The sequence below is a fragment of the Paenibacillus puerhi genome (assembly GCF_009846885.1).
Lineage (GTDB): Bacteria > Bacillota > Bacilli > Paenibacillales > NBRC-103111 > Paenibacillus_G > Paenibacillus_G puerhi.
On the sequence record NZ_WUWM01000015.1, the window covers coordinates 1 to 115,343 of the forward strand.

General features: G+C 51.9%; 109 protein-coding genes, 2 tRNA genes, 2 rRNA genes and 2 riboswitches (1 of these 115 running past the window's edge). Of the genes, 102 read left to right on the forward strand and 11 right to left on the reverse strand.

The genetic code is table 11. The features are described from left to right. From GSF01_RS14700 to GSF01_RS14750, 11 genes are all read left to right on the forward strand, one after another. Positions 1 to 205: ribosomal RNA gene (locus GSF01_RS14700) — 23S ribosomal RNA — on the forward strand; the annotation flags it as partial. A 129-nt stretch (positions 206 to 334) separates the two neighbouring features. Next, positions 335 to 451 (forward strand): 5S ribosomal RNA (gene rrf / locus GSF01_RS14705). A 234-nt stretch (positions 452 to 685) separates the two neighbouring features. Continuing rightward, on the forward strand, positions 686 to 2,143 hold the full coding sequence (gene guaB / locus GSF01_RS14710) for an IMP dehydrogenase (protein WP_159885280.1): 1,458 nt from the start codon (positions 686 to 688) through the stop codon (positions 2,141 to 2,143). 166 nt (positions 2,144 to 2,309) lie between these two features. Further along, positions 2,310 to 3,620, forward strand: a complete 1,311-nt coding sequence (locus tag GSF01_RS14715; protein WP_159885283.1) for a D-alanyl-D-alanine carboxypeptidase family protein — start codon at positions 2,310 to 2,312, stop codon at positions 3,618 to 3,620. A gap of 126 nt (positions 3,621 to 3,746) precedes the next feature. Next, positions 3,747 to 4,628 carry a pyridoxal 5'-phosphate synthase lyase subunit PdxS gene (pdxS, locus tag GSF01_RS14720; protein ID WP_159885285.1) on the forward strand — a complete coding sequence of 294 codons (882 nt, stop codon included), beginning with the start codon at positions 3,747 to 3,749 and terminating at the stop codon, positions 4,626 to 4,628. 40 nt (positions 4,629 to 4,668) lie between these two features. After that, positions 4,669 to 5,241: a pyridoxal 5'-phosphate synthase glutaminase subunit PdxT gene (gene pdxT / locus GSF01_RS14725; protein WP_159885287.1), complete on the forward strand. Its 573-nt coding sequence runs from the start codon at positions 4,669 to 4,671 to the stop codon at positions 5,239 to 5,241. A gap of 12 nt (positions 5,242 to 5,253) precedes the next feature. Next, entirely contained in the window at positions 5,254 to 6,534 is a 1,281-nt protein-coding gene (serS, locus tag GSF01_RS14730; RefSeq protein ID WP_159885289.1) for a serine--tRNA ligase, read from the forward strand. Between the two features lie 47 nt (positions 6,535 to 6,581). Continuing rightward, positions 6,582 to 6,671, forward strand: a tRNA-Ser gene (locus tag GSF01_RS14735). 351 nt (positions 6,672 to 7,022) lie between these two features. Next, on the forward strand, positions 7,023 to 7,370 hold the full coding sequence (locus GSF01_RS14740) for a hypothetical protein (protein ID WP_159885291.1): 348 nt from the start codon (positions 7,023 to 7,025) through the stop codon (positions 7,368 to 7,370). 14 nt (positions 7,371 to 7,384) lie between these two features. Then, entirely contained in the window at positions 7,385 to 7,570 is a 186-nt protein-coding gene (locus GSF01_RS14745) for a hypothetical protein (RefSeq protein ID WP_159885293.1), read from the forward strand. A 46-nt stretch (positions 7,571 to 7,616) separates the two neighbouring features. Next, a complete protein-coding gene (locus GSF01_RS14750) occupies positions 7,617 to 7,760 on the forward strand; it encodes a small acid-soluble spore protein P (protein WP_159885295.1) in 144 nt (47 codons plus the stop codon). Between the two features lie 93 nt (positions 7,761 to 7,853). On the opposite strand, the gene GSF01_RS14755 is transcribed toward GSF01_RS14750, so the two are convergent. Continuing rightward, positions 7,854 to 8,033: a hypothetical protein gene (locus tag GSF01_RS14755; protein ID WP_159885297.1), complete on the reverse strand. Its 180-nt coding sequence runs from the start codon at positions 8,031 to 8,033 to the stop codon at positions 7,854 to 7,856. Between the two features lie 202 nt (positions 8,034 to 8,235). Here GSF01_RS14755 and map point away from each other — a divergent pair, with 202 nt between their 5' ends. Continuing rightward, positions 8,236 to 8,985 carry a type I methionyl aminopeptidase gene (gene map, locus GSF01_RS14760; protein WP_159885299.1) on the forward strand — a complete coding sequence of 250 codons (750 nt, stop codon included), beginning with the start codon at positions 8,236 to 8,238 and terminating at the stop codon, positions 8,983 to 8,985. A 106-nt stretch (positions 8,986 to 9,091) separates the two neighbouring features. On the opposite strand, the gene GSF01_RS14765 is transcribed toward map, so the two are convergent. Continuing rightward, positions 9,092 to 9,164 (reverse strand) — tRNA-Arg (locus tag GSF01_RS14765). A 121-nt stretch (positions 9,165 to 9,285) separates the two neighbouring features. Between GSF01_RS14765 and GSF01_RS14770 the strand changes: the two genes are divergently transcribed. The 3 genes from GSF01_RS14770 to GSF01_RS14780 are packed head-to-tail and all read left to right on the forward strand — an operon-like array spanning position 9,286 to position 11,505. Further along, positions 9,286 to 9,840 carry an RNA polymerase sigma factor gene (locus GSF01_RS14770; protein ID WP_201305399.1) on the forward strand — a complete coding sequence of 185 codons (555 nt, stop codon included), beginning with the start codon at positions 9,286 to 9,288 and terminating at the stop codon, positions 9,838 to 9,840. Beyond that, entirely contained in the window at positions 9,837 to 10,352 is a 516-nt protein-coding gene (locus tag GSF01_RS14775) for an anti-sigma factor (RefSeq protein WP_159885301.1), read from the forward strand. The genes GSF01_RS14770 and GSF01_RS14775 overlap by 4 nt, the downstream gene beginning before the upstream one ends. Beyond that, on the forward strand, positions 10,345 to 11,505 hold the full coding sequence (locus GSF01_RS14780) for a hypothetical protein (RefSeq protein ID WP_159885303.1): 1,161 nt from the start codon (positions 10,345 to 10,347) through the stop codon (positions 11,503 to 11,505). The genes GSF01_RS14775 and GSF01_RS14780 overlap by 8 nt, the downstream gene beginning before the upstream one ends. 27 nt (positions 11,506 to 11,532) lie before the next feature. On the opposite strand, the gene GSF01_RS14785 is transcribed toward GSF01_RS14780, so the two are convergent. Genes GSF01_RS14785 through GSF01_RS14800 form a run of 4 tightly spaced genes read right to left on the reverse strand, consistent with a single transcriptional unit; the run spans position 11,533 to position 15,666 of the window. Then, positions 11,533 to 12,633 carry a GerAB/ArcD/ProY family transporter gene (locus tag GSF01_RS14785; protein ID WP_159885305.1) on the reverse strand — a complete coding sequence of 367 codons (1,101 nt, stop codon included), beginning with the start codon at positions 12,631 to 12,633 and terminating at the stop codon, positions 11,533 to 11,535. Between the two features lie 23 nt (positions 12,634 to 12,656). Continuing rightward, positions 12,657 to 12,878, reverse strand: coding sequence for a hypothetical protein (locus tag GSF01_RS14790; protein WP_159885307.1), 222 nt, complete (start codon positions 12,876 to 12,878; stop codon positions 12,657 to 12,659). A gap of 3 nt (positions 12,879 to 12,881) precedes the next feature. Further along, positions 12,882 to 14,090, reverse strand: coding sequence for a Ger(x)C family spore germination protein (locus GSF01_RS14795; RefSeq protein WP_159885309.1), 1,209 nt, complete (start codon positions 14,088 to 14,090; stop codon positions 12,882 to 12,884). Positions 14,091 to 14,115: 25 nt separating this feature from the next. Further along, positions 14,116 to 15,666 (reverse strand): spore germination protein, encoded by a 1,551-nt coding sequence (locus tag GSF01_RS14800; protein ID WP_159885311.1) that lies wholly within the window; start codon positions 15,664 to 15,666, stop codon positions 14,116 to 14,118. A gap of 136 nt (positions 15,667 to 15,802) precedes the next feature. Between GSF01_RS14800 and GSF01_RS14805 the strand changes: the two genes are divergently transcribed. Continuing rightward, positions 15,803 to 17,086 (forward strand): GAF domain-containing sensor histidine kinase, encoded by a 1,284-nt coding sequence (locus GSF01_RS14805; RefSeq protein ID WP_159885313.1) that lies wholly within the window; start codon positions 15,803 to 15,805, stop codon positions 17,084 to 17,086. A 100-nt stretch (positions 17,087 to 17,186) separates the two neighbouring features. On the opposite strand, the gene tadA is transcribed toward GSF01_RS14805, so the two are convergent. Beyond that, positions 17,187 to 17,654: a tRNA adenosine(34) deaminase TadA gene (gene tadA / locus GSF01_RS14810; RefSeq protein WP_268893713.1), complete on the reverse strand. Its 468-nt coding sequence runs from the start codon at positions 17,652 to 17,654 to the stop codon at positions 17,187 to 17,189. A 307-nt stretch (positions 17,655 to 17,961) separates the two neighbouring features. Next, positions 17,962 to 18,055: riboswitch (cyclic di-GMP riboswitch) on the forward strand. A 97-nt stretch (positions 18,056 to 18,152) separates the two neighbouring features. Here tadA and GSF01_RS14815 point away from each other — a divergent pair. The 23 genes from GSF01_RS14815 to GSF01_RS14925 all read left to right on the forward strand — a co-directional run bounded on the left by GSF01_RS14815 (position 18,153) and on the right by GSF01_RS14925 (position 38,306). Next, positions 18,153 to 18,866 (forward strand): PilZ domain-containing protein, encoded by a 714-nt coding sequence (locus GSF01_RS14815; RefSeq protein ID WP_201305400.1) that lies wholly within the window; start codon positions 18,153 to 18,155, stop codon positions 18,864 to 18,866. Between the two features lie 172 nt (positions 18,867 to 19,038). Beyond that, a complete protein-coding gene (gene ychF / locus GSF01_RS14820; RefSeq protein WP_159885317.1) occupies positions 19,039 to 20,139 on the forward strand; it encodes a redox-regulated ATPase YchF in 1,101 nt (366 codons plus the stop codon). A gap of 97 nt (positions 20,140 to 20,236) precedes the next feature. Beyond that, a complete protein-coding gene (prfA, locus tag GSF01_RS14825) occupies positions 20,237 to 21,316 on the forward strand; it encodes a peptide chain release factor 1 (protein WP_159885319.1) in 1,080 nt (359 codons plus the stop codon). 16 nt (positions 21,317 to 21,332) lie between these two features. After that, positions 21,333 to 22,259, forward strand: coding sequence for a peptide chain release factor N(5)-glutamine methyltransferase (gene prmC / locus GSF01_RS14830; RefSeq protein ID WP_407945770.1), 927 nt, complete (start codon positions 21,333 to 21,335; stop codon positions 22,257 to 22,259). Between the two features lie 131 nt (positions 22,260 to 22,390). Continuing rightward, the gene (spoIIR, locus tag GSF01_RS14835) at positions 22,391 to 23,269 is read left to right on the forward strand and encodes a stage II sporulation protein R (RefSeq protein ID WP_159885323.1); all 879 of its coding nucleotides are present in this window, start codon (positions 22,391 to 22,393) and stop codon (positions 23,267 to 23,269) included. 153 nt (positions 23,270 to 23,422) lie between these two features. Next, positions 23,423 to 24,526 carry an L-threonylcarbamoyladenylate synthase gene (locus GSF01_RS14840; RefSeq protein ID WP_407945771.1) on the forward strand — a complete coding sequence of 368 codons (1,104 nt, stop codon included), beginning with the start codon at positions 23,423 to 23,425 and terminating at the stop codon, positions 24,524 to 24,526. Between the two features lie 126 nt (positions 24,527 to 24,652). Then, positions 24,653 to 25,216 (forward strand): manganese efflux pump MntP, encoded by a 564-nt coding sequence (locus GSF01_RS14845; RefSeq protein WP_159885325.1) that lies wholly within the window; start codon positions 24,653 to 24,655, stop codon positions 25,214 to 25,216. Between the two features lie 86 nt (positions 25,217 to 25,302). Then, positions 25,303 to 25,899 carry an arsenate reductase/protein-tyrosine-phosphatase family protein gene (locus tag GSF01_RS14850; RefSeq protein WP_159885327.1) on the forward strand — a complete coding sequence of 199 codons (597 nt, stop codon included), beginning with the start codon at positions 25,303 to 25,305 and terminating at the stop codon, positions 25,897 to 25,899. A gap of 79 nt (positions 25,900 to 25,978) precedes the next feature. After that, positions 25,979 to 26,059, forward strand: a riboswitch (ZMP/ZTP riboswitch). A gap of 106 nt (positions 26,060 to 26,165) precedes the next feature. Further along, on the forward strand, positions 26,166 to 26,624 hold the full coding sequence (rpiB, locus tag GSF01_RS14855; RefSeq protein ID WP_159885329.1) for a ribose 5-phosphate isomerase B: 459 nt from the start codon (positions 26,166 to 26,168) through the stop codon (positions 26,622 to 26,624). A 35-nt stretch (positions 26,625 to 26,659) separates the two neighbouring features. Further along, positions 26,660 to 27,283, forward strand: a complete 624-nt coding sequence (locus GSF01_RS14860) for a TIGR01440 family protein (RefSeq protein ID WP_235941520.1) — start codon at positions 26,660 to 26,662, stop codon at positions 27,281 to 27,283. A 43-nt stretch (positions 27,284 to 27,326) separates the two neighbouring features. Continuing rightward, positions 27,327 to 28,574, forward strand: coding sequence for a serine hydroxymethyltransferase (gene glyA, locus GSF01_RS14865; RefSeq protein ID WP_159885331.1), 1,248 nt, complete (start codon positions 27,327 to 27,329; stop codon positions 28,572 to 28,574). A gap of 379 nt (positions 28,575 to 28,953) precedes the next feature. Beyond that, positions 28,954 to 29,583 carry a uracil phosphoribosyltransferase gene (upp, locus tag GSF01_RS14870; protein ID WP_159885333.1) on the forward strand — a complete coding sequence of 210 codons (630 nt, stop codon included), beginning with the start codon at positions 28,954 to 28,956 and terminating at the stop codon, positions 29,581 to 29,583. 35 nt (positions 29,584 to 29,618) lie between these two features. Continuing rightward, complete coding sequence (wecB, locus tag GSF01_RS14875) at positions 29,619 to 30,761, forward strand: non-hydrolyzing UDP-N-acetylglucosamine 2-epimerase (RefSeq protein ID WP_159885335.1); 1,143 nt, start codon at positions 29,619 to 29,621, stop codon at positions 30,759 to 30,761. 173 nt (positions 30,762 to 30,934) lie between these two features. Further along, on the forward strand, positions 30,935 to 31,165 hold the full coding sequence (locus GSF01_RS14880; RefSeq protein ID WP_159885337.1) for an AtpZ/AtpI family protein: 231 nt from the start codon (positions 30,935 to 30,937) through the stop codon (positions 31,163 to 31,165). Position 31,166: 1 nt separating this feature from the next. Then, entirely contained in the window at positions 31,167 to 31,547 is a 381-nt protein-coding gene (locus tag GSF01_RS14885; protein WP_159885339.1) for an ATP synthase subunit I, read from the forward strand. Positions 31,548 to 31,579: 32 nt separating this feature from the next. After that, the gene (atpB, locus tag GSF01_RS14890) at positions 31,580 to 32,383 is read left to right on the forward strand and encodes a F0F1 ATP synthase subunit A (protein WP_159885341.1); all 804 of its coding nucleotides are present in this window, start codon (positions 31,580 to 31,582) and stop codon (positions 32,381 to 32,383) included. 62 nt (positions 32,384 to 32,445) lie between these two features. Further along, a complete protein-coding gene (gene atpE / locus GSF01_RS14895) occupies positions 32,446 to 32,661 on the forward strand; it encodes a F0F1 ATP synthase subunit C (protein ID WP_159885343.1) in 216 nt (71 codons plus the stop codon). An 85-nt stretch (positions 32,662 to 32,746) separates the two neighbouring features. After that, positions 32,747 to 33,232 carry a F0F1 ATP synthase subunit B gene (gene atpF / locus GSF01_RS14900; protein ID WP_159885345.1) on the forward strand — a complete coding sequence of 162 codons (486 nt, stop codon included), beginning with the start codon at positions 32,747 to 32,749 and terminating at the stop codon, positions 33,230 to 33,232. After that, positions 33,229 to 33,780: a F0F1 ATP synthase subunit delta gene (locus GSF01_RS14905; protein ID WP_159885347.1), complete on the forward strand. Its 552-nt coding sequence runs from the start codon at positions 33,229 to 33,231 to the stop codon at positions 33,778 to 33,780. Before atpF ends, GSF01_RS14905 begins: the two co-directional genes overlap by 4 nt. A 15-nt stretch (positions 33,781 to 33,795) precedes the next feature. Next, positions 33,796 to 35,310 (forward strand): F0F1 ATP synthase subunit alpha, encoded by a 1,515-nt coding sequence (atpA, locus tag GSF01_RS14910; protein ID WP_159885349.1) that lies wholly within the window; start codon positions 33,796 to 33,798, stop codon positions 35,308 to 35,310. A gap of 154 nt (positions 35,311 to 35,464) precedes the next feature. Next, positions 35,465 to 36,322: an ATP synthase F1 subunit gamma gene (gene atpG / locus GSF01_RS14915; RefSeq protein ID WP_159885351.1), complete on the forward strand. Its 858-nt coding sequence runs from the start codon at positions 35,465 to 35,467 to the stop codon at positions 36,320 to 36,322. 94 nt (positions 36,323 to 36,416) lie between these two features. Continuing rightward, on the forward strand, positions 36,417 to 37,820 hold the full coding sequence (gene atpD / locus GSF01_RS14920; RefSeq protein WP_159885353.1) for a F0F1 ATP synthase subunit beta: 1,404 nt from the start codon (positions 36,417 to 36,419) through the stop codon (positions 37,818 to 37,820). A gap of 78 nt (positions 37,821 to 37,898) precedes the next feature. Next, a complete protein-coding gene (locus tag GSF01_RS14925) occupies positions 37,899 to 38,306 on the forward strand; it encodes a F0F1 ATP synthase subunit epsilon (protein WP_159885355.1) in 408 nt (135 codons plus the stop codon). Between the two features lie 114 nt (positions 38,307 to 38,420). Here GSF01_RS14925 and GSF01_RS14930 read toward each other — a convergent pair whose 3' ends face one another. From GSF01_RS14930 to GSF01_RS14940, 3 genes are read right to left on the reverse strand one after another with little or no spacing between them, the layout of a single operon-like run. After that, a complete protein-coding gene (locus tag GSF01_RS14930; protein ID WP_159885357.1) occupies positions 38,421 to 39,560 on the reverse strand; it encodes a toxic anion resistance protein in 1,140 nt (379 codons plus the stop codon). A gap of 24 nt (positions 39,561 to 39,584) precedes the next feature. Then, the gene (locus GSF01_RS14935; protein ID WP_159885359.1) at positions 39,585 to 41,273 is read right to left on the reverse strand and encodes a vWA domain-containing protein; all 1,689 of its coding nucleotides are present in this window, start codon (positions 41,271 to 41,273) and stop codon (positions 39,585 to 39,587) included. Between the two features lie 14 nt (positions 41,274 to 41,287). Continuing rightward, on the reverse strand, positions 41,288 to 42,031 hold the full coding sequence (locus tag GSF01_RS14940; RefSeq protein WP_159885361.1) for a hypothetical protein: 744 nt from the start codon (positions 42,029 to 42,031) through the stop codon (positions 41,288 to 41,290). A gap of 399 nt (positions 42,032 to 42,430) precedes the next feature. On the opposite strand from GSF01_RS14940, the gene GSF01_RS14945 reads away from it, so the two are divergent. The 63 genes from GSF01_RS14945 (at position 42,431) to argH (ending at position 114,980) form a co-directional block, all read left to right on the forward strand. Continuing rightward, the gene (locus tag GSF01_RS14945) at positions 42,431 to 42,796 is read left to right on the forward strand and encodes an NADH-quinone oxidoreductase subunit A (protein ID WP_159885363.1); all 366 of its coding nucleotides are present in this window, start codon (positions 42,431 to 42,433) and stop codon (positions 42,794 to 42,796) included. Then, on the forward strand, positions 42,781 to 43,299 hold the full coding sequence (locus tag GSF01_RS14950; RefSeq protein WP_159885365.1) for a NuoB/complex I 20 kDa subunit family protein: 519 nt from the start codon (positions 42,781 to 42,783) through the stop codon (positions 43,297 to 43,299). The genes GSF01_RS14945 and GSF01_RS14950 overlap by 16 nt, the downstream gene beginning before the upstream one ends. After that, positions 43,296 to 44,075 (forward strand): NADH-quinone oxidoreductase subunit C, encoded by a 780-nt coding sequence (locus GSF01_RS14955; protein WP_159885367.1) that lies wholly within the window; start codon positions 43,296 to 43,298, stop codon positions 44,073 to 44,075. The genes GSF01_RS14950 and GSF01_RS14955 overlap by 4 nt, the downstream gene beginning before the upstream one ends. A 3-nt stretch (positions 44,076 to 44,078) precedes the next feature. Next, positions 44,079 to 45,182 carry an NADH-quinone oxidoreductase subunit D gene (locus GSF01_RS14960; RefSeq protein ID WP_159885369.1) on the forward strand — a complete coding sequence of 368 codons (1,104 nt, stop codon included), beginning with the start codon at positions 44,079 to 44,081 and terminating at the stop codon, positions 45,180 to 45,182. After that, complete coding sequence (nuoH, locus tag GSF01_RS14965) at positions 45,182 to 46,189, forward strand: NADH-quinone oxidoreductase subunit NuoH (RefSeq protein ID WP_159885371.1); 1,008 nt, start codon at positions 45,182 to 45,184, stop codon at positions 46,187 to 46,189. The genes GSF01_RS14960 and nuoH overlap by 1 nt, the downstream gene beginning before the upstream one ends. Before the next feature lie 42 nt (positions 46,190 to 46,231). Continuing rightward, the gene (gene nuoI, locus GSF01_RS14970; protein WP_159885373.1) at positions 46,232 to 46,675 is read left to right on the forward strand and encodes an NADH-quinone oxidoreductase subunit NuoI; all 444 of its coding nucleotides are present in this window, start codon (positions 46,232 to 46,234) and stop codon (positions 46,673 to 46,675) included. Then, positions 46,675 to 47,202, forward strand: a complete 528-nt coding sequence (locus GSF01_RS14975) for an NADH-quinone oxidoreductase subunit J (RefSeq protein WP_159885375.1) — start codon at positions 46,675 to 46,677, stop codon at positions 47,200 to 47,202. The genes nuoI and GSF01_RS14975 overlap by 1 nt, the downstream gene beginning before the upstream one ends. 1 nt (position 47,203) lies before the next feature. Then, a complete protein-coding gene (gene nuoK, locus GSF01_RS14980) occupies positions 47,204 to 47,521 on the forward strand; it encodes an NADH-quinone oxidoreductase subunit NuoK (protein ID WP_159885377.1) in 318 nt (105 codons plus the stop codon). Positions 47,522 to 47,620: 99 nt separating this feature from the next. Continuing rightward, positions 47,621 to 49,513 (forward strand): NADH-quinone oxidoreductase subunit L, encoded by a 1,893-nt coding sequence (gene nuoL / locus GSF01_RS14985; protein WP_159885379.1) that lies wholly within the window; start codon positions 47,621 to 47,623, stop codon positions 49,511 to 49,513. Continuing rightward, complete coding sequence (locus GSF01_RS14990; RefSeq protein WP_159885381.1) at positions 49,506 to 51,125, forward strand: complex I subunit 4 family protein; 1,620 nt, start codon at positions 49,506 to 49,508, stop codon at positions 51,123 to 51,125. Before nuoL ends, GSF01_RS14990 begins: the two co-directional genes overlap by 8 nt. Before the next feature lie 13 nt (positions 51,126 to 51,138). Further along, the gene (locus GSF01_RS14995; protein WP_159885547.1) at positions 51,139 to 52,656 is read left to right on the forward strand and encodes an NADH-quinone oxidoreductase subunit N; all 1,518 of its coding nucleotides are present in this window, start codon (positions 51,139 to 51,141) and stop codon (positions 52,654 to 52,656) included. Between the two features lie 323 nt (positions 52,657 to 52,979). Beyond that, the gene (locus GSF01_RS15000) at positions 52,980 to 55,487 is read left to right on the forward strand and encodes a S8 family serine peptidase (RefSeq protein ID WP_235941521.1); all 2,508 of its coding nucleotides are present in this window, start codon (positions 52,980 to 52,982) and stop codon (positions 55,485 to 55,487) included. A 154-nt stretch (positions 55,488 to 55,641) separates the two neighbouring features. Further along, positions 55,642 to 55,893, forward strand: coding sequence for a DUF1146 family protein (locus tag GSF01_RS15005; protein WP_159885383.1), 252 nt, complete (start codon positions 55,642 to 55,644; stop codon positions 55,891 to 55,893). 127 nt (positions 55,894 to 56,020) lie between these two features. Then, positions 56,021 to 57,343 carry a UDP-N-acetylglucosamine 1-carboxyvinyltransferase gene (gene murA / locus GSF01_RS15010; protein ID WP_159885385.1) on the forward strand — a complete coding sequence of 441 codons (1,323 nt, stop codon included), beginning with the start codon at positions 56,021 to 56,023 and terminating at the stop codon, positions 57,341 to 57,343. Positions 57,344 to 57,538: 195 nt separating this feature from the next. Continuing rightward, complete coding sequence (gene spoIID / locus GSF01_RS15015) at positions 57,539 to 58,591, forward strand: stage II sporulation protein D (protein WP_159885387.1); 1,053 nt, start codon at positions 57,539 to 57,541, stop codon at positions 58,589 to 58,591. A gap of 63 nt (positions 58,592 to 58,654) precedes the next feature. Next, complete coding sequence (locus GSF01_RS15020) at positions 58,655 to 59,389, forward strand: M23 family metallopeptidase (RefSeq protein WP_159885389.1); 735 nt, start codon at positions 58,655 to 58,657, stop codon at positions 59,387 to 59,389. Between the two features lie 207 nt (positions 59,390 to 59,596). Then, on the forward strand, positions 59,597 to 59,884 hold the full coding sequence (spoIIID, locus tag GSF01_RS15025) for a sporulation transcriptional regulator SpoIIID (RefSeq protein WP_159885391.1): 288 nt from the start codon (positions 59,597 to 59,599) through the stop codon (positions 59,882 to 59,884). A gap of 302 nt (positions 59,885 to 60,186) precedes the next feature. Next, positions 60,187 to 61,185 (forward strand): rod shape-determining protein, encoded by a 999-nt coding sequence (gene mreB / locus GSF01_RS15030; RefSeq protein WP_159885393.1) that lies wholly within the window; start codon positions 60,187 to 60,189, stop codon positions 61,183 to 61,185. 15 nt (positions 61,186 to 61,200) lie between these two features. Then, entirely contained in the window at positions 61,201 to 62,100 is a 900-nt protein-coding gene (locus tag GSF01_RS15035) for a flagellar hook-basal body protein (RefSeq protein ID WP_159885395.1), read from the forward strand. Positions 62,101 to 62,151: 51 nt separating this feature from the next. After that, on the forward strand, positions 62,152 to 63,024 hold the full coding sequence (locus tag GSF01_RS15040) for a flagellar hook-basal body protein (protein WP_159885396.1): 873 nt from the start codon (positions 62,152 to 62,154) through the stop codon (positions 63,022 to 63,024). 28 nt (positions 63,025 to 63,052) lie between these two features. Then, positions 63,053 to 63,271 carry a DNA-directed RNA polymerase subunit beta gene (locus GSF01_RS15045; protein WP_235941522.1) on the forward strand — a complete coding sequence of 73 codons (219 nt, stop codon included), beginning with the start codon at positions 63,053 to 63,055 and terminating at the stop codon, positions 63,269 to 63,271. Positions 63,272 to 63,361: 90 nt separating this feature from the next. After that, entirely contained in the window at positions 63,362 to 63,889 is a 528-nt protein-coding gene (locus tag GSF01_RS15050) for a CDP-alcohol phosphatidyltransferase family protein (protein WP_159885398.1), read from the forward strand. A gap of 153 nt (positions 63,890 to 64,042) precedes the next feature. After that, positions 64,043 to 64,474, forward strand: a complete 432-nt coding sequence (gene fabZ / locus GSF01_RS15055) for a 3-hydroxyacyl-ACP dehydratase FabZ (RefSeq protein WP_159885400.1) — start codon at positions 64,043 to 64,045, stop codon at positions 64,472 to 64,474. 72 nt (positions 64,475 to 64,546) lie between these two features. Further along, positions 64,547 to 66,256, forward strand: coding sequence for a phospho-sugar mutase (locus GSF01_RS15060; RefSeq protein WP_159885402.1), 1,710 nt, complete (start codon positions 64,547 to 64,549; stop codon positions 66,254 to 66,256). Positions 66,257 to 66,273: 17 nt separating this feature from the next. Further along, a complete protein-coding gene (locus GSF01_RS15065; protein WP_159885404.1) occupies positions 66,274 to 68,334 on the forward strand; it encodes a DUF5693 family protein in 2,061 nt (686 codons plus the stop codon). Beyond that, positions 68,307 to 69,464 (forward strand): polysaccharide pyruvyl transferase CsaB, encoded by a 1,158-nt coding sequence (gene csaB / locus GSF01_RS15070; RefSeq protein WP_159885406.1) that lies wholly within the window; start codon positions 68,307 to 68,309, stop codon positions 69,462 to 69,464. The genes GSF01_RS15065 and csaB overlap by 28 nt, the downstream gene beginning before the upstream one ends. Before the next feature lie 210 nt (positions 69,465 to 69,674). Continuing rightward, a complete protein-coding gene (locus GSF01_RS15075; RefSeq protein WP_159885408.1) occupies positions 69,675 to 70,790 on the forward strand; it encodes a glycosyltransferase family 4 protein in 1,116 nt (371 codons plus the stop codon). A gap of 277 nt (positions 70,791 to 71,067) precedes the next feature. Further along, the gene (locus tag GSF01_RS15080) at positions 71,068 to 74,922 is read left to right on the forward strand and encodes an S-layer homology domain-containing protein (protein WP_159885410.1); all 3,855 of its coding nucleotides are present in this window, start codon (positions 71,068 to 71,070) and stop codon (positions 74,920 to 74,922) included. Between the two features lie 524 nt (positions 74,923 to 75,446). Continuing rightward, the gene (locus GSF01_RS15085) at positions 75,447 to 78,551 is read left to right on the forward strand and encodes an S-layer homology domain-containing protein (protein WP_235941523.1); all 3,105 of its coding nucleotides are present in this window, start codon (positions 75,447 to 75,449) and stop codon (positions 78,549 to 78,551) included. Positions 78,552 to 78,615: 64 nt separating this feature from the next. Next, positions 78,616 to 79,125: a hypothetical protein gene (locus tag GSF01_RS15090; RefSeq protein WP_159885412.1), complete on the forward strand. Its 510-nt coding sequence runs from the start codon at positions 78,616 to 78,618 to the stop codon at positions 79,123 to 79,125. Between the two features lie 90 nt (positions 79,126 to 79,215). Further along, the gene (locus GSF01_RS15095) at positions 79,216 to 79,485 is read left to right on the forward strand and encodes an alpha/beta-type small acid-soluble spore protein (protein WP_159885414.1); all 270 of its coding nucleotides are present in this window, start codon (positions 79,216 to 79,218) and stop codon (positions 79,483 to 79,485) included. Between the two features lie 317 nt (positions 79,486 to 79,802). After that, on the forward strand, positions 79,803 to 81,008 hold the full coding sequence (gene metK, locus GSF01_RS15100) for a methionine adenosyltransferase (protein ID WP_159885416.1): 1,206 nt from the start codon (positions 79,803 to 79,805) through the stop codon (positions 81,006 to 81,008). A 265-nt stretch (positions 81,009 to 81,273) separates the two neighbouring features. Next, a complete protein-coding gene (locus GSF01_RS15105) occupies positions 81,274 to 83,892 on the forward strand; it encodes a stalk domain-containing protein (protein WP_159885418.1) in 2,619 nt (872 codons plus the stop codon). Between the two features lie 86 nt (positions 83,893 to 83,978). Continuing rightward, complete coding sequence (locus GSF01_RS15110; protein ID WP_159885420.1) at positions 83,979 to 85,133, forward strand: sensor histidine kinase; 1,155 nt, start codon at positions 83,979 to 83,981, stop codon at positions 85,131 to 85,133. Between the two features lie 5 nt (positions 85,134 to 85,138). Further along, complete coding sequence (locus tag GSF01_RS15115) at positions 85,139 to 85,864, forward strand: response regulator (protein WP_159885422.1); 726 nt, start codon at positions 85,139 to 85,141, stop codon at positions 85,862 to 85,864. A gap of 86 nt (positions 85,865 to 85,950) precedes the next feature. Next, positions 85,951 to 86,346 carry a hypothetical protein gene (locus GSF01_RS15120; RefSeq protein WP_159885424.1) on the forward strand — a complete coding sequence of 132 codons (396 nt, stop codon included), beginning with the start codon at positions 85,951 to 85,953 and terminating at the stop codon, positions 86,344 to 86,346. Positions 86,347 to 86,373: 27 nt separating this feature from the next. After that, positions 86,374 to 88,344 carry a DEAD/DEAH box helicase gene (locus GSF01_RS15125; RefSeq protein ID WP_159885426.1) on the forward strand — a complete coding sequence of 657 codons (1,971 nt, stop codon included), beginning with the start codon at positions 86,374 to 86,376 and terminating at the stop codon, positions 88,342 to 88,344. After that, positions 88,317 to 89,147 (forward strand): ComF family protein, encoded by an 831-nt coding sequence (locus GSF01_RS15130; protein ID WP_235941524.1) that lies wholly within the window; start codon positions 88,317 to 88,319, stop codon positions 89,145 to 89,147. Before GSF01_RS15125 ends, GSF01_RS15130 begins: the two co-directional genes overlap by 28 nt. A 111-nt stretch (positions 89,148 to 89,258) precedes the next feature. Next, complete coding sequence (locus GSF01_RS15135; RefSeq protein WP_159885428.1) at positions 89,259 to 89,675, forward strand: TIGR03826 family flagellar region protein; 417 nt, start codon at positions 89,259 to 89,261, stop codon at positions 89,673 to 89,675. A gap of 105 nt (positions 89,676 to 89,780) precedes the next feature. Continuing rightward, a complete protein-coding gene (gene flgM / locus GSF01_RS15140; protein ID WP_159885430.1) occupies positions 89,781 to 90,047 on the forward strand; it encodes a flagellar biosynthesis anti-sigma factor FlgM in 267 nt (88 codons plus the stop codon). A 19-nt stretch (positions 90,048 to 90,066) separates the two neighbouring features. After that, complete coding sequence (locus GSF01_RS15145) at positions 90,067 to 90,567, forward strand: flagellar protein FlgN (protein WP_159885432.1); 501 nt, start codon at positions 90,067 to 90,069, stop codon at positions 90,565 to 90,567. Positions 90,568 to 90,589: 22 nt separating this feature from the next. After that, complete coding sequence (flgK, locus tag GSF01_RS15150; RefSeq protein ID WP_159885434.1) at positions 90,590 to 92,035, forward strand: flagellar hook-associated protein FlgK; 1,446 nt, start codon at positions 90,590 to 90,592, stop codon at positions 92,033 to 92,035. A gap of 16 nt (positions 92,036 to 92,051) precedes the next feature. Further along, entirely contained in the window at positions 92,052 to 92,945 is an 894-nt protein-coding gene (flgL, locus tag GSF01_RS15155) for a flagellar hook-associated protein FlgL (RefSeq protein ID WP_159885435.1), read from the forward strand. A gap of 16 nt (positions 92,946 to 92,961) precedes the next feature. Next, positions 92,962 to 93,531, forward strand: a complete 570-nt coding sequence (locus GSF01_RS15160; RefSeq protein WP_201305401.1) for a DUF6470 family protein — start codon at positions 92,962 to 92,964, stop codon at positions 93,529 to 93,531. A 67-nt stretch (positions 93,532 to 93,598) separates the two neighbouring features. Beyond that, positions 93,599 to 94,042 carry a flagellar assembly protein FliW gene (gene fliW, locus GSF01_RS15165; RefSeq protein WP_159885436.1) on the forward strand — a complete coding sequence of 148 codons (444 nt, stop codon included), beginning with the start codon at positions 93,599 to 93,601 and terminating at the stop codon, positions 94,040 to 94,042. A gap of 12 nt (positions 94,043 to 94,054) precedes the next feature. Then, on the forward strand, positions 94,055 to 94,300 hold the full coding sequence (gene csrA / locus GSF01_RS15170; protein WP_159885437.1) for a carbon storage regulator CsrA: 246 nt from the start codon (positions 94,055 to 94,057) through the stop codon (positions 94,298 to 94,300). Positions 94,301 to 94,440: 140 nt separating this feature from the next. Further along, on the forward strand, positions 94,441 to 96,138 hold the full coding sequence (locus tag GSF01_RS15175) for a flagellin N-terminal helical domain-containing protein (protein WP_159885438.1): 1,698 nt from the start codon (positions 94,441 to 94,443) through the stop codon (positions 96,136 to 96,138). A 148-nt stretch (positions 96,139 to 96,286) separates the two neighbouring features. Then, positions 96,287 to 96,697 (forward strand): flagellar protein FlaG, encoded by a 411-nt coding sequence (locus tag GSF01_RS15180; protein WP_159885439.1) that lies wholly within the window; start codon positions 96,287 to 96,289, stop codon positions 96,695 to 96,697. Positions 96,698 to 96,732: 35 nt separating this feature from the next. Then, on the forward strand, positions 96,733 to 98,652 hold the full coding sequence (gene fliD, locus GSF01_RS15185; RefSeq protein WP_159885440.1) for a flagellar filament capping protein FliD: 1,920 nt from the start codon (positions 96,733 to 96,735) through the stop codon (positions 98,650 to 98,652). A 5-nt stretch (positions 98,653 to 98,657) separates the two neighbouring features. Then, entirely contained in the window at positions 98,658 to 99,056 is a 399-nt protein-coding gene (gene fliS, locus GSF01_RS15190; protein WP_159885441.1) for a flagellar export chaperone FliS, read from the forward strand. After that, a complete protein-coding gene (locus GSF01_RS15195; protein ID WP_159885442.1) occupies positions 99,049 to 99,384 on the forward strand; it encodes a hypothetical protein in 336 nt (111 codons plus the stop codon). Before fliS ends, GSF01_RS15195 begins: the two co-directional genes overlap by 8 nt. A 302-nt stretch (positions 99,385 to 99,686) precedes the next feature. Further along, a complete protein-coding gene (locus tag GSF01_RS15200; protein ID WP_010496818.1) occupies positions 99,687 to 99,884 on the forward strand; it encodes a cold shock domain-containing protein in 198 nt (65 codons plus the stop codon). A gap of 221 nt (positions 99,885 to 100,105) precedes the next feature. Beyond that, positions 100,106 to 100,657, forward strand: a complete 552-nt coding sequence (hpf, locus tag GSF01_RS15205) for a ribosome hibernation-promoting factor, HPF/YfiA family (RefSeq protein ID WP_159885444.1) — start codon at positions 100,106 to 100,108, stop codon at positions 100,655 to 100,657. Between the two features lie 293 nt (positions 100,658 to 100,950). Beyond that, positions 100,951 to 103,458 carry a preprotein translocase subunit SecA gene (gene secA / locus GSF01_RS15210; protein ID WP_159885446.1) on the forward strand — a complete coding sequence of 836 codons (2,508 nt, stop codon included), beginning with the start codon at positions 100,951 to 100,953 and terminating at the stop codon, positions 103,456 to 103,458. A 142-nt stretch (positions 103,459 to 103,600) separates the two neighbouring features. Beyond that, positions 103,601 to 104,720 (forward strand): peptide chain release factor 2 gene (prfB, locus tag GSF01_RS15215; RefSeq protein ID WP_159885448.1). Its coding sequence is split into 2 segments (ribosomal slippage): positions 103,601 to 103,672 and positions 103,674 to 104,720, totalling 1,119 coding nucleotides; the frame shifts between segments, so codons are not numbered across the junction. Between the two features lie 499 nt (positions 104,721 to 105,219). Next, positions 105,220 to 106,044, forward strand: coding sequence for a YitT family protein (locus tag GSF01_RS15220; protein ID WP_159885559.1), 825 nt, complete (start codon positions 105,220 to 105,222; stop codon positions 106,042 to 106,044). Between the two features lie 214 nt (positions 106,045 to 106,258). Continuing rightward, positions 106,259 to 107,308, forward strand: a complete 1,050-nt coding sequence (gene argC / locus GSF01_RS15225) for an N-acetyl-gamma-glutamyl-phosphate reductase (RefSeq protein WP_159885450.1) — start codon at positions 106,259 to 106,261, stop codon at positions 107,306 to 107,308. A 25-nt stretch (positions 107,309 to 107,333) separates the two neighbouring features. Continuing rightward, on the forward strand, positions 107,334 to 108,560 hold the full coding sequence (gene argJ / locus GSF01_RS15230; protein ID WP_159885452.1) for a bifunctional glutamate N-acetyltransferase/amino-acid acetyltransferase ArgJ: 1,227 nt from the start codon (positions 107,334 to 107,336) through the stop codon (positions 108,558 to 108,560). 486 nt (positions 108,561 to 109,046) lie between these two features. Next, positions 109,047 to 109,829, forward strand: coding sequence for an acetylglutamate kinase (gene argB / locus GSF01_RS15235; protein WP_159885454.1), 783 nt, complete (start codon positions 109,047 to 109,049; stop codon positions 109,827 to 109,829). Between the two features lie 77 nt (positions 109,830 to 109,906). After that, a complete protein-coding gene (locus tag GSF01_RS15240) occupies positions 109,907 to 111,097 on the forward strand; it encodes an acetylornithine transaminase (RefSeq protein ID WP_159885456.1) in 1,191 nt (396 codons plus the stop codon). Positions 111,098 to 111,170: 73 nt separating this feature from the next. Further along, positions 111,171 to 112,127, forward strand: a complete 957-nt coding sequence (argF, locus tag GSF01_RS15245; protein ID WP_159885458.1) for an ornithine carbamoyltransferase — start codon at positions 111,171 to 111,173, stop codon at positions 112,125 to 112,127. An 84-nt stretch (positions 112,128 to 112,211) separates the two neighbouring features. Next, entirely contained in the window at positions 112,212 to 113,450 is a 1,239-nt protein-coding gene (locus GSF01_RS15250) for an argininosuccinate synthase (protein WP_159885460.1), read from the forward strand. A gap of 114 nt (positions 113,451 to 113,564) precedes the next feature. Then, a complete protein-coding gene (gene argH, locus GSF01_RS15255; protein WP_159885462.1) occupies positions 113,565 to 114,980 on the forward strand; it encodes an argininosuccinate lyase in 1,416 nt (471 codons plus the stop codon). A gap of 162 nt (positions 114,981 to 115,142) precedes the next feature. Here the strand turns inward: argH and GSF01_RS15260 are convergent, their stop codons facing one another. Continuing rightward, a protein-coding gene (locus GSF01_RS15260; RefSeq protein ID WP_159885464.1) for a VanW family protein crosses the window boundary here: on the reverse strand, positions 115,143 to 115,343 show its end. 1,281 nt of this gene lie beyond the right edge of the window; only the last 201 of its 1,482 coding nucleotides appear in the window; its start codon lies off the right edge, out of view; its stop codon occupies positions 115,143 to 115,145.

Here is a 115,343-nt window from a genome sequence, read left to right on the forward strand (position 1 = left end):
TGTACCAGTTGTCTCGCCAGAGGCACGGCTGGATAGCCAAGTACGGCAGGGATAAGCGCTGAAAGCATCTAAGCGTGAAGCCCCCCTCAAGATGAGATTTCCCAGTATGTAAGACCCCTTGTAGACGACGAGGTTGATAGGTTCGGGGTGGAAGCGCGGCAACGCGTGTAGCTGACGAATACTAATCGGTCGAGGGCTTATCCAAATAAGCTAAAAGCATTCAGCATGCTTAGTTTCGCATCCAGTTTTCAAGGTGCAAGCCTTGAATCTTCGAGGAGCAATCCTCCGAGGAAAGCCCAAGCTTTGCGGAGATCAGCTTCGTGAAACTTGCAGGTTTGGTGATGATGGCGGAAGGGAACCACGCGTACCCATCCCGAACACGAACGTTAAGCCTTCCAGCGTCGATGGTACTTGGACCGAAGGGTCCTGGGAGAGTAGAACGTCGCCAAGCCGACTAAAGCCTTTTTGGAACTTTTTCCAGAAGGGCTTTTTTTATTTATTCCCATAATAGTTGTGATGTGAATCAAGCAAAAAAATGAAATTCAAATTGTTTCCCGTGGAACGTTCTGGAATGTAAGCGCAGTCCTTGATTTGCCATGAGTTTATGCTTGACACCAAAATTGGGCTTTTGGTAAGATTGCAATAATATATTTCGGCAAGTATCTAAATAAGGAGGATTTATTACGTGTGGGAGTCTAAGTTTGCAAAAGAAGGATTAACGTTTGATGACGTATTGCTCGTTCCCAGGAAGTCGAATGTGTTTGGAAAGGAAATTGATATTTCAACAAGAATTACCGACAAGATCAAGTTAAACATTCCTTTCATTAGCTCGGCTATGGATACTGTTACGGAATCGAAGCTGGCTATCGCTATGGCCCGGGAGGGCGGAGTGGGCGTTATTCATAAGAATATGCCGATTGCCCAACAAGCAGAAGAAGTAGACCGCGTGAAGAGGTCGGAGAGCGGCGTTATTACCAATCCTTTTTCCTTGACTCCGGAGCATCATGTTTATGATGCAGAAGAATTAATGGCTAAGTACCGGATTTCCGGCGTGCCCGTCTGCGATGAGAATAAGAAGCTGGTCGGTATTCTGACCAACCGCGATCTGAGATTCGTCCATGACTACTCGATTAAAATCAAGGATGTCATGACTCAGCATCAATTGGTTACTGCTCCGGTCGGCACAACCCTTCAACAAGCCGAGGGCATTTTGCAAAAGCATAAAATCGAAAAGCTTCCTTTGGTCGACGAGAATAACATGCTTAAGGGACTTATCACGATTAAGGATATAGAGAAGGCCATTCAGTTCCCCAATGCGGCTAAGGATGAGCAAGGGCGTCTGCTCGTAGGGGCGGCTGTAGGGGTATCCAAGGACGTCATGGAACGGACCGCGGCATTAGTAGAAGCTGGCGTCGATTTGATTGTGGTGGATTCCGCTCACGGGCATCACATCAACATCCTGAACACCGTCAAGGCGATTCGCGAGCAATACCCGGATCTCCCCATCATAGCGGGCAACGTAGCGACTGGGGACGGAACGCGCGATCTGATCGAGGCGGGCGCTAGTATTGTTAAGGTAGGTATCGGACCCGGTTCGATCTGTACGACGCGGGTGATCGCCGGTATAGGCGTACCGCAGATTACGGCTATATACGACTGTGCGTCGGTAGCGCGTGAGTATAACGTGCCTATTATTGCGGACGGCGGCATTAAGTACTCGGGCGATGTGACGAAAGCTATTGCGGCTGGAGCGAGCGTGGTTATGATCGGCAGCCTGTTTGCAGGTACGGAGGAAAGCCCTGGGGAGTCTGAGATCTACCAAGGACGGCGCTTTAAAGTATACCGCGGCATGGGCTCGCTTGGAGCGATGAAAGAAGGCAGCAAGGACCGTTACTTCCAGGAAAACGAAAGCAAGCTCGTGCCTGAAGGAATCGAGGGACGCGTTCCTTACAAAGGTCCGCTCGCCGATACGTTGTACCAGTTGGTAGGGGGCTTGCGCTCCGGTATGGGGTATTGCGGAGCCGCCACCATTTCTTCGCTAATCAATGATACAAGCTTCATCCGTATTACAGGAGCCGGCCTGCGCGAGAGCCATCCGCATGACGTGCAGATTACTAAGGAAGCTCCTAACTACTCACTGTAAAAAGCAGCTCATCGCATGGGCTAAGCCCGATCAACGAACGGAAGCTTCGGCTTCCGTTTATTTTTTTAACTCACGGTCACGGGCAAGCTTTTTTTACGGGGGCATGCAGCTTATGGTACAATTACAGTTGTTTCTTTTTTGATACTAAGGAATAGGAGTGAGATGTTTGTTTGTTAAAGCCAAACGTGTTTGTGCCCTCTTAGCCGTCGTACTTTTGTTGAACACATCCCTTGTTCTGGTGCAGCCACCGCTTGCTAGCGCCGCGGAAACCCAGCCGGCCGAGCTGGAGTTGCAAGCGTCTTCGGCCATTCTAATGGAAGCTAGTACCGGACAAATCCTATATGAGTACAATGCCGACAAAGCCCTTCCCCCGGCCAGTATGGCTAAGATGATGACCGAGTATTTAGTCATGGAAGCCATTGAAAGCGGCAAGCTTCAGATGGATCAGATGATCAATACCTCTCAGGCTGCTGCGGATGCGATCGGTTCGGGGCAACTGCTTGCATTGAATGAACAGGCATCCGTCGATAATATGTTCGCGGCTATGTCCATATACTCGGCTAACGATGCTACCATCGCGCTGGCTGAAGCGGTATCCGGAGGCTCGGAAGAAAGCTTCGCCAAATTGATGAATGAAAAAGCGAAAGAATTCGGTTTATCGCCTGAAGCTCGTTTCATTAACTCGACCGGTCTGGGACGAGCCGATATGGGCAAACATGCGCCCAAGGAGCTGGAGGGGGAGACCCTGCTAACGGCCAAGGATGCCGCGACTATAGCGTTCCATCTGATCAACGATCATAAAAACGTACTGGAGTATACGAAAACCCCTTCCCGCAAGTTCCGGGAGAGAGATAAAGATCCGATGATTAACTGGAACTGGATGCTTGCAGCTAATAAGAGCACCCGTAACTTTGCCAAGTATGCGTTTGAAGGATTGGATGGTCTGAAGACCGGACATACCAAAGAGGCAGGGTATTGCTTTACCGGAACAGCGGAACGGAACGGCATGCGGTTGATCAGCGTGGTGATGGGCACCGGTATGGGTCCTAAGGGCAAGGAAGAAGCCAGGTTCATCGAGACGGCCAAGCTTCTCAATTACGGATTCAATAATTTCGAGCCCAAATCGATCTTGACGGCCAAATCCGAAATAGATTCATTGAAAACGGTCAATATTAAAAAAGGCGTGGCGTTAGAAATCCCTGTCGTTACCCAAACCGGATTGAATTTGGTCGCGAAAAAAGGAACGCCTGCCGATCAATTTCAAGTGACGACCGAAATCGTAGAGGAGAGCAAGCGGATCGCTCCTATCGAGAAGGGACAAGTTCTCGGAACCGCCAAGGTGACCTATCAAGACAAAGAATACAAAGTAAATCTGATTGCTACGGAGGCCGTCGAAAAGGCAGGCTGGTTCCGATTATTTTTCCGGGCGATCAAGGAGTTTTTCGTGGATACCTTCACAGGCGCCAAGAAGTCTTAATATCCACTAAAACCCGAGCAAATGGGTTGTATATTTAGGGGCGTTCATGTAAAATATTTCTTTAGTTAGTTTGTCCTATAAAGGAATGGTACGGACATTATGTAGAAGTTCTGGGAGGAATCGGATATGGAAACTGGTACATCTCGCGTAAAAAAAGGTATGGCTGAAATGCAAAAGGGCGGCGTCATTATGGACGTCATGAACGCAGAACAAGCAAAGATTGCAGAGGCTGCAGGAGCGGTAGCCGTTATGGCACTTGAGCGTGTGCCTTCAGATATACGTGCTGCGGGCGGAGTGGCTCGGATGGCCGATCCAACCGTCGTGGAAGAAGTTGTGAAGGTTGTCTCCATCCCTGTCATGGCCAAAGCGCGGATCGGTCATTATGTAGAAGCGAAAGTGCTTGAATCTATGGGTGTAGACTATATTGATGAGAGTGAAGTACTGACTCCTGCCGATGAAGTATTCCATATCAATAAGCATGAGTTCACCGTGCCATTCGTATGCGGAGCCCGAGATCTCGGAGAAGCGCTGCGCCGTATCGGGGAAGGCGCTTCGATGCTTCGTACGAAGGGCGAGCCGGGTACAGGCAATATCGTAGAAGCGGTCCGTCATATGCGGATGATTACCGGGCAAATCCGGAAGGTTCAAAGCTTGTCTAAGGATGAGCTGATGGCTGAAGCTAAAAATCTGGGTGCTCCTTATGAGCTTTTGCTTCAAGTCCATGAATCCGGACGTCTTCCTGTCGTAAACTTCGCGGCAGGCGGTGTGGCTACCCCGGCAGATGCGGCTCTTATGATGCATTTGGGCTCGGATGGCGTGTTTGTAGGCTCCGGTATTTTCAAATCCGAAAATCCTGAGAAATTCGCCAAGGCGATCGTTGAAGCTACGACACACTTTACCGACTATGAACTGATTGCACGCGTATCGAAAAACCTCGGTACTCCGATGAAGGGGATCGAAATTTCCAAGCTGCAGGTGTCGGAGCGTATGCAGGAGCGCGGCTGGTAATCTCCAGCCTGCGTGTCTGCTGACGAAAGAGGTTGAGGGCATGAAAATAGGGGTACTGGCTCTACAAGGTGCTGTAGCCGAGCATATCGCGCTGCTTCAAAAAGCAGGGGCTGAGGGCGTAGCTATCAAGCGTACGGACCAGCTTAGTGAAATCGACGGCATCATCATACCGGGCGGAGAAAGCACAACAATCGGCAAGCTGATGAGAACCTATGACTTTATCGAGGCCCTACGCGAGTTTTCGCGGCAGGGCAAGGCGATTTTCGGGACTTGTGCCGGTATGATTGTGTTGGCTAAAGAAATCAAAGGGCAGGATGAGCCGCATCTGGCTCTGATGGACATTCAGGTAGCGCGCAATGCATTTGGCCGTCAAAGGGAAAGCTTCGAGACCGACCTGGACATCAAAGGAATCGATAAAGACGTTCGTGCCGTATTTATTCGGGCTCCGCTGATCGAGCAAGTAGGCGATGATGTTGAGGTATTGGCTACTTATCGGGACAACATCGTCGCCGCGAGACAGGGGCACTTGCTGGCAGCCTCGTTTCATCCGGAATTAACCGACGACGAGCGGATGCACGCCTATTTTCTAGATATGGTACGTGAGACGAAGTAGGAGGGATCTGGCTTGTTGGATGTAAAGTTGCTGCGAAGCGATTTGGATAGAGTAAAGCAAGCGTTGGCGAAGCGGGGCAAGCCCCTCGAAGAGCTGGATCGCTTTATGGACCTGGATACTAGAAGAAGAGAGCTGCTGCAAGAAACGGAGCAATTGAAAAACCGCCGTAACGTCGTGTCCCAGGAAGTGGCGCAGCTTAAGAAGGCCAAGGAGAACGCGGATCACCTGATCGAAGAAATGAAGACCGTAGGCGATCGTATAAAAGTGCTGGATGAGGAAATTCGGGAGCTGGAGACGCAACTGGATGCTATTCTGCTGGCGCTGCCGAATCTACCGCAGGAGGATGTACCCGTGGGTACCAGCGAGGAAGAGAATATAGAGATTCGTCGCATCGGCGATGTTCCCTCGTTCTCTTATGAGTCTAAACCCCATTGGGAAGTCGCTCAGCAGCTCGGAATTCTCGATTTCGAAGCGGCTGCCAAGGTGACGGGCTCTCGGTTTGTATTCTACAAAGGGCTGGGAGCACGGCTGGAGAGGGCCTTGTACAACTTCATGATGGATTTGCATGCGGACCAGCATGGGTATCAGGAGATGCTGCCTCCTATGATTGTCAATGGGGACAGCCTGCTGGGTACCGGCCAACTTCCCAAATTTGCAGAAGACGTGTTCAAGCTCGAAGGAATGGATTACTACCTGATACCGACAGCTGAAGTTCCGGTGACCAATTATTACCGTGAGGACATATTAGCGGTTGAAGACCTGCCAAAGAAGTTTGTGGCGCTTAGCGCTTGCTTCCGGTCGGAAGCGGGCTCGGCCGGACGTGATACGCGCGGCTTGATCCGTCAGCATCAGTTTAATAAGGTAGAGCTGGTCAAGCTGACGACGCCTGAGAGCTCCAATGAAGAGCTGGAGAAGCTTACGGCTGATGCGGAGAAGGTGCTGCAGCTGCTCAAGCTTCCTTATCGGGTCATTACGCTCTGTACAGGCGATCTTGGCTTCACCTCGACCAAGACGTACGATCTGGAGGTATGGCTGCCGAGCAGCAATACTTATCGTGAGATTTCTTCCTGCAGCAACATTCAGGACTTTCAGGCGCGTCGAGCGAATATTCGCTTCCGCCGGGACTCCAAGGCCAAACCAGAGTTCGTACATACGTTAAATGGCTCGGGCTTGGCGGTGGGTCGGACGGTAGCTGCGATTCTGGAGAACTACCAGCAGGAAGACGGCACGGTGCTGATTCCCGATGTACTGAGACCCTACATGGGTGGCCTTGAACGGATCAGCAAAATTTAGAACTTGAACATGTTTCGCGACTTATGATACAATGCAAGATGTCACCCGGAGAGGTGGTCGAGTGGTTTAAGGCAGCGGTCTTGAAAACCGTCGTAGTCGTGAGGCTACCGTGGGTTCGAATCCCACCCTCTCCGCCATTTATATATGGCGCTAACAGCGGGATGAGAACCCACCAGGGTTCGTCGGAGCTTCAGCTTCGTTAGGATGACATCGCAGTCCGGCTCGAAGAGACGGTATCCCACCCTCTCCGCCATTTATATATGGCGCTAATAGCGGGATGAGAACCCACCAGGGTTCGTCGGAGCTTCAGCTTCGTTCCTGAGACAACTTAACTTAATTCATAAATCGAAGGAGGCGGGTTTCCGCTTCCTTTTTCTGTACAGTAAGGACCTAGCCGCAGGCTGGGTTTTTCTTGTTTTCCCCATTGTCTGCGGAGTATACGATAAGGGGCACAGATGCATGTTATAGACAGGGAGGTGTGTGATGAGATGAGCAAATCCGACCAACTGCGGATAGATCAAGAGGAACTCGTACAAGCCTGGTCACGAACGCTGCCAACCGTGCTGGACGCATCGGACCAGGCCAAGGTATGGGCCGATGGAGTTCATTCCAATGCGCTGCGCGTGCATATTACGACCGCAGGGAGGAGTCTATACAGCTTTGACTTCAAGTGTACGTATGTAGACTCGCGCGAGGTACAAGTAGAGCTGGTGGATGTAGAGCGCGACGGACGTAATGTCGATGAGCGCACGGACATTATCCAAACCCTTGTCGATGATTATGTGAGGCATCTCCATGAATGTGCCCAGCAGCTTCACGCCCTGACTACCCAATAGGGAGGATAAAAGCCATGACTAGGAATAAAAGCAATGTGGATAAAAACCTGCAAAATGTGGTAGAGGATCTTGAACAGATTGCGGTTAACAGTCATCAAGCCCAGCAGCTTGAGCAGCAGACTAACGATCGGCGTCATCAGGACGCGCTGAACCACGACAAGAATCATGCGCATCCAACTGAGCTTTTAAATAAAGAATAGCAAGCGCAGATTGGTCAACATTTCGAAATCAAAGGAGGAACCCGAGATGCCCAAGGATATTCCACAGCCTGTCAACCCGCCAAGCGGGCAGCAAAACCAAGATGAGCAGCGTCAGCGCACGGGACCAAAGCCCGGTTCCAAGCGAGTCAAAAATGAAAACCACAGCCGCCATAATAACGGAGAGGGCTAGTGACTCTGAAGATAAAAAATCAGCCTCTTACCGAAAGGTAAGAGGCTGTTATTGATCATGTAGGAGTAGGAATTTTGCGGTAAAGGGCTTGTCTCAACTGTTTTTCTCTACAATTTGAAAACATTCATTCAGCATAAGCCGGGCCATTGTCTCGTTGTCGGTGTATCCGTACAACAGAGCGCCAGCTGATATTGCATCGCAAACATCATCAAGCAACGTGCAGATGGAGATCGAAAACTCATCATAAACGATGTAGTAAGTGGTTGCCGGCATCCATATCCACCTCGGATTTGTATTTTCACGATTAGCCCTTATTCTATCATGCAACCTGACAAATGAGAACGCAGTCTGACTTTTCTAAGCATTTTTTTAGCATTTCGTAAGAGATTTTGACGTTTCGTGAAAACATGGGCATTTTATGCGTTAACGCGTACAATAGAAATAGAAACAAACGTATTCGAGGAGGAACTGGGTTATGATTATTTTGAAAACGAAAGAAGAAATGAGCATGATGAGAGAAGCCGGTCTTATATTGGCCCGCTGTCATAAAGAAATCGCGAAGATGATAAAGCCGGGCATAACCACCATGCAAATCAACGATTTTGCCGAAGCGTTTATTACCCGGCACGGCGCCGAGCAGGTGACCAAAGGCTTTCACGGTTTTCCGGCTGCCACCTGCGCTTCCGTCAACGATGTGATCGCGCACGGATTCCCGGATAACAAACCGCTGCAAGAGGGCGATATTGTAAAGATGGATATCGTTTGCCGTTATAAGGGCTGGTGCGCGGATACGTGCCAAACGTATGCCGTAGGAAAAATTTCGCCGGAGGCCGAGCGGCTGATCCGTGTGGCGAAGGAATGCTTGGAGCTTGCTATCCCTCATGCCAGAGCGGGTAACCGGATCGGGGATGTAGTGAGTGTCATTCAACGTCACGCCGAGCAGGCCGGCTTCTCGGTGGTACGGGATTTAAACGCTCATGGAATTGGCCAGTCTATGCATGAAGAGCCTTCCTATGTGCACGCTGGAAAGGCAGGACGGGGCTTCCGTCTCCAGGAAGGAATGGTCTTCACGATTGAGCCTATGATTAATGCAGGGAAATTGGATATGTTCGTTGACTTTGACGGATGGACTGCACGTACGGTAGATGGCAGCTTATCGGCCCAATTCGAGCATACAGTCGCCATAACCAATGAAGGTCCTTGGGTATTGACAGAAGAAGCTTGAATGAGCGCAGCCGTTCCGCTAAGCGAATAAACATGCAAAAAGCCTGCAGCGCGAAGGTTCTTCGGCAATCAGGCTTTTTGCATATAAGCATCTACATCATGAAGTACGTCCCCGAGAGGACTCGAACCTCTATCTGTCCTTTAGGAGAGGACTGCTCTATCCTGTTGAGCTACGGAAACTTAAAAGCAACGTTATTATATCATACGATACGCGGGGAATAAAGCTGTTAAATAATTCTCAACGACTTGCGCAGGGTTTGGCAGGGCAGCAAGCGTCTATTGATACAGAGAGGAGGGGGAGATGATTACAGAGGAAGCTTGGATTGCACGCATGAAGGCGGGCGACCGTGATGCATTCAGCGAGCTTGTAAGCCGTTATGGTCGATACTTATACCAGACGGTGTACGGCGTGCTGCATTCGGCCAAGGATGCCGAGGATGTGACACAGGAAGCGCTCATAAACATTTATGCGTCTCTCCCCCAATACCGGTATCAAGGTTTTAAGTCTTGGATCACTAGGATCGCTATTAATAAAGCCATCGATCATAGACGATCGAGGGAGCGCAAAAAGGAAGAGCTTACAGCAGAGTGGGGAGAGCTGGAGCCGGTCGCTGCCGCAAGGAGCAATATCGTGGAGGAAGCGGTGCTTGACCGTGAACAACGTGAGAAGCTGCGCAACTATGTGGATCAGCTGCCGGAGCATTATCGACAAGTGGTCTATGCATTTTATATGGAGGAAAAGTCGTACCAGCAAATTGCCCAAGAGCAGCAAATTGCATTGAAGACGGTTGAGTCGAAGCTGTATCGAGCCAAACAATATTTGCGCAATGCCTGGAAGGAGGAGGATCGGGAATGACACATGTACCGGAGGAACAGTGGCTGTTATTTGCGAGCGGTCAGCTTGAGTCGGACGAACGGCAACGCTGTGAGGATCATTTGGAGCAATGCGATGAATGTCTGGCGCTCTACGCTCATGCTGTAGAGAGGCTAGCTTATAGTTTGCCGGAGCCTGATATGGACCAATTGGCTGAAGGAGCTATGCAGCGATGGGAAGAACGCTATGGAGCAGCTGCCGTTAACGCCAGGTGCAGCCTAGAGGAGAAACATGACCGGCGCCGAAATTGGATGCGCCATCCGATCTTCCACTATACCGTGGCGGCGGCAATTACTTTGATCTTAATGGGATCGGGCGTGTTTCAGGTATTCACGCAAAATGCGAGTGCATGGGTCGATACGAACCTTCCAGCCGAGTCGGAGGAGCTCCCCCCGTCATGGTCAGAGCAGGTCATGGAACGCACCGTCGGATTGCTTGCTACGATTCAACCCAAAGAGAAACTAGAAGAAAGAAGAGGGAAGCACGATGAATAACCACAAAAACCCAACCGTTGCTTTCATATTGTCGATGATTCCCGGATTAGGCCAGATGTATATCGGCCGTATATGGAGAGGTCTCTTCGCGGGCGGAGCCTTTGCCGGAGCTGTGCTGCTGGGATTGTTCCTGGCTTTTGTCCCGAGGGAGCCGGAGCTTGCGCTTGGCATGCTGGGTATCACTTTCCTAATCTGGGTAATCAACGTCTTCGATATGGTAAGAACCTTGTCCCGCTTTTCCTTCGCAAGGCGGGGGTACGGCGAACCGCCCTATCAAGCTGACTATCCGGGTGCGAGAGAAGCAGGAAGGTCCCACGGGGGACCCAACGAACCGCCCCTAAGAGGAGATCACTATTATCAGGCGCCTTCCTACCAGGGTAGCGATCGGTCCTTCACGATATTTCTGTCCATTCTGCCGGGCCTGGGGCATTTCCATCTGGGTTTGATGCAGCGTGGTTTGGCCTTCCTGGCTCTTTTCTTTGGTCTGGGTATCGTTACGGTGTTCATGACGGCTATGACCAGGCAGGACAATTTTCTGGTCTTGCTGGGCGCCCTGCCCATTATCTGGTTGTATGCCATGTTTGATTGCGTACAGCAGCTGAATAAGAGAGAGAGGGGGGAGACGCTGATCGACCGTACATTTTTCGAGGACTTTCAAGAGGGACGGGAATCCGGCAAAAAGAACAAAACGATTGCTCTGTTGCTATCCATCTTTCCGGGAGCGGGACATATGTACCTGGGGCTTCAGAAGCGCGGATTGCAATTTATGGCGACCTTTCTCTTCAGCGTCTATTTTCTGGATGCGCTGCGACTTTCTCTGTTTTTGTTTGTCATCCCGATTCTTTGGTTCTACAGCTTCTTCGATGCGCTTCAGCAGATATCCCGATCGGGCCGGGAACCATTAGTCGATACTCCGCTCGTAGAGTGGCTTGCGCAGAGGCAAAGATGGATCGGGTTCGGGCTTTTGGCACTGGGTCTTTACTACGTGGTCGATCAGGTTCTGTTGAATACGCTGGATTTATGGTTATCCCGGGAGAATCAATTGCGGGTACTGAACTGGTACCGCAATTATTTTCAAACGTTCGTCGTTTCCTTGCTTCTGATCGGAGGCGGCTTCCGGCTCTTGTGGGGCAACAAAAAGCCGAATAGATAAGCTTCCTTTCTATGACAGGGCAGCGGGTCACATCCCGCCCAGCTTTCGACGCCGGGGTATGATCCGTAGGAGCAAAGGGAGTAAAATGAACATGATCCCGACGATCATCGGATAAATGGTCCCGGTAAATTGGTTGTAGGCAATAATGTTGGGGGCCAAAAGCTGTGCCAGGATAATCGTAATCAGTCCAAAGGGGAGCAGCAGCGGTCGGTAATCACGAATGTTGAACAGATAGGCGGTCCCGGTAACCAATGCATACATGGTTAGGGCTATCTTGAAATAAATGGTGAGCATCCACATGATCGCCATCAGTACCTCAAGCCGCTCCAGAAAATTACCGATGCTGATTTTTTTAGCCATGATATAGCTGGGATAGTTGCTGCGCTGGACGATATCCGCGCCGAGTACGAGCGTGCAGGTCAAGATTACGATGAGCAGTACTATGCCTCCCAGAATCACTCCGGAATAAAGGTATTTACCCAGCGGCCGGGTTTTGGTGACAGAGGGAAACACCGCAAACAAAATGCTCAGCTCGCAAAAAGGAAACGCTAGGATAGGGAGGCTGCCCCTCAAAAGACTGGATGCATCATGGTTCAGATAGGGCTGCAGTCTGCGGAAGTCGATTTCCGTAGACACGAAACATACCAGCATCAAAAATAAGACAAGAACCCAAGGAAAAAAAATTTCTGCGGTTCTGGCTACCGGCTCCAGTCCAAGTCGTAATCCGCATATCATGACGATAATAACGACGACGTAGATAGCTTGAACCGGAGTTTCCGGCATGATCTGGGTTGTCAGGAAATCGCCGATCTCGCGTAGAAGCATGGAGACGACAATCAGCCATAATAGCAGGAAGCAGACGACGGCTATGATACGTCCGCCCCACCGGCCAAACACGCTTTCACAGATTTCTATTAGGTGCTGCTGCGGATATCGATTGGTTAACGAGAGGTACAGGGTGATGAGCAGCAGACCCAAGATATTGCCGATGATGACCGAGAACCAGGCATCCTGACCTGCTATGGACGAGATGATGCCTGGCGAGATCAGAATGGAATCTCCCATGGTGAGCAGGGAGGCGAGAATCGTGAGCTGCCGGCTGCCGATTGTCGTTATTCTAGGGGTCATGTCTGGCCTCTTTTCTGAATGACTTAAAACAACAGAGCTTGTATCGGACGAGAAACGAAGGTTAGCATGTCAAAAACGCTGGGAACGGGTACACGCAGCGATTGGATCAGAAGGAGCGCAATCCCCACTGCAAATAATCCCAAAGTGACGGCACACTCCTTGTATTGTTTATTGCCGAGCAGCCATAACGCTTGAACGGCCGCGATCATAACAATTACAAAAAGAGCCAAGCCTGCTTTCCACATGTGTTACTCCTTAACTTCGTTGATAAACGATTGGGATACGGTTCCAGTCCGTCGAATGCGGATATCCGCTTTCACCCTAGAGGGGAACTCGGGATATTTATCTCTCCAATGATCGCTCAGGGTCAGCCAAAGCTTCGGCTTCTGTTGGTAAATGGCATTACCAAAGCCAAAGATATCGGAATTTATTTTCTGAGAGTTCTTTATAGCTTGTTTCATTAGAGTCGTTATTCGCATGTCCAGCGCCTTCTCCAGGTTTGTAATCGTTTGAGGGTCGCTGAGATCCAAGCTGCACTCAACATCCCCTATGTTGGCCTCGCCGGATACTTCGATGTTTATAGCCGGTTGGCCCTGATGAGACGCTATCTTCATGCGGCTTTGGGTGCGCATAAGCTCCAGCGTGACACTGCCTTTACTCTCGGGGCAGGCAACTCGTATAACGGTGCTTTTCACTTTATTGGTGATAAAGTTGGCGCCCACTCCCTCTGACCGGGACATCCATCCGATCAAGCGATCCCCGCGGAATACCGCCAAACCCGTAATCGTCAGACGGGCAGGAGAACTGATGTGCTCAACGTTTTCCTTCTTTTCCCCGAGCTTGGCATCCCCCACAATGGAGATGCCGGGCAAAAGGGGATTAAGCCCTTCCGTCACAAGGGAGTAGATCAGATATTCCAGATTGGTTCCGAAGACAGGAGCCCAATTCTCCTCCGCCACCTTCAAAGAGTTGTAAATTTTATTGGCCGGAATCTTCTCTATCGTCGTAAAGGTATTCAAAATTTCGCGGGCTGTCGAGTTTTTGGCAACCAGTATATAAAAATCACGTCGCAATTCGTGATCGCGGGATAAGAAATCAATGATACTCCGAATGCCGTTTTTCGCCAATTGCTCGTTGATAATAACGATGCGCAGGTGGGACAAATAAATTTTACGCGGCGACTTTGTTGTGAGGGACCGGAGGGCTTCCATGACGCTTCCAGCCGTTTCTTCATACAAGGTAACGGGAGCCCTCCCGCTGGAGCTTCCCCCTGAACGGTTAGAAATCTCCCCCGGATCCATGACTTGTGCGGTGACTTGAATGCGTCCGTTCTGATAATCGAAGCCGAGCGCTGAAGTAATGCCAAGCTCGTTCAATTCTTTACGGTTCCAGCATCCGGACATCAACGGTACAGATATACTAAGCAGCAGAACGATGAGCCTGAATCTCCCCGCCATGGCTTACGGACTCCTTTCCTATCCCTCACTTGCGGCTTCTGGAAGCTCCCGCCTTCAGCATCCTCCAAGGCACTCTGATCAACAGGGAATCTTTTAATTTTGCTATCGACAAAGGGGCATACGGCGCCATATAAGGCGTCCCCAGCGAACGCAGGCTGCACAGATGCTGGACAAGGAATATGACCCCGAACAAGATGCCGAATAGTCCGAATACAGCGGATAATCCCATGAAAAAAAAACGTAAGAGGCGAATAGAAGTCGCCATGCTGTAGGAGGGAATGACAAAGTTGGTGATCGCCGTAATGGCGACCACGATGACCATGGCCGGCGAAACAAGTCCGGCCTGGATGGACGCTTGACCTAATACAAGCGCTCCTACAATGGACATGGTGGGCCCCACAATACGAGGCATCCGAACACTGGCTTCCCGCAGAATTTCGAATATGATTTCCATAATCAGCGCCTCGACGAAAGCAGGGAAAGGAATGCCTTCTCGTGAGGAAGCAAGACTGATCAGCAGCTCGGTCGGCAGCATCTCCTGATGAAAAGTGGTGATGGCGATATAGGCTGAAGGACCAATCAGGGCAATGAAGAAGCTCAACAGCCGCAAAAGACGAATCATAGAAGCGCTGTCCGCGCGCTGGCTATAGTCTTCGGCCGACTGATAGAAGTCTTGAAACAGACAGGGCACCAGCAGAACGAAAGGCGTCCCGTCGACGATAATGGCGATGCGCCCGGTTAGTATGCCCGAAGCGATATTATCCGGCCGTTCGGTATTATACACGGTCGGGAAGGGAGTAAATTGCTCGTCTTGAATGAATTCCTCGATAACGCCGCTTTCCAGAATCCCTTCGATTTGAATACGCTGGATCCGGGTACGCAGCTCTTGAAGAATCTGATCGTCGCACACGCCTTCCAAATACACGAGCGCCACGTCCGTTTGGGTAACTTGACCGACCGACATCATTTGAATCCGTAGCCGGGGTGATTTTATACGGCGGCGAATCAGAGCCGTATTGGTCAGCAGCGTCTCCGTGAAGCCGTCGCGAGGACCGCGGATGACGGATTCGGTGACAGGCTCCGCGATGGAGCGATCCTTCCAGCTCCGGGTGCCTACGATTAGGGCCACTTGGGCGGTATCCAGCAGCAGAACCGTATCGCCAGACAAGACGGCCTTGCAAGCTTCTTTCAGATCGGTGGTCTGGCGTAATTCGGAGACGGCCAGCAGCCGCTCGGTTACGAAGGTCAGCGTATCCGGGACTTGGGCGGGATCGGGAATGACCGTTGCCTCGGCAGATTCAAGCATCAGAGCATTAAGGATATACTGCTGGATGATCTGTTTATCTGCCAGACCATCCGAGTAGACCAAGCCGGCCCGTAAGGAAGGCCGGCTGCCGATCGAGAAGGAGCGGGTCAAGATATCGGGATTCTGCCCGAGCATAGTCTCCAGCAGCTTCAGGTCGGCTTGAGCATCGCCGGAAAGAGACGAGACGGGCTGGGCGGAGTTCGATCCTTTCCGCTGGGCGGAAGCGGGCTTAGGGATCATCATTTGAATTAAACGGTGTAGTAGGTTCATCCTCGGTTACCACTCTTTAGCATATAATCGTATGCCTAGCATTTCCGAATTCGCACGTTGGCATGCATCAGGAGAATAAACTCGGCAGGAGGTATAGTTCTTTACTTTATCCTTCTATTTCTATATGCTTAGGTGTATGATCCTCGGAGAGGAGGGGCTTACCCTGAGAACAGACAGCGTTGACGTGCTCTCGGTTATTTCTTCGAACATTTACGATTGCGCCACCCGGATCATGAATATGGTCGCCCGGATGATGGATGCTAATACATTCTGTATCGCCAGCAATGACAGGTTGACAACCACCGTTCTTTCTTCCTTTAACCGCGAACTCGTGATGCTTGAAGAGGGGCTGGTTGTCGATAACGAAGAATCTTACTGCCATCTGGTCATTCAAAAGTCGGAAGGTCCTCTAATTATTGCCGATAATCTGACCCATCCGCTTACCAAAGATATGGATGCTACGAAATTCGTCGGAGGCTGCTCTTTCTTGGGCGTCCCCATTGTGACCTTGAAAGGCGAAGTATTCGGCTCTTTATGTGCCTTTGACCATAAGTACTATGCGTATAGCGAGCAGGATGTAGAGCTTCTGGAGTCGTTGGCGGTTTTCTTTGCCAATGTCCTGGAGCTGGAAGATACGATGCGAAGCTTGAAGGCAGCACAGGAAGAGAATATGAGAATAGTAGAGGAAAAATCGAATTTATTGGCTGTCATGAGCCATGAGATCCGGACACCCATGAATGGCGTGATCGGGATGACGGACCTGCTGCAGACGACGGATTTGACCTCCGAGCAAAAAGACTATGTAGGTGTTATCAAAACGAGCGGACATTCGCTTCTTTCCATGGTAGACCGGATTCTGGAGTATGCTAAGGTGGAATCCGAGCAATTGGAGCTGAGCAGGTCTGCTTTCTCCATACGCTATGAGGTCAAGCAGGTCATAGACTTATTCGCCTTCGAAGCTGCCCGGAAGGGGATTCGGATCCATAGCGTGATTGCCCCTCACGTACCGGAGCTGCTCTTAGGAGATGCGGAGAAGATCCGACAGATTCTGATCAATCTGGTGAGCAATGCAGCCAAGTTCACGGAGCACGGTGAAGTGATTCTGCAAGTGAACAGGAATGCCGCGCACACAAAGTCGGCATTCACGGAGTTGTTTTTTTCCGTAAAGGATACCGGAATCGGCATTCCCGCCGACCGTAGGGAGCGGCTGTTCCGGACCTTCTCCCAAGTGTACGATCCTGCCCAGCGCAGGGAATATGGGGGCACAGGGCTGGGATTATCCATCTGCAAGATGCTGGTAGAACGTATGGAGGGGCGTATCTGGCTGGAGGAGTCCGTGGATTCGGGAGCATGCTTTTCCTTCATTCTTCCCTTGGAAGTGCCGAGCGACCAGGCCGAGCCTGCGAGCTTGCTCGGATAATCGCACGATTACTATCTAGAAAAGCCCGATTAGATCGCCTGCAGAAGCAGGAGTCTGATCGGGCTTTTGAGCGTTTACCGGGGATTATCCCGTCAGAGGGTCACGCCTTCCCTCTTAGCTTGCGAAAAAATTGAGTGAGCAGACCCGCGCAATCCTCCTGAAGAACGCCGGGAATGATCTCTACCCTGTGATTAAATCGCTCTTCCTGCAACAAATTCATCAGGGTACCCGCGCAGCCTGCCTTAGGATCGGTAGTCCCGAAGACGACAAGGGGAATGCGGGACTGGACGATTGCACCTGCACACATCGGACATGGCTCAAGCGTGACATAGAGCTGGCATTCAAGCAGACGCCAGGCGTCCAGGTGCTGACTGGCTTCCTTAATGGCAATCAGCTCGGCATGGCCAAGCGGATTCTTAGCCGTCTCGCGTATGTTATAACCCCGGCCGATGATCTCACCCTCACGTACGATAACCGCCCCGATCGGAACCTCATGGATCGCTTCGGCCTTCCTTGCTTCTTCCAAAGCGGCCCGCATAAATGTTTGGTGAAGCTCTAAAGAATCCACGAATGTCACCTCCTCATCAGTTAGTAAAAACGAACAAATATTCGTTACACACAAGCTGTGGATAAGTTTGTGGATAAGAACAAGGAAATCCTTATCCATTGTAGATAAAATGGGCATTTTCAGCAAGTTGTAGGAAAATGAATGGAGTTATCCACAGACCTTTGAATATGTGAATAAATTCTTAATGAAAATAAAATGAAGTTAACGTTGTCAGTTAACTGGGAACCTCCTATAATGAAAGTAATGAATTAGGCACATATACCCATATACTTGATGATGGATCATAGTCACGAAGTCTATCTCATTCGTTTTAAACTGGCAAACCTGCCGAAAGGCAGGGACGCAAAGCTTAGGGTCTAAGGTCCTCCCCGCGGAGAGGCTAAGACAGCCTGGCCGCCGAATGTACGTCTCGTATCGGTGAACAGGCTGTTATCTCGGCATTCGAGAAACGGCTTTTTTCATTTGTCGACGAACATGGAGAAGGAGAGGCGCGCAGTTATGCCTAACGCAGCAAAGGAAGTAAAGCGGATATCCTATGAATCCCCTCAAGAAATGTACCGGAGCACCAGCGGGATTCTACTGAACAGTCGGACGGTCGTCGAGAAACAGGAGTTTGTATCGACAGGCATTCTTACTTATGCCGAAGGCGATATTCTGGAAATCGAAATATCCGACTATAAAGCGTTCGATCTGGGGGATTCCGTGAAGATGACGGTGTATTCGCCGGGAGGAGTCTATACGTTCCAGTCGACCGTTGTCGCTAAGGATCATGGCGCTCTGATGGTGATCAACCCTCCGCAGAATCAAAAACGGTTTGCCGAGAAACGTGAAAATCCGCGGGTGGAAGTGGAGCAAAGCGGACAATTGCTCGCGATCGCATACGAGAGCGGAGGCGAAGAGGAGCTCCCAGCTACCGTACCGCTCGATATTCGGAATGTCAGCGTAAGCGGGGTCGGATTCATTCTTCAGTCTGACTTAAGTCTCGCTAAACATATGACGGCGGAAGTCAAGCTGGACCTTGGCTTCGAAATGGCATGCCGTCTAGAAATCATCAGATCGGAGCCGGGAGATGCAGGTACGTATTACGGTGCCCGCTACGTAGAGATGCCGTTCGAAAAAGCGAATACCCTTCGAGCCTTTGTACTGAAAAAACAGGTCGAGCAGCATTTTAGCTCCAAGCAATCGACGAAACTGAAACGGGTATTTAAGTAATCGGCTGCGAAGCCGTCTTTCGCTGATATAGAGAACAAAGACAGGTGACAAACCCTCCCTCACCTGAAGGAGGGTATTTATCATGCAAAGGATGACATGGAGCCTGGTTTTAGGATATAATATAATGTCAGGAATGAAATATCGTTTGAGTCTATTAAGGAGTTGTCCATACATGGGTCTTTCTTGTGGAATCGTCGGTTTGCCGAACGTCGGCAAGTCTACGCTGTTCAACGCTATTACGCAGGCTGGGGCGGAATCGGCCAATTATCCGTTTTGTACGATAGATCCGAATGTCGGCGTGGTGGAGGTGCCGGATGAGCGTCTCGCGCGCCTGGCGGAGATTGTTCAGCCGAAGAACATCGTTCCGACGGCTTTTGAGTTCGTCGATATAGCGGGACTCGTGAAGGGCGCAAGCCAAGGAGAGGGACTTGGAAACAAGTTTCTTGCCCACATCCGTGAAGTGGATGCGATCGTTCACGTCGTTCGCTGCTTCCAGGACGAGAATATTACCCACGTATCCGGTACCGTGGATCCGATCAGCGATATCGAGACGATCAATCTGGAGCTGATCTTGGCTGACGTGGATTCGGTAGACAAGCGCATTGACCGCTCGCGTAAAAATATGAAGGGCGGCGACAAGAAGTACGCGCAGGAAGTGGAGTGTCTGGAGCGTATCAAGGAAGCGTTATATAACGACAAGCCGGCGCGCAGCGTAGAGCTGAGCGAGGATGAGCGCCTGCTTATCCGCGATCTGCACCTGCTCACGATGAAGCCGGTTCTTTATGCGGCCAATGTCAGCGAAGCGGAAGTGGCGGACACGGAAGGAAACCCTTACGTGCAGAAGGTTCGCGAGTACGCCGCACTTGAAGGGGCGGAGGTTGTCCCGATCAGCGCGAAGGTGGAATCCGAAATCGCTGAGCTGGAAGGCGAAGACAAGCAGATGTTCCTCGATGAGCTGGGCTTGACGGAATCGGGTCTGAACCGGCTGATTCGCGGCGCTTATAAGCTGCTTGGTTTGTATACGTATTTTACAGCTGGTGTGCAGGAGGTTCGCGCTTGGACCATCCGCAAGGGGATGAAGGCTCCTCAGGCTGCCGGCGTTATTCATACGGACTTCGAACGGGGATTCATCCGGGCCGAGGTGGTCGGGTACGAGGATCTGACCGGCTCAGGCTCGATGAATGCGGCCAAGGAGAAGGGCTTGATGAGACTCGAGGGCAAGGAGTATGTCGTACAGGACGGCGACGTCATGCATTTCCGTTTCAACGTTTAGCCGGGCAAGCAGCCGCTTGTGCAGCGATGGGGTAGGGAAGACAAGGGCGGTCGCTTGATTCGAGATAAACGTGAGGAAACGAAAGGATGGATGACAAATGCTGGACCGTTTACAGGCATTGGCGGATCGTTACGATAAGCTGAGCGAGCTTCTGTGCGACCCGGATGTAGCGGGCGACTCCAAGAAGCTTAGGGAGTATTCCAAGGAACAGTCGGACCTGCAGGAAACCTACGATACGTTCATGGAATATAAGGGCGTCATGGAGCAATACGAAGCGGCGCGCGCCATGCAGAACGAGAAGCTGGATGACGAGATGAAGGACCTTGTGAAGATGGAGCTCGATGAGCTGTCGGAGCGCAAGGAAGCGCTCGAAGAGCGCATCAAGCTATTGATGATGCCGAAGGATCCGAATGATGACAAGAACGTCATCGTAGAGATTCGGGGGGCGGCCGGAGGCGACGAGGCAGCGCTGTTCGCGGCGGATCTTTACCGGATGTATACGAAGTTCGCGGATGCACAAGGCTGGCGTACCGAGGTGCTGGACGTGAATATGAACGATCTCGGGGGCTTTAAAGAGATTATTTTCATGATCAACGGCAAAGGCGCCTACAGCAAGCTGAAGTTCGAAAGCGGCGCACATCGCGTGCAGCGCATCCCGGCGACGGAGTCGGGAGGCCGTATTCACACGTCGACCTCGACGGTAGGGGTTATGCCGGAGATGGAAGAATTCGATATTGAGATCCATGACAACGATATCCGTGTCGATACGTTCTGCTCCAGCGGCGCAGGCGGTCAATCCGTCAATACGACGAAATCGGCTGTGCGGGTAACGCATGTGCCGACCGGTATCGTAGCGACGTGCCAGGACGGCAAGTCGCAGAACTCCAATAAAGAAAAAGCTTTGCAGGTTCTTCGTGCCCGGATCTTCGATAAGATGCAGCAGGAAGAAATGGAGAAGTACGGTGCGGAACGGAAGAGCAAGGTCGGGACTGGCGACCGTTCCGAACGGATTCGTACGTATAACTATCCCCAAAGCCGGGTAACGGATCACCGGATCGGATTGACGCTTCACCGGCTCGATGCCATCCTCAATGGCGACATGGATGAAATCATCTCGGCGCTGACGATTGCAACGCAGGCCGATCAGATGGAAAAGGGAGAATATGCCGGTGCTTGAGCGTGAGGAACGGCGCATGACAATCAGAGAAGCCTACGCGGAGGCTTCTTCTTTTTTGCAGCGGAGCGGTGTGCGCGAGCCCCAGGCCAATGCGGAGCGGCTGCTGGAGCATGTGCTGGGCGAATCGCGGAGCGGTATGCTGCTGCGCTGGGCCGAGCCTTTTCCTGCGGAACAGGAGGCCGAGTGGCATAGACTGCTCGCGCGCAAGGCCGGGGGGGAGCCGGTACAGTATATCATCGGCGAGCAGGAATTTTACGGCCTGCCGTTTCTGGTCGGACCCGCGGTGCTGATTCCGCGGCCGGAGACGGAGCTGCTCGTGGAGGAGGTCATTCGCCTCGGACGGTTGTTCTGGCCGGAAGGCGGTGTCAGGGCGATAGAGGCGGAAGCCTCTCCGGCAGGCGAGCCTTCAAGGAATGCCGCAGGCAGTCCTGTCGTGTGCGACGTCGGGACGGGCAGCGGCGCAATCGCCGTCACGCTGGCTTCGCAGTGCCCGTTGTGGCGGGTGCTGGCATCGGATCTTTCCGCCGAGGCGCTGGAGATGGCTCGGCGCAACGCAGAGCGTCTTGGAGCTGCAAGCCGTATCGACTGGGCACAAGGCGATTTGTTGCAGCCTTGGATCGAGTCGGGTGAGCTTATTGACATACTGGTTTCGAACCCTCCCTATATTCCGGAGGAGGACGAAGCGGGGCTTCAGGCGGAGGTTCGCCTGTTCGAACCGCGTACCGCTTTATACGGGGGAACGGACGGACTCGTTCTGTATCGAAGGATGGTAGCGCAGCTGGCCGAGCTCCCAGGGCTTCCCCGGATCGTCGCTTTCGAAGTGGGGATGGGGCAGGCGGATGCCGTCAGCGGCTTGCTTCGGCAAGCGGCAGAATGGGATGAGGTACGGGTGATCCGAGATCTGGGCGGCATCGATCGGCATGTGGTAGCCTCGCGCGCCTAAATCATTGGCGGCGGCCTTGCCAGACCACGTATAACTCTCTTATTTTCGGACACAATGAGAACTAGAGTCGCTAGAATGCAAGATTTGCCTGGCGGCGAACGTACTCAGGGTTCGAGGGGGCTGCGATCGATATGGTCAAACGTTTTGGTTGGAAAAGGTATGCATACTTAGGGTTCGCACTGTTGATGCTGCTTGTCTCCTGGGAATCCAGCCGAGCCAATGCGATGCTGTTTGCCGGCGAGGCGCGAGCGGACTCGGCAAGCGGGATTCCGGCAGAGTCGATCCGGCTGCGTATCTTGGCCAATTCCGATACGGCCGCCGATCAATGGATCAAGCGCGAGGTCCGAGATGCGATCATTGAGCAAATGAATGGCTGGGTCACCGCTCCGGATGGCATCGAGGCGGCCCGTGCCGTCGTTCGCCAGCATCTGCCCGAGCTGGAGGCGACTGTGGGCCAGACGCTTCGGGAGCATGGCTTCGACTATGCCTATACGGTGGAGCTGGGCATAGTCCCGTTCCCGACGAAGATGTACGGCAATCAAGTGTATCCGGCCGGGGATTACGAGGCGTTGCGGGTTTCGATCGGAGCTGCCGAAGGACAGAATTGGTGGTGCGTCCTGTTTCCTCCCCTTTGTTTCGTAGATTCGGAAATGGTTGTAAAAAAGAAGAATAAGGCCGAGGCCGCTTCGCCGGAGGAAGAAGAACGGACGGAGAAGGACGGGTCTTCCTCTTCCGATAAGAAGCAAGCAGAAGCCCCTGCCAAGAAGATGGCTGTAGCTAAGGACAACACTAAGACGGCAAAAGCGGAAGGCAGCGCCGTAAAAGCGGCTTCGGGAACCGAGAAGTCGGGTAAGAACAACGTGCAAGCCGATATCGTTAAAGCTGGTGGTGTAGCTTCAGCTGATGAACCGGGAGCCGCCAAGAAGGTCCAGGCCGAGAGCCCGGAGAAGCCGGAGGTCCGCTTCTTCCTCTGGGAGCTGATCACGCAGGTTGTCTCATGGTTTGCTTAGGAGGCTGGACATGGGAAGTGCATGGCGAGATCGGGCTGACCTTCCCAAGATAAAATAAGAATTGCCGAACATGATTAGGTCGGAAAACCAGAGGGTTATGCGGACCGGCTGTACCGGGACGGCCGCTCGCTCTGGCAGGAAAGGAAGAACCGCATGGGGGAAATGCATACGAATATATGGCGCGTGGATGCCGAGCATCCGATGCCGGAAGATCTTCAGGAAGCGGCGGAGGGCCTGCGACGCGGCGACACGATTGCCTTTCCGACCGAAACCGTCTACGGCCTCGGCGCCGATGCGCGAAACACCGAAGCGGTAGCCGCCGTGTTTACGGCTAAGGGCCGACCGTCCGATAATCCGCTTATCGTCCATATCGCCGACAGGTCTCAGTTGTCGGAGCTGACCGCTCCGCCGGAGGAGGCCGTTTCGCGTCTGATGGATGCTTTCTGGCCGGGGCCCCTGACCCTCGTACTGCCAGTGCGTCAAGGCGCTCTGTCCCCGCTCGTGACCGCAGGTTTGCCGACCGTCGGCATCCGGATACCGGACCATCCGGTCGCCCGGTCGCTGATCGCTGCGGCGGGCTGCCCGGTGGCTGCTCCGAGCGCGAACCGCTCCGGCCGCCCGAGCCCGACGGAGGCTGCCCATGTACTGGGCGATCTCGCAGGGCGGATCGCCGGCGTGGTCGACGGCGGCCCCGCCGGCGTCGGGCTGGAATCGACCGTGGTCGAGCTGCGCGGCGACACGCTGTACGTGCTGCGCCCCGGCGGCGTCACCGGGGCCGAGCTGCGCCGCGCGCTGCCTGCGGGCGTGCGGGTGCAGGATGCGGTGGAAGCGCCCACCGCCACAGAGACGCCGCGGGCGCCGGGCATGAAATATGCCCACTACGCCCCGCGGGGCAGCCTTACGATCGTGCTGGGCGCCGATCGGGCCGCTGTGCTCGCGTATATGCGCCGCGAGCTGGAGATGGCACGCGCCCGCGGCGAGCGGACGGGCGCGCTTCTCTTCGGCGCAGCCGGGGGCCGGCAGGCTGCGGAGGAGCAGGCAGCCGGCATGCTGGCCGCGGCTGCAGATCATATCGCGCGCTGCGGCAGCCAGGGCGACCTCAGCTCGGCGGCGCGCGAGCTTTACGGGGCGCTTCGCTCGTTCGACGAAGCGGAGGCCGCGTTCATCGTCGCAGAAGGCTGCGGCGAGGAGGGGATCGGCGCGGCGATCATGAATCGCCTGCGCAAGGCTGCGGCCGGGCGCGTCGTTACCTTGTAGCGCCTGTCAGACCCCGGCCTCGTCCTTCTCGCCTGCTCTCCTGCTCGGGAGTGCTTGCAGCTAGAGACATGTTTCTATCTTGTCCCGCATAGGTTGGTTAAGAGTGGGACAGGGAGGTAGAGAGGCATGGATGGAGCGGGGCCGATGATGTGGGGGCAGGTGATTTCGATCGGGCTGCTGGCCCTGGCTCTCGGATTGGATGCTATGTCGCTCGGTCTTGGCATGGGGATGAGAGGCATCCGCAAGCTCGATATTTTGAAGATCAGCTTGATCATCGCTTTGTTTCATGGCGCGATGCCGCTTGCGGGCATTTGGATCGGTGGATATATCAGCCTGCTGCTGGGGAAAGTAGCGACGATCTGTGGAGGAATATTGCTATTGCTGCTCGGCGGACATATGGTATATGCGACGCTACGGAAGACGGAAACCGGCGGATACGACCATCGTTCCTTATGGGGGATGCTGCTGTTCGCCTTCAGCGTCAGCGTCGATTCTTTCTCGGTAGGCGTATCGCTAGGCATGTTCGCAGGCGATGTGTGGCTGACGGTTCTGCTGTTTGGGGCGGCGGGAGGCCTCATGTCGGTAATCGGCTTGCTGCTAGGACGGCGTGTAGGCAGTTGGATCGGAGAATATGGAGAGGCGCTCGGCGGTGTCATTCTGGTTGCCTTTGGCCTTCATTTTTTGTTATAGAGCGGACAGCACACCATATTTGCTCCAGATTTGAGGTAAAATAGAAGCAGGATCGAATTTCTGTGTAATGAAAGCGGGGAGAGACGATGAAACGGATTTTGTTCGTGTGTACAGGCAATACTTGCCGCAGTCCCATGGCCGAAGGCATGATGCGCAGCATTGCAGACCGGATCGGTCTGACGGGTCTTGAGGTACGCTCGGCCGGTGTAGCGGCCTATCAAGGAACGCCGATATCGGATCATGCCGCCTCCGTGCTCCAGGATAAAGGCTGCCAGCCCTCTGCCGGCTCCAATCTGCTGTCGCAGCATCTGATCGAGTGGTCGGACCTTGTGCTGACCATGACTTCGAGCCATAAACGACATACGATTCAGCTGTATCCCGCTGCGGTGGACAAAGTATATACCCTCAAGGAATACGTCAATGCCGATCCGGAGGGAGAGCAGCGGCTTGCCGAAATGGAAAGTCTGCTCAGCGAGCTGCAGCTTAAGCAGGCGCTTGGAGAGCCGGTATCCGACGAGGAACGCCGCCGCTTGTCTACCTTGCAGCAGCAGCAGGCTTCCCCCGACATCGCCGATCCGTACGGCGGTTCGATCCGGCAGTACCAGAGCTGCGCGGAGGAGATTGAGCGCTGCCTGCTTCTGCTGGCGGACAAGCTGAAGCACGGGACGGAACATCTGGGATGACCGGCGCGCGGGTGCGGGTATAGCGGAAAACTGGGGCTTTACACGTATCATAGAATCGGATATGATGAGCTTAATGAACAAGACCCGATGTAACTGGCGACAAGTGGAACCAACCACAATGGAGCATCGGGACATACGGCCGGTCGCCTGGGCAAAGAGCAGCATTTCGCGGAGTCTTTCGCGTGTGTCATGCTCTTTTTTCGTTTTTTGCCGTCGCGGTTTTAGGTTATAATGAAATCGACAATAGCGAGGAGGCGAAAGAAATTATGAAAATAGCAATGGGTGCAGATCATGCGGGATATCGGCTGAAGGACGAGCTGAAGCCATTCATCGAATCGCTCGGTCATGAGGTTGTGGACTATGGCTGCAGCTGTACGGATTCCGTCGACTATCCGGATTATGCCCTGAAGGTCTGTGAAGAGGTTGTCTCCGGCGGGGCCGACAAAGGGATCCTCATCTGCGGAACGGGGATCGGGATGACGATCGCAGCGAACAAGGTTCCGGGCATTCGCTGTGCGCTCGTGCACGACTTGTTCTCGGCTAAAGCGACGCGTGAGCATAACGATTCGAATGTGCTGTCGCTGGGCGAGCGTGTCGTGGGACCGGGAGTTGCCCAGGAGATTGTGAAAATCTGGCTGGAAACCGAATTTTCGAATGGAGAGCGGCACCTTAACCGTGTTGGTAAAGTGAAGGCGCTTGAAGATAAATACGCGATTCATCCGTAACGGGCCGCAAGCGGCTAAGTGAAGGAGGAGAGCCTATGATGGATTCACCTTTGCCAAAGACGCCGGGCGGCGACTTGACGCTCGCGCAGGCGCAGGAAATCGGCGAACGGACGCGGACGGTACTGAGCGAGCTGGCCGCGGTCGGCAAGCTGGAGCCGGGGCAGCTGGTCGTCATCGGTACGAGCACAAGCGAGGTGCTGGGACGACATATCGGCACCTCCGGCAGCGCAGCCGTAGCGGAGCATATATTCGCTGCGGTGGAGCAGGTGCGCCGGGAGATAGGCTTTTATCCGGTGTACCAATGCTGTGAGCACTTGAATCGGGCTCTCGTGCTGGAGCGCGAAGCGATGCGGCTCTATGGCTTGGAGCAGGTTAGTGTCGTGCCGGTGCCTAAGGCCGGCGGTTCGATGGCTGCCTACGCCTACAAGCATCTGCCGGAAGCGGTGGTCGTGGAGACGGTGCAGGCGCATGCCGGCATCGATATAGGCGGCACGCTGATCGGCATGCATCTCAAGCGGGTAGCCGTGCCGTTCAAGCCTTCTATACGACAGATCGGCGAAGCCTACGTACAGGCTGCTATGACCCGGCCCAAGCTGATCGGCGGGGCCCGTGCCGTGTATGTGGCGGAGCAGCAGCAGCCCGAAGGCAGCTGCGATTAGTGACTACAACGATATAAATCTATATTACGGGAGGAATTGTATCATGGACTTTTTGCGCAAACAGGATCCGAAAATCGTGGAGGCGATGAACCTCGAGCTAGGCCGCCAACGTGATAACATTGAGCTGATCGCATCCGAGAACTTTGTCAGCCAGGCTGTACTGGAGGCGATGGGTACCGTCTTAACGAACAAATATGCGGAAGGCTATCCGGGCAGACGTTACTATGGCGGCTGCGAGCATGTCGATATCGTCGAGGATATCGCACGCGACCGGGCGAAGGAGCTGTTCGGAGCGGAGCATGCCAACGTGCAGCCCCACTCTGGCGCCCAAGCTAACATGGCCGTATATTTGGCCGCGCTCAAACCAGGCGATACCGTGCTTGGGATGAACCTGGCCCATGGCGGACACTTGTCCCACGGAAGCCCGGTCAACGCTTCCGGGATTCTTTACAACTTCGTCGCTTACGGCGTAACGGAAAACGAAGGCGTGATCGATTACGAAGATCTGCGCAAAGCGGCCTTCAAGCATAGACCGCGTCTGATCGTTGCCGGCGCCAGCGCTTATTCCCGTACGATCGACTTTGAAGCGATCGGAAAAATCGCTAACGATGTAGGCGCTTTGTTCATGGTTGACATGGCGCATATCGCGGGTCTCGTTGCCGCAGGCTTGCATCCGAATCCGGTGCCGCATGCGCATTTCGTTACGACCACGACGCATAAGACGCTTCGCGGTCCTCGCGGAGGGATGATTCTGTGCCGCAAGCCATGGGCAGCCGCCATCGACAAAGCCGTATTCCCAGGCACGCAAGGCGGCCCGCTGATGCATATCATCGCAGCCAAAGCCGTCGCCTTCGGCGAAGCTCTCCAGCCTGAGTTCAAAACCTATGCTCAGAACGTGGTGAAGAACGCCAAGGCGTTGTCTGAAGGGCTGATTGCGGAAGGCATCAATATCGTCTCCGGCGGAACGGATAACCACTTGATGCTGATCGATCTTCGCAGCCTCAATATCACGGGGAAAGATGCCGAGCATCTGCTGGATCAAGTCGGCGTAACGGTTAACAAAAATGCGATCCCTTACGATCCGGCCAAGCCGATGGTTACGAGCGGCATCCGTGTCGGTACGCCGGCGGCAACGGCTCGCGGCATGAACGAGGAAGCGATGAAAACGATCGCTCAGATTATTGCGTTAACACTTAAAAATCCGTCCGATGAAGCAGTACTGGAGAAAGTGCGCGGCATGGTTAAGGAACTGACGTCGCAGTACCCGCTGTATCCAGGCCTCGGTTATTAATTCATACGGCTAGATGAGGCACCGGCGTTCGCAATTTGCGATCGGCCGGTGCTTTTTCATCATGCGCGTGTCGCAGGAATGGTTTCACGTGAAGCAGAAGGAATCTAAGATATGTATATTTTTTGACCCGGCTGGGATAAGTCGATTCAGTTGTGGTATAATAGACAAGATTTGGCGTAAAACGCGCTTGTCGCGCAGTCACCCGGCTGCCGAGGCGCTTATACGGGACTTGCAGGTGCGGTCGCAGCACGGACGCAAGGCCTATTAATGTCTGCTTCCAGAGCCGGCACGCACGAATGGCTCCGTCATAATCGACTAGCCCGACAACGGGAGCCCGGGCGAGACAAGTCTATATTTACCGTTACAGGGGGAGCCAGGCATGGGAAAAGTGTTCGTTTGCGATCATCCGCTCATACAACACAAATTGACGTACATAAGAGATGAACATACAAATACAAAAGATTTTCGCGAGCTCGTAGACGAAGTAGCCACGCTCATGGCCTACGAAATTACACGCGATATTCCGCTGCAGAAGGTCGAGGTCCGGACGCCGGTCACAACGGCGGAATGCCGGGTCATCTCGGGCCGTATGCTTGGACTGATTCCTATTCTTCGGGCGGGGCTCGGAATGGTAGACGGCATTCTGAAGCTGGTGCCGGCAGCCAAGGTAGGCCATATCGGCCTGTATCGCGACCCGGAAACGCTCGAGCCTGTCGAATATTACGCCAAATTGCCGACTGACGTCCTGGAGCGGGAGCTGATCGTCATCGATCCGATGCTGGCAACGGGCGGCTCAGCCAATGCGGCGATTGCGGCGCTTAAGAGCCGCGGCTGCACGCAGATGAAGCTGATGTGCCTGATCGCCGCGCCGGAGGGCGTGCAAGCGGTTCAGGAAGCTCATCCGGACGTAGACATCTATGTGGCTGCGATCGATGATTACCTGGACGATCATGGCTACATCGTGCCTGGACTAGGAGATGCGGGAGACCGTTTATTCGGTACCAAATAATAAGAGGGCAGTGAAGGGAGGCTTCATTAATCAACATGAAGAAGACCAAAATCATGACGATTTTCGGGACAAGACCCGAGGCGATCAAAATGGCTCCTTTGGTGAAGGAGCTGGAGAAGCATCCGAACGAGATCCAGTCCCTGGTATGCGTGACTGCACAACATAGACAGATGCTCGACCAAGTGCTGGATATTTTTCAAATCAAACCGGATTACGATCTGGATGTCATGAAGGACCGCCAGACGTTAAACGAGATAACGATTCGTGTCCTGCAAGGCCTGGATCCGATCTTCCGGGAAGAGAAGCCGGATATGATTCTTGTTCACGGGGATACCTTGACGACCTTCCTGGCCAGCTACGCGGCTTTTATGCAGCAGATTCAGGTAGGGCATGTCGAGGCAGGCCTGCGCACCTGGAACAAGCTGTCGCCGTTCCCTGAAGAGATGAACCGTCAGTTGACGGGCGTGCTGGCGGATCTGCACTTTGCACCGACTCAGTGGTCGGCAGGGAATTTGCGCAAGGAAAGCAAGCCGGAGGAACGTATATTCGTAACGGGCAATACGGTAACGGATGTGTTCGATTATACCGTGCGCGAGGATTTCCAGCATCCGGTTCTGGATTGGGCGAAGGGCAAGCGTCTCGTGTTGATGACGGCTCATCGGCGCGAATCCCAGGGCGAGCCTCACCGTCAGGTGTTCCGCGCGGTTCGCAAGATCGCGGATGAGTTCGAGGATATCGCCATCGTCTACCCGGTCCATCTGAGCCCGGCCGTGAAGGAGCCCGCTTATGAACTGCTTGGCGGTCATGACCGGATCAAGCTGGTCGAGCCGTTCGATGTGTTTGAATTCCATAATTTTTACCCGCACGCTCATCTGATTCTGACGGATTCCGGCGGCTTGCAGGAGGAGGCGCCTTCATTCGGCGTTCCCGTGCTGGTGCTGCGCGAGACGACAGAACGCCCGGAAGGGATCGAAGCGGGGACGCTGGAGCTTGTCGGTACGGACGAGGACAAGGTTTATGAACGGGCCCGGGCGCTGCTCAGCGACAGCGCGTTGCACGAGCGAATGAGCCATTCTGCCAATCCGTACGGCGACGGCCAAGCGTCCCGCAGGATTGTCGAGGCCATACTTTACCACTTTGGACACCGTTCGGAAAGCCCTCCATCTTTCCAACCGTGACAATCTGATGACAAACGATACAGCATACAGTTGCACTGTTGGGTTTGAGAAGGCGAAAAGTCCTTATTCTGACTAGGTTTTTGTAATTTTTGTCACAGAAAAAATGCCAGCTTATACAATTGACAAAGAACACATGGCTTAGATAAAATATATGAGGATTGTAAGGGTGTCCTATGAAATTGGATCCGAATAATCAGCCGTGGCATGCCGCCGCTTTAGTCGGTGCATTAGGAATAGAAGTCGCGGTCTGTACGGTAGCAGGCTATCTGGTGGGTGGCTGGGCAGGCAACTATTTCGGCAATGAAAAGGCATGGTTGCTTGGAGGCTTGCTGACTGGTCTTTCGCTTGGGATCGTGACTGCCATCCTGGTCATCAAAAAAGTATTGGAGGACCAAGAGGGATAATATGCGAGACCAGATGAAGTCGGTCATTCGAGCCGCATGGTTGTTGGTTGCTGCATTATTGCTTGCTGGAGCGTTTGCCCCGGCTTATCGTACTTACTTCAACGGTCTTATGCTTGGTACATTGGTCAGCGTGGTCAATGGATGGATGCTTATGGTCAAGATCGAAGCGCTCACTGCAAGGATTCTGAACGAAGGACTTGCAGCCAAGCCGAATAAGCGTGTCAATATGGGGTTTATCTCCCGTATCAGCATGGCTATTCTTGGAGTTATGGTTGCCGTAAAGATGCCTCATTTCTTTCATGCGGCAAGTACGATCGCTGGAATATCCTTTGTGCCAGCGGCACTCTTCCTCACGGGCTTCTTGTCTAGAGGGAGAAAATGAAAGTTCATTTCGGGGAAAGGAGGAGATAGCAAGTGCATGATTTTGCGATACTTCAATTAGGTGGTTTGAAGATCGACATCTCAACCTTTTTGTCGATCATCGTCTCTTGTGTAATCGTGTTCATTATAGCTCGCTTGGCAGTCAGGAACCTATCGGTCACCAACCCGTCCAAGATGCAGAACTTTTTGGAATGGGTTATCGAATTCGTTCACAACACCATTGCAAGCACAATGCCGCTTCACAGAGCGAAACACTTTGTTACACTCGGTATGACCTTGATTCTGTTCATCTTCGTATCGAACCTGCTGGGCTTGCCTTTCGGGGTGGTTACCGAGCATGAAAAGCCGCTGTCCCTATTCGGACAAACGATCGTTTCGCAAGAAATGATTGATGCAGCGAGTGCTAAAGCAGGGGGCGAGAAGGAAGGGCATCATGGGGTTGTGCTCGGCTGGTGGAAGTCGCCTACCGCAGACGTTGGTGTTACTTTCGGGCTGGCTACCATCGTATTTGTGCTGATTCACGTTCTCGGTCTTACTATGAATCGAAAGCACTACTTGAAGCATTACTTTGAACCGTACTGGTTTTTCTTTCCGTTGAATGTGATCAAGGAGCTTTCCAAGCCGCTTACTCTCGGTTTGCGTCTCTATGCGAATATTTTTGCCGGAGAAGTCTTGATCGGAACTATTCTGATGGCTGGGGTGTTCGGAACTCCGCTGCTTGCCGCATGGCAAGGGTTTAGTATTTTCGTCGGTGCCATCCAGGCCTTCCTGTTCACGGTTCTGACGATGGTCTACATTTCCCAAGCGACCGTTCATCACGGCGATGACCACCATTAGCAAGTGTTTAACACATTAGCTTATATATCGAATAAAACGATAATATCGAGGAGGATTTACAAATGGAATTTTTGGCAGCAGCAATCGCAATTGGTTTGTCCGCATTCGGCGCAGGTATTGGTAACGGTATGATCGTAAGTAAGACGGTAGAAAGCATCGCTCGTCAACCAGAGCAAAAAGGTACGCTGCAAACAACTATGTTTATCGGGGTTGGTATCGTCGAGGTTGTGCCGATTATCGGCGTCGTTCTTGCGTTCCTGATCTTCTTCGGAGCTTAATCTCAAACGACAAGGTTTGGCGCGGCAGGTAATCCTACCTTCCACGCCTTCATTTTGCTTAGTAACAGCGAAAGGAGTGGCTTAGGTGAGTTTACATTGGGAAAACTTTGTGTTTGCGATCGTCGCTTTCACGATTCTATACTTGCTTTTGAACAAGTATGCCGTAGGTCCATTGATGGGCGTCATGGAGCAAAGAAGAAAGCTGGTCGCCGACCAAATCGAATCTTCCGAGAAAAACCGTCTTGAGGCGGAAAGATTGCTTGCAGAGCAGCAAAAAGCGCTGCAGGAAGTTCGCAGCGAAGCGAGCAACATCATCGAGCTGGCCAAGGCTTCCAGCAAGAAGCAAAGCGAAAGCATTATCGAACAAGCTAAAGAAGAAGCTACTCGTCTGAAGGATGGAGCTCTTCGCGATATTGAAGATGAGAAGAACAAAGCGATTTCGGCCCTTCGCAGCCAAGTCAGCGCTATGTCTGTGATGATCGCTTCGAAGATTATCGAGAAGCAAGTCGATGAACAATCGCAATCGCAGTTGGTTGAGCAATACCTCAAAGAGGTAGGAGGCAAACAATGAGCAAGGACACCGTTGTAGCCAAAAGGTACGCGAAGGCCTTGTTTGAAATTGCCAAGGAGCAGAACGCTGTGGAGAAGGTTGGGCAGGATCTGAGGTTTGTCTTAGGCTCCCTTCAAGAACACGGCGATTTCGATAATCTCCTGTTCCATCCCGGCTTGGATATCGAAGCCAAGAAATCACTGGTGGATGAAGTTTTCGGCAAGTCCGTGTCCGAGACGGTTCTGAATACGATCAAGCTGCTCTTCGACAAGGGCCGCGAGTCGCTTCTCCAACCACTGGTCAACTATTATATTGCGATCTCTGATGAGGCCACCGGGAAGGCCGAGGCTATCGTTTATACGCCGAATGCCCTCTCCGATTTGGAAATCAAACAAATTGAGGCAGCTTTCGGCGAAATCGCGCAGAAACAAATCCGTGTACAATCGGTTATCGATAAAAGCTTGCTCGGCGGCATTCAAATCCGCATCGGCGACCGTCTGTACGACGGAAGCTTATCCGGCAAGCTGAAGCGTTTGGAAAAAGCCTTGAATCAATCACAAGCACTGTAGATAGGGGTGAGACGTTTGAGTATCAAGCCTGAAGAAATCAGCACATTGATTAAACAGCAGATTGAAAATTATAAATCAGAAATTCAAGTGGTTGACGTAGGTACGGTCATTCAGGTTGGTGACGGTATCGCCCGTGCGCATGGTCTGGAGAACGTTATGGCCGGCGAACTTCTTGAGTTCCCGAACGGCGTACTCGGTCACGCCTTTAACTTGGACGAAAGCAACGTCGGTATCGTTATCCTCGGGCCATACACAGACATCCGTGAAGGCGACCAAGTAAAGCGTACCGGCCGCATCATGGAGGTTCCAGTAGGCGAGGAGCTTCTTGGCCGCGTTGTGAACGCGCTCGGTCAGCCTGTCGATGGCAGAGGACCGATCAATACGACCGCATTCCGTCCGATCGAATCGCCGGCACCAGGCGTTATGGCCCGTAAATCGGTTCATGAGCCTATGCAAACCGGTATTAAAGCGATCGACGCGATGATCCCTGTCGGCCGCGGTCAACGGGAATTGATCATCGGCGACCGTCAAACCGGTAAAACGGCAATTGCGATCGATACGATCATCAACCAAAAAGGTAACGGCGTAAAATGTATCTACGTCGCTATCGGTCAAAAACAATCGACGGTTGTTGGCGTTGTCGAGCAGCTGCGTAAAGCGGGCGCGCTTGACTACACGATCGTTGTAACGGCTTCGGCTTCCGAACCGTCCCCGATGCTTTGGCTGGCTCCGTATGCCGGCTGCGCGATGGGCGAGTACTTCATGTACAAGGGCGAGCATGTCCTGATCGTATATGATGACTTGTCCAAGCAAGCTGCCGCTTACCGTGAGATGTCCTTGCTGCTCCGCCGTCCTCCGGGCCGGGAAGCTTATCCGGGCGACGTTTTCTACCTGCACTCCCGTCTGTTGGAGCGCGCTGCGAAGCTGAGCGACGAGCTTGGTGGTGGTTCATTAACCGCTCTGCCATTCATTGAAACACAAGCGGGCGACGTTTCCGCATATATCCCAACGAACGTGATTTCGATCACGGACGGTCAGATCTTCCTTGAGTCCGACCTGTTCTACTCCGGTCAGCGTCCGGCGGTTAACGTCGGTATCTCCGTATCCCGGGTAGGGGGCTCGGCCCAGACGAAAGCGATGAAGAAGGTCGCCGGTACGCTCCGCGTAGACTTGGCCCAATACCGCGAGCTGGCGGCATTTGCCCAATTCGGCTCCGATCTGGATAAAGCGACGCAAACCCGCTTGAACCGCGGTGTGCGTACGCTCGAAATCTTGAAGCAAGGCGTGAATCAGCCGTTGTCCCTGGAGCGTCAAGTTGCTTCCTTGTATACGGTTGTAAAAGGTCACCTGGACGATCTTCCGGTTCAAGACGTGAGCCGCTTCGAAGAAGAATTCCTTGGATTCCTCGATGCGAGCCGTCCGGAAATCCTGAACAGCATCCGCGATACGAAGGACTTGACTGCGGATAACGAGAAGGCATTGACCGACGCAATTCAACAGTTCAAAAAGGGCTTTGCCCGTTCTGAATAAGGCAAGGTAAGCCGGGCTTCTTACACCAGAAGAAGCTCGGGTCGTTTCACTTTTAGCTTGGGGAACAGGCTTTTCCCTCCGTACGCGGACAGAGGCGACAACGCCATGCGGCCGGCCGGGCAGGCGGGAAGCCTCGAAAGAGAGGTGAGCAAGTATGGCAAAAGGGATGCGCGAGATTAAGCGTCAAATCAAGTCCACTCAGAACACGAAGCAAATTACGAAGGCGATGGAAATGGTTTCGGCAGCGAAGCTCCGCCGCTCTCAGTTAGCCGCCGAGGCTGCACGGCCTTATGCGGATAAGCTGAAGGAAGTGGTGGCCAGCATCGCAGCAGGCACCAAGGGTGTGAAGCATCCTATGCTGCAGAACCGCGAGGTGAAGAAGACCGGGTATCTGGTTATCACTTCGGATCGCGGTCTTGCAGGCGGCTACAACGCTAACGTACTGCGTAAAGTGGTCAACGAAATTAACGAGAAGCATAAATCGAAGGACGAGTATACGATTTTTGTTATCGGCCGCAAGGGACGGGATTTCTTCAGCAAACGGAATATGCCGATTTCCGAAGAAGTTACCGGTCTGCCTGATTCGGTCCAATTCTCTGATATTAAGTCGATCGCGGCCAAGGCTGTGCAGTATTTCGAGGAGGGTTTGTACGACCAGCTGTTCCTGGTCTACAACCAGTTCAAGAATGCGATTACTCAGATCCCGACAGTCAAGCGTCTTCTGCCACTGGAGGATGTGACCGGAAAGACTGCCGCGGCATATGAATACGAGCCGTCTCCGGAAGGCGTGCTGGAAGTTCTGCTTCCTAAGTATGCGGAGACCCTGATCTACAGCGCTGTGCTGGAAGGCAAAGCGAGTGAGTTCGGCGCGAGAATGACGGCGATGAACAGCGCGACCAAAAATGCGACGAAGATGATCAGCACCTACACGCTCGCCTACAACCGGGCGCGTCAAGCATCGATCACGCAGGAAATTTCCGAAATCGTCGCAGGTGCGAACGCAAGCAGTTAAGCAATGCTAGGGATGATAAGGTTTCGCTGATGCGAAACTTGAAGTTTAGGCTTACGATGTAGTTTCGCTGTGCGAAACTTGGAGGAGGGAAAACATGAGCAAGGGGCGCGTTGTGAATATCACAGGGCCGGTCGTCGACATTGAGTTCGAGCGTGGACACCTCCCTGAGATTCTTAATGCAATCAGAATTGAAAGTAAAGGTCAGCAAGGCCGCGCGGATATGAGCTTGACCGTTGAAGCAGCTGTTCACCTTGGCGACAACATGGTTCGCTGCGTAGCGATGTCTTCCACTGACGGCTTGGTCCGTGGCGTAGAAGCAGTGGATACAGGTGCTCCAATCTCCGTTCCCGTAGGACCGGCGACACTGGGCCGCGTGTTCAACGTACTGGGCGAGCCGATCGATGGCGTAGTGGAAGTGGATCGTACCAACACGAGCCCGATCCACAAATCCGCTCCTTCTTTCGAAAACTTGTCCACGAAATCGGAAATTCTGGAGACGGGGATTAAAGTTATCGACTTGATGGCGCCTTATGCCAAGGGCGGTAAGATCGGTCTCTTCGGCGGTGCGGGCGTAGGTAAAACCGTAACGATGCAAGAGCTGATCCATAACATCGCTCAAGAGCATGGCGGTATCTCCGTATTCGCAGGCGTGGGCGAGCGTACCCGTGAAGGTAACGACTTGTACCACGAGATGAAGGATTCCGGCGTTATCTCCAAAACGGCGATGGTTTTCGGACAAATGAACGAGCCGCCGGGCGCGCGTCTTCGCGTAGCTCTGTCGGGTCTGACGATGGCTGAATACTTCCGTGATGAGGAAGGCCGCGACGTTCTTCTCTTTATCGACAATATCTTCCGCTTTACCCAAGCGGGTTCCGAGGTTTCCGCTTTGCTCGGACGTATGCCGTCCGCGGTAGGTTACCAACCGACACTCGCGACCGAGATGGGTCAACTGCAAGAGCGGATTACATCCACGAAGAAAGGTTCCGTTACGTCCATCCAAGCGATCTATGTTCCAGCGGATGACTATACGGATCCGGCTCCAGCAACGGCGTTCGCTCACTTGGATGCCACAACGAACCTGGAGCGGAGCATTGCGGCAGCCGGTATCTTCCCGGCGGTTGACCCGCTGGCTTCTTCTTCCCGTATTCTGACGCCGGAAATTCTCGGCGAAGAGCACTATCAAGTTGCTCAAGGCGTAAAACAAATTTTGCAGCGCTACAAAGAGCTGCTCGATATTATCGCGATCCTCGGTATGGATGAGCTGTCCGATGAGGACAAACTGGTCGTACACCGTGCGCGCCGTCTGCGTCTGTTCTTGTCCCAGCCGCTTCACGTTGCTGAGGCGTTCAATGGTATTCCTGGACTGTACGTACCGGTTAAGGAAACGGTTCGCAGCTTCAAAGAGATTCTGGAAGGCAAGCATGACAACCTTCCGGAGCCGGCGTTCCACAACGTGGGAACGATTGAAGATGCCATCGAGAAAGCAAAAACGCTGTAATCGGGCTTGACCGTTACACCCTTGCCTACCCCCGTTACCGGGGGCGGGCATCATTAGGTACACAGGAGGGGAATCCAAGTGAGCACATTCCTGCTGGAAATCGTAACCCCGGAGCGCAAGGTGTATGCCGAACAGGCGAGCATGATCGTCGCCAGGGGCGTTGAAGGGGAGCTTGGAATTCTGCCGAATCACATTCCGCTTGTGACTCCGCTTAAAATCGCACCGATTACTGTGAAAAATCAAGGCAGCAAAGATATCAATATCGCGGTGAACGGCGGTTTTATGGAAGTGCGCAAGGATAAGGTGGTTATATTGGCGGAAAGCGCCGAGCTGCCGGAGCAAATTGACGTTGATCGTGCGAAGGCTTCTAAAGACCGCGCCGAACAACGGCTTAAAAACGCCAAGCAGGACAAAATCGATTTTCATCGCGCCGAAATGGCTTTGCAGCGCGCCTTGAATCGGCTTGACGTTTCCGGTAGAAGATAGATCGTTATCTAGGAGAACGGGGGAGTCTTTCCCTCGTTTTTTGCGTTTCATGCCACGGAATTCATAGAAAAAAGAGTGCGCCTGTTCGCGCACCCTTGACCTATCAGTTCTTGACTACAAGCCAAGCTTCTTGCCTTTCTCCAAACGTTGAATCTGTTGTTCCCCGTCATCCGCCAGTTCTCTAAATTGGTTAATCGTTTCACGCATCCGAGGGAGCGCCTCCTGCTTATACGTGCTAATGGAATCGAGGGCCGAAAGCACGTCTGTAAATGCTTGTTTTAACGTGTCTACGGAAATACTCGTTTCGAGGGATTGCTTTTGAATCGCGGCGCCTTGGTTTTTGAGCATTTTGGACGTGCTGCTTATCAGATTATCCGTAGTTTGGTTGAGCAGCTCAATCTTCTTGAGGACGATGCTTTGATTATAGAGCGCACTAGCCACCGTAACCGAGATTTTTAGCGCAGAAACCGTAACATTCCTTGCCCGGTCTACTCCTCGGATCAGCTCTTTGTTATTTCGTATAACGACCTCGATGGCCATGATTCCTTGCTGATTGACCACTAACATTTGTTGCAGATCCATCACACGCTGGCGCAGCGGAAACAACACTTCTTCCGTAATGAACCGGATCTTTTCCTCGGGCTCTTGGCGTAATTTGGCTGCTTCCAGACGCGACTCAATCTCTTCATCCATCAGCACGCCAAGCTGGATCTCCTTCTGTAGCTTTTTAGTTAGCTCCCTCAGCGCGTGTTGTTCAAACTCCAGCGTGGTGTTGTCATTCTTCAGGATGGACTTGCCCTTGTCCAGCGACATGATGATATCCGCAATAACAGCATCCGCCTTTTGGTACTTGGCAAAGTAACTGCGCAAGGGGTTAAAGAACTTGCCTAGAATACCGCTTTTGGCAAAGTCCACGACACTCGGGTCCAGATCCTTCAGCTGGAGATGCAATTCAGTCAAGCCCTTAGCCACCTGGCCGCCTTCATCGCCGGTCTTGGATAAATTCCCTACGGAAACTTGCAAGAGAGAGTTTTTCTCCGCGGAGGATGTCATCGTGCTCATGCCGAAGCGATCCATGGACTGCAGGATCTCTTTGCGTTTTTCTAACGAATCGATATCTAACTCCAATATAGTCGAGACATTGGTCAGGGCTAGCTCCTTGAGCTGAGCAACCTCCTCGGGTACTGGCTTAACCTGCTCCTCGATCGCCGTTTTAAGCTGCTCGGGGCTTACGATTTCCATTGTAAAAGACATGGTAACCCTCCTCTTGGATTAAAGTTACATTTGAACGTTAAGCAGATTACCTATTTTATACACCACATCGTCCGTGTCTGCGTTGATGTTAGCGGCCTCATTAATACTTGATATGCTTTCAAGCGCCTTGATATTTGCGTTATAGCCTATCGTATAGATAGGAATCTTGAAGGATTCAACCAACCCCTTGATATCCTTAAGCGAATGTCCTTCATTCGTCTCTCCATCGCTTAGAACAAAGATCAGCGGCTTCACATCGGGATTAAGAGCCAGCTCGTCTTGAAGCATCTTCATAGCGACCACGATGCCGTCGAAGGTAGCGGTCCCTCCATTGGCTTGAAGGCTGTTTACGGCCCCGACAAACATCGACTGCTGATTCGTATCGTATTTCCCGATGGGGAGATTGATAGCTACTTTACTGGAATACGAGACAAAGCCTATACTGTTTTCTTTCCCTAAAAACTTCTGTCCCTTGAGAAGGGATTCCTTCAACCGATTCAAGGGCTCGCCCGCCATGCTGCCGGATACATCGGCTACAAACACCGCGGCAATTGGTTTATTTGCGTTTTTCTTCTCTTTCCATAGCTTCTGCGCGGACGATAGGAGATTGCCCTCAACGACAGCGACTTCGGATTTGTACTCATTCAGACTGTTGAAGCCTTTTTCCTGTGCGATTTTTTGATACTTCTCCTGTTCAACAAATTCCGAAAATTTCTTAATAATGTCCAGCTTAGCTTGGGGCAAGTCGCCCAAAGCGTACAGCGGGCTGTCATGCCTTACGCCGAATGGGGTAAATACATATCCCGTCTTTAGGTCAGGAGCGTTGATGTACGTTTGGTATTCCAGAACAAACCCGTCGAGCATACCGGACTTGGCGGCATCACGCATCTGGATCGTGGTAGACGCAATAAAGGGAACGTTCGTCTGGAACTTTTCAAAACCTTGAACCGCTTTATCTCCAAGCAGATTCGAGCTGTCAAACGTTCCAAGGGCAGTCACTAGAAAGTTTAGACCCGTAGAGCTTGCGAAAGGATCGGTATATCCCATAGCCAGTTCATTATTGGCAATAGCATCTGTAACCGTCTTAACGTTTAAAGACCCGTACTTAGCTACCAGCTCATCGTATTTTGTCTTGGAGGAGATAATACCGGCGACATTACCGACCAGACGCTTGGAGACAAGCTCAGTCCGAACCCCTTGTGCCTTAACCATCTCGCCCCATAGCTCGTTGGAAGGGGTGAAAGCATCCGGTACATATTTGCCCGACCTTATGTAATCGGTAGCCGTTCCCGAAGCGATATTACGGATCTTGACGGAAACCGGCTTCCCGTTCAGGACGATATTGGACTTATTGAAATCATTCGCTACCTCATTCAACCATCCGTCAATCCCCGTTCCTGATTTTTCTGTGGAAGAAAAAATTTCTACGAAATTTTCCGTTGTATTGGGTACCGATATAGGAAACTTAGAAATATCAGGCAACGATTCGCCGACATTCACCGGGTCGAGGTCGATCTGTCCCTTGATTGGTTTGGCCGTCGTAACCGATATGTCCTGGTACAGTTTATCCAGCTGCTTGGTCGCATCCTCCAGCGTTACCTGGGTCTGGGTTTTCCCTAAGTTGGATGTCAGACTGATTCCCGCATACACAAGAACAAAAACGATGACGGCAATTGCCCCCAATATACCAAACGCTTTTCCTTTGCTAGCCATCCTCATCCTCCCTCTCATTGCTTATAATATTTCGTTTGCTTGATCAAGGAATCGATTTCCTTCATGCAGGGCATCTCCTCGACATCCTTATAATCGGAGCTGCTTAATAGAGATATTTCCAACACCAACTTGTCTAGCTTCAGCAGGATTTCTTCATTGGCAGCCAAATACCCGGTCACATAGTCTAAATACTCCTTGTACAGACCCGCCTTTTCCTGCATAAGCTTGTTGGGAAATGGAGCCGATTTTTGCTGATGGGTGAACGCTTCGAATTCCGAGGCGTCAAAAACGTTCAGCTTATTGAGGGTGCTCCTGATATTCAGGTAAAACAGCTTTTCGACTTCAAGAATAACCGTAACGAACTTCTTGTAGCTGAGCTCCGTCGGATCAAATCTTTGACTAAGGACATCCAGCAGCGTGCCTTTCTTCTTTTCGATGCGATCTAGCTGGTCGAGAGCCAGCCGGACATCCTTCTTCAAGGCGTTGACATGCCGGAAACGATGCAGCGCCTCAACATAGTCTTCATGGGTCTTCAGATTTTTTACTGGCGTCACGGCAGGAGGCTTGAACAGAAGAGCATAACTGCCGTAAAGCAGTACAAGGAGACTTATGAACAATAAGGTTACGCCTGCAGCCGTTTCAAGTGCGCTGTCCCCTCCGATGTCTAGCCCTACTATTCCTGGGGACAACATCATAATATTAAGGAGGACCACCCCCGCAATAAGTCCAACAAGCTTTAAGGCATTCGAGCCATTCAAAAGCTACACCTCCTCTACGAATGCTGTACCAGGCTAATTTTAACAGAGAATGACCCTGAAGCTCCATTTATTTTCCTAAATATATGCCATTTCTTTTATTGAGCTTCCTGTCTAGCCTCTTCTATACAAGGTACCCGGCTGCTTTACGCTTACTTTACGCTAATGTAAGGGATTGGTTGCAATTCCAACCTACCGAGCTCTGCACGCCGAAAAGTTAAGCGTTTTCCAAAAGCAAATTGCGGGCGGAAAAGGTTAGACACTCCTTAGGCCTTTTGTTATAATTGGAATGGCGTGTACGAAGCATTCTTCATGAAAACTATTGAAAAAGCATGGATTTCAAAGCAGTTTGAGACACGGGGTACGTCCAACAATGTTACATAAGGAGGCGGTTCGTTCGCGATGTACATGAACAACTACGTAGTCGTAACGATTTTTCTCTTCTTGGCGGTGTTGCTTCCAATTGCAGCGCTTACAATCGGGCGGTGGTTGCGTCCGCACAAACCGGTCGAAGAAAAATATACGACTTATGAAAGCGGTAACGAACCGGTGGGAGAAGGACAAGTTCGCTTTAACATCCGGTATTACCTGTTTGCGCTGATGTTTGTTATTTTCGATGTAGAAACGGTGTTCTTGTATCCATGGGCCGTTGCATACAAGCAACTAGGCTTGTTTGCGCTTGTGGAGATGTGTATATTCATAACGCTGCTGATCATAGGCTTACTGTATGCCTGGAAGAAGAAGGTGCTGAAGTGGACCTCAATCTAGAGAATATCACGCCGGAAGAACGCCAGGAAATGGAACGCACGGTGTTTATGACCACCTTGGAACAGATCAAGGCTTGGGCGAGAAGCAACTCCCTATGGCCGCTTACCTTCGGCCTGGCCTGTTGCGCGATCGAAATGATGGGTACGGGCGGATCGCACTATGACCTTGACCGGTTCGGAGTTATCTTCCGTACGTCTCCGCGGCAGTCGGACGTCATGATTGTCGCAGGTACGGTTACCAAGAAGATGGCTCCGCTGCTGCGCCGTCTGTATGAGCAGATGCCCGAGCCCAAATGGGTGATCGCTATGGGTTCCTGTGCCACCGCCGGCGGTCCGTATGTGAAATCATACGCCGTCGTGAAGGGAGTCGACCAGATCGTACCGGTGGATGTTTACATTCCGGGCTGTCCTCCCAATCCTGCGGCTCTGATCTACGGCATTAACAAGCTGCAGGAGAAAATCCGATATGAAGCGAAAACCGGTAAGCAGGTGACCAATCCATGACCGATGATCCGAAGCTGGACAAAACCGCGGGTGCGGCTGCACCTGACGATACACAAACGCCCGATACAGGCTCCAAGAAGGAAGCAGGGGCCCCGGCCGAGCCGGACAAGGGCGCTTCCGTGAAGCTGGAGCCGGGCGAGGCCAATGCTCCGGAAGCGGCTGCAGCGGTACCTGCTCCGTCCGACGAGGAGAAGGAAGCGAAGGCCAAGGCGGCTGCCGAGGCGCGTGCCGCCCGTGCCAAAGAGCGTGCGGCCGAGGCGGAGGCCGCGGAAGCGGAAGCGGAAGCTCCGAAGGAGCCGTCGCCCAGCCAGCCCTTGCTGGATCGGCTTGTAGCGCTGCTGCAGGAAATACCGGGCGAGGTTATTCAAGAGGCCTATATCAACGAAAAGGGCGGACATATTCCTTTTCTGGTCCTTAGCCCGGAGGCCTGGCCTGCTGCGGCCGAGATGCTCAAGACGCATCCCGAGCTTCGGCTAAACTATCTGCGGAATGTGTCCGGCGTTGATATGGAGACGCATATGGAAGTTGTCTACCATCTGATCTCGCTGGAATCTAAACGCGAATATGGCGTTAGGGTCAAGACGGACCGCGAAGCGCCGTCCGTTCCATCCGTCACATCCGTTTGGCCGACGGCCAACTGGAATGAGCGGGAAATATACGATTTATTCGGTATCGATTTTCCGGGACATCCCGACTTGCGCCGCATTATGATGGCAGACGACTGGGTAGGACATCCGCTGCGCAAAGATTACGAGCCGCTCGACCCGGAGGTGTAGGATTTGGCCATTAGAACGGAAGAATTGCTTTTGAACGTAGGACCGCAGCATCCGAGTACGCACGGCGTATTCCGCATTATCGTCAAGCTCGACGGCGAAGTCATCAAGGAAGCTATCCCGGTAATGGGATACTTGCACCGGGGAACGGAGAAGCTGGCCGAGAATCTGACTTATACGCAGATTATTCCTTATACGGACCGGATGGACTATGTGTCAGCGATGACCAACAACTATGTGCTGGTCCATGCGGTCGAGAAGCTGATGCAGCTGGAAATACCCGAGCGGGCCGAATATTTAAGGCTGATCGTGATGGAGCTGCAGCGGGTAGCCAGTCATCTCGTATGGTGGGGTACCTATCTGCTGGATATTGGCGCAATGAGCCCCTTTCTCTACGCATTCCGGGACCGGGAGATCATTATCGACCTGTTCAACGAGCTTTGCGGCGCCCGGCTCACCTATAATTACATGCGTGTGGGCGGTGTGAAATGGGATGCCCCCGAAGGGTGGATTCAGAAGGTACGCGAATTCGTTCCTTATATGAGAAACAAGCTGGAGGAATACGAAAGGCTCGTTAGCGGCAATGAAATTTTCCTGGCGCGGATCAAAGGGGTAGGCAAGTACGATGCCGAGACAGCGATCGCTTATGGACTCAGCGGAGCCAATCTGAGGTGTACAGGCGTAAACTGGGATCTGCGCAAGGACCAGCCATACAGTCTGTATGACCGGTTCGACTTCGAGGTGCCCGTCCTTGATGGGGGCGACTGCTATGCGCGGTATCTGCTTCGGATGGAGGAGGTCCGGCAATCGCTTCGCATTCTCGAGCAGGCGGTCGAGCAATTCCCGGGTGACGGAGAAATTATGGGTAAGGTGCCTCGGGTAATCCGCCCGGCGGAGGGAGAGGTATATGTGGCTATCGAATCGCCGCGAGGCGAAATCGGCTGCCATATTATATCCAAAGGGAAAGACAAGCCGTACCGCTTGAAATTCCGCAGACCTTCATTTGTCAACCTGCAGATTCTGCCGAAGTTGCTGGTCGGGGAGACGATGACCAACCTGATCACGATACTCGGAGGCATTGATATTGTCGTCGGGGAGGTCGATTGCTGATGTCCGAACTTTTACATCAGCCGCTGTCGCTTACCAGCGTCGCGATTTTTTTCGCTTGGGCGGTAGTGCTGCTGCTCATTATTCTGGGCTTCGTGACCTACGCGATTTACTTCGAGCGTAAGGTGCTCGGCTGGATGCAGCTCCGGATCGGACCGAACCGGACGGGGCCGCTTGGTCTGCTGCAGACGGTAGCCGACGTGTTCAAGCTGCTGATTAAAGAAGATACCATTCCGCGCAAAGCGGATCGCGGATTATTTATTCTGGCGCCGATTATTACGTTTATCCCTGCTTTCCTTGTTACGGCGGTCATTCCTTATACAAGCAATCTCATCAGCAGCGACATGAATGTCGGCGTTCTGTACTATGTGGCCTTGTCCGGAATTTCCACCATCGGCGTTGTGCTGGGAGGATGGGCCTCCAATAATAAGTACGCGCTGCTCGGGGGGATGCGTTCCGCTGCACAGATGATCAGTTATGAGATTCCGCTCGTGATCTCCGTCGTCGGCGTCGTCATGATGACCGGCAGCATGAATTTAAACCGGATCGTCGAGGCGCAGGGCGGAGGCTTCTGGCACTGGAACTTTTTGCCGCAGATTATCGGCTTTGTCGTATTCGCCATAGCGGCCGTATCGGAGCTGAATCGTACGCCCTTTGACTTGCCGGAGGCGGAGTCGGAGCTGGTCGCGGGCTATCACGTCGAATATAGCGGTTTCCGCTTTGCCTTCTTCATGCTGGCGGAGTATGTGTATGTGTTCGCCATCTCAGGCTTAACGACGACATTATTCCTTGGAGGCTGGCATGCGCCGTTTGCGTTTCTTAGCTTTATCCCGGGAATCGTCTGGTTCCTGTTGAAATTCTCGCTGATCGTATTCGTGCTGATCTGGATAAGGGGAACCTTGCCTCGCGTCCGCGTGGATCAGTTGATGGGACTGGGCTGGAGAGTGCTGCTGCCGCTTGCTTTGGTTAATATTTTTGTTACGGCAATCTATATGGCCATTGTCATGTAAGGATTGCGGCCTCCGCATGCCTACGACGAAAGGGTGAACGAAATGAAAGGTATCGTGAAGGGACTTGGCGTAACGCTCAAAAGCTTAACAGCCAAGAAAATCACGTATGCATATCCAGATGTACCGCTGGAGCTGCCGGACCGGTTCCGAGGCATACAGCACTTTGACCCGGAGAAATGCATCGTCTGCAACCAATGTGCGAGAATTTGCCCGACGGAGTGCATCACGCTTGTAGGCAAGCCTAATCCGGACCCGGAGAAAAAAGGAAAGGTCATCGATACCTACGACATCAATTTCGAGATCTGTATTCTTTGCGATCTGTGTACGGAGGTTTGCCCGACGGAGGCGATCGTCATGACGAGCAACTTCGAGCTGAGCACGTACAGCCGCGATGATCTGTTCAAAAACCTCGAATGGTTGAATGACAACAACTCGAATGTACGCAAAGAGAACAACTCGGCTATGCCGAAAGGCGGTGCCAAGTAATGCTCTCGAATATTGTCTCATTTCTATCCAGCGGCGAAAATCTCGTATTCTTCGTGTGCGCCCTGCTGGCCATAGGCGGAGCTATATTTATGATCAGCTACACGCAGGTTGTCCATATGGTACTCGCTTTGGCGCTGACCTTTATCAGTCTGGCGGGCCTGTACATTGTGCTGCAGGCGGAGTTCGTCGCTGTGGTGCAGATTCTGATCTACGCCGGGGCTATTTCCATTCTGATGATCTTCGGCATTATGATGACTAAGCATCATCAGAGCGACGAAGAGGAGCCGAAGCGTCCTTGGCATAACGGTTTGTTGTTTGTAGGCGCGGCCGGCCTGTTCGGCATCATCTTCTACGTCATTCAGAAAACGGAGCTGCCGACCGGGGAATACCCCAAGATCGAGGATAACACGCTGGAGATTGGCAAGCTGCTCTTCGGCCAATATGTGATTCCTTTTGAGCTGATGTCGGTGCTGCTCACAGTCGCTTTCATCGGCGCCATTATCGTAGCGAAACGGGAGGAGGATTAGCATGGGAGCCGGAGGACTTGCAACTCCATACTTGACGCTCGCGGCGATTCTGTTTTGCATCGGCATGTATGGCGCCCTTTCCAAGAAAAGCGCGGTTATCGTGCTGTTGTCCATCGAGCTGATGCTGAATGCCGTAAACTTGAATTTGGTGGCATTCTCCAGATTCGGCTTGCAGCCCGGGCTAACGGGACAAATTTTCTCCTTGTTCAATATTACGGTTGCTGCGGCCGAGGTCGCGTTAGGTATCGCTATACTGATCGCCTTTTATCGGAACAAGGGAACAACGGATGTCGGAGACATGGATTCGATGAAGCGATAGCGAAGTGCTGCGGTCGAGCGGGCTTTCGCCAGATCCCGGTCATACCGGGCTGGAGACGGCGCTGGCTCCCGGCATTCGCGTAGAGGAGGATTTAAGCTCATGGTATCGGCTTTCTCGCAATACGCTTGGCTCATCCCGTTGTTCCCGCTGCTGTCGTTTTTGATTTTAACGGCGGCGGGACGCTCGTTACGGGAAGCGGGCGCTTATATCAGCATAGCGGCCGGGTTCGTTTCTTTCCTGCTCGCCATCCTGATCTTTTGGGAGCGAATCGGCGGAGGCACGGAAGATTATACATGGAACAATATGCAGTGGCTGAAGCTTGGCGACTTCACGCTGAAAATGGGCTTTGAGGTTACGAACTTGAATGCTTTGATGCTGGTGATCGTGACACTCATCAGCCTGCTCGTCAATATTTATTCCAAGGGCTATATGCATGGAGATGAACGGATCAACGTGTTCTTCGCTTATATCGCGCTGTTTACGTTCTCGATGCTCGGGCTTGTCATCTCCGTGAATCTGGTGCAGCTGTACATATTTTGGGAGCTGGTCGGCGTGTGCTCGTTCCTGCTCGTCGGGTTCTGGTATTTCAAGCCCGAGGCACGCGCCGCGGCGAAAAAAGCGTTCATCGTCACGCGTGTCGGTGACGTAGGACTTTTCATCGGCATCCTGTTGTTGTTCTGGGTGATGCCCGATCATGCGCTTGATTTTACATCGATCAGCAATGCATTCGAGGGCGGTAAAATTTCCGAGGAAATGGCTACCTGGATCGCCATTTTGATTTTCATAGGCGCGATGGGTAAATCCGGCCAGTTCCCGCTTCATACCTGGCTGCCGGATGCGATGGAAGGACCGACGCCGATCAGTGCGTTGATCCATGCCGCTACCATGGTCGCCGCAGGCGTGTATTTGGTCGCCCGCACCTTTGATATCTTTACGGCGGCCCCTGCCGCATTAACCGTAGTAGCCGTTGTCGGTGCGGTCACAGCGCTCTTCGCTGCGACGATCGGGACGGCCCAGAACGATATTAAACGTATTCTGGCCTACTCGACCGTCAGCCAACTGGGCTACATGATGATGGCGCTCGGCATCGGGACGACGGCCGCTTATACCGCGGGCATCTTTCATTTATTCACGCATGCGTTCTTCAAGGCTTTGCTCTTCCTTGGAGCGGGCAGCGTCATTCATGCCGTACATACGCAGAACATCCACGAGATGGGCGGCGTCGGCAGTAAGATGAAGATCACGGCCTGGACGTTTGCGATCGGAGCGCTTGCGCTCAGCGGGATCGTGCCGCTGTCCGGCTTCTGGTCCAAGGACGCCATCCTGACGGAGGCTTACAATACGGGCCATTACGGCTTGATGCTCGTCGGGCTTATCGCAGCATTTTTTACGGCATTCTATATGTCCCGTCTGTACTTCCTGGTGTTCTTCGGCAAGCCGCGGGGCGAGCATCAAGGGAAGGTTCATGAATCTCCAGGCTCTATGACAATGCCGCTTATCGTGCTGGCTGTATTGGCTGTCGTGGCCGGCTTCGTCTTTACTCCGTTCAGCCCGTGGCTTGGAACTTGGCTGACCGGTCATGAAGAGGCGGAGCATGCATCGGTGCTGGTGATGGTACTCTCGACGCTCGTAGGGTTGCTGGGTATCGGGGCCGGATATATGGTCTACGTGAAGCGGACGATTTCTGCGGAGGGCTTCGTAGCCTCAGCTCCATGGCTGTACAGGCTGCTGAACCGCAAATATTATATCGATGAGCTGTACCAGGCCGTATGGGTGCGTTCGCTGCAATCGATCGGGCAGGTGCTTCATCTGTTTGACGTCTATGTCGTGGACGGTGTGGTACGGTTATCGTCTTACGCTGTGACAGGCGTGGGACGCCTCGGTTCCCGCTTGCAAAATGGGCAGGTGCAGACGTATGGTCTGGCTACGCTGATCGGCTTGCTCATTCTGATGCTGGCTATCGCGGGAAGGAGGTTCATCAGCCTTGGATAAGATTCCGATTCTATCGCTCATTACATTCTCGCCGCTGCTCGGCGTGCTTGTGCTGATGTTTCTGCCAAAGTCACAGGGACAGTGGATTAAGACGACTGCGATTCTCACCACGCTGATCCCTCTTGGATTGTCGGTGTGGCTGTATGCTCAGTTCAATTCGAATGTCGCGGGCATGCAGTTCAAGGAGTCCGTCCCCTGGATCTCCATCCCGCTTGACCGGGAAACGCAGGTACTCAGCCAGACCTCGTTCTTCGTGGAGTTTAAGTACGCTCTGGCGGTAGACGGCTTGTCGCTGCCGCTGGTGTTTCTGACGGCGCTTGTAGCTACGATGGCCGCTCTTGCTTCGGTCTACATTAAAAAACGTTGGAAATCGTACTTTATCTGGTTTTTACTGCTTGAAGTCGGAATGTTCGGCGTGTTTATGGCCCAGGACCTGTTTCTGTTCTTCGTCTTCTTCGAAGTCACCCTTGTGCCGATGTTTTTCCTTATCGGGATCTGGGGATATATGGACCGCGAGCGTGCGGCGAACAAGTTCTTGATCTATAACGGGCTCGGGTCGGCGATTATGCTGATCGCCTTCCTGATACTGGTCAGCACCGCGGGCTTCACGCAAACTGTGGTCGGCAATGCGGTAACGATTCATTACACGGGCGATCTGAATGTCATCACCGAAAATCTGTTTCAAAGTGTGGATTCCTATGTGAATCAAAACGAGGAAGGCAATGTGTTTTTCTTAAGCGCAACGATGAAATGGGTACTGTTCATCATGCTGCTGGTGGCCTTCGGGATCAAGCTGCCGCTGTTCCCCTTCCATACGTGGATGCTGAAGGTTCATACGGAGGCGCCGCCTTCCGTGGTCATGATTCACTCCGGTATTTTGCTGAAAATGGGAGCTTATGGCTTGATTCGCTTCGGCATCCTGCTGTTTCCCCAGCAGGCGGTCGGCTGGGCGACCGTGCTTGCCGTGCTCGGTGTGATCAACATTTTGTACGGTGCGATATTGGCCTTCGTCCAGAAGGAATTCAAGCTTGTTCTGGCTTATTCCAGTATCAGCCATATGGGCATCGTACTTCTGGGGATTGCGGCCTTCAACACGATCGGCCTGGAGGGAGCGGTGTTCCAGCTGGTATCGCACGGCCTGATCTCGGCCTTGCTGTTCTTGATCGTAGGCAGTATCTATGAGCGGACGCATACGACCCGGCTCGAAGAGCTTGGAGGCCTGGCCAAGTCGATTCCGTTCATATCCGGCATCCTGCTGCTCGCAGGCATGGCTTCGCTTGGGCTGCCCGGCTTATCTGGATTCGTCAGCGAGTTTCTCGCTTTCGTAGGCTTGTTCGAATCGCATAAGATCGTGACGGCCGTAGGAGCGCTCGGAATTATACTGGCCGCGGTATACGTACTGCGGGGGGTGCTCGGCATCACATACGGGCCGCTGCGCAGTGAGCTGCCCGCGATGCGGGACGCACGGTTTATCGAAGCGGTGCCGATGATTACACTGGCTGCTTTTATCATCGTGCTTGGGGTCTACCCAAGCATTCTGACCGAGCCGCTGCATCAGACGGTCAGCGGGTTTGATCAATTCATTCGCAGCGTAACGAAGATGGGGGGTTAGACCGGTGGCATCAATGGAACCAATACGTCTGCAATTCCACGATCTTGGACTGCTTGCACCGGAACTCACACTGGTTGCCGCTGCCGTCATTCTGTCGCTGCTGGACCTGCTGCTGCCGCGCCAGAGCAGCCGCGCATGGCTAGGGTGGCTGTCCCTGGTCAGCCTCGCTGTTTCGGCCATGTTTGTAGTTCTGTATCAATTGAATCCGGTAGAGCCAAAGCAGCTGCTTGAATTCAGCTACCGCATTGATGATTTCGCCAGTGTTCTTAAGCTGATTCTGCTGGCGGGGGCGGGACTTATAACCTTCATGAGCATCGGATCGGTGAACGAGGAGGAAATCCCGCATGTCGGCGAGTTTTATTATCTGCTTCTGCCGGCTACCCTGGGCGGTATGATCATGGCGTCGTCCGGCGACCTGATCACGTTGTTTGTCGGACTGGAGCTGCTCAGCATCACCTCCTATATTCTGGTCGCGATGCGAAAGAAGCGGCTGCAATCCAACGAAGGAGCGTTCAAGTATCTTGTGCTTGGCGGCATGTCCTCGGCATTAATTCTATATGGGATGTCCTTCCTTTACGGCATGACAGGGACTACGATCATTCCGCAAATCTCCGCTATGCTGGAGCAGAGCGGAGACGGGATGCAGCCGATGATTTACTTGAGCTTCTTCCTGATCCTGGCCGGGTTCGGCTTCAAGGTGGCGGCATCGCCATTCCATACCTGGGCGCCTGATGTATATCAGGGGGCGCCTACGCAGGTGACCGCCTTTCTGGCCGTCGTATCGAAGGCGGCTGCATTCGCTATTCTGTTCCGTGTCATGTACACGGTATTCGCTTCGCCAGGCATTATGGGCACGGCCATTCATGATGATTTTCTCACGGCCTTGATGGTCGTAGCGGCTGCGGCGATGATCGTCGGCAACTTCACGGCGCTGCGTCAGACGAATATGAAAAGGCTCCTGGCTTACTCCGGGATTGCCAACACCGGTTATCTGCTTGTTCCGATCGCCATTCAGTTTACGATCGTGCACTTTTCGAACTTTGCCGAGTTCACCTTTTATCTGATTGCGTATCTGTTTATGAATGTGGGCATTTTCGCTATGCTGATGATTGTCGAGCGGTCGACGGGCGGGCAAGAGCTGAAGGCTTTCGCCGGGCTGTATTACCGTGCTCCCGGCCTCGCCATAGCGACCGTGCTGCTTGTCTTGTCCTTGGCGGGCTTGCCGATATCCGGCGGTTTCTTCGGCAAGCTGTATATCATGCTCGGTACGATGCAAACCCAGCACTACTGGCTGGGTGCGATTATGATCGTGACGAGTGTCGTGTCCTTCTATTATTACTTCGGACTGATCCGCCAAATGTTTATGCGCAGTGACGATGAAGCCGGGCCTCTCCGTCCTACGCTTCCTCTCAGCATCACGGTATGGCTGTGCGCCGGCATAGGGGTCCTGCTGGGCCTTTATCCGCAGGGCGTGCTTGCGTACCTGGAGCGGATCTTTTCGCTCAGCCAAGATTTGTTTATGTTCGGTTAATCAAGCTTATGCGAAAACCCGTTGCCGGTCCCTTGGGGCTGGCGACGGGTTATTTTAGTTGACACTGCCGGTCTACACTCAGAGCGGACAGCCTGCGGCATCCTCCTCTTACCGGGTTAAGGAGTTAACATAATGCCGGCGGTTGGGGCCAAAATCCATCCCGAAAATCTCCGAAAACAGAAAGAGATTGACGAATTCAAAATGAAGCGTTTTCGAAAAAAGATTCCAGTTGCAGCCACTTGCTATAAAGCTTAGAATGGGATAATGGAGTTATGGGCAGGGAGAATTCAGGAAAAAGGGTTTTGATGGCGATGAATACTCGAATGCTGAAACGTAACATGTTCGCATCGTTCACAGGTCTGGCACTATTCCTGATATGCTGCGGGGCGGTGTACGCCGCGGATGCGGATGATCCGTTCTACACGAAGCAGACGAATCTACAACTTATTCATATGAATGAAGCCTGGGACGTTTCTCAAGGCAATACAGGCATGATCATTGCCATCGTGGATACGGGAGTTCAGTTGTCCCACTCTGACTTGAAGGGGAATTTGGTGAAGGGGGTCAACCTGCTTGCCCCGTCGCTTCCTCCTGAGGATGATAACGGACACGGGACGAATGTGGCCGGCGTGATCGGCGCCATGGGCAACAACGACCGTGGAATCGCCGGCATGTTGTGGAACGCGAGAATGATGCCGATCAAAGCCTTGAAAGCGGATGGCTCCGGAGACGAGCAGATGCTCGGCGAAGCGATTCGCTATGCCGTCGACCACGGGGCGCGTATCGTCGTTCTTTCGCTCGGCTTGAATAAATATTCAGCCTATCTCAGCGATATTATCCGATATGCGGAAGAGAGGGATGTATTGCTCGTAGCAGCGACCGGCAACGAGGGCAACAGTGTCAAATATCCGGCGGCGTATCCGACGGTGCTCGCTGTTGGCGGCGTTGGTCCGAATGGTAAAGTGGACAGCAGATCCAATACGGGCATGGAAATTGACGTCGTGGCTCCGTGGAATGTGTTCACTACGGCAATCGGAGATTCCTATGAGGCCAAGGACGGCACCTCGATGGCAGCTCCTCAGGTAGCCGCTGCAGCTGCTCTCGCATGGGGCCAGCGGCCTGATCTGAAGGCATACCAGATTAGGCAGTGGATTCGCCAAACGGCAGAGGATCTGGGTACGAAGGGGTGGGATACGTCCACCGGGTATGGGCTTTTACGTGTGGACCGTTTATTGAAGGAGCCTTATCGGGACGACATGTATGAGCCCAATGATCGCAAGGATCAAGCGGCCCCGATTTCCCCAAGCAAAAGAGTAGCGGCTTCATTCGAGGGAGGTACGGATGTCGACTGGTTTAGGACGGATGCTCCCTATGATGGAACGATCAATCTGACGTTCGATATCGATGCGGGACAAACGGTGAACGTTCAGCATACGGATGCCTCGGGTGTGCTTGTCAGCAAATCCGTTCAGAATGGACAGACCATTCCTTTTAAAGTGACTAAGGGCCGCAGCTATTTCCAACTGCAGCTTAAAGACCGCAATCATTCCGGAGCCGTGCCTTATCAGCTCACGACTTTTTTCGAAATCTATCGCGATCCTTTCGAGGATAATGATAAGCAATACAAGGCTTTTGTACTGCCGGCCCGCAGCCAGACGATTAAAGGAACCTTCCATCAATATCGTGATATGGATTGGTTTGAGTTCCCCGTGGAACAATCGGGATCGCTGAAGCTTTCGCTGTCGGTCGATACGGCCCGGATCGATCCTGTACTGCTGGTGCAGCGGCAAGCCGAGAAATCAATCACGATCGACAATGGAGATGATGGGGAGCCGGAGAGCTACGAGATTCCCGAGGTTTTCCCGGGAAGCTATTACTTCCGCGTCTCCAACGTCAAGGAGTATGAGAATCCGATTGTCGGGGAGTATACGCTGCGCATTGATTATGATGCCAGGCTGATCGATCCCAATGAACCCAATGACCGTTCCTATCAGGCTACGTTCATGTCGCTCAATACGCCTTATAACGGGTTGCTGGACCGGGTAGGCGATACGGACTGGTACCAGTTCCGAATAGCCGAGGAAAGCTATGTGCAGATCGGTCTCAAGGATATTCCTTCGCCGGTCAGTATATATATGACGCTCTATGACGGCACGCTAAAATCGATAGCGAGCTCCATGAATGGCGCCTATGAGGATGCTCAGAACTTGTCGGGCCGCTTCTCGCCGGGAACTTACTATCTGAAGCTATCGTCCAACCAGACGTTCAATAACCGAATGTACCAGTTGGAGGTGGATGCCAAGCCTCTTACAGGAGGATATACGGATATCCGAAACCACTGGGCGGTCCAATCGATCCTGGAATTATCCGGGAAACGGATTATTGACGGATATGACAACTATACGTTCCAGCCTGACCGTCCGATAACCCGTGCGGAGGCTACAGCCGTGCTGTCCCGGGCCTTCGGCTGGGAGAAACAGCGCACCTTGGCATATTCCGATCTGAATTCTACGCACTGGGCTTATTCCTACATTGCCAAAGCAGCGCAGGCCGGTATCGTCGACGGCTATCCCGACCGCACGTTTGCTCCGGACCAGCCGGTCACCCGCATGGAGATGACGGCTATGCTGGCCCGCAGTATGAACAAGACCGGCAAGCTTCGGGGGCAGCTTCCTTTTACGGATATTGACGAGAACTATTGGGGAGCGGGACTGTTAAAGCAGATGAAGGCTGAAGGACTGATCGGAGGCTATAATGATGGCTCGTTCCGTCCCGATCAGCAGGCTACCCGGGCTGAGTTTGTCCGCCTGTTAGCCCAGGCGCTTTCGTAGGCGGAGGATGGCTTTCAGAAAAATTTAGTTCCTAAAGACCGATTAACCGGGCGGACCGCAGGGTAAAGATGCATAATAAGACAGCGGTTTCCCGGCCGGCTGATTACCCAGTCAGCATAGCCGATTGGAATAAGAGGGGAAGCAGGATAAACTTATGGAGTATGTGGATCAAGTGAACGCTTCGCTCGGTATGAAAGGCGTTCTGAACATTGTGCTGGTTCTTGTCTTTATCGGGTTTTCCTGGTGGGCCCTGCAGGAGCTGAAGTGGGAGAGCTTGTTTCGGAGGCCGAGAAGCCCGCAAGCCAAATTACTGCAAATCCTGATTTCCATTGCTCTCGGTTATCAGGTAGCGCGTTTCATTATCGATTACTTGGCCTGGTCGACCTGGTTCTCCGGAATCTTCTAACAATGAGCTTGATCCCGAATAACTGAGGGGAATCCTGTCAACAATGGATAGTACAACCGTTATGAAAATAGGCGTGCTTCACGAATGCTATGTAAATACACGATACTGATACGCGGAGGGGATCCAGATGAGCAAAATTATCGTCCGCGGCGGCAAAAAGTTGTCCGGCAGGGTTCGTATTCACGGAGCGAAAAATGCCGTGCTGCCGATTATCGCAGCCTCTCTACTAGGAATGGAGGGAGAAAGCGTTATTCATGACGCACCTCCTTTGGACGACGTAATGGTTATTAATAAAGTGCTTGAAAGCTTGGGCGTCGAAGTGGAGTATAAGCATGAATCGATCCGGGTCAATGCGACACGCATCCAGACTTGCGAGGCATCTTATGAATTGGTTCGCAAGATGCGGGCCTCCTTCCTGGTGATGGGACCGCTGCTTGCCCGTATGGGGCAGGCGCGCATCTCGCTGCCGGGCGGCTGTGCCATCGGAACAAGACCGATTGACCAGCATCTGAAGGGCTTCGAGGCGATGGGCGCTGAGATTGAACTCGGCCAGGGCTATATTGAAGCGCGTATTCAAGGACGATTGAAGGGCGCTAAGATCTATCTGGATGTGGCAAGTGTAGGCGCTACCGAAAATATTATGATGGCGGCCACCTTGGCAGAAGGTACGACGTTGATCGAGAATGCGGCCAAGGAACCCGAAATCGTAGATTTAGCCAATTATTTGAATGCGATGGGAGCCCGAATTCGTGGGGCCGGTACGGGAATGATCCGTATCGATGGGGTCGAGCGATTGGGCGGTGCGGTACATACGGTCATACCTGACCGGATTGAAGCAGGAACATACATGATGGCGGCGGCCATTACGAACAGCGACCTTTATATTGAAGGCGCCATCGGCGACCATCTGCGGCCTGTTATCTCCAAACTGCAGGAAATGGGTGTTCAAATTGATGAGGATGAGAACGGGATTCGTGTTTTCGCCAGCCGTCCTTTACGCTCAGTCGATGTGAAAACCTTGCCTTACCCGGGCTTTCCTACCGATATGCAGTCGCAGATGATGGCCCTGCTCCTTACGGCCGATGGAACGAGTATTGTGACGGAAACTGTGTTCGAAAACCGCTTCATGCATGTGGAGCAGATGACGAACATGAACGCCCAGATTAAAGTCGAGGGACGTACGGCCGTTATTAGCGGGGGTGCCCGGCTGAAGGGGGCCAAGGTATGCGCGACGGATCTCCGGGCAGGGGCGGCGTTGATATTGGCTGCGCTGGTTGCGGACGGCGATACGGAGATTACGGGCATTCATCATATCGATCGCGGGTATGTGGAAATCACGGAAAAACTGTCGCGTCTTGGTGCGGATATCCGTCGTCTGTCCGTTGAGCCAGAGCTTCAGCTGGAGCCGGAAACGATGCCTTTGTTTGCCGTACAGCCTACGTTAGCCTAATAGAGATTATACGAAAGCAACAGCGGTCGCTCCTTCAGGAGTGGCCTTTTTTTGTTTAGAACCCAACTCTTTCTCCAGTACTATTCTATCTTTTTGACACATAAGCTAATGTTACCCGCGCCGCTCCGGTAGATAGTAATCTTAGGTCTGCGAGGGGCAAGTCAGATAGAATGGAAGAGGAGAGGGAAGAAGCGCATGATGAAGTACAAGCTTTCACGCACACAGTCGGCCTGGATCCGATGGCTCTCGTTTTGGCTTCTTGGCTTTCTGGCCGTTGTTATTCTGGTTCCTTGGTTGCTTGTGCGCTCTCCCTCCGGAATACCCGATAAGAAGGGAACCGACGGGCATGCGGCCCGAGCCCCGGACGGAGAGGCTATCCTGGTCCAAGTTTACCTAAGCGGGACTCAATCCACCGAGCCGATCGAGCTGGAAAACTATGTGCTGGGCGTGGTCGCGGCGGAGATGCCGATCGAGTTCGAACCGGAAGCCCTAAAAGCGCAGGCGCTCGCTGCACGCACTTATATAGTGCGGCGGCTGCTAAGCGGCGAAGTGGCAGGCATAGCGGGATCTTCCGCAACCGTGACGGATACGACGGCGCATCAGGCGTATGCGGGGAATGAGGAGCTGCGTCGCCGCTGGGGACCGGATCGATATGAATCCAATCTGAATAAGCTTAAACGGGCAGTAGAGGCGACTAAGGATGGCGTCATCACGTACGCAGGCCAGCCCATTGAGGCCAGTTATTTTTCGACAAGCAACGGATATACGGAAAACTCGGAGGACTATTGGAATGTGTCGCTCCCCTATCTCCGCAGTGTGCCAAGCCCTTGGGACGAGGGGCTTTCTCCAAGGTATAGGGACAGCATCACGCTTTCGGCCAAGGAGCTTCAGCAGAAGCTGGGACTCCCTGCAGCCGTCTCCGCAGTCGCTGGCAGCAAAAACGGGCTGCATATCGTGGAGCGCAGCGAAGGACATCGGATCAAACAGCTAACGGCGGGGGGACGGACTTTTACGGGGCGTGAGTTCCGGGAGAGATTGGGGCTGCCGTCCAGTCAATTTCAGTGGAGCTATAGCAGCGGCAAATGGACATTTACGACGACGGGCTACGGGCATGGGGTCGGGATGAGTCAGTGGGGGGCCAATGGAATGGCCAAGGAAGGAAGAACGGCGGAGGAAATTATCAAATATTATTATACCGGTGTTACGCTTGAGAAGGCGGCTAATCTACGAGAAGGAAAAAGTTTCTAAACGTCGTAACCGTGCGTATAAATCTCGCAAATCCGGCAAGACTGGTTAGCGAGGTGATAATAGATGAATGAACAAAAGAAAGATTTCAAAGTCCAAGAAGAAGCTCCCAAATCGATCGAGGGAGTGAAAGACGGCAATGCCTCATCCTGGAAAAGATTGCTCGGTAAGAAGTGGGTTTTCCCGGCGACGTACATGGCAGCAGCGGCAATCATCTTAACGTTAATGTGGGTGTATCAGGGAGCGGGAACGTTCAATACGAACAAGACCGCCGTCTCGGACTCCACCAAGACGGGAACGGTGACGGAAAGCGTGTCAGGGCCGGATGCCGTCGCTACCAGCGTCAAGCAAGAAACGATGCAATGGCCTTTCGCAAACCGAGCTGAGCTCGAGGAGATTCTGCCGTTCTTCGACAATAAAGCGTCTAGCGAAGTCCGGCAGGCCGCCATGGTCGAGTACGGGGATACGTTCACTCCGCATATCGGGATGGACTTTGCCAAAGCGGATAATCAAACCTTTGATGTGCTGGCGGTAGCCAGCGGCAAGGTAACCGCCGTTCAAAAAGATCCGCTCGTCGGGAATTTGGTGGAAATTACGCACAGCAGCGGGCTAGTATCCGTGTATCAAAGCTTGGCCGATGTGAAGGTAGTCAAGGATGCCGAGGTCAAGAAGGGCGATGTGCTCGCCAAAGCAGGCCGCAATGAGCTGGAGAAAGACCAAGGCGTGCATCTGCACTTCGAGCTTCGCCAGGGACAGGGCGGGCCGGCCCTCAATCCGGAGCAGTATATCTCGGAGCAATAAACGTTAAGCGCATCAGCAAGCAGGGGAGCATCACTCCTCTGCTTTTTCTTCCGTTGGGGAGAGCATTCCGGGGTTTTCGGCTTACTTCCGGCTTGTCTCCCGAAAATAATTGTACATTCCAAGCTTGTCACACCAAGGAAACAAAGAATATAAGCGTGTGCCCCTCATATACTGTACCAAACTAACTCGAGTAGGGAGGCGAGGGGATTGCACGATTACATCAAGGAGCGAACCATCAAGATCGGGCGTTGTTTGGTGGAAACCAAGCATACGGTCCGCACCATAGCCAAAGAATTCGGTGTCTCCAAGAGCACGGTGCATAAGGATCTCACGGAGCGTCTGCCGGAGATAAATCCGGAGCTTGCCAATCAGGTCAAGCACATCCTGGAATACCACAAGTCCATCCGTCACCTGCGGGGGGGAGAAGCGACCAAGATCAAGTACCGCAAGACGCGGAATCCGAAAACGCAGGAAAAGCTGGTTACCGTCAAGTAGCTCGAATCGGCAGTATGCTGCGGATAACCTGGCTGACCTCCTTACTAAGACCGGAGAGTAGTGAGCGGAGATGCTACCAGAAGCGGGGATAGGGCAGCGACAGGAGGACCGGCTGGGCGCTGCAGCGGTTTTATGGACCTAACTTCGCAAGGTTCTGGGCACAAGCGAGATTTGTCGAAAAATCAGTCGTAAAAAAGAGGAATTTCCAATTCGATGGCGAATTTACCTACATAACGTATATCACTCGTAGTGCCGCTTCTTCACCTGAAGGCTGGACGGTTGGTTAGGGAGGATTATTGAGAATGTTAAGCAAGGATATCGGAATAGATCTGGGGACCGCAAACGTCCTGATTCATGTCAAAAGTCGGGGCGTGGTCCTGGATGAGCCCTCAGTCGTCGCTATTGAAAGCGATACGAAGCGGGTGCTTGCCGTGGGGGAAGAAGCCCGTCGTATGGTTGGGCGAACACCGGGCAATATTGTGGCAATTCGTCCGTTGAAGGACGGCGTGATTGCCGACTTCGAAATTACGGAAATGATGCTGAAATACTTCATTAATAAAGTAGGCGGGAAGAACTGGTACAGTCATCCCCGTATTCTTATCTGCGCTCCGACAAACATCACGTCGGTAGAACAGAAGGCGATCCGCGAGGCTGCAGAGCGTAGCGGGGCAAGGGAAGTGTTTCTGGAGGAAGAGCCGAAGGCAGCCGCTATAGGCGCCGGTATGGACATCTTCGAGCCAAGCGGCAATATGGTTGTAGATATCGGTGGCGGAACGACGGATGTGGCGGTATTGTCGATGGGCGATATCGTCACGTCTTCTTCGGTTAAAAACGCCGGGGACAAGTTCGACTCGTCCATCATGAAATATATCAAGAGCAAGTACAAGCTGTTGATCGGCGAGCGGACAAGCGAGGATATTAAGATCAAGATCGGAACCGTTCACCCGGATGGAAAACGCGAGACGATGGATATCCGCGGACGTGATATGGTCAGCGGTCTTCCCCTGACGCTGACCATCAATGCCCAGGAGATCAAGGAAGCTCTCTGGGAGCCGGTATCCACGATCGTGACGGCAGCCAAGACCGTGCTGGAAAGAACGCCGCCCGAGCTGTCGGCCGATATCATCGACCGCGGCGTTATCCTGACCGGCGGGGGCGCTTTGCTGCACGGAATCGATCAGCTGCTGGCGGACGAGCTTAAGGTTCCGATCTTGATCGCAGAAGATCCTATGCACTGCGTCGTCAAAGGGACGGGCATTATGTTGGACAATCTGGACAAGGTTTCGAAACGCAAATTTTAGGGAGGCACGCCATCCATGTTAAGAGGCCTGTATACTGCCGCTTCCGGTATGATCGCTCAGCAGCGCAAGCATGATATTGTGACGAATAATATATCAAATATCAATACACCGGGCTTTAAGGGCGGAAATGGGATCAATCGATCCTTCCCGGAGATGCTGATCTCGCGCGTACGGGGCGGTCAGGACGAGCCGGGTTCAACCTCTATCGGCCGTATTCATACAGGGGTTATGGCGGAGGAGAACGTTTCGCTGCATGCGCAGGGAGATATTCAGGAAACCAATAATCCGTTTGATTTTGCGCTCATCTCCAACATCCAAGTGCCCGGCGCTCTATTCGACAGCTCAGGCAAATACGTAGATGAAAATGGACAGCGGGTTATTCAGCCCCAAGCTTTCTTTACCGTGACCAATGCCGAGGGACAGGAGCGTTATTCCCTGAACGGGAAGTTCTCGCTGGATGCCACCGGCCAACTGATCGACTCGGACGGCCATCAGGTTATCGGTCGTGATGGACAACCTATCGTGCTGGTGGAGCCGGGAACGAGAATTCCGATTACGAATTTTCGAATCACACGCTCGGGCATGTTCACCAATGTTGACGGACAAGCTATCCCGGGTGCGGATGGCGAGCCCATGGCGATGAGAATAACGCGCGTCGAGGACCCTAATGAGCTGGTGCGCGAAGGAAATGGCTTGTACCGGCTGGCTGCCCCTGACCAGGGAGGCATCCGGCTGATCGACGATCAGGACCAGGTTGAGGTCCGTCAAGGGTACATGGAGCGCTCGAACGTGGATGCAGGCCAGTCCATGGTCGATATGATGTCCGCGCTACGCGCCTACGAAGCCAACCAGAAAATGGTGCAGTATTACGATAAAAGCATGGAGAAAGCGGTAAATGAAATCGGGCGCGTCTAAGCCTGCTGCAGGTGCCGTCCCTCAAGTTTGGCGATTAGGAGGAATGCTTGAATGAACAACTCGATGATTAACTCTTCGGTAAGCATGAAAGCCCTGCAGCAAAAGCTCGATTTGCTGGCTAATAATATATCCAACGTCAACACGACCGGGTATAAGCGGAAGGAAGCTTCGTTCCAGGATGTGTTGACCAGTGTGAAGCAGCAGCCGCAAAACTTCCAGAAGGAAGGGCGCCTGACTCCGCTTGGCTACAATCAGGGATGGGGCAGCAAGCTGGTAGAGGCACAGCTTAATATGGAGCAGGGATCGCTTCAAAACACCGCGAATCCTCTTGATTTTGCCATAGAGGGCAATGGATTGTTCGAGATTGCCACGGTGACGCTGAATGCGAATAATGAACCGGTGCAGACGATCCGCTGGACTCGCAACGGGGCGTTCGATGTCTCGCCATCCGTCGATCCGGGCGACCCGGACGGATATCTGACTACCAAGGACGGTCATTATATCGTGGGGGCGGACAACAATCCGATCCGCGTACCGGTTAATCATCGGTTAACGGTACAGCCGGATGGAACGGTCATCGCCTACAATGAAGTTGACCGGTCTGCTCCGTCGACCGAGCTCGGTCAAATCAAGACCGTGCGCGTTGTTCGTCCGCAGCTGCTCCAGCAAGTAGGGGACAACCTGTATGCGCTGGCCGCCGACATCACGCCGGAACAGAGGGAAGAGATCCTTCAGACGGTGACGGCGGGTAATAACACCGTTGATCCGATTACGGTACGGCAAGGCTTTATCGAACAGTCGAACGTTAATTTGTCGGAAGAGATGACAGAGCTTGTCATGGTACAGCGGGCGTTTCAGTTAAATTCGCGGGCCATCTCCTCTGCCGACCAATTGATGAATCTGGCCAATAATTTGCGCGTGTAATGGCCGTACGCAAAGCGAGGTAGGAAGTTTGAGCGACAACCGAAAGAAAGCGAAGCCCGCAACGAAGACATGGGTCAAAGTGATCAAGGCGATCATACGCTGGACGTGGATCCCGATTGCGAGTTTGGCGGCGCTTTTCATAGGACTTTCGATAGGGTATGTGTATATTGGAAAGCAGCCGTTGGATGAGGTTTTTGAACTCAACACCTGGCGTCATTTATTCGATCTTATATTTGCCAATACATGAGTGATCGAGACCAACGAGACTCCCTTGCAGGGAGTTTTATTTTTTTTGTGATAAAGGTATAATGAATGGATGTAGGGGGGAACAACTGCTGTGTGGAATTTGCCCAATGCATTAACGCTATGCCGGCTTCTCCTGATTCCCATCTATGGGGTCGTTTTTGCATCAGGCTACGTCAAGAGCGCTTTTTTTGTGCTGCTTGCAGCAGGGCTTACCGATGTGCTGGACGGCTATCTGGCACGTAAACATAATCAAGTGACGGCTATGGGGAGTATGCTGGACCCGCTTGCGGATAAGCTGATGATGCTGACGGTTATCTTGTCGCTCGTATTTTCGAGCATGATTTCATGGGCAGCCGCCGCCGCCATCTTTTTGCGGGATGCGGGGATGATTGTAGGCTCGGCCATTTTTCACTTTCGAGGAAAGAAGACCGTCCCGGCCAATGCGCTAGGCAAGCTTACAACGGTGCTTTATTATGTCGCGATCCTGCTGATTGTGTTTCAGCTCCCGTTCGCGGATGCCTATCTCTGGTTCGTCATAGCGGTTTCCTTTCTTGCATCTGTTATTTATATTCTTCAATTTAAGTTGTTAAATAAGGGCAGCGCCGGCCACCAGCGTTAAAAAAGAGCCCATGCCGAGGCTTTGCAGCCGATCGCTGCACTCTGTGGCATAAGCTCCCTTATATCAACCTTCATTTACTGCAGCTCATGAAGGGACAAGCGTTATTTTTTGCCAACGAGACTGATTTTATTCGATGAAGGGAGCTTATATATTTTGTATGACACGCAGCAAGTTCAAGAGATCATTCCACACCGCTATCCGTTTCTGCTCGTAGACCGGATTCTGGAGGTAGAGCCTGGAGTCAGAGCGGTCGGGTTAAAAAATGTCACGATCAACGAGCCCTTTTTTCAAGGTCATTTTCCGGGCTATCCGGTTATGCCAGGCGTCTTGGTTACCGAAGCATTGGCTCAGGTCGGGGCTGTGGCACTATTGAAAGTAGAAAGCAATCAAGGTAAAATCGGGCTGCTGGCCGGCATTAACGACTTCCGTTTCCGGGATCAAGTTAAGCCGGGAGACACTTTGATTTTGGAAGTGGTCATCACGAGAGTGAAGGGAACCATCGGTAAAGGGCAGGCTACGGCCAAGGTCAATGATCGGGTGGTTGCCGAGGGCGAGATTATGTTCGCTCTCATCAATCAAGAGTAAGGCAGCTTAGAGCTTAAGACTGGATGGGACTACCGGTACATACATACAAACGGGTAGAGGAGATGGACGAGGATGAGTACGCAAACACGTGTGCAAGAACAGTATGAACTGTGGTTAAACGACCAGGCGATTGATCAGGCTACGAAAGAGGAGCTTCAAGCTATCGCAGGGGATGCGAAGGAAGTGGAAGACCGGTTCTACCGGGATCTTGAATTTGGCACAGGCGGTTTGCGCGGGGTCATCGGAGCGGGAACCAACCGGATGAATGTCTATACGATCGCGCGTGCTACGCAAGGTCTGGCGCAATTTCTGCTGGCAACCGGAGCTTCGTCGCCTTCCGTGGTCATTGCTTACGATTCGCGCAACCAATCCCCTGAGTTCGCTCTGGAAACGGCCAAGGTGCTGGCTGGCAACGGAATCAAGGCCTATGTATTCGAATCGCTGCGGACAACCCCGGAGCTGTCTTTTGCCGTCAGGTATTTGCAGGCATCTGCCGGTGTCGTGATTACGGCGAGTCATAATCCTCCCGAGTACAACGGTTACAAAGTATATGGCAAGGACGGGGGACAGCTTGTTCCGGATCAGGCCGAGCAGGTCATCGCCGAGATCCGCAGCGTACAGTCCTTCTCGGATGTACGCCGGTTGACCCGGAGCGAGGCAGAGAGCAAGCGGCTGCTGGAATGGATTGGGGATGCCGTCGATACGGCTTATATCGAGGCGGTCACCTCCGTCAGCTTGAACACCGACCTTGTCACCCGGATGGGTGATCAATTCCGCATCGTCTTTACGCCGCTTCATGGTGCAGGTAATCTGTCGGTGCGCGCGGCGCTTGCTATGATCGGGTTCGAGCATGTGCATGTGGTGACCGAGCAGGAGCAGCCCGATGCGAATTTCTCTACAGTGAAGTCGCCAAATCCGGAGGAACGCGAAGCCTTCACACTTGCGATCCGGGATGCTAAGCAGGTCGATGCCGATATCATCATCGGTACGGATCCGGATTGCGACCGGATGGGAGCTGTGGTGAAGGACCCGCAAGGAGAATACTTCGTGTTGACGGGCAATCAGTCTGGCGCGATCATGGTCGACTATTTGCTGCGCATCTTGAAGGAGCGGGGCGAGCTGCCGGATAACGGCGTAGTCGTGAAAACGATCGTAACGAGTGAACTGGGAGCTGTGATTGCTCGGAACTACGGAGCCGAGGTCGTCAACACCTTGACCGGTTTCAAATATATCGGAGAGAAGATGACCCAATACGAGCAAACGGGCGAAGCCAGATTCCTCTTCGGCTATGAGGAGAGCTACGGTTACTTGGCAGGCACATATGCGCGCGACAAGGATGCCGTGATCGCTTCCATGCTGATCTGCGAGGCGGCCGCTTACTATAAGAGCCAAGGCAAGACCCTCTATGATGTGCTTCAAGAGCTGTATGCCCAGTACGGTTATTTCCTGGAGAAGCTGGAGTCCCGTACGCTGAAGGGCAAGGACGGCGTAGAGAAAATTCAGGCCATTATGCAGGACTGGCGCCTTCAACCGCCTGCCGAGCTGAACGGATTGAAGGTCGTGAAGGTAGAGGATTTCTCGCAAGGCTTGTACGGGCTTCCTGTTGAAAACGTACTGAAGTATACGCTGGAGGACGATTCCTGGTTCTGCTTGCGTCCGTCGGGTACAGAGCCGAAGATCAAAGTATATTTCGCCGTTCGCGGCGAGACGGGTGAAGCGGCTGCGCAGGCCATCAACGGACTTGTTCAGAACGTAATGTCCCGTGTAGATCAATTTCAGTGACAGTGGGAGCTGACAGCGTGAAGGAAAGGTATGCAAGATGGAACAAACTGGCGATTAAAGGGCTGTGGTGGCTGGTCATTATCGGGATGCTGGCCGCCATCCCCGTTGCGTATGAGCGGCATCAGACGGAGCAGCAGTCCGGACGCAAGGTAGATGTGGTATTCGATTATCGGGATCTTCTGGAAATATCGGATACACAGCCGGATCCCCGCAGCTTCATCGACCAGCAGCTGAAGCTTCTTCAGGAGCATGGCGTCCGGTCGCTCGCTGTCTATGAGGCCACGCTGAATGAGCTGAAGCTCAGCCGTCGCATCGAGGTCTTTTCTTCCCATGAGGCAACGGCGCTTACGCAGACTCCGATTTCACCTAACGAGAACTTTACCTATATTCTGTTCACGGAGAAGGAGTCTGAGCCGCGTATTCGAGAGATGGTGGAGAAGAGCTTCGGCCTGCTCCAGGTTCAAGTAAGTCCCTGGAGCTATAAGGGTCAGCCGGGGATGATCATCCGGATGGGGATGGAAGAAGCTTTGATGCAGACGCTGGACCCTGACTTTATCACCATGCAGAAGCTCAAGGAGCAAGGGTTCTCTTTGGTCGTTCGTTTGTCTAACCGTCGTCCTTTCCAAACGAACCCGATGGATAAGCTGTTAGGCGATCTACAGAGGCTTGGAGTCAAGTGGATCATCGTTGACGGAGATTCCGTACCGGGTTTTGTCAGCGCCGAGGATACCTTAAACTTAGACAAGATGGGCGAAATGCTGCGTGAGCACCATATCGGCCTGGCTGCTATAGAGATGCAGAAAACGCCGCAAAAAGGGTTTAATGGCTTGGCCAAGCGGATCCATCATCAGGTTGTCCGGTTGCACTCTTTTACCGAGTCCGATTCGACCAAGCTGACGGAGAGTCTGACCGAAGAAGAATTGAACGGGCGTATTCAAGGAATGGCGGATCGGCTTGTGCTAGCGGTTAAGGACCGCAATATTCGGATGCTTTTCCTTAATGCGCGTGCAGTAAAAAGCGCGGAGAAGGGCAAGATCGTCAATCCGCTTAGCGCAATGTACGAAGCGCTGGATGGACCGGAGGGAGCGCTGCCGCGGATTGAGAAGGCCGGATATACGTTCGGTACGGCACAGAGCTTCCAGCTTGTTCATTCGGGGTGGCAGACCGTCGCCAAGCTTCTATTATGGATCGGGGCCGTTGCCTTGATCGCCGTCACTTTATCGTATTTCGTGGCGGAGCTGACCCTGTTGATATTCTTGCTCGGTATGATCGGCTCTGCAGGCCTGTTCGTCTTGAGCTCCAGCCTGTTCGCGCAAGCACTGGCACTGGGAGCGGGCACATGCGCTTCCTCGCTTGCTATTATGTTCGCCTTGCGGGCGTCGAAGCGTAGGAACGATATGCCTTCAGTTTCCAAACGCTTCGGTTTCGCCGTGTTGCTCCTGATTCGATCGTCGTTGATCTCGGCTATCGGTATTTTATTTATCGTCGGCCTGTTGAATCAGATTACGTATTCCCTTGTTCTGGAGCAGTTCCGGGGCGTCAGCGTGCTTCATCTGGCTCCGATACTGATTGTTGGGGTGTACTGGCTGTTATTCCTGGAGCCAATCAGTCACAGGGAACGGTTAATACGCACGCGTGAATTGTTGTCCAAGCATATCAGCGTTCTTTGGGTCGTCGCTTTCGTGGCAATCGCTGCGGCCGGCTTCTATTATTTGTCCAGAACGGGCAATGAAGGCACGACGACAGGAGTCGAACGTTACTTCCGGGCATTTCTGGAAAATACGCTTGGGGTTCGACCGCGGATTAAGGAATTCATGTTCGCCCATCCGCTGTTCATTCTTGGAGCGTACTTGAGCTTCAAATACAGAAACGCCTTGCTTCTGATCCTGATCGGAGTCATCGGGCAAGCTTCAATTGTAGATACGTTCGCGCATTTGCATACACCGCTTGTCATTTCCTCCATTCGGGTTGTATACGGACTGGCGTTCGGCACGCTGATCGGCTTCGGTCTAATCATCGTATGGGAGATTGTCATAAGGAGTTGGCGTCGTTGGGTACCCCGCATCAGCGCATCGTAATCTCAGGCTATTACGGATTTAACAACAGCGGCGACGAAGCGGTGCTTCAATCGATCCTGCTTGCCTTGAAAGAGCAGGGAGCGCGGCAGGGGGTGCAGTTCACCCCTGTCGTTCTATCCATCAACCCGGAATGGACCTCGCGCACCTACGGGGTCGAGTCGGTGCACCGGATGAGGCCGAAGGAAGTGTGGCGCGCCCTGAAGACATCAGGCGGCCTGATCAGCGGCGGGGGCAGTTTGCTGCAGGATGAGACGAGCGCCAAAACGATTCCTTACTATGTGGCGGTCATCCGGATGGCTCAGTGGCTGAAAAAGCCTGTGTTTATCTATTCGCAGGGGATAGGCCCTGTGCATCGCAAGCTGTTCTATGGCTTTATACGCTCTGCTTTCCGCCGTTGCGAGGATGTGACCGTCCGCGATGAGGAGTCCAAGGCATTATTGGTGAGCATGGGCTTACAGGAACAGAAGGTGACCGTCGTGCCCGATCCCGTCATGGGGATGCCCTTGCCCGAGGGAACGGTCGCCCGCACGGAGAAACCGGAGGGTCCTGTTATCGGCGTCTCCGTTCGCTGGTGGAATGATGACCGTTCGGAGCTGAACGCGGTGGCGGATGCGCTGCGTCAGGTGCTGGAGCAAAGCAAGGCGCATGTGCGCTTCCTGCCGTTTCATCTTCCTTCTGATGAACAGGCCTCCTTGTATGTACAGGAGCAGTTAGGGGAAATGTATAAGGGACGGACCTCCATCGCCAACAACATTACACATCCCCAGCATATGCTTGCCGAGGTGGCAGACTGTCACGCTCTTCTAGGTATGAGACTGCATGCACTGATCTATGCGGCCGGCAGATATGTGCCTATGGTTGGGCTGTCCTACGATCCGAAGATCGATCAGTTTTTAAATCGTCTCGATATGAAGCCTGCTGCCAGTACGAGGCTCCCGGATAGCGCTGCGCTGGCAGCCGAGCTTCTGGACCATCTCCGCAACCGCGAAGCCTGGGTGGAAGAGAAGCGCGAGAGGATAGCTCGTCTGCAGGAAGAAGCCCAGCGCCCTGCTGAGCGGATCGCCCGATTTTTTGCTCGCCAAGCGGTTCGATCATCCTCCGAAGGGGTTAAGAATGTGCAGGGCAAGTAGAAATCCCTTCGCTAAAACGTACTGTGGAGCCGTAATTCGCAGTGAAAGTGACAGGCATGAAGGGAATTGATTATAATCCTTGAAAAACTATGAAAACCAGCGGAAAACCGCCCAAATTCACTCAAAATGCGTATGGAGTTTAACGGACTGCGCGCGTATAATTTGAAGTGTTTGGGGGTTTCATAGAAAAAAGGGGTTGTGAACGCACATATGAATTGGTTATACGTGATCGGATTCGCTGCTGCTTTGATGATCGCATTGCTGATGACACCGCTGGTCAAACGTTTTGCCTTCTGGGTGGGAGCTGTCGATGCACCGAACCATCGCAAGGTACATAGTCGCATTATGCCGCGGCTCGGCGGACTGGCTATTTTTATTGCTTTTGTAGCTTCTTATTTTGTCGTATCTCCGGCTATGGATTCGCTCAAGTCGGATGTGATATTCGGACTGCTTGTCGGCGGAGCGATCGTTGTGCTCATTGGCGCGCTGGATGATCGGTTTGACTTATCGCCCAAAATCAAATTGCTGGGACAAATTCTGGCGGCAAGCGTCGTCGTTTATTCCGGCGTTGTCATCGATTTGGTTAACGTTCCGTTTGGGGATCAGGTCATTTCGCTGGAGTGGCTGGCGGTGCCGCTGACGATTTTCTGGATTGTTGGAGTGACCAACGCCATTAACCTGATTGACGGGTTGGACGGCTTATCGGCCGGAGTCTCCGGGATCGCGACCACGACCATCCTCATCCTTGCATTGATGATGGGTAACGTTACGGTTGTTCTATTATGTACGCTGCTGCTTGGAAGCATCGCTGGATTTTTATTTTATAACTTTCATCCAGCTAAAATATTCATGGGGGATTCCGGCGCCTTATTTCTGGGCTTCACCCTGGCCACCTTATCCGTGCTTGGATTCAAGCAGGCTACGGTCGTCTCTCTTCTTGTGCCGATCATGATTCTTGGAGTGCCCTTATCGGATACGTTTTTCGCTATCATGCGCCGCTGGGTCAATAATTTGCCGATATCGGTGGCGGATAAAAGCCATTTGCATCATTGCTTGCTCCAATTAGGCTTCAGTCACCGAACCACCGTGCTGATCATATACGGAATCGCTGCCGTCTTCGGTTCTTCAGCCGTTCTGTTGTCGTATATTTCCCAGCAGGAAACGCTTTGGGCGGCTGTGCTTCTGGTCGTTATACTACTCTGTGTGCTCGTGCTCGGAGCGGAGGCCATCGGCATCATCAGCAAGACCAAGAAGCCGGTGTTGCGTTTCTTGAATAAACTGGGACTTAAGGCCAATCTGTTGGATGCGAAGTCCAGAAATAATTAAACAAGAACAGTTAGATATGGGATATACCCCGGGTCTTTGCGGCCCGGGTTTTTTTGTGCGCGGCGGATTGCTTGAAAATGCTAAAATTTTGAGGATCTTGAGCCGATAAAAAAAGTACATGATCTTTTCCTCGGCCATCCTGTCTAACGATAGGGATAAGAGCTGGAAGGAGGCCGCTGATACTGGACTAGGTTACCGTTCGTTATGAAGGACGAGCGACGATGAAATGGCTTCGCACGCACTTAAAATTATCTTGCTCAGCAAGGAGGAGTACAACTTGAAACGCCAAGCAACCCGCACGACTTCCGCACTGCTTATCTTAGCTATGCTGCTCACGCTTTGGACGCCACTTTCAGCCACTGCGGCAACTGCGGTTACGATTGCCATCTCCAATCTGAATAACGTATCGGCGCCCGCCACAGGCGATGACAATAAACCGTCATCCAGCAATGCGGTGGATACGTTCACGACGAATCCGATTACGATTACAGCTAACTTTGCCGGTATTCCGGATAATCAGGTCCAAGGCATTTACCTCCGGATTACGAATACGACTACCCTTAAGGTATCGGAGGATAAAACCATCAGGCCGGTTCAGAACGGCAGCGAAATTACTTTCAGCAACGTTCTGTTGACCCAGGGCTTGAATAAAATCGAACTTAAGCATGACTCGTTCGGATATACGTCCGTTCCGGGATGGGCGAATTTCTCTGCTGCCATGTCGATTAGCGATCTGGCTCTGAACGATCAGCCGCTCGTAGAGAATTCTACCGTCAAGAAAGCAGGCACGCTGCAATCCATCACAGGTACGGCGGCCAATGCGGATGAAATCACCTTGTATCTCAACGGGGACGCCTATTATCCGGCGAGCTTTGCCCGCAATAAGTTTACGTTCTATTTTAATACCGGCCGTGTCAGCGATATGAGGCTGAAGCCGGGCAACAACGAGCTTACGTTTGTGGCCAAGCAAGGGAACAACACGTATTCCGTGAAACGCAAATTTATTTATGACAACGGCGCGGCCTATCCGTATGATATCGAAGTATCCGGGCTGACCTCTCCGCTCGATTGGAAGGAAATCATTCAGAGACCTTCTATTGAAACGGAGGGAATTACAGATGTGTCGGTACGCATGAAGCTGAGGTCGATTACTTCTGCGGTCTACGAATATGAGTATGCCTATATATCGCTGGCGGGCATGGAAAGCCTGTACAAGGTCCGGTATGACTTTGTCACCAAAAGCTTCAGCGTACTCTCCAGTTCAGCGACGCCGAAGCTCAATAACGGTGACGCCGGAAGTCATTCCGTGACACTTCCTATCGTGGTGTCTGGTGACTTTACTACGCACGATATTAAGGTCGATCTGCCCATAGCAGTCGGCAGTCAAACCCAGATTTTGAAGGTTCAATATGAAGATACCAACTACCGGTTGGATCCAGTAGAAGAGCTGTTTTATTTTGATTTTGTAGACAAGAACAAGCCTTATATCGATGGCGAAGTGCAATTGATCGTCGACGAGGCGAACAATCGTACGGTAGCGTTGAACAAACCTGATGGAAGCACGCAAATAAACCGGTTTCCTTCCAAGCTGCGTATACTTACTAAAAACTCGGATCAAGTCCTGGTAAAGGTCAACGGTCAGCCTTACGACGATCAAGATCCGGACACAGCTAATACGGGCGGGCTATACACGGTCACGGGTGATATGGCAGAGGTTACGCTCAAAGGCATATCGGACGGTCAGACACTGCTCGAGGTTATTCCATACACCGGCGGATCTCCGTGGATGGCTTCGACGAAAACCTATAATCTGCAGATTTCATCATCGCCGCTTTTGATTTTGGATAATGTCTATAACGGTATGGTCATTACGAACAAGGATCAATTGAGGTGCGGTACGGAGCAGCCGTGTATTTCCGGACGCTTGATGAACAGAGCCGGAGCTCCTGTCGATATCATGCTCAATGGAACTACCTTAATACCTGAATTTGACGCAACGAATCCCGAGCTCTTTAAAATTCCGTATACGGCACTCAATGCAAGCGGGACTTTGGAGCAGGACGGCAAGAAAACGCTGACCATTACGATTAAGGTAGGTACACAGGAAGTCGTATTCAAGTATGAGTTCTTTATCATATCGGACAATGGTCCTTCGATTACGATGTTCGATCTCGATTATAATGTGAGTGATCCGAGATTCGTGAAGACCATGACGGGGTACACCACGACGGCTAGTCAAATTAATCTGCTCGGGCAAGTGGTCCAAGGGACCATGAGTCCGACGATGACGATCAGCGTGCAGCTTCCCGGCTCCTCGACGGAGTCCGTGTTGACAACAACGACTACAAGCATTAGCGATACGCCTAGAACGGTTCAGATTCGCCTGGATAAGTACGACTTCCCGGCGAGTACGTATGGTGAATTTATTTTCACGTTAAAGGTAAGAGCGAATAACGGCTCTGAAATTCGTCAGCAGGTCCGCATTAAGCGTGAACCGCAGCCGTACCGGATTATCGATCCGCTTTCCGTCGGCCTGACGCTGCAGGATCTGGTCCTGGTGAAAAACTCGGCGGGTAAGAGCCAATTGAATATTAATAAGAATTACATGACTTTATTCATCTATGCCGAGAATGCGACCAGGGTTCTTGTCGGCAAAGAAGAGGCAGCGCAGCAAAAAGCATACCCGGGCTTGTTCCGGTATGACGTTAATAATTTGAAGGCAGGCAATAACGAAATCAAGTTTACCATTGTGCGCGGGGATAACCAGCAGCCCGGCTCCATCGTTCTGAATAACACGAATACGGCCATCGAGGGGCTGCAATACAAAGCCAAAATGGCCAACTCGTTCAACGTATTCAGCGGCGATATTAAGCTGACGTTCCCTAAGGATACCAAGCTGATCCGCAACGACCGTAATGCCAAGTTTATTACAACGGAACGGAGTCTGCTGTTCGGCATCGCAAGTACGGTAGACGGCCGACTCGAGAAAAGCGAGACTCCGGCATTCAAGGACTTCCTCGTAGAGAAAACAGGAAGATTCCGCCCGGCCAGCAAGCGTTATTGGATCGACGGGGGCACGATCGAGGATATTTCGGATGTAGACCCGGAACGCGAGAACTTGATGACCCAGGCGCTTGTTAAAGGAGGCGGCCGCTTACCGACAGAGCGCTCCGATATTAACTCGTCGCTTGGACAGTTCCATAACCGCGATATTAAATATTTGGTTGTGCCGAGTAAGCCTGGGACCCTTACGCTGAAATTTGATCCCATAATCAGGGATGAAGCTTGGAGATATCTAAGCGTGTTCCAGTATAACGTTTATGAAAATCCAAACGGGGGCACGATGCCTTCGCGCCCTAATGGCGAGTGGAGAAATATCGGCGGCGTTGTCAACACAAAGGACAACTCGATTACCGTTCCGATTGATTCTTTCGGGTACTTCCAGGTCATGTATATGGATAACGGTTTTGGAGATCTGGATACGGCGTCTAATAAGCACTGGGCGAAGCTTTATATAGAAGCTTTGTATTCCAAGGGCATTATGCGCAGTAAAGATACGGAAGTCAGCAGATTTTTGCCGGACGAATTTATAACGCGCGGTGAATTCGTGCAGATGCTGGTTAATATCTTCGATCTTCCTCTGGAGAATCCGGATACGCGAGTCGATACCAGCGATCGGACGTATAACGGCATGTTCATCGATGTGCCTAGGGGCAGTGATTTGCGCAGCGGCTTCGGGCTTTATGACTTCAAGCATATTGAAGCAGCTGCACGAGCAGGTATTGTGCGCGGGACCGCCGGCAATATCTTTGGGCATGATCAGACGTTGACTCGAGCGCAAGCAGCGCTTATGATTGCCCGTGCTGCCGACCTTAAGATGACGGATGTAACGAAAGCGACAGCTGCCCTCCAAAAGTCATTTACGGACGGTGTAACGATTACCGATCCCGAGTTTATTCCGGCTATCGAAGCTGTTACCAAAGCCAAGCTGATGGATGGAATCCCGAACGACTTGCTGGAAGGACAAACCAAAACGACCGTTCGTTTCGACGGCGCGTCCAACATTACGAGAGCTCAAGCTGCGGCTATAGCTTATCGCGTTCTTCAGCAACAAAAGAAATTCCCTAAATAAATCCAATAAATAAAGACATCCGGGACCGACAACTGCCGTTTCGGATGTCTTTATTCTGTTGAGTATATAAGTAGGTTTTGGAATGCCCGGATTTAAGCAAGCCGTACTGAATATGGAAAATAATTAGTAATGACGCCTTTATATATCAGGTGTATACTAAACTTCGTAAGCGAACCGGAGGCCGGAAGAATAGTCTGAGGGTGTTGCCGGGCTTCCCGCCGATATCTAGAAAAAAACAAAAAGTTTTTTTCTAGGAGCGCAACTTTTCAAAGAACCTTGCGTTTAATACATTGAAAACAGCAAGGCGAAAGAAAACAGCAGGAGAAAGAACAAGGTTTGGATAATATTCACAAAATCCACTCTTTACCTTTGCTGGCCAGTCGGTGTATAATGTTCAATGGTATGTAGTCTGGAGTAAGCCCATTATTATTGTTTACTAGTTTCTGCAATCTTATACATTGCAGACTTAACTAAAGTTAAATTCATTTTGCTCGCTCAACTCTGGGAAGGGGGTGAATCGGCTAATGAGGGAATCGAGCTATAATTTATCTAAAGAAAACTCTCAACAACCGAAAGATATCCGAGGAGGAGAAAAAAAGGTTATGAAAAAAAGTTTATCCGCAATCCTGTCTTTGGCTATGGCATTCTCGATGTTTTCTTCCGTTGCATTTGGTGCAGAAGATGCTGCAACGAAGAAATCGTCTGCTGACTTCGACGATCTGAAAGATCTGACTGCAGAACAAAAAGTAATTTTTGACGAACTGATCGGCGCTGGCGTATTCGACGGCGTAGGCGAAAAAGAATTCGGTTTGAAAGACAAAATGAACCGTGCTCAATTCGCTAAAGTAGCGGCTTTGATCTTCGACCTTGAAGTTGATCAATCCAAAAAAAGCTCCAGCTTCTCTGATGTTAAATCAGAAGATCCAGCTAACGGCTACGCTCTTCCTTACATCGAAGCTCTGAAAGCTGCTGGCCTGACTGACGGTTATGCTCCTGGCCAATACAACCCAGCTGGCGAAGTAACTAAGCAAGAACTCGCAACTTTCCTGGTTCGCGGTCTTGGTTGGGAAGCTGACGCTAAAGCAAGCGCTGGCGTAAGCGACAAAACAGTTTCTGACTGGGCTAAAGGCTATGTAGCTGTTGCTATCGAGAAGAAAATCCTGACTAGCGGCGCAGACGGTACTTTTGGTGGTACTTCCGCAGCTACTCGCGATATCCTCGTTCTGGCTGCATACGCTGCTGACAAAGCATATGTACCACAAGGCGTAGTGAATGTAACTGAAGCTAAAGCAGTAGGCGTTCAAAAAGTTGAAGTAACTTTCAACAAACCGGTTGATACTGCCAAAGCTAAGCTTGAGTTGAAAGCTGGTTCCAGCGTTGTTGAAGCTGATGTTAAATTTGCTGATGACAAGAAATCCGCAACTTTGACACTGAAGGATAACCTGAAAATTCGCGAAGGTAACTACACAGTTACATTGTCCGGATTAGAAGCTAATGAAGTTGGTAAAACAGTTGCCGAGTTCAAAGGCGAGGCTGAGAAGCTTGTAAAAATCGACTTCTTGAACAGCAACGATACGCTTGCTAAGTCCAAAAAAGCAGTTGTTAAGATCAAAGCTTCCAACCAATACGGTGAGAATGCTTCCTTGTCTGCAGGTAGCTATACAGTGTATGCAGGTAATAACAACGATGCATACGTGAAGCTCGTGAAGAACACACAAGGCGAGCTGCTTCTGACTCTTGATATCGACAAGGATTCTTATCAATCCGGTTACGGTATCGTTCCTGTTAATATCTACGAGAACGACTCCCGTATCAACGCTACGAAGAACTTTAAAGTTGGTACTTCTCCGTTCATCAGTAAAATTGAACTGGGCAATGCAAGATACTCCAACAATAAAGATTCCTTGACAACTAAAGGTGAGTCCGTATACTACGACGTAGTTAACTACGATCAATACGGTAACATCGTACCTTTTAACAACACGGAAGAAGAGAAGAGTAACACTAACGTTCAAATTATCGGTTATGAGCCAAATCTTAAATCAGAAGTTGGCGACTATAACAGCGACGAAATTCTCGAAGTCAAGTTGTACCTTAATCAAAATGTTGACAAAGCTGGCGAATACACGTTCTCCGTACACAATCAAGCAGGTCGCGTAACTGGTACAGTTCAAATCAAGTCGACTAAAGTTGCTACTAAGATTGAACTTGGCGAACTGAAAGATTCCAACGTAGCTGCTGGTGACAAAGAAGCGTTTATGGAACTCGTTGCTTACGATGCTGATGGCAACAAGCTGAGTCTCGAAGATCTGACTAACGATGAGAACCTGAAACGTGTCAAAGTCTCCTCTTCCTTTGGTAAAGCTGCAATCGAAACTGCAGGCGAAAACAGAGGTAAAATCAGACTGAGCGAACTGCCGACAAACTCGAAAACTGTATTTACAGTTAGCGCACAGATTGCAGAGCCAGGTGTATTCGACAACAAATGGAAGCAAGTGACTGTACAACCTGCTCGTTATGCAGATAGCTTCAAAGTTGTAACTGATCCTGCTAGAAAGATCGTTTCCGGTGCAGACAGCGCGCTTAAGATTCAAGTTCTTGACCAGTATGGTAAAGAACTGAAAGAACTGAAAAATGTTGATCAAAATGGTAACGTGTCTAGCTCTGGCGCCTCTTACACGGTTGCTGTAACAACAGCTACTTATGGTAGCGGTATGTCGATCGACTATCATGCTGATGCTGTTAAGAATATTGCCGGCCCATTGGATAATTCTTTTGTTGTTTCTGGTAAAGAAGTAGAACATCTGAACAAAGAGCACAAGTTTGTTTACAAAGGTGCAGGCAGTACAACAGATTCCATTGAAATCACTATGCAAATTCTTAAGAACAATGTAGAAATTTCCAAAATTAGCCGTAAGATCGAAGCAATTACTGGTAGTGAGACATTGAACTATTCGGTAGAAGCGGTAAAAGATCTGTTCAACGCGGTTGATAACGGTTCTGTAGTTACTTCTGTTTATGGCCCTGATAAAAACGAACGTGATGCTCAAAGAGATGCAACAACAAGTAAATTTGCAAGAGAAGTTAAGGTCGTAGCTACTGACGCAGCTGGTAACAAGGTAGCCGTTCCAAAAACAATCACTTCTGTTACGGGTGACGCTTCTGTTGTAAAAACTGGCGTAAAAGATAACAAAGGCTTTGTAATTGGTTATAAGAAAGGTACTTCGAATCTTAACGTTGGTTTCGTAAACAACAAAGGCGAAACGCTTCTGAGAACTGTTTCGGTCAATGTTAAGGACGAAGCTATCAAGACTACGAAGATTACCGCTAAATCTTCCGTTGAAATAGCGAAACTTCCAGCAGGCGCAAATGTCTTTGAAGTTGCTGAAGTTAAAGTTACAGATAACTACGATGTAACTTATGAGAAGCTTGACGCTCAAAAGTACAACTATCTGCTCGGTGTTGTATTCAGCGTAACAAACGTAAGAGATATTAATGGTAACCAAGCAGTAGGAACAGTTACGATCAATCAATATGGTGACATTTCTTATAGCGAAGGCAACAACATCCATTCCTTCGACATTGTCGCTAGCACGCTTGGTCAATCTGTAAGCATTCCTGTAAAATAATTAATTTAAGTTAAAGAGGAGACCCGCGAGGGTCTTCTTTTTATTAAAAGTTTTGGAGGGTTTAATGAAAACTAAGCATATTGTGCTGCTCTTTGTTTTTTTATCCTTAATCTCGTTTACGGGTTTTGGACAGGCAAGTGGAGGGACTACTATCACCCAGCCAGGTTCTTTGGAAGATCCATTGGTGACAAAAAGTTATTTAGAGCAAATAATAAGTGAAATCAAATCGAGTAAATCGCAAGTTGATACACCAAACGAAATCGGTATGCCAAACAGCAGTTTAACCATTGTTGAGCTGAAACAAAACCAAACCCTCTACGGTGATGCAGGGTCTGAAATCATCGTACGCAGCGGAAAGGTGATGGCTATAAGCTCTGATGAAAACGGCATGGCCGATGTTACGAGCGGTAAGGACATAACGGCAGGAATGCCTGTCGAATTGAATCATTTACTTATCGTTCCACGCGAAGGACGGGGCATAAAACCAGACCCTAAGAATAAGCAGGATATCTTTGTCATGGTCCGAGGCAGCTATTTTATTGTCAATGCAGACGGTACAAAGGTTGCTCCATAATTTTACCCGAATGACCAATTGTTCATACGTGTTACGGCATCCTCAGAGGAGATAATAAGATTACATTACTTCTGAGGAGGCTCATCTAACATGTCGAAGAACAATAAAAAGGTTGTGCCGGAAAGCGGAAAAGCGTTGGATGTTCTGAAATATGAGATTGCTGCAGAACTGGGCTTGCCGGTGGGAAAACAAATGTCCAGTATGAATGTGGAATTTGCCACAGAGCTCGGTACTATACCCTCCTACTCGGTAAAGGAAGATTATTGGGGGCATATTGCTTCCCGTGATGCAGGGGCAGTAGGGGGAACGATAACGGCAAGGCTTATTAAAAAGGCAGAAGAAACCCTATTCAGTTTATAAGGATTTAGTGAAGATTTCTTTTATTAATCCTATCAAGGGAATTCAGGTAATGTTCTTTATAAAACCTTCAGGATCTTATCAATAACATACTAAGCAGAATGAATTGTTAATTTTTTCAGACAAGCCCCGAATACATTGACACTAAACGACAAATCCAGTAACATACAAAATGAAGGTAACCAGTAAAGAAACCTTTTCCACTCGGAAAAGGTTGATTTTTTTGTATATCGTGTTCCTATATTTGGTCGCACGTCCCGGTAAGGGCTTCGATATATTTTTGACTCATTTATCTATACTAGCAGTAGGAGGTTATTATTATGTCTATTCCATCCGGTCGTCGTTTGTTTACATCCGAGTCCGTTACTGAAGGTCATCCGGATAAAATTTGTGACCAGATTTCCGATTCTGTACTTGACGCCTTTTTGGCTAATGATCCGAATGCGCGTGTAGCTTGCGAAGTTTCCGTAGCAACGGGTTTGGTTTTGGTTATTGGTGAAATTTCCAGCCGTTCCGAGTATGTCGATATCCAAGCCATCGCTCGTCAAACGGTGAAGGAAATTGGTTATACGCGCGCGAAGTATGGCTTTGACTCGTCCACTTGCGCAGTTCTTGTTTCCTTGAACGAGCAGTCGCCTGACATTGCTCAAGGGGTAAACCAAGCGCTGGAAGCCCGTGAAGGTCAAATGTCCGATGATCAAATCGAAGCCATCGGTGCCGGTGACCAAGGTATGATGTTCGGATTCGCGGTCAATGAGACTCCTGAGCTGATGCCGCTGCCGATCTCTCTATCCCACCAGCTTTCGCACCGCTTGTCTGAAGTGCGCAAGAACGGTACTTTGGATTATCTGCGTCCCGACGGCAAGACTCAAGTAACGGTTGAATACGAGGGAGATAAGCCTCTGCGTGTCGATACGATCGTTATTTCGACGCAGCATGCGGAAGAGATCACGCTGGAGCAGATCCAAGCCGATATCAAAGAACATGTCATCAAGCCGGTAGTACCGGATCATTTGATCGATGCTGACACGAAGTATTTTATTAACCCGACCGGACGCTTCGTTATCGGCGGTCCTCAAGGGGATGCGGGTCTGACTGGCCGTAAGATCATCGTCGATACGTATGGCGGCTACGCACGTCATGGCGGCGGCGCTTTCTCCGGTAAGGATCCGACAAAGGTTGACCGTTCAGGCGCTTATGCAGCCCGTTATGTGGCGAAGAATATCGTAGCCGCGGGTCTGGCTGACAAGTGTGAAGTTCAACTGGCCTACGCGATTGGTGTAGCTAAACCTGTATCCATCGCAGTCGATACGTTCGGCACAGGGAAAGTAAGCGAGGAGAAGCTTGTCGAAATCGTTCGTAAGAACTTCGACCTTCGACCGGCAGGCATCATCAAGATGCTGGACCTTCGTCGTCCGATTTACAAGCAAACGGCGGCATACGGACATTTTGGCCGTACCGACGTTGATCTGCCATGGGAGCGCACGGATAAAGCCGAGCTGCTTAAGGCAGACGCTCAGGCGTGAGCTTAAATCCATCTAGATAAGCCACCCATTTACGGGAAGACTATAATGGATTGAATCTCACTCTATAGGGGTCAATCCAGATAATTAAATATTAAATTTCGGCGCAAGCCGGAATCCAAGATCTGTCTAAGCAAGGCGATCCGAATGCTGCATTCGGTTCGTCTTTTCTTGCTTTGTTCACTTTTTACTAGCTTTTTTCGTAACTTTTTCGGGTGAAGTAGAGTCTATAGTAGAGGAGAGAGGAATAGAGAGGAGAAACAACTACGTGATCGTGCAAAAAAAATGGAAAAAGCTATCTTGTATAGTACTTGCAGCATCTGTTTACTTGTCCACATGGTCTGTAGCGCCGACGGCCTTGGCTAATACTCAGCCGGTACTGACCAAAGTCAGCGAGGAGATATTGACGTCCGGTGCCATTTTGAAGAGATACACTTGGGAAACGATTAGAAGCAAGAAGGATATTAAGGTTAATGCGAATGTTATTGAAGTAGACCTGACCAACCCCTATGTGAAGTTGGATGTTATGACAGGGACGGATAATCAATTTACCAAGAAGCAGACCGTACTGGGTATGGCCAAGGAAACAAAGGCCGTCGGTGGCGTGAATGGGGACTTCTATAATACACAGGCGGAAGGCGTTCCTATGGGACCGCAAATATCGAATGGCGAGCTGATGGCGACCCCTCCTTATCTGCCGGGGTTTTATACGTTTGCGCTGGATCAGAATAATAAGCCTGTTGTGGATCTATTCACCTTTCAAGGAAATATCATCGCCAAGGACGGGGCAGTCTATCCTTTAGGCGGGATTAACAAAACGTATTACTGGTCGGAGCCGGATGGCGTACATAGTCATATCGACGGCATGTTCATGTATACGAATGCATGGGGTCAGGAAGGCCGGTCCAATGACGGCGTAACGGTGCCTACGGAAGTTTTGGTACAGAATGGGATCATCCAGCAAATCGAGGACAATGGGATTATTCGTATGATCGCTCCCACGGACGGCTATATTTTGCGAGCTTCAGGGAAAGCAGCCGATTATGTGCGCGAGCATCTTAAGGTAGGCGATCCGCTGAAGGCGGATTACCAAGTGATCGCTCAGGATCCTAGTAAAACGTACGACGTTTCCAAGTTTAAAATGATGATTGGCGGGCATACGATTCTGGTCGATCAAGGACAGCCCGCTGCCTTTTCCCGTGAGGTTGCCAGTCTGTGCTGCACACGCTCGAGAACGGCTCTAGGCTACTCCAAGGATCAACGATATGCCTACCTCATAACAGCCGATTACAGCGGCGAGAGCAAGGGCCTGACGATGGCGGAGCTGCAGCAGTTTATGATCCAGGTAGGCGTGTGGAAAGGCCTCAATCTGGACGGCGGGGGCTCGACGCAGATGGTTGCTCGTCCGCTCGGTGAATTTGACCCCGTGCTGGCGAATAAGACGGAGACCGGTATTCAGCGAAGAGTCGTTAATGGAGTCGGCGTATACTCTACAGCACCTCAAGGCCAGCCTAAAGCACTGATCGTACAGGCTCCGGGGGCTGTATTCATTGGCGAAGCCGCGGCGCTGGGTACAGGCGGCTATGACGAGTTCTATAACCCGATCGCGGCAGGCACCGTGAAGGCAGAGTGGAGTGTTGCCGGGGGAATGGGAACCTTCCAGGATCATGTATTTACCGCAAGCAAAGCGGGAACAGCTAAAATAACGGCAGCAGCCGGCGGTGCGAGCTACACTACGGACCTCGAGGTCGCAGGCCGCGATCAAATCGCCAGTCTCAAAATCATGGCTGACAGCATGGCTCTATCCGAAGGGGAAACCTATAAGATCCCGGTTGTAGCTACGACCCTATCGGGAAAAACGAGAGAAGTGCCGCCTGAGCTCATCCAATGGGAGCTGCTCGGGGTGGAAGGAACAGCAGCCAACGGCAAACTGACCGTGAAAAGCTTGGCGGGCAGCAAGGGAGCCCAATTGATTGCACGCTATGACGGCTATAGTACGATGACGACGATCCCTGTGGGGATTGATAAGGTCTGGTACGACTTGGATAATGTCGCGGTCATGACGATGTCCGATCATAAGCCGGAGGAAGTAACGGCAGCGGTATATATCAAGCCTTCCGAGACGGGCAATAAGTATTTGGAGCTTAAATACGATTTTACAAAGGGTACCGGTAATAAATGGGCATTCGCGACGATGGATACCGGGGTGTTGGTGGAAGGCCAACCGCAGATGCTAAAGCTTAGAGTGAACGGCGATGAAAGTCTGAACTGGCTTCGAACTGAGCTCGTCGACAACAAAGGAGAGACGATCCGTGTCGATCTGGCACGTAATGTGAACTGGAAGGGCTGGAAGCAGGTAACGGCCGATTTATCGGAGTACAACCTGACCTACCCGATCCGTTTGAAGAGCGTCTACCTCGTAAATGAAGAGATCGGTCAAGACGAGCGCGCTGCGCAAGGAAGCATCGGTATCGACGATATTACGTTTACTTACCGGGGAGCGGTGCAGCAGCCGGCGTTGAATACAGTGGGCCTGACCGTAGACAAAAAGTCGGTAACGGTGAACGGCAAAGCTATGACGCTTGAGCAAGCTCCTTATATCACCGAAGGCAATACGTTAATTCCTCTTCGGTTCGTGGCCGATGCGCTGGGGGGAACGGTGAGATGGGACGATAAAGAACGGAAGGTCACGGTCATTCGCGGGACGAAGCTAATCGACCTATGGATTGATCATAAAGACTTAGTCGTGAACGGTCAGCGGGTGACGGCTGAGGTGGCTCCTGTTATTAAAAGCGATCTGACTATGGTGCCACTGCGCATATTATCGGAGAATTTGGGTTGGAAAGTGACTTGGGATGCGAAAACAAGACAAATTACGCTACAATAATTAGTGCTAGAAGCTCTCACATTCTTCCGAAAATATGGTACTATATTGCTAGTAATTGAGAAAAATGGCGAAGGAGCACTGCCCGGATGCAAGTCGATGTCTTTGACCGCGTCATCAAGAATGCCATTGATGTGATGGAGAACAGCAAATACCAGGTCTTCGAGATATGCGAGAGTGTCCGGACGGAGCGCGAAGCGCTTAATAAAGAGCTCCAGCTTGTAATTGAGGAAACGAAACGCATGATCGATACGGTCGATCGGTTTGAAGTCGAGTACCGCCGTTCCCGGGTCCGTCTGACGGAAGTAAGCCGGGATTTTAAAAGATTCAATGAAGAGGATATTCGAACGGCTTATGAAGCGGCAACGCAGCTTCAAGCGCAATTAGCCATTCATAGGGAGAAGGAACTACATCTGAAGCACCGCCGGGACGATCTGCAGAAGCGGATCAAGAATGTGGATCGGCAGCTTGAGCGTGCGGAGGCGTTGGTATCCCAGTTCAATGTGGTATTGGAATATTTATCGGGCGACCTGAATCAGGTGACTCGGCTGCTGGAGTCTGCCAAGAACCGGCAGCTGTTGGGCTTAAAGATTATACTGGCTCAGGAAGAAGAGCGTAAGCGCATTGCCCGGGAAATTCACGACGGGCTTGCTCAAAATATGGCCAACATGGTCTTGCGCACGGAAATTACGGAGCGTATGCTGGCTAAGGAAGCATATTCGGCTGTGAAGGAAGAATTGAATGACCTGAAATTCAGCGTACGGAGCGGGATTGAAGAGGTTCGCAAGATCATCTTCAATCTTCGCCCTATGGCTCTGGATGATCTGGGTCTTGTACCGACTCTCCGCAAATTCGTACAGGATTTCGAAGAGAAATCCAAGATCAATACGAAGTTTGAGATGGTAGGTAAAGAAATCCGGCTGCCTTCAGGTATGGAGGTTGCCGTATATCGGCTTGTCCAGGAGACTTTCTCCAATGTTCTGAAGCATGCGCAAGCTACTCATGTTACACTGGAGCTGACCTTTCAGCAGCAGATGATCAAGCTTACGGTCAGTGACAATGGAGTAGGCTTTGCAGCAGACACCATAGACAAGAAAATATCCAAAGGCAGTCACTACGGGATCATGGGGATGCGTGAGCGGGTAGAGCTGCTGGAAGGCAGACTCGACATTCAGTCCGCAGTGGGAGCAGGTACGAAATTTTCCATGGTCATCCCTATCAAGTCCGATAACAAGGAGGAATAGATTATATGGACATCATGGGCAATGTCAAACGTCCTATCAAGCTGGTGCTCGCAGATGATCACCAGCTATTTCGTGAAGGTGTGAAGCGCATTCTGAATATGGAAAGCGATCTGGAGGTTGTCGGCGAGTGCGGCGACGGGATTCAAGTTCTCGAGCTGTGCAACACGCTTCATCCTGATATTGTCTTGATGGATATTAATATGCCGATCGAAAACGGCGTAGTGGCAACCGAAAAGTTGAAGGATATTTTCCCCGATATCAAAGTTATCATCTTGTCTATCCATGATGATGAAAGCTATGTATTCGAAACGCTTCGCAAAGGAGCATCCGGTTACCTGCTGAAGGATATGGAGGCCGAGTCGCTGATTAACGCTATTCGTTCTGTGGTGGCTGGACATGCCTACATCCATCCTAAGGTAACAGGCAAGCTGATCAACCAGCTGCGCCGGATGACGTATCTGGACGAGCAGGGCGTTTCGGGAACGGGAACGGCGGCCAAAGAAGCCGGCGTGAAATATGTACATATGGACAATAGCCCATTAACGCGCCGCGAAGCGGAAGTACTCCGACTCATGGCTGAGGGCAAGAGCAACAAAATGATTGGCGAGTTCCTATACATAAGTGAAAAAACCGTTAAAAACCACGTCAGCAGCATTCTGCAAAAGATGGAAGTCGACGATCGTACGCAAGCGGTCATTATCGCCATCAAGAACGGTTGGGTAACCCTGTAGCCATAGATTGAGAAAGCTGATTAGAGATTCTCCAGACACCATCCCGATAAGAGCGGCATATACTGCTCTTAAGGGAGGGAGCCTCTATGATACTAGGCTTGATTTGGATCGTGGGCTGTTATGCTGCCGGAATCGTGTTAATTCATGCACTCCATCGGCGTTGGCAACGCCAAGCGGCGCCCCGTATTACGCACTATATTCTCCAGACGAGAAACAACGGACATCACGTGGAGTGGTATCTGCGTTCGCTTCATTTCTTCTCTTGGTTGAAAGGGCGGACGATTACCGTCACTATAGCTGACGAGGGCTCTACCGATGACACGGTAGCTATCGCGGAGCGGTTAAGCCACGAACATCACCTGAGCATTTATACTGCAGACGACAGCTGGAAGATCTGGAATCGGCAGCATGACGATGAGCAGCTGGTGATTGTTCGGCTTAGCCAAAATCAAGATTTAGAAACCGCTTACAAATTCATGTGAATCTATACTTTAAACCAAAGGAGTCTCATGAGAGCATTTGTATATGCGCTAGACACATCGCAAGGCACTTCATGGCACGTATCTGTAGAATTGGGTGCAGATCGGGATCACTGGGTTCGGGTACACGGTCATGCCTATCGACTGCGTGTACTGGAACCGTCTTTGTCATTTGGACAAGCCTGGAGGCTGGCAGCAGTATTGAATAAAGGGGCCGGAGGCTCGGGACAGACGGACCGTTCCGTGCTGCTTAGGATGGCCGGGCTAGCGGGGATCAAGCGATCGGACGACAAAGCCTGGAAGCTTTGGGAATGGACGCCTCCTTATGAGGGAAGCCAGGATAAAGTGGGGCAGGACACAGAAGGCTCGGACGGATACCAGGCCATGCGGCTGGCTTCGCTCGAGGGAAGACGCCTGCTGATGGAAGAAATCGAATCCCTGCTTAAAGCCGATGAGCAGCCAGGGGCCGGCCGTATTCATTCCTTGGGTTATCTCATACAAAGAGAGTGGCTAATCGGCGCTATTGCTCTCCAGCCCGGCGTAGAGGTTCGGGAGGCAACCGCAGGCTGGACATCCTGGGCCAAGAAGTCGCGAGCTCTCCAGGGTCAGGTTCAAGCCGAATGCCTGCGCTGCGGAAGCAAGGGGGCCCAAGCCTCAGGTAGCGGCTCTACCTCGGGAACGTCGAGTATTCGCTGGACGGATTGTCCGCATTGCGGCGAGCTCTGCCCGTATTGCGAGGCTTGCCTGACGATGGGGCGGGTGAGGTTCTGCAGTCCGCTGGTCTGTACTAGCGATCACATTTTGAAAAAGGGAAGTGACAAGTTACGTTCCGTGGAGTTCGAGGGCAACAACTCCCATTACCTGAAAGCGTGGGGGCTAAGTGATGTACAGGAAGCCGCTTCGGATGCGGCATTGAATTTCTTGAAAGCAAATCCTTCCCTTTCAAAACAGAATGAGGGTATAAGCCGATTTCTCATATGGGCGGTAACCGGTGCTGGTAAGACCGAGATGATCTTTCCCATGATTCAATACATGGTCGAGTCGGGAGGACGGGTAGCTGTCGTCACTCCACGTAAGGATGTCGTACTGGAGCTTCACCCCCGGCTGGGTAAGGCGTTTCCGGATATCTCACGTGTAACGCTCTATGGAGGCAGCGAGCAGCGCTGGGAGCAGGGGGTGCTCACCTTGGCGACGACCCATCAAATGCTCAGGTTCTATAAGGCCTTCGATCTGGTGATCGTCGATGAAATCGATGCTTACCCGTACCATAATAACCCGATGCTGCTGCATGCCGTAGATCAGGTCTGCAAGCCTGGCGGAACATTTATTCTTCTGTCGGCGACTCCGCCTGCCCGGCTGCAGCGGGAGGTCCGAACAGGGCGGCTTGCTCATGTACGCGTCCCCGCCAGATATCACCGTCACCCCTTGCCGGAGCCAAGCTGGCTGAATTGTCCTCCGCTGAAAAAAATGCTGCAAACCGAAAAGCTTCCGGTTCGGCTGCTGACAGCCATCCGGCATTCACTGGAACGGGGGGCCCAAGTCTTCGTGTTCGTGCCGAATATCAAAGCGGTGGAGCCCTTTGTCCGCCTGCTGAGGAAGTATTACGAAGGTTATTCCATAGAAGGTACTTCCTCCAAGGATGGAGAGCGATCGGAGAAGGTTATCGCGTTTCGTTCGGCAGACATCCGGCTGCTGGTCACGACGACCATTCTGGAGAGAGGGGTCACGATACCGAAATCAGATGTGTTCATCGTGGAAGCAGGCTCCGTTCTGTTCGATGCGGCAGCGCTGGTTCAAATGGCGGGGCGAGCAGGGCGGTCTGCTCAGGACCCGAATGGCTTTGTTTATTTTGCTTCCGAAGAGAAGACAAGGTCACAGGCTGAAGCGATCCGCCAGATCAAGTCCATGAACAAGCTGGCGAGGCAGAAGGGGTATATTCAGCAATCCATAAGGAGCGTGTCTTTATTCAAACGATGGCTAAACAATGGGAAGCGTGGATGACAGGTCTGATCGGCTGGTTGCGTTCCTGCGAGCGGCTGCTGTCTCGTGGCGAGAGGTGCTGTCAAGTGTGCGCAGGGCGGATCATGGCAGGCAAACGACGCTTGGGCATGTTAGGGATATGCCAGGGCTGTGCAGAAGGCATTCCATGGATCCACTTGTCCGAACTCACATGTGCTCGATGCGGCCGATACGAACGCTGTCCGGATTGCGAAGGATCGAGCTCAGCTGCCAGCTTCGTGCAGAGCAGGAGTGCTGTTCGTTATAACGAACGGATGAAAGAATGGCTGGCTGCGTATAAATACCAGCGGAAGGAATCGCTGCGCACCGTGATGGGAGGCATGCTGCTTCATGCGTATCATTTGCACAAGCTTCCTCCTCCAGGGCAGCGGCTCCATGACGGCTTATCCGATAGGTTCGCCTCTATTCCTGCCGTGAGGGAGTACGTTACCTTCGTCCCGTTAAGCGCCGAGCGATGTGCGGAGCGAGGGTTCAACCAGGCCGAGCAGATGGCGGCCGAGCTGGCCCGCTTGATCGGGGCACCCCTACTGCCTCTGCTAAGGCGCAATCGACATACGGAAAGGCAAAGCTCCAAGAGCCGCCATGAGCGGATCGAGAATATGAAGGGCTTGTTCGAGCTTGATGCATACGCGGCAATCATGCTAGCGGAAGAGGCTAAGCGTATCAAGATACGGCTATATGTGATCGATGATGTTTATACGACAGGGAGCACCATGAGCGAATGCTCCAGGGTCATTCGGGAGTCTCTGCCGGTGGAGGTATATGGAATCACATGGGCGCGATGAATCTGGGTCTATTTTCCCGTAGAAATGCAAAAAAACCATGTGCAATGTCCCGGATAATAAGCTACACTAGGGATATATCAAAGATTGTTGCATAGGCTGAGGAGGTATGGGATGAGTCTCAATGTAGCAAACTGTAACCGTTGCGGAAAAGTATATATGAAGAATAATTATGGTCTGTGTCCGGCATGTATAAAAGGGATTGAGGCCGAATATGAGAAGTGCTTGAATTTCCTGCGCGATCATCGCCAGTGCACCATTCAAGAGCTGAGCGACGAGACGGGCGTGGAAATGAAGCAAATCATGAAGTTTATTCGCGAGGGACGCATTTCCATCAAGAATAATCCTAATATGGCGTATAGTTGCGAAGCTTGCGCGGCTCCGATCCGGGAAGGTAACATTTGCGAGCCATGCCGAACAAGATTGATGAAGGAAACCTCGGGATTGATGGAGGATGAACAGAAGAGAAGAGAACGCGAGGCTAACAAGGGCGTCACGTATAAAATTAAAGATCGTTTGGAAGACCGCTGAGAGATAATTCATTTTAACCTAAACTTTTATATTTCACCCACCGATAAAAGTAATAAAGCAGAGTCGGTGGGTATTTACTTTGGCCGATAATCGAGGTGATCAGGGATGAAAATTAACCGTACGGATCAGGTTGGGGCAGTCAACTCTTATAAGAAGGCGCATGAATCCGCTTCCCCCGCAAATCTTCAAAAGAAGAAGCAGAAGGATCAAGTGGAAATTTCCGCGGAAGCCAAGGAGCTCTTGAACGGGACACAAGGAGTGACGGAGACGTCAGGCAGCAAGCTGGAAGAGTTGAAGGCTTCGGTTCAGACAGGCACATACCACGTTGACGCACGCAAACTAGCGGAGAAGATATTTCCTTTCTTGAAATAAATGAGTTGAGGTGACTAGCATGTCCTTAGACGCCATATTGCACACGATGACCGAATTAAACGAAGTTCATGACAACTTGTTGGATATGGCCGAGCAGAAGAGACATGTTATCGTTAAGAATGAAGTGGATAAGCTGTCCCATCTCGTAGCCCGTGAGAACAAGCTTCTTAAACGGATTGAAGAATTAGACACTCAGCGCATCGAGGCTACGGGTAACTTTCTTATCGAGAAAGGATACAAGCCGAACCCCAAGGTAACGATCAGCGATTTGACTAAAATCATCTTTAATATCGATGAAAAAAGAACGCTATTAGAGGAACAGAAGAGGCTGCTTGCAAAAATTCGGAAATTAAGAGAGTTGAACCAGCTGAACCAGCAACTGATTGAGCATTCTCTTGCTTATATAGACTATTCGCTTGATCTTATGGTCGGTCCGCCGGAGGACGAGGTGTTTTATCACAATCCCAACCAGCCTGCTTCAGGGATCAAACGTCTAGGAATATTCGATACGAAAGCATAAGATATCGGGAAGGGGAACGTTTATGCGTTCAACATTTACGGGCCTGGAGCTTGCCAAGCGCAGCTTATTTACCCAGCAGGCGGCATTGACGACGACGGGCCATAATATTGCTAATGCGAACACGCGGGGCTTCACCAGGCAGGTAGTCAATATGGTTGCGGCTAAGCCTATCGAAGCAGTTGGCATGATGCGAAGCAATATTCCAGGCCAGATGGGGCAAAGCGTCGAGTTCACCTCGATTACGCGTATTCGCGAGGGATTTCTGGATAAGCAATTTTATAACGAGCATAAAGGCTACGGCGAGTGGACTGTCCGTCAGGATACGCTGGAGAAGCTCGAATCCATCATCAATGAGCCTTCGGACACTGGACTGCGCCAGGTTATGGATAACTTCTGGAACTCTTGGCAGGAGCTCAGCAAGCAGCCGGACAACCTGGAGACGCGTGCCGTAGTGAAAGAAAGCGCATTGGCTCTGACCGACGCCTTCAATAGTGTAGCTCGAAAGCTTAATGACCTTACTTCGGACTTGAACGATAACATCGATGTGAAAATTACTCAAGTGAACTCTACCCTTCAGCAAATAGCTGCTTTGAATGGGGAGATATACCGCATCGAGGGCCTGGGCAATAATGCTAATGATCTTAGGGATCAACGGGACGTATTGCTCGACGATCTGTCCAAGGTCATTAACATTTCCGTTACGGAAGATGCGAACGGCTATACGGTTATGATGGGCAACCAGACATTGGTTACAGGGCAAGCGCCGACAGAGTTTAACTTGAACTTGGTGAATGCGGCATATCCGACCAATCTGGCCAGCGGGGAGCTGTTCGCTCTCAAGGAATCGACAACCAAGTATGTGGATGAGTATAAGAGGCAGTTGAACTCACTCGCAACGACCATCGTCGGTTCTGTAAACACGGCTCACCAAGAAGGGTATACACTTAAAGGTCCTGCAGCAACCAGGGGAGGGCTGTTCTTCTCAGCCATTACCGATCCGGCTAAAGCGGCGGAGCAGATGGGCGTCAGCTCGACGATTACGGACGACGTGGAAAACATCGCAGCTTCCAAAGCGACATTTTCCGATAACGGAGTGGATAAAGTCGTTCGGGGAAACAATGAGATGGCTCTGCAAATCGCAGGCATCAAAAATACGAAATACAATTTCGAGACCTCTGGCCTCGACAAGATTATTTTAAATGGCGGGACCTTCGACGAGTTTCTGCGAGCTGTGGTCGGACAGATCGGCGTACAATCCCAAGAAGCTACCAGACAGGCAGCTAATCAAAAGATTCTAGTCGATCAGGTAGACTCCCGTCGTCAGGCAGTCAGTGGCGTATCGCTGGATGAAGAAATGGCCAATATGATTAAATTTCAACATGCTTATAACGCCGCAGCCCGGGCCTTGACCACATTTGACGAAGCGTTGGATAAGGTCATCAATTCCATGGGCGTAGTCGGAAGATAAGAAAGAGGGTGAAGGGATGACACAGCGCGTCACGCAGTCGATGCTGAATACGCAGTTATTGAGAAATCTGAATTCGAACCTCAAACGAATGGATAATCTGCAAAATCAACTGGCGACCGGCAGGAGAATCAACAAGCCTTCAGACGACCCGGTTGGGATCAGCTTTTCGTTAAGATATCGAAGCGAGCTGGCAGCCAATGACCAATATCAACGAAATGTCGATACGGCTGTCTCGTGGCTCGATTATTCAGATACGATGCTTGATCAGGTCGGAACCGTTTTGCATAGAGCGCGTGAGCTGGCGGTACAAGGGGCAAACGGCACGAACTCCGATGAATCGATGAAAGCCATGAAGATTGAGATTGATCAACTGGCTGACCAGATGCTGACTATTGCCAATAGTAACTTTAATGGGAAATATGTTTTTAACGGACAAAAAACCGATGTCAAGCCTTATCAGGACCTTACGACAGCTCCCAGTGCCGATATTCATCAGGGCCCTATTCAATTTGAGATAGGTCTAGGTGTGAAGCTGACGATTAACAAAACGGGAACCGAAGTATTTGGAGCTGGAGAAGACAGCATATTTAAAGTATTGACGGACATGTCTGCGGCTCTGGATGGTAAGAATTACGAAGGCGTGCAGAAATCCCTAGGCCTTCTTGATAGTCGAATAGACAAGCTGCTCGGTATTCGCGCGGATGTTGGGGCTAAAACCAACCGCATCCAATTGGCGGAAGATCGTTTAAAGGATATTGATACCAACCTGCAAAGCTTGCAGTCGAAGACCGAGGATGCGGATATGTCCTCCGTCATCACGAGGCTGAAGATGGATGAGAATGTATACCAGGCCTCACTCTCTGCGGGAACGAAGCTCATCCAGCCGAGTCTAGTAGACTTCCTGAGGTAAGGAGGTACGAAGTAGTATGGTTTCCTTCCCCCATATCCAGATCCGGCAAACACCGGCATTAATCGGGATTGACGCCGATCTTGGCACTCAAGATATTCGTCAGCCCCGAGCGACGTTCGAGATGACAACCGAACGGCCCCAGCAGGAGATTCGGCAGCCGCGCGGTGAATTGGAGATCGACCAAACTAAGGCCTGGGATGCGTTAGGCAGAGGCCCGGTACTGGAATCATTTAACCGGATCTATTCCCAAGCTCATCAGATTGCCATGCAAGGTATAGCACGTATTGTAGAGAATGGCAACCGCTTGGCCCAGATTCATCTCAAGACCAATGCCATTGCCGATAATGCCGAGCAGATCCGGTATAATTTTTCGGAGTTCGATATTGTCGGTGAAGCTTCTTACGATAACGTAGATATCTTCTATACGGCTAGAAGGCCAGAGATTAACGTGATCGACGGTAAAGTCAACTTACAAACACATCCCAATCGTCCCGAATATGAATATTATCGGGGCAAGCTGGACATCTATATGCAGCAATATCCGAAGGTGGAGATAACGCCGCCGGAAATTGATTATCAAGCATAAAGCGGTATAATGAGGCTAGCATAGCTGAGTTGTACGGCTTTTTATTTTTTAGGAGAAGGGAAGATAGATGATGAAGATTAGTACCCGATTTTTCGGTGAGGTGGAATACACGGAAGAGGAAGTCATTACATTCACGCAAGAAATGCCGGGCTTGGAGGACTACAAGCAATTTCTCCCCATTCCTCTGGAAGCCGACTCTCCCTTTACCTACTTGCAGTCTGTGGATGAAGAAAACCTGGTATTGTTGGTCGTGGACCCTTTTCACTTCTTTCAGGACTATGACTTTGCCATCAGCGAGGCCGCGCAGCTGGAGCTTGATATTCAGAACGTAACGGACGTAGAGGTGCGGACGATCGTATCGGTGAACGAAAAGCAAAGTGAGGCAGCTGTCAATCTGATCGCACCCATCCTTATTCATGTCCGGAACAAAAAAGCACGGCAGTTGATTCTTCACGACAGCCCGTACAGCTTTAAACATAAACTGCCGCTGCCTATCGGCGAATCGGTGTAAGGGGGAATCACGATGCTAGTTCTTTCGCGCAAAAAGGGAGAGTCCCTCATGATCGGCGATCACGTAGAGCTGGTTATACTCTCGACAGAGGGAGAAAACGTCCGTATAGGTATCAAAGCTCCGAAGCACATCGAAGTGTTTCGCAAGGAGATCTACCAATCTATTCAAGAGTCGAATAGGGAAGCATCGAGCCGAACATTAAGTCCTATGAATATAGGACGATTGCTCTCCGGAAAGCCGGATCAGCTCGAAAAATAATTTTGGCGAAGCTATAAACTTATTCCTCCCTGCGTTCGATATATATACATAGAGGCATCGATAGGGCGGCCGACCTAGAAGATGTCACAATATCATCCACATGGACGTGGATATACGAACATTCAGGGAGGAAGTTAAACATGAGAATTAATCACAATATCGCAGCATTGAACACTCACCGTCAATTGACGGGTAACACAGCCCAAGCGAGCAAATCACTGGAAAAATTGTCTTCCGGTTTCCGTATCAACCGTGCAGGTGACGATGCAGCGGGTCTCGCCATTTCCGAGAAAATGCGCGCACAAATCCGCGGTTTGGACATGGCTGCGAAGAACTCGCAAGACGGTATCTCCTTGATCCAAACAGCTGAAGGCGCATTGAATGAAACTCACTCCATCCTTCAACGTATGCGTGAGCTGGCTGACCAGTCCGCTAACGGAACGAACACAGCAGAAGATCGCAAAAACCTTCAAGATGAAATCGTTCAGTTGAAAGCAGAAGTTGACCGTATCGGTAATACTACTGAATTTAACACCCAAAAGCTGCTTAATGGTAATCTTAACGGCGCTGGTGGTACTGCAGGAACAGACAGCTTGTCTGGAGCGGCAATCTTCAAATCTACTAAGGGTAATTTAGTAGGAGCAGATGCTTCTGGCATAGACACTTCAGCTGCAGGCGCTATTGATTATACAAAAACGGATGCGTTAATTGTTGATGGCAAGAAAATTGATATTCAGTGGAATAAATATCTGACTGATGAAGATAAAGGTAAGTTGCAAAAGGATTGGGCTACTGGTACAGCCATGTCCGAAGACGAGACCAATGCGATCGCAAAAATTTTAGAAAAAGCAATCAACTCGGCTATTGACGATTCTGGCACGGGCGTCGAGCATATTAAAGTGCTTCGCGAAGCAGATGGTCAATTTAAATTCGAAAGCGGAACACGTGGAAGCAACTCGCGCGTCGAGTTGTACGTGGGTGATGATGGTACGGCTAGATTGGCTGATGGGTCTGTTGCCGAAGGAACAGCTTCTGTCTTAGACTTCTTTGGTGGTGCTGAGGTAGAAATGGTTGGCGTGGCTACTTCTACACATGGCCAGTACCAAACGTTGGAAGCTGTAACTAACGGTACGGACAAGTTCCGTGTTGTCATCAACGGACATGCTATGGAAGTTGACCCTACTACAGTAAACGCAGGTTCCGAAGTTAAAGACTTAGCTGCTAGTCTGCAAACTGATATTAATGCAAAAATTGATGCTTATAATGCAGCTGCAGGTTATACAACGGATGATACAAAAATTAAGCATGTTGAAATACAAGAAAGAAACGGCCGTTTGGTTATTACAAGCCCTAGTGGACCAGTGGAGTTGGAGGAAGTTTCCGCTGCTGGAACAACGTTAGAGAAGATCGGTATGGACTCCACCGCTCGTGAGAGTGCTGGCAACGGCGCAATGACTTTCCAAATTGGTGCTAACAAAGGGCAGACAATTTCCTTTAACATCGGAGATATGAGAACGAGTGCACTCGGTATTAGCGGACTTGATATTTCCAGTAAACAAGGAGCTTCTGAAGCTCTTACTAAGCTGGACAATGCTATCAAAAAAGTGTCCTCCGAGCGTTCCAAAATGGGTGCTGTTCAAAACCGTCTGGAGCACACAATCAACAACCTTCAAACCGCTTCTGAGAACTTGACGGCTGCTGAATCCCGTATCCGTGACGTAGACATGGCGAAAGAAATGATGGACTTCACGAAGAACAACATCCTTTCCCAAGCTGCTCAAGCGATGCTGGCTCAAGCTAACCAACAGCCACAAGGTGTTCTGCAATTGCTTCGTTAATTTTAATTCCCCGAAAGGCTCTAGGTTATCTAGAGCCTTTTTTTCTTTTTTCATATAAAAAAGAACCAACTCCCCTAAAATCCACCTAATAATTAGGAACATAAATCCCGATATACTTTATATAAGAATGAGATACGGAGGTCGTGCCATGAGCGGAAATTTGCCAATATCCACGAGTGGGTATGGTGTTGATCGAGTTCCAACCATCGAGGGGGGAGCCAGACCAAGAGAATCTTATACCGATACCGGGAGTACTACGTCCCCTTCGGTCAGCGGCATTGCTAACTCGGCCGATCTGAAGCTCGCTGAGCTTCGGGGGGAAAAGTACACGATTAGCGATGAGCAGCTAATCAAGGCTATTGAGAGAGCCGTAAAGGCCATGCAGGGAAAAGCAACCTCACTGGAGTTTTCCGTACACAAGAAAACCAATCTTATCTCTGTCAAGGTGCTGGATAAAGAAACAGGCGATGTGATTCGGGAGATTCCGCCTGAGAAGACGCTTGATCTAGTCGCCAATCTTTGGCGGATGGCCGGTATTATGGTGGACGAACGGGGTTAATGCAATCTTACAATTAAGGGAGGGATCTAACACTTATGGTTATGAGAATCAGTGGTCTCGCTTCCGGGTTCGATACGGAGAATACGATAGCCAAGTTAATGCAAGCTGCCCGTATACCTTTGGACAAGCTCAGACAATCCAAGCAAACGCTCGATTGGCGAAGAGACGAATATCGGACCATTAATAATAAAGTACTTGAGTTCCGCAACTTGGCTTTCAATATGAAGCTCCAGTCTACGTATCAAAGCAAAAAAGTATCCGCTGCTAATGAAAGTGTCGTTTCTGTGACCGGCACAGCTTCTGCGAATGAAGGGAATTACACATTCGCCGTGAAATCATTGGCTCAGTCGGCTTCCCTGACTTCAGCAGCAACATTGGGAGCAGACGCAGGGGAACAAACAAAGCTGGATAAGTTAGGAATCACGGACGGGACTGCTTTAACGATAGGCGGGGAGAAGGGGAAAACGACCGTAACCCTTCAGTCCGGAGACAGTATCGGGGAGATGGTCGCGAAAATCAATGCAAAATCGACCCTAACTGGCGTGAAGGCAACCTATGATGCAAATTTAGACAGACTCTTCTTCGTATCCTCGAGTACGGGCGAGCAATCCAATATTGAGCTAAAGATGTATGGAAGCGGTACTGGACTAAAAGATGCTTTTAAACTTGATACGGCGGGCGCAGGAAGCGATCCGACAACAACCCTCGTTGGAAATGGGTCAAAAATGTTTACGTCCACGACAGATGTAATTAACAAGGATCTGACAGCTGCCAAGAAATTAAAATTAAATATAAATGGAACGGCCGCCGAATATGAAATCACTAGCACGACCACAGTGGGGCAATTGTTAGACAAGATCAATGCGGATCATGGGAGTAAAGGAATAACCGCACATTTAAAAGACGGAAAGATTTCCTTTATTAATGAGAAGGCGGGAACGACTACTTTAGACATTGCCTCAGATAATGATGCAGGCCTGTTAACGAGTCTTGGTCTGGATAGTACAACAAGTACCCCAGTCACGGATTATTCAACAATTAAGATAACTGGCCAAAACGCCGAGGTGTTTTTCAATGGAGTAAAGGCTTCATATGCGACCAATACGATGACGATTGGGGGCATGACCTTTACTGCAAAAACAGAAAGTGCGAAGAGCGCCACATATTCAGAGGCAGATGCGGATAAAGCGAGCTCCTACGAACAAACGAAGGTCACGGTTTCCCAAGATGTGGATACCGTCTTTAAGACCATTAAAGATTTTGTAGACAAGTACAACGAGTTGATCGATACGGTAAATAATAAGATATCTGAAAAAAGATACCGCGATTTTGCACCTCTGACTGATGAGCAAAAAGCTGAAATGAAAGAAGAAGATATAAAGAAGTGGGAAGAAAAAGCGAAAAGCGGTATGCTGCGAAGCGATATGATTTTAAACCGAGGGCTGACCAACTTTCGTTCGGCTGTCTCGCAAGTCATGTCGGATCTGCCTAGCGGGCAGCTGAAAAGCTTGGCAGAAGTCGGTATTTCGACCAGTATTCTTATTGGAAATACGGTATCGGGCAGCTATCTGGAAAAGGGCAAGCTCTACATTGACGAGGATAAGCTCAAAAAGGCTTTGGCCGAAAAACCGGATGAGGTCATGGCTTTATTCACTAAAGACGATGGTAATAAAGAAACTTCGACGGGTGACGGCTTTGCTACAAGAATGTATGAGAAAGCCAGTGCCCTGTTTACGGATATTACGAACAAGGCCGGGGTACTGAACAGTGTTGAAGAGAAATATCTCATCGGTAAGGAAACAAAGCGGATTAACGAGCGCATTGATCGTATGATAACCAAAATGGAAGATCTTGAAACTCGTTACTACAAGCAATTCACGGCCATGGAAACCTATCTTAATAGAATGAATGCTCAAAGCAACTGGTTATCCCAGCAATTCAGTTCAGGGGGTTAATACTTATGATCCAATCACAGCGCAATAAATACCTCGAGACGACAGTTCAGACAGCAACGCCCGCGCAACTTCTCATCATGCTGTGTGATGGAGCTATACGATTCAGCCGACTCGCTATAGAGGCACTGAAAAGTAAAAACTACCAGGAAGCGAACTCAAATTTGGTTAAGGTGCAGGATATCATTAGCGAATTTTCGATTACGCTGGATCGAACCTCCCCTCTCTCGGATAATCTGCTCCGATTATATGAGTATTTCACTCATCGATTGATGGAGGCCAATGTGAAAAAGTCGGTTGAGCCAGCAGAAGAAGTACTAGGCTACTTGGTTGAATTGAAGGAAACATGGATTCAAGCCGCCAAACAAATGAACCACACCTCTGCTGCAGGAGCAACGTATGCTTAAGGCGTTGGAGCAGCTTGAAGCTTTATCTATGGAACTGATGGAATTTATCGATGAAGCGGACATGGAAGACATAGAGAATTACATGAATCAGAGGGAAGTTTATTTTCAGGAGCTTCAATCCATGAATGCTGTTGATTGGTCACCGCATCTGGAGCAGGTGAAGTTAATTCAGGAAATGGACCGGCACATCACAAAAAGAATGCAGGAGTTGAAGTCTGAGGCTTCCGCGGAAATTAATAAATTTCAAAATGCCAAGAAAAATAAATCGGCATATGAGTCCGCGTATCAAGATACAAACTCCAGTTATTTCTTCGATAGCCGAAAATGAAGTAGAAAGGCTCTTGTTCCGCTTATGGCATGCTGCCATGGGGACAAGGGCTTCTTCGCTTTCCACACCCATCTGTGGACAATGTGGATAACTTTGTTGATAACTTTGCGGAAAATGTCGGAAAACCGCGACAGGACAGGCTTTTTCGATGTGAATATTTTATTAACGGGATGTTAATACTCGAATTTTCTAAATATTTTGCTAACATGTGGATGGTGGATTGACAGCGGTTACCTGACGGTGATATATTCGAAATGTAGGCAGAAGCTTGCAGTTATTTGAAGATGAAGGGAATGTTATGCATGCAAGGTAAAGTGAAATGGTTTAACGCAGAAAAAGGCTATGGTTTCATTGAGCGCGAAGACGGTGGCGATGTATTCGTTCACTTCTCAGCGATCCAAACGGATGGATTCAAGACTTTGGAAGAAGGCCAATCCGTTGAGTTTGACATCGTAGAGGGCGCACGCGGTCCTCAAGCGGCTAACGTCGTCAAGTTGTAATCATCCCCGCCTTCATGGGCGGCTCGTATAGATGGTTATGGTTTTGAGTGAATGTGGCAGCGATAACCAACACCCTGGGCGATCCGGGGTGTTTTTTTGTTTGCTCTGACCTTGTCTCAAATTGTACAAATATTTTGTGAATTTACTTTGTCGATTGTGAAGGATTTTTGAAGGTCGAGGAGGAATATAGTATACTGTAGGTATGAAAGGAGGAGTTGTACATGAAATTCAATATCCGTGGCGAGAACATCGAAGTAACCGAGGCTTTGAGAGACCATGTTGAGAAGAAGCTGAGCAGGCTGGAAAGGTACATTGAAGCTCCCCCTACATCTGAAGTATATGTAACGCTAAGTGTTCTTAAGGGTCTGCAAACCGTAGAGGTCACCGTACCTCTTCCAGCTTTCATGCTGCGTGCGGAGGAGAAGCATTCCGATCTGTATGCGGCGGTCGACCTCGTGGTAGACAAGCTGGAGCGTCAAATCCGCAAGGCCAAGACGAAGGCTAACCGCAAGGTTAGGCAGGAGGGCGGTCTGAAGGATTTGTTCGTGACAGACTCCGGCAATTCTTACGCTTATGAGGAGGATGAAGACGAGTTCGAGCTTGTGCGTACGAAGAAGTTCACGCTGAAGCCGATGGATATTGATGAGGCCATTTTGCAAATGAACATGGTCGGGCATAATTTCTTCGTGTTTGCGAACTCCGATACCTCTCAAGTGAATGTCGTTTACAAGCGTGATGACGGCAAGTATGGTCTGATCGAGCCGGCACGCTGATTCCTCCGAATTCCAATTAAGATATAACCTAGAGCTTGTCCGCGGCGCCTTCTGCGTCCGGGTAAGCTCTTTTAGCATTTTGCAAGTGAAACTTTTTTGGTTGCCAAGCGTCTGTATGCATAGATAACATTCGAACGACGCAAGAAGATCGAGTGACGGCACCCGCACATCGGAAGGCGTTGGAATACTAAGGAAATGGTGCCTAATTCCAGCGTTTGGTTGCGGGATATGTCGCAAAAATGATACAATTTAATTTAGGGATTATCGTTCGATAAAGGAAGGGGTTTAGCAGCATGCTAGGACTCGTTAAGAAGCTTTTTGGCGATCAAAATGAACGTGAACTGAAACGGATGTGGAAGGCCGTTGAGTATATCAATTCGCTGGAGTCGGGTATCGAGGTATTGTCGGACGACCAGCTGAAAGGAAAGACGGTAGAGTTCCGCGGACGGTTGGAAAAAGGCGAGGAGCTTGATGACTTGCTGCCGGAAGCATTTGCAGTCGTACGGGAAGCTTCGAAGCGGGTGCTCGGCAAGCGTCATTATGATGTACAGCTGATCGGGGGCATGACGCTCCACGAGGGCCGGATTGCCGAGATGCGCACGGGTGAGGGTAAAACCCTCGTCGGTACGCTTCCGGTCTACCTGAACGCGCTGACAGGCAAAGGCGTCCACGTAGTTACCGTCAACGATTACCTGGCGGCACGGGACAGCGAAGAGATGGGAAGAATATACGAGTTTCTGGGGATGAGCGTCGGGGTTAACCTTCCGAATTTGTCCCATCCGGACAAGCAGGCCGCTTATGCCTGTGATATCACGTACGGAACGAACAACGAGTTCGGCTTCGACTATTTGCGCGATAACATGGTTGTATACAAAGAACAGATGGTACAGAAGCCGCTGTACTTTGCCGTTATTGACGAGGTGGACTCGATTCTGGTCGATGAGGCGCGGACGCCGCTTATTATCTCCGGACAAGCAGCCAAGTCAACAGACATGTACTATAAAGCCGACCACTTCGTGAGCAAGCTGACGGAGGAAGAAGATTACACGATCGATGTGAAGCTTCGCGCCGTAGCGCTGACGGAAGAGGGCGTGGCCAAGGCGGAGAAGGCATTCGGCGTCGAGAATCTGTTTGACCATGAGAACGTCACGCTGAATCACCATATCCAGCAGGCGCTGAAAGCCCATGTCATTATGCGCCTCGATGTGGATTACGTCGTTCAGGAAGGCGAAATCGTCATCGTAGACGAATTCACCGGACGTCTGATGGTAGGCCGTCGTTACAGCGAGGGCTTGCACCAGGCCATCGAAGCGAAGGAAAAGCTGCAGGTGCAAAATGAGTCGATGACGCTCGCTACGATCACGCTGCAGAACTACTTCAGAATGTACCGCAAGCTGTCCGGTATGACAGGGACGGCCAAGACGGAAGAAGAAGAGCTGAAGAAAATTTACGGGCTTGACGTTATCGTCGTTCCGACGAACCGCCCGATGATCCGTAAAGATATTCCCGATGTGGTGTATAAGTCGGTAGGAAGCAAGTTCCGCGCCGTCGTCAATGAGATTGTAGAACGCCATAAGCTGAATCAGCCGGTATTGGTCGGCACCGTATCGATCGAGAATTCGGAGCGTTTATCCGAGATGCTGAAGAAGAAAGGCGTCACGCATAAAGTCCTCAATGCCAAGTACCATGCGGAGGAAGCCGAGATCGTCTCCCGCGCCGGTCAGCCAGGTGCGGTAACGATCGCAACGAACATGGCAGGCCGCGGTACGGATATTACGCTGGGTGATGGAGTAGCAGAGGTCGGCGGGCTGCATATTATAGGTACGGAGCGTCACGAGAGCCGCCGGATCGATAACCAGCTTCGCGGCCGTGCAGGACGTCAGGGCGACCCGGGTTCGTCGCAATTCTACCTGTCGCTTGAGGATGAGCTGATGCGCAGATTCGGCGCGGAGAACATCATGGGCATGATGGACCGGCTTGGCTTCGAAGAGGATCAGCCGATCGAGAGCAAGCTGATCTCTCGCGCTATCGAGTCCGCTCAGAAGCGGGTAGAAGGCAACAACTTCGATGTCCGGAAGGTCGTTCTGCAGTATGATGATGTGATGAATCAGCAGCGCGAGATTATTTACAAGCAGCGCCGCGAGGTTATCGAGTCCGAGAATATTCGGGATATCGTGCTTGGTATGATATTGCCTGTGGTAGATCGCATCGTCGAAGCGCATTGTCCTGCCGATCTGGTGCCGGAAGAATGGGATCTTCAGGCGATTATCGATTATGCCAACGGTACGTTCCTGCATGAGGGCCAACTGACGGCTGAAGAGCTATGGGGCAAGGAGAAGGAAGAGATTGCCGAGCAGATGAAGGATTTGCTCACTCGCTTGTACGAAGAGCGGGAGCAGCAGATCGGCGAGGAATTTTTCCGGGAGTTCGAGAAGGTTGTCGTGCTTCGCGCGGTAGACAGCAAGTGGATGGATCATATCGATGCGATGGACCAGCTTCGTCAAGGTATCCATCTTCGTGCTTATGGCGGTACGGATCCGCTGCGTGAATACCAGTTCGAAGGCTACGAGATGTTCCAGGAGATGATCCAAAGCATCCAAGAAGAAGTGTCCACTTATGTCATGAAGGCACATGTGGAGACGAATCTGGTGCGTGAAGCCGTCGTCGATGAGCATGAGATGGCTACGAACGCAGAGCCTGCGGTGAAGAAGCCAACGGTGAACAAACAGGATGTAATCGGCCGCAATGACTTATGTCCATGCGGAAGCGGCAAGAAATACAAGCAATGTCACGGCGCATAAGCTAAAGCTTATTTAAGCGGCCGCAGATAGGCAAGAGGGAGGTCGGGGCTTTGCTCCGGTCTCCTTTTTCCTCGAGTGGACGCAATGGACATTAGAAGCTCACGGGTTTTGGATAAACTAAACGAATGAAGAGGTGCAGAATATGTTAGAACCGGATGTAAAGCGTGATTTGCAAGAAACGGCCAAGCGGTTGGCCGAGCTTAGGGGGTCTCTTTGACTTAGACCTGAAGCTGGAACAAATAGCGGATTATGAAGAAAAAATGTCGGCCCCCGACTTCTGGGACGATAATGAAAAGGCACAGAAGCTGATCGCCGATATGAATGCGATAAAAGGCGGCGTCGAGCAATTTCAAAAGCTGGAATCGGAATTTGAAGACCTGGAAGTCATGGTCGAACTGATGGCCGAGGAGCAGGACGAGAGCATGTCCGGCGATATCGAGTCAGGTCTGGCGGCGCTCGTTCGGAAGCTGGAAACGTTCGAGCTGCAGCTTCTGCTGAATCAGCCGTACGACCGGCTGGATGCGATCCTGGAGCTGCATCCCGGTGCAGGAGGTACGGAATCGCAGGACTGGGCGGAGATGCTGCTGCGCATGTACCGGCGCTGGGCGGAGAAGCATGACTTCAAGGTCGAGGTGCTGGATTATTTGCCCGGAGACGAGGCGGGGGTGAAAAGTGTGACCTTGTCGATCAAAGGCTACAACGCCTACGGGTATCTGAAAGCGGAGAAGGGCGTTCACCGGCTGGTCAGGATATCCCCCTTCGATGCTTCGGGACGCCGTCATACGTCCTTCGTCTCCTGCGATGTCATGCCGGAGATTGACGATGATGTAGAGGTCGATATCCGAACGGAGGATCTAAAGATCGATACGTACCGGTCGTCCGGAGCGGGCGGGCAGCATATCAACACCACCGACTCGGCTGTTCGGATCACGCATATGCCGACGGGAGTTGTCGTCAGCTGTCAGACGCAGCGCTCGCAGATCAAGAACCGCGAGCAGGCGATGAAGATGCTGCGCTCCAAGCTGTACGAGAAGAAGATCGAAGAGCAGCAGAAGCAGCTAGCCGAGATCCGCGGCGAAGTATCGGACATTGCCTGGGGCAGCCAAATTCGTTCCTACGTGTTCCATCCGTATAGCATGGTGAAGGATCATCGGACGCTGGAGGAGACGGGAAATATCGGGGCTGTGATGGATGGCGATCTGGACCCATTCATCGATGCGTACCTGCGTCAACAAATCAACAAGCCATCCAAGGAAAACTAAACCAACCTACAGAAGATGGAGATCTGGCCAGTATACCTGCACGAACGGCGAATCGCGTTCCATCGGCAATCCTGTCCTTCCCGGGTAAGATGGCCGGACGTGATTGGACGGTTGTGCGGGTTTTTGGCTTGGAGACGGGGTGACGGGCTTGGAAAGTCGAAGCGATCGGAAGAAGGGAAAGAAGCAGAAGCGCGAAGCGGAACGCGATCCCGCGTCTCCCGCAGCCTGGAGCCAGACTGTACCAGTGGCCTCTTTCCCTAGGGGAAAAGGGGAGGGACGAGTGGTTAACCCGGCAAGCGCGCCGAAAACGGAGGAACAGGAACCGGCTGCTGGGCGTCGAGGCGAGGAGCCGGCAAGCGACGTGGCCCTAGTAACCGCCGCATCCGGCCTCTCGAGGGCACGTGGAAAACAGGTCAGGGGAGGAGCCCCTGCAGGAGAACCGGTCAAGCGCAACCGCCGCCGTACGAGGAGCCATCTGGATAGTCCTTGGTATCGCATAATGGAGTATATCCTGCTTGTGATCGGGTCTCTGTTGATCGCCCTCAGCTTTAACTTGTTTTTTTATCCGAACCAGCTGGCTTCCGGTGGAGTATCCGGGATCAGTATCATTATAGATACTTTGTTCGGGATTGAACCGGCGCTTACGCAATGGGCCTTCAATATTCCGCTGTTCTTCGCCGGTCTATGGCTGATCGGTCGGAATTTTGGGATCAAGACGGCCATCGGCTCCGTGCTGCTGCCTCTGCTCGTGCTGTTGACTCGGGGGATGCCCAGCTTGACCGAAAATATTTTGCTCGCCAGTGTTTATGGAGGTATTCTCCTCGGGATCGGGATCGGATTGGTCTATCGCGGACGCGGATCTACGGGCGGCTTTTCGGTAGCGGCGCAGATTTTGCACAAGTATACGGGAATCGGCTTTGGTTTATGCGTGGCCTTGCTGGACGGGCTTGTTATTTTGACAGCCGGGGTGTTTATTTCTCCGGAGAAGGCGATGTATGCGCTCATCGGGTTGTTCGTCACAAGCAAGACGATCAATGTAGTCCAAATTGGCCTTAGCTACTCCAAGGTGGCGTTTATCATCTCTGATTCCGTCGAGGAGATCCGCGAAGCCATTCTGCATGAGCTGGACCGGGGCCTAACGAAGCTGCAGGCAACAGGCGGTTATACGGGGGAAGAGCGGACGGTGCTGATGGTCGTGGTCGGACAGACCGAGGTTACGCGCCTGAAGGAGCTGGTGCGCTCGGTTGATCGGAAGGCCTTCGTTATTCTGAGCGATACGAACGAGGTGCTGGGCGAAGGCTTCAAGCTGGCCGGTCCATCGTGACGTGAGAAGGGAAGCGGCGGGCGGCCGGAGAGACTGCAAGGAAGGCGCTTGCCTGACGGAGTCTGCTGAGTTACGATGGACAAGCCGGCATAAGCGAGTACGCGCTATAGAAATAAAAAGCGGAAATGAACGCGGGTATCGGGTAAAATACCGATTGAATTATTATACCTAGGAATGTATAATAATACATAGTTTTCATGTGGAGGGACGGAGTATGTCTACTAAAATAAAAGCTGCCATCGTAGGATCGACCGGATATGGCGGAGTTGAGCTGATTCGGCTACTGCTTACCCATCCGAATGTCGAGATCACTTCCGTGATTTCCTCGTCTACGGCTGGCGTACCGATAGCGGATGGTTATCCGCACTTGAATCAAATCGTAACGGATCTTCTGGATGGAATCGACATCCCGCTGATCGCAAGTAAAGCAGATGTTGTTTTTCTGGCTACGCCGCATGGGGTCAGTATCGACTTGTCGCCCAAGCTCTTGGACGCCGGACTCAAGGTGATCGATTTGTCAGGAGATTTTCGCTTGAAGGACGGGAGCCTCTACGAGCAGTGGTATAAGCATAAGCCGGCTGACCCTGCCTATCTGGACCGAGCCGTTTACGGGCTTTGTGAGCTGTTCGGCAATGAAGTTCCGGGCGCTTCGTTTATCTCCAATCCGGGCTGTTATCCGACGGCGTCCATTCTGGGTCTCGCTCCGCTCGCCGCCAAGCGTTGGATCGATCTGAACTCGATCATTATCGATGCGAAGTCGGGCGTATCCGGGGCGGGCCGGGGCTTGAGTCAAACGGTTCATTATGCGGAGATCAACGAAAACTTTCTCGCTTATAAAGTAAACCGTCATCAGCATACGCCAGAGATTGAACAGGCGATCAGCCGTCTTGCAGACGAAGAAGTGACGGTTACGTTCACGACCCATCTGGTGCCGATGACACGGGGTATTATGTCCACGATCTACGTGAACCTCAATCAGAAGCGGAGCGAGCAAGACATTCATGAGCTGTTTAGCAGCTATTATGAAGGAAGACCCTTCGTTCGGATTCGCCCGCTTGGCAAATATCCGGGAACGAAGGAAGTGACCGGCTCGAACTACTGCGATATCGGCCTTTCGCTCGATGCGCGTACGGGAAGGCTGACGATCGTATCCGTGATTGATAATATGGTCAAGGGCGCGGCCGGGCAGGCCATTCAGAATTTGAATATCATGATGGGCTGGGATGAAGCGACAGGACTTGCGTTCACCCCGGTGTATCCATAAGGCGAGAGACGGGGGAACAGTCGAGATGACGAATCAACAATCGTTTACGGTAATACCGGACGGCTCGGTAACGACGCCTAAGGGCTTTCGGGCCGGAGGCTTGCATTGCGGCTTGAAAAAAACGGAGCGTCACGACCTTGGCGCTATCTATTGTGAAGTCCCGGCTAACGCGGCCGGTGTCTATACGTTGAATCAATTCCAGGCGGCGCCGCTGCGCGTAACGCAGGAAAGTATCGCCCAAGGCGGCAAGCTGCAGGCGATGCTGGTGAACAGCGGCAATGCCAATGCATGCACTGGCAAGCAGGGCGAGGACGATGCACGTGCTATGCGTGCGGCAGGCGCCCAGGCTTTCGGGGTCGCCGAGCATCTGGTGGGCGTGACGTCTACCGGCGTGATAGGCGAGCTGCTGCCTATGGGCAAAGTATTGGCCGGCATCGAGAAGCTGCCTGCGGGGGTTAAAGCCGACGGTGGTGACGATTTCTGTCAGGCGATTCTCACTACGGATCTGGTGAAGAAGGAAATTTGCGTACGAGTCACCGTAGGCGGCCAGACGATACATATCGCCGGGGCAGCTAAAGGCTCGGGTATGATCCATCCAAATATGGCGACGATGCTAGGCTTCATCACGACAGACGCCAATATCGAGAGCGCACAACTCCAGAAGCTGCTGAATGACATCACGGATTCGACCTTTAATATGATTACCGTCGATGGCGATACGAGCACCAATGATATGGTAGTCGTCATGGCCAGCGGCCTAGCCGCAAACGAATCGCTTACCCCGGAGCATCCGGATTGGGCAGCTTTTGCTGCAGGCTTCAACTATGTCGGCGAGGTTCTGGCCAAAGCCATCGCGCGCGATGGAGAAGGCGCTACCAAGCTGATCGAAGTGACGGTCGCCCAGGCTGAGTCCCGGGATGCGGCACGCGCCATAGCCAAAACGGTCATCGGCTCAAGCCTGGTGAAATCCGCCTGCTTCGGCGCCGATGCCAACTGGGGCCGCATCATTGCCGCTGTCGGCCGTGCCGGTCACCCCGTGCAGACGGAAACCGTCGATATCCGCTTGGGCGATATCCCGGTTCTTGTCCAATCGCGGCCTGTCCGCTTCGATGAGGAGCGCGCCGCCGAGTATCTGAAGGGCGAGCTCGTCCACATCTTCGTCGATCTTCACATGGGAAATGCCTCCGCCACCGCGTGGGGCTGCGATCTGACGTACGACTATGTGCGCATTAACGCCGCATATCGAACTTAGGTAAAAAAGGCCTTGTCGCGGGCAACGCAGTTGCCCAATGACAAGCAAGCAGTACGTGACGAAAGAAAGTCGAAAGCAGCACTCTCCTTACCCAACCAACTAAACTAAGCCTTGTCGCGGGCAACGCAGGAGCCCAATGACAAGCCCCATACAGCTTCGCGCCCGGACGGGGAAAACCGCCGTCCGGGCGCGAAGCAAGCCCGCTCTGCTCGAAGTAAAGCTTCATGACGCAGTCATGCCGCGGCTCCTTCGACGGAAGCTGCACCACACACGCACCAACAGCGCTCCTTAGCCCCAGGCCAACGTAACGGAAGGACGCCGTCTGCAAGCGGACGCCCGGTACGGGCGGGAAAAGCGGTCCACGAAACACCAGTGGCCATCAACGACGGCCCCGCAGCAGGCACGCTCCGTTTCGGGGTCTTGGGGCGAAGCGCCCAAGTCCTCCCCCCTTGAGACAAGGGGGGAAAGAGGGGGGATCCGATCCACATGTTCGTCATGAAATGCGGCGGCAGCACATTGGCTGCTTTGCCTGATGCGTTTTTCGAAGATTTGAAGCAATTGCAAGAAGAAGGCGAAATCCCGGTTATCGTACACGGCGGCGGTCCGGCTATCTCCGATACGCTCGGCAAGCTCGGGATCGAAACGGAATTTGTCAACGGATTGCGCAAAACGAATGAGGCCGTACTCGACGTAGTCGAAATGGTATTGGCCGGAAAGATCAATAAAGAGATCGTGCGAAAGATTCAGCTATCCGGAGCCAGAGCGGTTGGGCTCTCCGGCGTAGACGGCAACCTGATTCAAGCGCAGCCGGTTGCTAACGCGCATGAAGTCGGCTTGGTTGGCGATGTTTCGCATGTGAATGCCGGGCTTATCCAGGGGATCGTGGACATGGGCTATATGCCGGTCGTTGCTCCGGTAGGGATCGGGGCTGACGGCGGCCAGCGATATAACATTAATGCCGATACGGCGGCCGGTGCCGTGGCCTCTTATCTGGGCGTGGAACGAATGATCGTGGTAACGGACGTTCCCGGCATTATGAAGACGGTGGACGGAGAGAAGCGCGTGCTGCCTTCCGTGACCGTCCGGGAGATTGACGAGATGATCGCCAGCGGCGAAATTTATGGCGGGATGATCCCGAAGGTTCGCGCGGCCGTGCAGTGCATCCAGGGCGAGGTGCGCGAAGTCGTCATCGTCAACGGAGCGGAGCCTCAGGTATTGAGCAAGGCGTTGAAAGAGGCCGGCATCGGAACGCGGATCATCAAGGGCTAAGCCCGAGGATCAGGCTAATACCGTTTCTGGCCATTCATGTATAGCAGCACACTGAACAAGATAAAGGAGTGAACGACATGGGAGAGGCTCAAAGCGCATTGTTTCCGAATTACGCCAGATATCCTTTTACGTTTGTGAAGGGGGAAGGCAGCCGGTTGTGGGATGAGCATGGCAAAGAGTACCTCGACTTGATGTGCGGGCTGGCGGTCACGAACCTGGGTCACGCGCCCAAGCAGGTGACCGAACGTCTGAAGGAGCAGGTGGATACGCTCTGGCATACAAGCAATCTGTTCCATATCCCCGGGCAGGAGAAGCTGGCCGAGTTGCTCGTGGCGAACAGCTGCGCGGACGCCGTCTTTTTCTGCAACAGCGGCGCGGAAGCCAATGAAGCGGCGATCAAGATAGCGCGCCGGTATTTTTCCAAGGTACTGGGGCAGCCGGAGCGTTATGAGATCATCACCTTCGACATGTCGTTCCACGGACGGACGCTGGCAACCTTGACGGCCACGGGGCAGGAGAAGGTGAAGGAAGGCTTCGCTCCGCTGCCGGAGGGCTTCGTATATGCGCCGTATAACGATGAGGAAGCGGTGGAGAAGCTGATCTCGCCGCGCACGTGTGCGATCATGCTGGAGCTGGTGCAGGGCGAGGGCGGCGTGAATCCGGCCGATCCTGATTTCGTGAAGGCGGTCGCCGAGCTGTGCGAGCGTCATGGCTTGCTGCTGATTCTCGATGAGATTCAGACGGGCGTGGGTCGTACCGGCAAGCTGTATGCCTACGAGCATTACGGCATTGAGCCGGACCTCTTTACGCTGGCCAAAGGGCTGGGAAGCGGCATGCCGATCGGCGCCCTGCTGGGCAAAGAGAAGCTGCGCGGCGCTTTTACCGCAGGTTCCCACGGCACGACCTTCGGAGGCAATTATTTGTCCACGGCAGCAGGTCTGGCTACGCTGGAGACGATGCTGGCGGAGGATGTTCCGGCCAAGGCGGCAGCTATGGGTGAGTATATCGTCAGCGAGCTGAAGGCGAGATTGGCGGATAATCCGCTTGTCGAGCAGATTCGCGGTCTCGGGATGCTGATCGGCATCGGTCTGACGGTACCGGGTACCGACTTGATTAAGTCGATTCATGAACAGGGCGTGCTTGTTGTGCCGGCCGGCCCGAATGTGATCCGGCTGGCTCCAAGCCTCGTGATCAGCAAGGAAGACATCGACCGCGGGCTGGATACGATCTGCCAGACGCTGTCGAAGGCGGCTGCGGCTGCCGTTTGATACGTAAGTGCGAATGAGCTTGTGAGGCTTGACCACATAGAACCAAGGGATGACGGGAAGGGAGATGTAGGCTTTGGCTGAAACGGTAGAGCAAGCCTTGGCGGTGCAATTGAAGGGCCGGGACTTTATCGGTCTTGTCGATTATACGTCGGAGGAGATTCGTTACCTGATCGATCTGGCGATTGATTTGAAGAAGAAGCAGAAGGCGGGCGAGGTTTATCAGCCCCTGAAGGGCAAGACGCTGGGCATGATTTTTGAGAAATCCTCGACGCGTACGCGAGTATCGTTTGAAGTAGGGATGTACCAGCTTGGGGGCCATGCGCTCTTCCTGAGCAAGAATGACCTGCAGATCGGGCGCGGGGAGACGATCGCCGATACGGCGCAGACGATGTCCCGTTATCTGGACGGTATCATGATTCGTACGTATGCTCACCGGACAGTCATCGAATTGGCACGCAATGCGACGGTGCCGGTTATCAATGGCTTGACCGATCTGTCTCACCCGTGTCAGGCGCTAGCGGACTATCAGACGGTGCTGGAGAAGAAGGGACGTCTGGAAGGGCTTAAGGTAGCCTATATCGGCGACGGCAACAATATGGTGCATTCGCTGCTGATGGGGGCAGCCAAGCTCGGCGTCAACTTCGCCGTGGCTACGCCGCAAGGCTATGAGCCGGATAATGAAGTGCTTCAGCTGTCGCGTGATGCGGCTGTGAAGACGGGAGCCTCCGTGCAGTTCACCAACGATCCGAAGGAAGCGATCGCAGATGCCGATGTCGTGTACACGGATGTGTGGGCGAGCATGGGCTTCGAGGCGGAGCAGAAGGAGCGGGAAATCGCGTTCAAGCAATTCCAGGTGAACGAAGAGCTCGCCAAATACGCGAAATCGGACTATATCTTCATGCATTGTCTACCTGCCCACCGCGGCGAGGAAGTAAGCGAAGGCGTGATTGACGGGGCGCATTCGGTGATCTTCGATCAAGCGGAGAACCGACTTCATGCGCAGAAGGCCGTTATGGCCGCTATCATGTAAGCTGAGCGGGAAGCGTACAGACAGACGCAGACCGAGAGCAAGTGCAAGTCCAAGTTATACCAGAGAAGGAGAGCGGAAATCGATATGGCAAAGCAAAAAATCGTATTGGCTTACTCGGGCGGTTTGGATACGTCCATTATCTTGAAATGGTTGAAAGAAACGTATGACGCGGAGATCATCGCTTTCACCGCCGATATCGGCCAGAAGGAAGAGCTGGACGGCCTGGAGGAGAAGGCGCTGAACACAGGCGCATCCAAGGTTTATATCGATGACCTGCGCGAGGAGTTCGCTCGCGACTTTATTTTCCCGATGTTCCAGGCAGGCGCCCTGTATGAAGGCCAATATCTGCTCGGCACGAGCATCGCTCGCCCGCTGATCGCCAAGCGGATGGTCGAGATTGCCCTCGCCGAAGGCGCTACGGCTATTGCGCACGGCGCAACGGGTAAAGGCAACGACCAAGTCCGCTTCGAGCTGACGGCTGCGGCCTTGACCCCGGATGTGGACGTCATCGCGCCATGGCGTCTGGAGCAGTTCCGCGAGGAATTCCCGGGACGCGCGGAAATGATCGCCTTTGCCGAGAAGCATGGCATCAACGTCACAGCATCTGCGGCCAAGCCGTATTCGATGGACCGCAACCTGCTGCATATCAGCTATGAAAGCGGCGTGCTGGAGGATCCTTGGTTCGATCCGAGCGCGAAGGAAAACAAGGAAATGTTCCTGCTGAGTGCAGATCCTGAGGATGCTCCGGATCAAGCCGAATATATCGAGCTGGAGTTTGAGCAAGGCAACTGCGTAGCGATCAATGGGGAGCGTATGATTCCTCTTCATATCATGGAGAAGCTGAACGAGCTGGGCGGCAAGCATGGCATCGGCCGTGTCGACATGGTGGAGAACCGCTTCGTCGGCATGAAGAGCCGCGGCGTATACGAGACGCCTGGCGGTACGATCCTGTTCACCGCTCACCGCAAGATCGAGTCCATCACCATGGACCGTGAAGTCATGCATCTTCGCGACTCCTTGATCCCTAAGTATGCAACGCTTGTGTACAACGGCTTCTGGTACGCACCGGAGCGTCTGGCGATCCAGGCTCTGGTGACGGAGAGCCAGAAGAACGTGACCGGCACGGTTCGCCTCAAGCTGTACAAGGGCAATGTCATCGGTGCCGGCGTACAAAGCCCGGTCAGCCTGTATAACCCCAATATCGCCACGATGGAAGCCGATCCGACCAAGGCTTACGACCAAGGCGACGCAACCGGGTTTATCCGCCTGAACGCGCTTCGGCTGCGTGTGGCGGCCGGTGTGAACAAGAACAGCCAAGCCTAAGAGCCTAAGGGAGCCAGAACGGCTCACGGTAAACGAATAAAGGAGGCGCAGGGTTTTCCTTTCCACCGGGGGAAGCCCTGCGCCTGTGTGCGAAGAAGAAAGGGGACATGCAAGGTGTCAAAGCTGTGGGGCGGACGATTTACGAAGAAAACGGACCAACTGGTCGAAGAATATACGGCTTCCATCCTGTTCGATAAGGAGCTGGCCGAAGAGGATGTACAGGGCAGTCTCGCGCACGTGACTATGCTGGGCAAATGCGGCATCCTGCCTGCGGACGATGTCGAGACGATCAAGGCCGGATTGCTGAAGGTACAAGGGATGATCCGCCGGGGCGAGCTGGAGTTCTCGGTGAGCGACGAGGATATTCATATGAATGTCGAGAAGGCGCTGATCGACGAGGTCGGTCCAGTCGGCGGCAAGCTGCACACCGGCCGGAGCCGCAATGATCAGGTTGCGACCGATATGCACCTTTGGCTGCGCAAGCGCGTCGTCGAATTCGTAGGGCTGCTGAACAAGGTACAGGAAGCGTTGATTGAGCAGGCGAAGCAGAATCTGGATACGATCGTTCCGGGCTATACGCATCTGCAGCGGGCTCAGCCGATTCTGTTCGCGCATCACCTGCTTGCGTATGTCTCGATGTTCCAGCGTGACGCTGAGCGCCTCCGGGACAGCTACAAGCGTGTGAACGTACTGCCGCTTGGCGCAGGCGCGCTGGCCGGGACGACTTTCCCGATCGACCGTCACTTCGTGGCGGAGCAGCTCGGCTTTGACCGGGTGTACGAGAACTCGCTTGACGCGGTCAGCGACCGTGACTTCATCCTCGAGTTCCTGTCGAACGCCTCGATGATCATGATGCACTTGTCGCGTCTAAGCGAGGAATTCGTCATGTGGTCGAGCACCGAGTTCCGCTTTGTCGAGCTTGACGATGCTTTCTGTACGGGCAGCAGCATCATGCCTCAGAAAAAAAATCCGGACGTGGCCGAGCTCGTGCGCGGCAAAACAGGCCGGGTATACGGCAACTTGTTCGGGCTGCTCACTGTATTGAAGTCGCTCCCTCTGGCTTATAACAAGGACATGCAGGAGGACAAGGAAGGCATGTTCGACACCGTCCGTACGCTTCAAGGCGCGCTGCAGCTGTATGCGCCGATGATCGCGACGATGAAGGTGAACAAGGACCGGATGAGACAAGCCGTCAATCAGGACTTCTCCAACGCGACCGACATCGCCGATTACCTGGTCAACAAAGGCATGCCGTTCCGTCAGGCGCATGAAGTGATCGGGAAGACCGTGCTGTACTGCATCCAGCAGAACAAATACCTGCTTGACCTGAAGCTCGAGGAGTACCATCAGTTCTCTGAGCTGTTCGATCAGGACATCTACCAAGTGCTGCAGCCGGAGACCGTTGTCAATGCGCGCAACGTGTATGGCGGTACGGCGACGGTTCAAGTGAGCGCAGCCGTAGAGCGTGCGGAAGCGGCGCTCGCCGAATCGGCGGCCTGGTTCGATGAATATTTGGAGAAGAGCCGGTAGGACCCGCATATCGACGTCTAAGGGTCGAGCTCTTCCTGCTTGTAAAAAAAAGCCCCAGCAGCATCTGCCAAATCCGCGTTATCGCGGACTTGAGCGGGATGCGGCATCGGGGCTTTTTGCGTCCGCCGAAACAGTGGATATCCAGCTAGCTAAGGGGAGCGGCTATCGGAAGGCCGGTCCCTTCACGCCATCCTCCACGTACGGGAGACCGTCTTTCGGGGCAGGAAAGCTGCGGTCCAGGTCGGCGTCCCCGCCGGAATTCATCGCGATAACGTTGGGCTGAGCGCTGTAAGTGTCCCGCGATATTTTCTCTCTGCCGATTTCCCTGCCGTTCTGCTTCTTGATCCGGTACGTCTCGACGAT

What these genes read in the sequence shown, in the direction of transcription:
- GSF01_RS14815 (WP_201305400.1), top strand. Translation starts at nt 18,153, where the DNA reads ATGCCTAACGCAGCAAAGGAAGTAAAGCGGATATCCTATGAATCCCCT.
- GSF01_RS14850 (WP_159885327.1), top strand. Translation starts at nt 25,303, where the DNA reads ATGAAACGGATTTTGTTCGTGTGTACAGGCAATACTTGCCGCAGTCCC.
- argB (WP_159885454.1), top strand. Translation starts at nt 109,047, where the DNA reads ATGTTCGTCATGAAATGCGGCGGCAGCACATTGGCTGCTTTGCCTGAT.
- GSF01_RS15160 (WP_201305401.1), top strand. Translation starts at nt 92,962, where the DNA reads ATGGTTTCCTTCCCCCATATCCAGATCCGGCAAACACCGGCATTAATC.
- GSF01_RS15060 (WP_159885402.1), top strand. Translation starts at nt 64,547, where the DNA reads ATGAGTACGCAAACACGTGTGCAAGAACAGTATGAACTGTGGTTAAAC.
- GSF01_RS14845 (WP_159885325.1), top strand. Translation starts at nt 24,653, where the DNA reads ATGGATGGAGCGGGGCCGATGATGTGGGGGCAGGTGATTTCGATCGGG.
- GSF01_RS15195 (WP_159885442.1), top strand. Translation starts at nt 99,049, where the DNA reads ATGCTTAAGGCGTTGGAGCAGCTTGAAGCTTTATCTATGGAACTGATG.
- pdxS (WP_159885285.1), top strand. Translation starts at nt 3,747, where the DNA reads ATGGAAACTGGTACATCTCGCGTAAAAAAAGGTATGGCTGAAATGCAA.
- GSF01_RS14840 (WP_407945771.1), top strand. Translation starts at nt 23,423, where the DNA reads ATGGGGGAAATGCATACGAATATATGGCGCGTGGATGCCGAGCATCCG.
- fliW (WP_159885436.1), top strand. Translation starts at nt 93,599, where the DNA reads ATGATGAAGATTAGTACCCGATTTTTCGGTGAGGTGGAATACACGGAA.
- murA (WP_159885385.1), top strand. Translation starts at nt 56,021, where the DNA reads ATGAGCAAAATTATCGTCCGCGGCGGCAAAAAGTTGTCCGGCAGGGTT.
- upp (WP_159885333.1), top strand. Translation starts at nt 28,954, where the DNA reads ATGGGAAAAGTGTTCGTTTGCGATCATCCGCTCATACAACACAAATTG.
- flgM (WP_159885430.1), top strand. Translation starts at nt 89,781, where the DNA reads ATGAAAATTAACCGTACGGATCAGGTTGGGGCAGTCAACTCTTATAAG.
- GSF01_RS14770 (WP_201305399.1), top strand. Translation starts at nt 9,286, where the DNA reads ATGATTACAGAGGAAGCTTGGATTGCACGCATGAAGGCGGGCGACCGT.
- GSF01_RS15040 (WP_159885396.1), top strand. Translation starts at nt 62,152, where the DNA reads ATGAACAACTCGATGATTAACTCTTCGGTAAGCATGAAAGCCCTGCAG.
- argC (WP_159885450.1), top strand. Translation starts at nt 106,259, where the DNA reads ATGTCTACTAAAATAAAAGCTGCCATCGTAGGATCGACCGGATATGGC.
- GSF01_RS14780 (WP_159885303.1), top strand. Translation starts at nt 10,345, where the DNA reads ATGAATAACCACAAAAACCCAACCGTTGCTTTCATATTGTCGATGATT.
- GSF01_RS14945 (WP_159885363.1), top strand. Translation starts at nt 42,431, where the DNA reads ATGTACATGAACAACTACGTAGTCGTAACGATTTTTCTCTTCTTGGCG.
- GSF01_RS15240 (WP_159885456.1), top strand. Translation starts at nt 109,907, where the DNA reads ATGGGAGAGGCTCAAAGCGCATTGTTTCCGAATTACGCCAGATATCCT.
- mreB (WP_159885393.1), top strand. Translation starts at nt 60,187, where the DNA reads ATGTTAAGCAAGGATATCGGAATAGATCTGGGGACCGCAAACGTCCTG.
- argJ (WP_159885452.1), top strand. Translation starts at nt 107,334, where the DNA reads ATGACGAATCAACAATCGTTTACGGTAATACCGGACGGCTCGGTAACG.
- fliD (WP_159885440.1), top strand. Translation starts at nt 96,733, where the DNA reads ATGGTTATGAGAATCAGTGGTCTCGCTTCCGGGTTCGATACGGAGAAT.
- metK (WP_159885416.1), top strand. Translation starts at nt 79,803, where the DNA reads ATGTCTATTCCATCCGGTCGTCGTTTGTTTACATCCGAGTCCGTTACT.
- pdxT (WP_159885287.1), top strand. Translation starts at nt 4,669, where the DNA reads ATGAAAATAGGGGTACTGGCTCTACAAGGTGCTGTAGCCGAGCATATC.
- fliS (WP_159885441.1), top strand. Translation starts at nt 98,658, where the DNA reads ATGATCCAATCACAGCGCAATAAATACCTCGAGACGACAGTTCAGACA.
- atpG (WP_159885351.1), top strand. Translation starts at nt 35,465, where the DNA reads ATGGCAAAAGGGATGCGCGAGATTAAGCGTCAAATCAAGTCCACTCAG.
- GSF01_RS14930 (WP_159885357.1), bottom strand. Translation starts at nt 39,560, where the DNA reads ATGTCTTTTACAATGGAAATCGTAAGCCCCGAGCAGCTTAAAACGGCG.
- GSF01_RS14790 (WP_159885307.1), bottom strand. Translation starts at nt 12,878, where the DNA reads ATGTGGAAAGCAGGCTTGGCTCTTTTTGTAATTGTTATGATCGCGGCC.
- GSF01_RS15110 (WP_159885420.1), top strand. Translation starts at nt 83,979, where the DNA reads ATGCAAGTCGATGTCTTTGACCGCGTCATCAAGAATGCCATTGATGTG.
- GSF01_RS15095 (WP_159885414.1), top strand. Translation starts at nt 79,216, where the DNA reads ATGTCGAAGAACAATAAAAAGGTTGTGCCGGAAAGCGGAAAAGCGTTG.
- GSF01_RS15120 (WP_159885424.1), top strand. Translation starts at nt 85,951, where the DNA reads ATGATACTAGGCTTGATTTGGATCGTGGGCTGTTATGCTGCCGGAATC.
- hpf (WP_159885444.1), top strand. Translation starts at nt 100,106, where the DNA reads ATGAAATTCAATATCCGTGGCGAGAACATCGAAGTAACCGAGGCTTTG.
- GSF01_RS15130 (WP_235941524.1), top strand. Translation starts at nt 88,317, where the DNA reads ATGGCTAAACAATGGGAAGCGTGGATGACAGGTCTGATCGGCTGGTTG.
- GSF01_RS14885 (WP_159885339.1), top strand. Translation starts at nt 31,167, where the DNA reads ATGCGAGACCAGATGAAGTCGGTCATTCGAGCCGCATGGTTGTTGGTT.
- GSF01_RS15220 (WP_159885559.1), top strand. Translation starts at nt 105,220, where the DNA reads ATGGAGTATATCCTGCTTGTGATCGGGTCTCTGTTGATCGCCCTCAGC.
- GSF01_RS14745 (WP_159885293.1), top strand. Translation starts at nt 7,385, where the DNA reads ATGACTAGGAATAAAAGCAATGTGGATAAAAACCTGCAAAATGTGGTA.
- nuoL (WP_159885379.1), top strand. Translation starts at nt 47,621, where the DNA reads ATGGTATCGGCTTTCTCGCAATACGCTTGGCTCATCCCGTTGTTCCCG.
- GSF01_RS14905 (WP_159885347.1), top strand. Translation starts at nt 33,229, where the DNA reads ATGAGCAAGGACACCGTTGTAGCCAAAAGGTACGCGAAGGCCTTGTTT.
- GSF01_RS15090 (WP_159885412.1), top strand. Translation starts at nt 78,616, where the DNA reads ATGAAAACTAAGCATATTGTGCTGCTCTTTGTTTTTTTATCCTTAATC.
- GSF01_RS15020 (WP_159885389.1), top strand. Translation starts at nt 58,655, where the DNA reads ATGAATGAACAAAAGAAAGATTTCAAAGTCCAAGAAGAAGCTCCCAAA.
- map (WP_159885299.1), top strand. Translation starts at nt 8,236, where the DNA reads ATGATTATTTTGAAAACGAAAGAAGAAATGAGCATGATGAGAGAAGCC.
- wecB (WP_159885335.1), top strand. Translation starts at nt 29,619, where the DNA reads ATGAAGAAGACCAAAATCATGACGATTTTCGGGACAAGACCCGAGGCG.
- ychF (WP_159885317.1), top strand. Translation starts at nt 19,039, where the DNA reads ATGGGTCTTTCTTGTGGAATCGTCGGTTTGCCGAACGTCGGCAAGTCT.
- flgK (WP_159885434.1), top strand. Translation starts at nt 90,590, where the DNA reads ATGCGTTCAACATTTACGGGCCTGGAGCTTGCCAAGCGCAGCTTATTT.
- GSF01_RS15135 (WP_159885428.1), top strand. Translation starts at nt 89,259, where the DNA reads ATGAGTCTCAATGTAGCAAACTGTAACCGTTGCGGAAAAGTATATATG.
- nuoK (WP_159885377.1), top strand. Translation starts at nt 47,204, where the DNA reads ATGGGAGCCGGAGGACTTGCAACTCCATACTTGACGCTCGCGGCGATT.
- GSF01_RS15250 (WP_159885460.1), top strand. Translation starts at nt 112,212, where the DNA reads ATGGCAAAGCAAAAAATCGTATTGGCTTACTCGGGCGGTTTGGATACG.
- GSF01_RS15035 (WP_159885395.1), top strand. Translation starts at nt 61,201, where the DNA reads ATGTTAAGAGGCCTGTATACTGCCGCTTCCGGTATGATCGCTCAGCAG.
- GSF01_RS14935 (WP_159885359.1), bottom strand. Translation starts at nt 41,273, where the DNA reads ATGGCTAGCAAAGGAAAAGCGTTTGGTATATTGGGGGCAATTGCCGTC.
- secA (WP_159885446.1), top strand. Translation starts at nt 100,951, where the DNA reads ATGCTAGGACTCGTTAAGAAGCTTTTTGGCGATCAAAATGAACGTGAA.
- prfA (WP_159885319.1), top strand. Translation starts at nt 20,237, where the DNA reads ATGCTGGACCGTTTACAGGCATTGGCGGATCGTTACGATAAGCTGAGC.
- GSF01_RS14805 (WP_159885313.1), top strand. Translation starts at nt 15,803, where the DNA reads ATGATCCTCGGAGAGGAGGGGCTTACCCTGAGAACAGACAGCGTTGAC.
- GSF01_RS14750 (WP_159885295.1), top strand. Translation starts at nt 7,617, where the DNA reads ATGCCCAAGGATATTCCACAGCCTGTCAACCCGCCAAGCGGGCAGCAA.
- spoIIR (WP_159885323.1), top strand. Translation starts at nt 22,391, where the DNA reads ATGGTCAAACGTTTTGGTTGGAAAAGGTATGCATACTTAGGGTTCGCA.
- GSF01_RS14775 (WP_159885301.1), top strand. Translation starts at nt 9,837, where the DNA reads ATGACACATGTACCGGAGGAACAGTGGCTGTTATTTGCGAGCGGTCAG.
- GSF01_RS14995 (WP_159885547.1), top strand. Translation starts at nt 51,139, where the DNA reads ATGGAACCAATACGTCTGCAATTCCACGATCTTGGACTGCTTGCACCG.
- GSF01_RS15115 (WP_159885422.1), top strand. Translation starts at nt 85,139, where the DNA reads ATGGACATCATGGGCAATGTCAAACGTCCTATCAAGCTGGTGCTCGCA.
- GSF01_RS14785 (WP_159885305.1), bottom strand. Translation starts at nt 12,633, where the DNA reads ATGACCCCTAGAATAACGACAATCGGCAGCCGGCAGCTCACGATTCTC.
- GSF01_RS15175 (WP_159885438.1), top strand. Translation starts at nt 94,441, where the DNA reads ATGAGAATTAATCACAATATCGCAGCATTGAACACTCACCGTCAATTG.
- spoIID (WP_159885387.1), top strand. Translation starts at nt 57,539, where the DNA reads ATGATGAAGTACAAGCTTTCACGCACACAGTCGGCCTGGATCCGATGG.
- nuoH (WP_159885371.1), top strand. Translation starts at nt 45,182, where the DNA reads ATGTCCGAACTTTTACATCAGCCGCTGTCGCTTACCAGCGTCGCGATT.
- GSF01_RS14755 (WP_159885297.1), bottom strand. Translation starts at nt 8,033, where the DNA reads ATGCCGGCAACCACTTACTACATCGTTTATGATGAGTTTTCGATCTCC.
- GSF01_RS15075 (WP_159885408.1), top strand. Translation starts at nt 69,675, where the DNA reads ATGAATTGGTTATACGTGATCGGATTCGCTGCTGCTTTGATGATCGCA.
- nuoI (WP_159885373.1), top strand. Translation starts at nt 46,232, where the DNA reads ATGAAAGGTATCGTGAAGGGACTTGGCGTAACGCTCAAAAGCTTAACA.
- GSF01_RS15000 (WP_235941521.1), top strand. Translation starts at nt 52,980, where the DNA reads ATGCTGAAACGTAACATGTTCGCATCGTTCACAGGTCTGGCACTATTC.
- atpD (WP_159885353.1), top strand. Translation starts at nt 36,417, where the DNA reads ATGAGCAAGGGGCGCGTTGTGAATATCACAGGGCCGGTCGTCGACATT.
- GSF01_RS14955 (WP_159885367.1), top strand. Translation starts at nt 43,296, where the DNA reads ATGACCGATGATCCGAAGCTGGACAAAACCGCGGGTGCGGCTGCACCT.
- GSF01_RS15125 (WP_159885426.1), top strand. Translation starts at nt 86,374, where the DNA reads ATGAGAGCATTTGTATATGCGCTAGACACATCGCAAGGCACTTCATGG.
- GSF01_RS15200 (WP_010496818.1), top strand. Translation starts at nt 99,687, where the DNA reads ATGCAAGGTAAAGTGAAATGGTTTAACGCAGAAAAAGGCTATGGTTTC.
- GSF01_RS14795 (WP_159885309.1), bottom strand. Translation starts at nt 14,090, where the DNA reads ATGGCGGGGAGATTCAGGCTCATCGTTCTGCTGCTTAGTATATCTGTA.
- GSF01_RS15085 (WP_235941523.1), top strand. Translation starts at nt 75,447, where the DNA reads ATGAGGGAATCGAGCTATAATTTATCTAAAGAAAACTCTCAACAACCG.
- GSF01_RS14740 (WP_159885291.1), top strand. Translation starts at nt 7,023, where the DNA reads ATGAGCAAATCCGACCAACTGCGGATAGATCAAGAGGAACTCGTACAA.
- GSF01_RS14975 (WP_159885375.1), top strand. Translation starts at nt 46,675, where the DNA reads ATGCTCTCGAATATTGTCTCATTTCTATCCAGCGGCGAAAATCTCGTA.
- GSF01_RS15145 (WP_159885432.1), top strand. Translation starts at nt 90,067, where the DNA reads ATGTCCTTAGACGCCATATTGCACACGATGACCGAATTAAACGAAGTT.
- GSF01_RS15005 (WP_159885383.1), top strand. Translation starts at nt 55,642, where the DNA reads ATGGAGTATGTGGATCAAGTGAACGCTTCGCTCGGTATGAAAGGCGTT.
- atpE (WP_159885343.1), top strand. Translation starts at nt 32,446, where the DNA reads ATGGAATTTTTGGCAGCAGCAATCGCAATTGGTTTGTCCGCATTCGGC.
- prmC (WP_407945770.1), top strand. Translation starts at nt 21,333, where the DNA reads ATGACAATCAGAGAAGCCTACGCGGAGGCTTCTTCTTTTTTGCAGCGG.
- csrA (WP_159885437.1), top strand. Translation starts at nt 94,055, where the DNA reads ATGCTAGTTCTTTCGCGCAAAAAGGGAGAGTCCCTCATGATCGGCGAT.
- flgL (WP_159885435.1), top strand. Translation starts at nt 92,052, where the DNA reads ATGACACAGCGCGTCACGCAGTCGATGCTGAATACGCAGTTATTGAGA.
- GSF01_RS14880 (WP_159885337.1), top strand. Translation starts at nt 30,935, where the DNA reads ATGAAATTGGATCCGAATAATCAGCCGTGGCATGCCGCCGCTTTAGTC.
- GSF01_RS15180 (WP_159885439.1), top strand. Translation starts at nt 96,287, where the DNA reads ATGAGCGGAAATTTGCCAATATCCACGAGTGGGTATGGTGTTGATCGA.
- GSF01_RS14800 (WP_159885311.1), bottom strand. Translation starts at nt 15,666, where the DNA reads ATGAACCTACTACACCGTTTAATTCAAATGATGATCCCTAAGCCCGCT.
- rpiB (WP_159885329.1), top strand. Translation starts at nt 26,166, where the DNA reads ATGAAAATAGCAATGGGTGCAGATCATGCGGGATATCGGCTGAAGGAC.
- glyA (WP_159885331.1), top strand. Translation starts at nt 27,327, where the DNA reads ATGGACTTTTTGCGCAAACAGGATCCGAAAATCGTGGAGGCGATGAAC.
- GSF01_RS14860 (WP_235941520.1), top strand. Translation starts at nt 26,660, where the DNA reads ATGATGGATTCACCTTTGCCAAAGACGCCGGGCGGCGACTTGACGCTC.